The organism is Paenibacillus amylolyticus, assembly GCF_047302515.1.
In the GTDB taxonomy this organism is placed as follows: Bacteria; Bacillota; Bacilli; order Paenibacillales; family Paenibacillaceae; genus Paenibacillus; species Paenibacillus amylolyticus_G.
Window position 1 is genome coordinate 1,614,796 of sequence record NZ_CP168019.1, and the last position, 115,343, is coordinate 1,730,138.

Annotated in this window: 97 protein-coding genes and 1 pseudogene (2 of these 98 only partly in view); 77 read left to right on the forward strand and 21 right to left on the reverse strand. The window is 44.7% G+C overall.

Features of this window, described 5'->3' with window-relative positions:
- From gyrA to ACDJ59_RS07200, 4 genes are all read left to right on the forward strand, one after another.
- Positions 1–692 carry the end of a DNA gyrase subunit A gene (gene gyrA / locus ACDJ59_RS07185; protein WP_405170019.1) on the forward strand. Its footprint begins 1,771 nt before the window's first position, so 692 of the gene's 2,463 nt are visible here — the last part of the coding sequence; the start codon falls outside the window, past its left edge; it ends in the stop codon at positions 690–692.
- Between the two features lie 228 nt (positions 693–920).
- On the forward strand, positions 921–1,361 hold the full coding sequence (locus tag ACDJ59_RS07190) for a MarR family winged helix-turn-helix transcriptional regulator (protein WP_413408086.1): 441 nt from the start codon (positions 921–923) through the stop codon (positions 1,359–1,361).
- 275 nt (positions 1,362–1,636) lie between these two features.
- Positions 1,637–2,083, forward strand: a complete 447-nt coding sequence (locus ACDJ59_RS07195; protein WP_036613308.1) for a MarR family winged helix-turn-helix transcriptional regulator — start codon at positions 1,637–1,639, stop codon at positions 2,081–2,083.
- Positions 2,080–3,591: a DHA2 family efflux MFS transporter permease subunit gene (locus tag ACDJ59_RS07200; RefSeq protein WP_413408087.1), complete on the forward strand. Its 1,512-nt coding sequence runs from the start codon at positions 2,080–2,082 to the stop codon at positions 3,589–3,591. Before ACDJ59_RS07195 ends, ACDJ59_RS07200 begins: the two co-directional genes overlap by 4 nt.
- Before the next feature lie 112 nt (positions 3,592–3,703).
- Here ACDJ59_RS07200 and ACDJ59_RS07205 read toward each other — a convergent pair whose 3' ends face one another.
- From ACDJ59_RS07205 to ACDJ59_RS07215, 3 genes are all read right to left on the reverse strand, one after another.
- A complete protein-coding gene (locus ACDJ59_RS07205; protein ID WP_036613313.1) occupies positions 3,704–4,048 on the reverse strand; it encodes an MGMT family protein in 345 nt (114 codons plus the stop codon).
- Positions 4,049–4,241: 193 nt separating this feature from the next.
- Positions 4,242–4,973 carry an RluA family pseudouridine synthase gene (locus ACDJ59_RS07210; RefSeq protein WP_413408089.1) on the reverse strand — a complete coding sequence of 244 codons (732 nt, stop codon included), beginning with the start codon at positions 4,971–4,973 and terminating at the stop codon, positions 4,242–4,244.
- 2 nt (positions 4,974–4,975) lie between these two features.
- Entirely contained in the window at positions 4,976–5,839 is an 864-nt protein-coding gene (locus ACDJ59_RS07215; RefSeq protein WP_017687801.1) for a class I SAM-dependent methyltransferase, read from the reverse strand.
- A 294-nt stretch (positions 5,840–6,133) separates the two neighbouring features.
- On the opposite strand from ACDJ59_RS07215, the gene ACDJ59_RS07220 reads away from it, so the two are divergent.
- From ACDJ59_RS07220 to ACDJ59_RS07230, 3 genes are read left to right on the forward strand one after another with little or no spacing between them, the layout of a single operon-like run.
- Positions 6,134–6,586: a flavodoxin gene (locus ACDJ59_RS07220; protein WP_017687802.1), complete on the forward strand. Its 453-nt coding sequence runs from the start codon at positions 6,134–6,136 to the stop codon at positions 6,584–6,586.
- A 5-nt stretch (positions 6,587–6,591) separates the two neighbouring features.
- Positions 6,592–7,398 (forward strand): hypothetical protein, encoded by an 807-nt coding sequence (locus ACDJ59_RS07225; protein ID WP_413408091.1) that lies wholly within the window; start codon positions 6,592–6,594, stop codon positions 7,396–7,398.
- A gap of 52 nt (positions 7,399–7,450) precedes the next feature.
- Entirely contained in the window at positions 7,451–8,017 is a 567-nt protein-coding gene (locus tag ACDJ59_RS07230) for a nitroreductase family protein (protein ID WP_074095588.1), read from the forward strand.
- A gap of 21 nt (positions 8,018–8,038) precedes the next feature.
- On the opposite strand, the gene ACDJ59_RS07235 is transcribed toward ACDJ59_RS07230, so the two are convergent.
- The gene (locus tag ACDJ59_RS07235) at positions 8,039–9,496 is read right to left on the reverse strand and encodes a 4-hydroxyphenylacetate 3-hydroxylase family protein (protein WP_413408092.1); all 1,458 of its coding nucleotides are present in this window, start codon (positions 9,494–9,496) and stop codon (positions 8,039–8,041) included.
- Between the two features lie 201 nt (positions 9,497–9,697).
- Complete coding sequence (locus tag ACDJ59_RS07240) at positions 9,698–9,850, reverse strand: DUF1540 domain-containing protein (protein ID WP_076209985.1); 153 nt, start codon at positions 9,848–9,850, stop codon at positions 9,698–9,700.
- A 345-nt stretch (positions 9,851–10,195) separates the two neighbouring features.
- Here ACDJ59_RS07240 and ACDJ59_RS07245 point away from each other — a divergent pair, with 345 nt between their 5' ends.
- A complete protein-coding gene (locus ACDJ59_RS07245) occupies positions 10,196–11,008 on the forward strand; it encodes an AAA family ATPase (RefSeq protein WP_413408094.1) in 813 nt (270 codons plus the stop codon).
- Between the two features lie 96 nt (positions 11,009–11,104).
- Here the strand turns inward: ACDJ59_RS07245 and ACDJ59_RS07250 are convergent, their stop codons facing one another.
- The gene (locus ACDJ59_RS07250; protein ID WP_413408096.1) at positions 11,105–12,571 is read right to left on the reverse strand and encodes an ATP-binding protein; all 1,467 of its coding nucleotides are present in this window, start codon (positions 12,569–12,571) and stop codon (positions 11,105–11,107) included.
- On the reverse strand, positions 12,556–13,242 hold the full coding sequence (locus ACDJ59_RS07255) for a response regulator transcription factor (RefSeq protein ID WP_036672909.1): 687 nt from the start codon (positions 13,240–13,242) through the stop codon (positions 12,556–12,558). The genes ACDJ59_RS07250 and ACDJ59_RS07255 overlap by 16 nt, the downstream gene beginning before the upstream one ends.
- A gap of 192 nt (positions 13,243–13,434) precedes the next feature.
- Here ACDJ59_RS07255 and ACDJ59_RS07260 point away from each other — a divergent pair, with 192 nt between their 5' ends.
- From ACDJ59_RS07260 to ACDJ59_RS07300, 9 genes are all read left to right on the forward strand, one after another.
- Positions 13,435–14,151: a YceI family protein gene (locus tag ACDJ59_RS07260; RefSeq protein ID WP_413408097.1), complete on the forward strand. Its 717-nt coding sequence runs from the start codon at positions 13,435–13,437 to the stop codon at positions 14,149–14,151.
- 257 nt (positions 14,152–14,408) lie between these two features.
- Positions 14,409–18,788, forward strand: a complete 4,380-nt coding sequence (locus ACDJ59_RS07265) for a glycosyl hydrolase 53 family protein (RefSeq protein ID WP_413408098.1) — start codon at positions 14,409–14,411, stop codon at positions 18,786–18,788.
- Positions 18,789–19,054: 266 nt separating this feature from the next.
- On the forward strand, positions 19,055–20,098 hold the full coding sequence (locus ACDJ59_RS07270; protein WP_413408099.1) for an SPFH domain-containing protein: 1,044 nt from the start codon (positions 19,055–19,057) through the stop codon (positions 20,096–20,098).
- A 71-nt stretch (positions 20,099–20,169) separates the two neighbouring features.
- The gene (locus ACDJ59_RS07275) at positions 20,170–21,144 is read left to right on the forward strand and encodes a sugar kinase (protein WP_413409740.1); all 975 of its coding nucleotides are present in this window, start codon (positions 20,170–20,172) and stop codon (positions 21,142–21,144) included.
- Positions 21,145–21,227: 83 nt separating this feature from the next.
- Complete coding sequence (locus ACDJ59_RS07280; protein ID WP_413408100.1) at positions 21,228–21,941, forward strand: response regulator transcription factor; 714 nt, start codon at positions 21,228–21,230, stop codon at positions 21,939–21,941.
- On the forward strand, positions 21,938–22,936 hold the full coding sequence (locus ACDJ59_RS07285; RefSeq protein WP_413408101.1) for a sensor histidine kinase: 999 nt from the start codon (positions 21,938–21,940) through the stop codon (positions 22,934–22,936). The genes ACDJ59_RS07280 and ACDJ59_RS07285 overlap by 4 nt, the downstream gene beginning before the upstream one ends.
- 185 nt (positions 22,937–23,121) lie before the next feature.
- Entirely contained in the window at positions 23,122–23,892 is a 771-nt protein-coding gene (locus ACDJ59_RS07290) for an ABC transporter ATP-binding protein (RefSeq protein WP_413408102.1), read from the forward strand.
- The gene (locus ACDJ59_RS07295) at positions 23,867–25,828 is read left to right on the forward strand and encodes an ABC transporter permease (protein WP_413408103.1); all 1,962 of its coding nucleotides are present in this window, start codon (positions 23,867–23,869) and stop codon (positions 25,826–25,828) included. Before ACDJ59_RS07290 ends, ACDJ59_RS07295 begins: the two co-directional genes overlap by 26 nt.
- A gap of 140 nt (positions 25,829–25,968) precedes the next feature.
- Positions 25,969–26,313 carry a cupin domain-containing protein gene (locus ACDJ59_RS07300; RefSeq protein WP_413408104.1) on the forward strand — a complete coding sequence of 115 codons (345 nt, stop codon included), beginning with the start codon at positions 25,969–25,971 and terminating at the stop codon, positions 26,311–26,313.
- A gap of 142 nt (positions 26,314–26,455) precedes the next feature.
- Here the strand turns inward: ACDJ59_RS07300 and ACDJ59_RS07305 are convergent, their stop codons facing one another.
- Entirely contained in the window at positions 26,456–27,157 is a 702-nt protein-coding gene (locus tag ACDJ59_RS07305) for a Crp/Fnr family transcriptional regulator (RefSeq protein WP_413408106.1), read from the reverse strand.
- Between the two features lie 177 nt (positions 27,158–27,334).
- Here ACDJ59_RS07305 and ACDJ59_RS07310 point away from each other — a divergent pair, with 177 nt between their 5' ends.
- A complete protein-coding gene (locus tag ACDJ59_RS07310; protein WP_413408107.1) occupies positions 27,335–28,057 on the forward strand; it encodes a ZIP family metal transporter in 723 nt (240 codons plus the stop codon).
- 131 nt (positions 28,058–28,188) lie between these two features.
- Here ACDJ59_RS07310 and ACDJ59_RS07315 read toward each other — a convergent pair whose 3' ends face one another.
- Both ACDJ59_RS07315 and ACDJ59_RS07320 read right to left on the reverse strand, forming a co-directional pair.
- Complete coding sequence (locus tag ACDJ59_RS07315; protein WP_413408109.1) at positions 28,189–28,890, reverse strand: Crp/Fnr family transcriptional regulator; 702 nt, start codon at positions 28,888–28,890, stop codon at positions 28,189–28,191.
- A gap of 56 nt (positions 28,891–28,946) precedes the next feature.
- Positions 28,947–29,945 (reverse strand): multicopper oxidase domain-containing protein, encoded by a 999-nt coding sequence (locus tag ACDJ59_RS07320; RefSeq protein ID WP_413408110.1) that lies wholly within the window; start codon positions 29,943–29,945, stop codon positions 28,947–28,949.
- 279 nt (positions 29,946–30,224) lie between these two features.
- Here ACDJ59_RS07320 and ACDJ59_RS07325 point away from each other — a divergent pair, with 279 nt between their 5' ends.
- From ACDJ59_RS07325 to ACDJ59_RS07355, 7 genes are read left to right on the forward strand one after another with little or no spacing between them, the layout of a single operon-like run.
- On the forward strand, positions 30,225–30,701 hold the full coding sequence (locus tag ACDJ59_RS07325) for a hypothetical protein (protein ID WP_413408112.1): 477 nt from the start codon (positions 30,225–30,227) through the stop codon (positions 30,699–30,701).
- 45 nt (positions 30,702–30,746) lie between these two features.
- Complete coding sequence (locus ACDJ59_RS07330; RefSeq protein WP_413408113.1) at positions 30,747–31,397, forward strand: hypothetical protein; 651 nt, start codon at positions 30,747–30,749, stop codon at positions 31,395–31,397.
- Entirely contained in the window at positions 31,394–31,954 is a 561-nt protein-coding gene (locus ACDJ59_RS07335; RefSeq protein ID WP_413408115.1) for a hypothetical protein, read from the forward strand. Before ACDJ59_RS07330 ends, ACDJ59_RS07335 begins: the two co-directional genes overlap by 4 nt.
- A 45-nt stretch (positions 31,955–31,999) precedes the next feature.
- Entirely contained in the window at positions 32,000–32,734 is a 735-nt protein-coding gene (locus tag ACDJ59_RS07340; RefSeq protein WP_413408117.1) for an SMI1/KNR4 family protein, read from the forward strand.
- Positions 32,735–32,755: 21 nt separating this feature from the next.
- Positions 32,756–34,057 (forward strand): hypothetical protein, encoded by a 1,302-nt coding sequence (locus tag ACDJ59_RS07345; protein ID WP_413408118.1) that lies wholly within the window; start codon positions 32,756–32,758, stop codon positions 34,055–34,057.
- Positions 34,058–34,089: 32 nt separating this feature from the next.
- The gene (locus tag ACDJ59_RS07350) at positions 34,090–34,512 is read left to right on the forward strand and encodes a hypothetical protein (RefSeq protein WP_413408119.1); all 423 of its coding nucleotides are present in this window, start codon (positions 34,090–34,092) and stop codon (positions 34,510–34,512) included.
- A gap of 51 nt (positions 34,513–34,563) precedes the next feature.
- Positions 34,564–35,139 carry an SMI1/KNR4 family protein gene (locus ACDJ59_RS07355; RefSeq protein WP_413408121.1) on the forward strand — a complete coding sequence of 192 codons (576 nt, stop codon included), beginning with the start codon at positions 34,564–34,566 and terminating at the stop codon, positions 35,137–35,139.
- 91 nt (positions 35,140–35,230) lie between these two features.
- On the opposite strand, the gene ACDJ59_RS07360 is transcribed toward ACDJ59_RS07355, so the two are convergent.
- A complete protein-coding gene (locus ACDJ59_RS07360) occupies positions 35,231–35,575 on the reverse strand; it encodes a hypothetical protein (protein WP_413408122.1) in 345 nt (114 codons plus the stop codon).
- Positions 35,576–35,669: 94 nt separating this feature from the next.
- Between ACDJ59_RS07360 and ACDJ59_RS07365 the strand changes: the two genes are divergently transcribed.
- Positions 35,670–36,743 (forward strand): leucine-rich repeat domain-containing protein, encoded by a 1,074-nt coding sequence (locus ACDJ59_RS07365; protein WP_413408123.1) that lies wholly within the window; start codon positions 35,670–35,672, stop codon positions 36,741–36,743.
- A gap of 165 nt (positions 36,744–36,908) precedes the next feature.
- On the forward strand, positions 36,909–37,691 hold the full coding sequence (locus ACDJ59_RS07370; RefSeq protein ID WP_413408125.1) for a cupin domain-containing protein: 783 nt from the start codon (positions 36,909–36,911) through the stop codon (positions 37,689–37,691).
- 690 nt (positions 37,692–38,381) lie between these two features.
- Here the strand turns inward: ACDJ59_RS07370 and ACDJ59_RS07375 are convergent.
- Positions 38,382–39,428: a Rieske 2Fe-2S domain-containing protein gene (locus tag ACDJ59_RS07375; RefSeq protein ID WP_413408126.1), complete on the reverse strand. Its 1,047-nt coding sequence runs from the start codon at positions 39,426–39,428 to the stop codon at positions 38,382–38,384.
- A 408-nt stretch (positions 39,429–39,836) separates the two neighbouring features.
- On the opposite strand from ACDJ59_RS07375, the gene ACDJ59_RS07380 reads away from it, so the two are divergent.
- Positions 39,837–40,283, forward strand: a complete 447-nt coding sequence (locus ACDJ59_RS07380; RefSeq protein ID WP_017687833.1) for a carboxymuconolactone decarboxylase family protein — start codon at positions 39,837–39,839, stop codon at positions 40,281–40,283.
- A 33-nt stretch (positions 40,284–40,316) separates the two neighbouring features.
- The gene (locus ACDJ59_RS07385; protein WP_413408129.1) at positions 40,317–41,252 is read left to right on the forward strand and encodes a sigma-70 family RNA polymerase sigma factor; all 936 of its coding nucleotides are present in this window, start codon (positions 40,317–40,319) and stop codon (positions 41,250–41,252) included.
- A 99-nt stretch (positions 41,253–41,351) separates the two neighbouring features.
- Here ACDJ59_RS07385 and ACDJ59_RS07390 read toward each other — a convergent pair whose 3' ends face one another.
- Complete coding sequence (locus ACDJ59_RS07390) at positions 41,352–42,305, reverse strand: hypothetical protein (RefSeq protein WP_413408131.1); 954 nt, start codon at positions 42,303–42,305, stop codon at positions 41,352–41,354.
- Positions 42,306–42,545: 240 nt separating this feature from the next.
- Positions 42,546–43,187, reverse strand: a complete 642-nt coding sequence (locus ACDJ59_RS07395; RefSeq protein WP_413409741.1) for a spore coat protein — start codon at positions 43,185–43,187, stop codon at positions 42,546–42,548.
- A gap of 139 nt (positions 43,188–43,326) precedes the next feature.
- Between ACDJ59_RS07395 and ACDJ59_RS07400 the strand changes: the two genes are divergently transcribed.
- The 3 genes and pseudogenes from ACDJ59_RS07400 to ACDJ59_RS07410 all read left to right on the forward strand — a co-directional run bounded on the left by ACDJ59_RS07400 (position 43,327) and on the right by ACDJ59_RS07410 (position 45,831).
- Positions 43,327–43,863, forward strand: a complete 537-nt coding sequence (locus ACDJ59_RS07400; protein ID WP_413408132.1) for a hypothetical protein — start codon at positions 43,327–43,329, stop codon at positions 43,861–43,863.
- Between the two features lie 71 nt (positions 43,864–43,934).
- Positions 43,935–44,621 carry a DUF1361 domain-containing protein gene (locus ACDJ59_RS07405; RefSeq protein ID WP_413408133.1) on the forward strand — a complete coding sequence of 229 codons (687 nt, stop codon included), beginning with the start codon at positions 43,935–43,937 and terminating at the stop codon, positions 44,619–44,621.
- Between the two features lie 188 nt (positions 44,622–44,809).
- A pseudogene (locus ACDJ59_RS07410) lies at positions 44,810–45,831 on the forward strand (serine hydrolase domain-containing protein).
- Positions 45,832–45,917: 86 nt separating this feature from the next.
- On the opposite strand, the gene ACDJ59_RS07415 reads toward ACDJ59_RS07410, so the two are convergent.
- Positions 45,918–46,898, reverse strand: coding sequence for a serine hydrolase domain-containing protein (locus ACDJ59_RS07415; RefSeq protein WP_413408135.1), 981 nt, complete (start codon positions 46,896–46,898; stop codon positions 45,918–45,920).
- Between the two features lie 251 nt (positions 46,899–47,149).
- Between ACDJ59_RS07415 and ACDJ59_RS07420 the strand changes: the two genes are divergently transcribed.
- Both ACDJ59_RS07420 and ACDJ59_RS07425 read left to right on the forward strand, forming a co-directional pair.
- Entirely contained in the window at positions 47,150–47,419 is a 270-nt protein-coding gene (locus ACDJ59_RS07420; RefSeq protein WP_413408137.1) for a DUF6809 family protein, read from the forward strand.
- Between the two features lie 65 nt (positions 47,420–47,484).
- Positions 47,485–47,739, forward strand: a complete 255-nt coding sequence (locus ACDJ59_RS07425) for a hypothetical protein (protein ID WP_413408139.1) — start codon at positions 47,485–47,487, stop codon at positions 47,737–47,739.
- A gap of 57 nt (positions 47,740–47,796) precedes the next feature.
- On the opposite strand, the gene ACDJ59_RS07430 is transcribed toward ACDJ59_RS07425, so the two are convergent.
- Complete coding sequence (locus ACDJ59_RS07430) at positions 47,797–48,000, reverse strand: hypothetical protein (RefSeq protein WP_413408141.1); 204 nt, start codon at positions 47,998–48,000, stop codon at positions 47,797–47,799.
- A 220-nt stretch (positions 48,001–48,220) separates the two neighbouring features.
- Between ACDJ59_RS07430 and ACDJ59_RS07435 the strand changes: the two genes are divergently transcribed.
- From ACDJ59_RS07435 to ACDJ59_RS07455, 5 genes are all read left to right on the forward strand, one after another.
- Entirely contained in the window at positions 48,221–49,573 is a 1,353-nt protein-coding gene (locus ACDJ59_RS07435) for a glucoamylase family protein (RefSeq protein ID WP_413408143.1), read from the forward strand.
- Positions 49,574–50,099: 526 nt separating this feature from the next.
- Complete coding sequence (locus ACDJ59_RS07440) at positions 50,100–51,029, forward strand: ABC transporter permease (protein ID WP_413409742.1); 930 nt, start codon at positions 50,100–50,102, stop codon at positions 51,027–51,029.
- A 16-nt stretch (positions 51,030–51,045) separates the two neighbouring features.
- Positions 51,046–51,957 carry a carbohydrate ABC transporter permease gene (locus ACDJ59_RS07445; protein WP_413408145.1) on the forward strand — a complete coding sequence of 304 codons (912 nt, stop codon included), beginning with the start codon at positions 51,046–51,048 and terminating at the stop codon, positions 51,955–51,957.
- 38 nt (positions 51,958–51,995) lie between these two features.
- Positions 51,996–53,615, forward strand: coding sequence for an extracellular solute-binding protein (locus tag ACDJ59_RS07450; protein ID WP_413408147.1), 1,620 nt, complete (start codon positions 51,996–51,998; stop codon positions 53,613–53,615).
- A 17-nt stretch (positions 53,616–53,632) separates the two neighbouring features.
- Complete coding sequence (locus ACDJ59_RS07455; RefSeq protein WP_413408149.1) at positions 53,633–54,664, forward strand: glycosidase; 1,032 nt, start codon at positions 53,633–53,635, stop codon at positions 54,662–54,664.
- Between the two features lie 59 nt (positions 54,665–54,723).
- On the opposite strand, the gene ACDJ59_RS07460 is transcribed toward ACDJ59_RS07455, so the two are convergent.
- Positions 54,724–57,060 (reverse strand): helix-turn-helix domain-containing protein, encoded by a 2,337-nt coding sequence (locus ACDJ59_RS07460; protein WP_413408151.1) that lies wholly within the window; start codon positions 57,058–57,060, stop codon positions 54,724–54,726.
- 273 nt (positions 57,061–57,333) lie between these two features.
- Between ACDJ59_RS07460 and ACDJ59_RS07465 the strand changes: the two genes are divergently transcribed.
- The 5 genes from ACDJ59_RS07465 to ACDJ59_RS07485 are packed head-to-tail and all read left to right on the forward strand — an operon-like array spanning position 57,334 to position 61,961.
- Positions 57,334–58,383, forward strand: coding sequence for an amidohydrolase/deacetylase family metallohydrolase (locus ACDJ59_RS07465; protein ID WP_413409744.1), 1,050 nt, complete (start codon positions 57,334–57,336; stop codon positions 58,381–58,383).
- Positions 58,361–59,470, forward strand: coding sequence for a DgaE family pyridoxal phosphate-dependent ammonia lyase (locus ACDJ59_RS07470; RefSeq protein ID WP_413408153.1), 1,110 nt, complete (start codon positions 58,361–58,363; stop codon positions 59,468–59,470). Before ACDJ59_RS07465 ends, ACDJ59_RS07470 begins: the two co-directional genes overlap by 23 nt.
- Positions 59,467–60,222, forward strand: a complete 756-nt coding sequence (gene dagF, locus ACDJ59_RS07475; RefSeq protein ID WP_413408154.1) for a 2-dehydro-3-deoxy-phosphogluconate aldolase — start codon at positions 59,467–59,469, stop codon at positions 60,220–60,222. Before ACDJ59_RS07470 ends, dagF begins: the two co-directional genes overlap by 4 nt.
- Positions 60,215–61,228, forward strand: coding sequence for a sugar kinase (locus ACDJ59_RS07480; protein ID WP_413408156.1), 1,014 nt, complete (start codon positions 60,215–60,217; stop codon positions 61,226–61,228). Before dagF ends, ACDJ59_RS07480 begins: the two co-directional genes overlap by 8 nt.
- Positions 61,229–61,238: 10 nt before the next feature.
- Positions 61,239–61,961, forward strand: coding sequence for a GntR family transcriptional regulator (locus ACDJ59_RS07485; protein ID WP_413408157.1), 723 nt, complete (start codon positions 61,239–61,241; stop codon positions 61,959–61,961).
- 77 nt (positions 61,962–62,038) lie between these two features.
- Here the strand turns inward: ACDJ59_RS07485 and ACDJ59_RS07490 are convergent, their stop codons facing one another.
- Positions 62,039–63,577, reverse strand: a complete 1,539-nt coding sequence (locus tag ACDJ59_RS07490; protein ID WP_413408159.1) for a hypothetical protein — start codon at positions 63,575–63,577, stop codon at positions 62,039–62,041.
- A gap of 161 nt (positions 63,578–63,738) precedes the next feature.
- Between ACDJ59_RS07490 and ACDJ59_RS07495 the strand changes: the two genes are divergently transcribed.
- From ACDJ59_RS07495 to ACDJ59_RS07530, 8 genes are all read left to right on the forward strand, one after another.
- The gene (locus ACDJ59_RS07495) at positions 63,739–64,545 is read left to right on the forward strand and encodes a helix-turn-helix transcriptional regulator (RefSeq protein ID WP_413408160.1); all 807 of its coding nucleotides are present in this window, start codon (positions 63,739–63,741) and stop codon (positions 64,543–64,545) included.
- Positions 64,546–64,680: 135 nt separating this feature from the next.
- A complete protein-coding gene (locus tag ACDJ59_RS07500) occupies positions 64,681–65,637 on the forward strand; it encodes an aldo/keto reductase (protein ID WP_413408162.1) in 957 nt (318 codons plus the stop codon).
- A 136-nt stretch (positions 65,638–65,773) separates the two neighbouring features.
- Complete coding sequence (locus tag ACDJ59_RS07505; protein WP_413408163.1) at positions 65,774–66,370, forward strand: cupin domain-containing protein; 597 nt, start codon at positions 65,774–65,776, stop codon at positions 66,368–66,370.
- 207 nt (positions 66,371–66,577) lie between these two features.
- A complete protein-coding gene (locus ACDJ59_RS07510) occupies positions 66,578–67,258 on the forward strand; it encodes a hypothetical protein (RefSeq protein WP_413408164.1) in 681 nt (226 codons plus the stop codon).
- A 548-nt stretch (positions 67,259–67,806) separates the two neighbouring features.
- Positions 67,807–69,054: a methyl-accepting chemotaxis protein gene (locus tag ACDJ59_RS07515; RefSeq protein WP_413408166.1), complete on the forward strand. Its 1,248-nt coding sequence runs from the start codon at positions 67,807–67,809 to the stop codon at positions 69,052–69,054.
- 33 nt (positions 69,055–69,087) lie between these two features.
- Positions 69,088–69,396 (forward strand): hypothetical protein, encoded by a 309-nt coding sequence (locus ACDJ59_RS07520; RefSeq protein ID WP_413408167.1) that lies wholly within the window; start codon positions 69,088–69,090, stop codon positions 69,394–69,396.
- A 24-nt stretch (positions 69,397–69,420) separates the two neighbouring features.
- Positions 69,421–69,846 carry a chemotaxis protein CheW gene (locus ACDJ59_RS07525; RefSeq protein WP_413408168.1) on the forward strand — a complete coding sequence of 142 codons (426 nt, stop codon included), beginning with the start codon at positions 69,421–69,423 and terminating at the stop codon, positions 69,844–69,846.
- 14 nt (positions 69,847–69,860) lie between these two features.
- Positions 69,861–71,876: a chemotaxis protein CheW gene (locus tag ACDJ59_RS07530; RefSeq protein ID WP_413408169.1), complete on the forward strand. Its 2,016-nt coding sequence runs from the start codon at positions 69,861–69,863 to the stop codon at positions 71,874–71,876.
- Between the two features lie 98 nt (positions 71,877–71,974).
- On the opposite strand, the gene ACDJ59_RS07535 is transcribed toward ACDJ59_RS07530, so the two are convergent.
- Entirely contained in the window at positions 71,975–72,859 is an 885-nt protein-coding gene (locus ACDJ59_RS07535; RefSeq protein WP_036672843.1) for a LysR family transcriptional regulator, read from the reverse strand.
- 112 nt (positions 72,860–72,971) lie between these two features.
- Between ACDJ59_RS07535 and zwf the strand changes: the two genes are divergently transcribed.
- The 8 genes from zwf (at position 72,972) to ACDJ59_RS07575 (ending at position 83,513) form a co-directional block, all read left to right on the forward strand.
- The gene (gene zwf / locus ACDJ59_RS07540; protein ID WP_127549457.1) at positions 72,972–74,495 is read left to right on the forward strand and encodes a glucose-6-phosphate dehydrogenase; all 1,524 of its coding nucleotides are present in this window, start codon (positions 72,972–72,974) and stop codon (positions 74,493–74,495) included.
- Positions 74,496–74,531: 36 nt separating this feature from the next.
- The gene (gene fsa, locus ACDJ59_RS07545) at positions 74,532–75,197 is read left to right on the forward strand and encodes a fructose-6-phosphate aldolase (protein ID WP_036613461.1); all 666 of its coding nucleotides are present in this window, start codon (positions 74,532–74,534) and stop codon (positions 75,195–75,197) included.
- A gap of 60 nt (positions 75,198–75,257) precedes the next feature.
- Positions 75,258–76,676, forward strand: a complete 1,419-nt coding sequence (gene gndA, locus ACDJ59_RS07550; protein WP_413408171.1) for an NADP-dependent phosphogluconate dehydrogenase — start codon at positions 75,258–75,260, stop codon at positions 76,674–76,676.
- A gap of 246 nt (positions 76,677–76,922) precedes the next feature.
- Positions 76,923–78,026, forward strand: coding sequence for a metallophosphoesterase (locus ACDJ59_RS07555; RefSeq protein WP_413408172.1), 1,104 nt, complete (start codon positions 76,923–76,925; stop codon positions 78,024–78,026).
- 333 nt (positions 78,027–78,359) lie between these two features.
- Positions 78,360–79,214 (forward strand): BglG family transcription antiterminator LicT, encoded by an 855-nt coding sequence (licT, locus tag ACDJ59_RS07560; RefSeq protein WP_036613466.1) that lies wholly within the window; start codon positions 78,360–78,362, stop codon positions 79,212–79,214.
- Positions 79,215–79,346: 132 nt separating this feature from the next.
- Entirely contained in the window at positions 79,347–81,266 is a 1,920-nt protein-coding gene (locus ACDJ59_RS07565; RefSeq protein WP_413408174.1) for a beta-glucoside-specific PTS transporter subunit IIABC, read from the forward strand.
- Between the two features lie 49 nt (positions 81,267–81,315).
- Positions 81,316–82,779 carry a glycoside hydrolase family 1 protein gene (locus tag ACDJ59_RS07570; protein ID WP_413408176.1) on the forward strand — a complete coding sequence of 488 codons (1,464 nt, stop codon included), beginning with the start codon at positions 81,316–81,318 and terminating at the stop codon, positions 82,777–82,779.
- 167 nt (positions 82,780–82,946) lie between these two features.
- Entirely contained in the window at positions 82,947–83,513 is a 567-nt protein-coding gene (locus tag ACDJ59_RS07575) for a 5' nucleotidase, NT5C type (protein ID WP_413408177.1), read from the forward strand.
- A gap of 9 nt (positions 83,514–83,522) precedes the next feature.
- On the opposite strand, the gene ACDJ59_RS07580 is transcribed toward ACDJ59_RS07575, so the two are convergent.
- A complete protein-coding gene (locus ACDJ59_RS07580; protein WP_413408179.1) occupies positions 83,523–84,386 on the reverse strand; it encodes a helix-turn-helix domain-containing protein in 864 nt (287 codons plus the stop codon).
- On the opposite strand from ACDJ59_RS07580, the gene ACDJ59_RS07585 reads away from it, so the two are divergent.
- From ACDJ59_RS07585 to ACDJ59_RS07640, 12 genes are all read left to right on the forward strand, one after another.
- Complete coding sequence (locus tag ACDJ59_RS07585; RefSeq protein WP_413408181.1) at positions 84,385–84,555, forward strand: hypothetical protein; 171 nt, start codon at positions 84,385–84,387, stop codon at positions 84,553–84,555. The genes ACDJ59_RS07580 and ACDJ59_RS07585 overlap by 2 nt on opposite strands.
- A 94-nt stretch (positions 84,556–84,649) precedes the next feature.
- On the forward strand, positions 84,650–87,271 hold the full coding sequence (locus tag ACDJ59_RS07590) for a family 78 glycoside hydrolase catalytic domain (RefSeq protein WP_413408183.1): 2,622 nt from the start codon (positions 84,650–84,652) through the stop codon (positions 87,269–87,271).
- A 115-nt stretch (positions 87,272–87,386) separates the two neighbouring features.
- The gene (locus ACDJ59_RS07595) at positions 87,387–87,863 is read left to right on the forward strand and encodes a putative immunity protein (RefSeq protein WP_413408185.1); all 477 of its coding nucleotides are present in this window, start codon (positions 87,387–87,389) and stop codon (positions 87,861–87,863) included.
- Complete coding sequence (locus ACDJ59_RS07600; RefSeq protein ID WP_413408186.1) at positions 87,838–88,377, forward strand: GNAT family N-acetyltransferase; 540 nt, start codon at positions 87,838–87,840, stop codon at positions 88,375–88,377. Before ACDJ59_RS07595 ends, ACDJ59_RS07600 begins: the two co-directional genes overlap by 26 nt.
- A gap of 71 nt (positions 88,378–88,448) precedes the next feature.
- The gene (locus ACDJ59_RS07605; protein WP_413408188.1) at positions 88,449–89,606 is read left to right on the forward strand and encodes an acyltransferase; all 1,158 of its coding nucleotides are present in this window, start codon (positions 88,449–88,451) and stop codon (positions 89,604–89,606) included.
- A 165-nt stretch (positions 89,607–89,771) separates the two neighbouring features.
- The gene (locus ACDJ59_RS07610; RefSeq protein ID WP_413408190.1) at positions 89,772–90,332 is read left to right on the forward strand and encodes a shikimate kinase; all 561 of its coding nucleotides are present in this window, start codon (positions 89,772–89,774) and stop codon (positions 90,330–90,332) included.
- Positions 90,333–90,389: 57 nt separating this feature from the next.
- The gene (locus tag ACDJ59_RS07615; protein WP_413408191.1) at positions 90,390–90,695 is read left to right on the forward strand and encodes a hypothetical protein; all 306 of its coding nucleotides are present in this window, start codon (positions 90,390–90,392) and stop codon (positions 90,693–90,695) included.
- Between the two features lie 224 nt (positions 90,696–90,919).
- Positions 90,920–91,759: a BglG family transcription antiterminator LicT gene (licT, locus tag ACDJ59_RS07620; RefSeq protein WP_036613486.1), complete on the forward strand. Its 840-nt coding sequence runs from the start codon at positions 90,920–90,922 to the stop codon at positions 91,757–91,759.
- A gap of 167 nt (positions 91,760–91,926) precedes the next feature.
- Positions 91,927–93,864, forward strand: a complete 1,938-nt coding sequence (locus tag ACDJ59_RS07625; RefSeq protein WP_413408192.1) for a beta-glucoside-specific PTS transporter subunit IIABC — start codon at positions 91,927–91,929, stop codon at positions 93,862–93,864.
- A gap of 445 nt (positions 93,865–94,309) precedes the next feature.
- Positions 94,310–96,223 (forward strand): beta-glucoside-specific PTS transporter subunit IIABC, encoded by a 1,914-nt coding sequence (locus tag ACDJ59_RS07630; protein WP_413408194.1) that lies wholly within the window; start codon positions 94,310–94,312, stop codon positions 96,221–96,223.
- A 34-nt stretch (positions 96,224–96,257) separates the two neighbouring features.
- Positions 96,258–97,700 carry a 6-phospho-beta-glucosidase gene (locus ACDJ59_RS07635; RefSeq protein ID WP_413408195.1) on the forward strand — a complete coding sequence of 481 codons (1,443 nt, stop codon included), beginning with the start codon at positions 96,258–96,260 and terminating at the stop codon, positions 97,698–97,700.
- Between the two features lie 314 nt (positions 97,701–98,014).
- Positions 98,015–98,413 carry a RidA family protein gene (locus ACDJ59_RS07640; RefSeq protein WP_347386838.1) on the forward strand — a complete coding sequence of 133 codons (399 nt, stop codon included), beginning with the start codon at positions 98,015–98,017 and terminating at the stop codon, positions 98,411–98,413.
- A gap of 120 nt (positions 98,414–98,533) precedes the next feature.
- Here the strand turns inward: ACDJ59_RS07640 and ACDJ59_RS07645 are convergent, their stop codons facing one another.
- The gene (locus ACDJ59_RS07645) at positions 98,534–99,691 is read right to left on the reverse strand and encodes a S8 family peptidase (RefSeq protein WP_413408197.1); all 1,158 of its coding nucleotides are present in this window, start codon (positions 99,689–99,691) and stop codon (positions 98,534–98,536) included.
- Between the two features lie 220 nt (positions 99,692–99,911).
- On the opposite strand from ACDJ59_RS07645, the gene ACDJ59_RS07650 reads away from it, so the two are divergent.
- The 5 genes from ACDJ59_RS07650 to ACDJ59_RS07670 all read left to right on the forward strand — a co-directional run.
- Positions 99,912–100,433 (forward strand): GNAT family N-acetyltransferase, encoded by a 522-nt coding sequence (locus tag ACDJ59_RS07650; protein ID WP_413408198.1) that lies wholly within the window; start codon positions 99,912–99,914, stop codon positions 100,431–100,433.
- A 57-nt stretch (positions 100,434–100,490) separates the two neighbouring features.
- Positions 100,491–100,949, forward strand: a complete 459-nt coding sequence (locus ACDJ59_RS07655; protein ID WP_413408199.1) for an SMI1/KNR4 family protein — start codon at positions 100,491–100,493, stop codon at positions 100,947–100,949.
- Positions 100,950–101,023: 74 nt separating this feature from the next.
- Positions 101,024–101,884 carry a Cof-type HAD-IIB family hydrolase gene (locus ACDJ59_RS07660; protein WP_413408201.1) on the forward strand — a complete coding sequence of 287 codons (861 nt, stop codon included), beginning with the start codon at positions 101,024–101,026 and terminating at the stop codon, positions 101,882–101,884.
- Positions 101,885–102,286: 402 nt separating this feature from the next.
- Positions 102,287–103,492, forward strand: coding sequence for an ACP S-malonyltransferase (gene fabD, locus ACDJ59_RS07665; RefSeq protein ID WP_413408202.1), 1,206 nt, complete (start codon positions 102,287–102,289; stop codon positions 103,490–103,492).
- 273 nt (positions 103,493–103,765) lie between these two features.
- Positions 103,766–115,343, forward strand: partial view of an amino acid adenylation domain-containing protein gene (locus ACDJ59_RS07670; RefSeq protein ID WP_413408205.1) — the 5' portion only. 356 nt of this gene lie beyond the right edge of the window; 11,578 of the gene's 11,934 nt are visible here — the first part of the coding sequence; it begins with the start codon at positions 103,766–103,768; its stop codon lies off the right edge, out of view.

Consider the following 115,343-nt stretch of genomic DNA (forward strand, 5'->3'; position numbering starts at 1 on the left):
ATGACCGTATTGCAAGTGTGCTTGCTGTGAAATCCTTCGAAGAGCCAAATCACAGTCTCGTCTTTGTCACACGAAGAGGACAGGTGAAACGAACGGAACTGAAGGATTACGTTACCAAGCGGTCCGGTGCAGTTGCGGCTTGTAAAGTGGGCAAGGACGATGAAGTGTTATCTGTACATTTAAGTACAGGTGGTCAAGATATTATGCTGATTACAAAAGAAGCCATGGCGATTCGTTTCCGAGAGGATGAGGTTAATCCAATGGGACGTGTATCCGGTGGTGTTCGTGGTATTCAGTTAAGAGATACAGATGAAGTTGTATCCGCTCTATGGGTAGAAGGAGATGAAGGTGAAGTTGCCGTGTTGTCCGATCTGGGATATGGTAAACGATCATTACTTCTGGATTACGCTATACAGAGCCGTGGAGGCAAGGGGCTTGCCACATTCGAGTTCAAAGAAGGCAAACGTGTGAAACCGAATGGTAGCCGTATTGTTGGAGCGTTTTATTGCAAAGAGCAACGTAAGATCACTGTAATGACCAAAGAAGGCCAAGTGTTCCCGATCTCTTCGGAAGGTGTTCCGATTACAGAGCGCAAACATATTGGCAAGCTGATCGTTCATGTGGACAAACAGGACGAGATCGTTGAACTTCTAAGGGACTTCAATGAGAATCAACCAGCTGCATCTTCATAAAAACAAACAAACGAGACTTTTCGCAGAACAGCTAATCCTGTCATGCGAGGAGTCTTTTTTTGTTGTTCGAAGGCGGATTAGAAGAGGGCATTCATGCGAAGTTTAACAACCTTCGTCGATTACGGTCGATCGCTAGGAAATTGAAAAAAGGCAGCAGGAATGCGGCTTTGGAGCGCGAAAACTTAAGCAGGTGAAGTGATAACCGGTTGCAGAGAGGAGCGATGGAAGATGTATAATTCCGATTTTGCCAAGTGCTGGTCCAGGTTGACCAAAGATTATAAATTGCATATGGATCAAGAGCTGGCACCCTCATTAACGGAGGCTCAGCTGGCTGTTCTGGAGGTACTTGAAGACCATCAGAAGATGAAACCTTCGGATCTGATTCCTTATCTGTCAACTACGCCAGCTGCTGTAACCATGCTGCTCGATCGAATGGAGAAGAATGATCTGATTCGCAGGAATCGGGATAATCAGGATCGACGCATTGTGTGGGTATCTCTGTCAGAGAAAGGAAGAATGGAGACAGAACGGGGAATTACCATCCGTAATGAATTCATGAACTCTGTTCTCAGTAACATTTCGATGCACAATCAACAATTGCTGGTATATCTGTTAGGTAAAATGACAACACCCAAGCCCAAAGAGCCTGCCTTGTCTACTTCGGTATGATCCCATGCTGATTCTTCTGAATAACCATAGGAGTACCTGCTCGTTTCACGCAGGAGCCCTATGGTTATTTTATTTACAAATTACATATGCTACACACTGTGTCCAGGTTAGTTGAGTAAAGGCATGGATGTAACACAGTTAGTATGTCCTAATATTATTTTTGTGAATTCATATGTAAAGAGTTGACTATGTAAATATTTTTGTTATAATAAATAATTGTTCCCCTGATATTTCGTGTACGAAATATTATATTCCAAAAGTAAAAGGGTGAATCAATGACTGATACGTATGAAGTATTCTATATTATTAATTCGTTCCGCCAAGTGAATCAAATGCTTTTTCGAGCATTTTGGAATGAAAACAAGGAGATCGAGCTGACTTCGATCCAGTTTATGGTGTTATCCATCCTGAGGGAGCGTCCTTCCATTGGCATCAATGAAGTGGCTGAGCTATGCCATATGGGCAGCAGTTCCATGAGTGCTGTTGTGGAGCGACTGGTCAAAGGCGAGTATATCGTTCGGACTCGTTCGGATGCTGACCGCCGATCCGTTAAGCTTCAGATCACGGATAAAGGGGAACAGGCCCAACAGGAAACGCACCATTTGTGGATGGAAAGAGTGTCACCTATTCTGGATATATCGAAGGAAGACCTTGAGCACCTACTTAGAATTCATAGTCAAATGATTGAAAAGTTAGAAGGAAGAGAGATGAACAACATATGAGTACGACTACTGCTGCAGCTCCATCCTCCGCGATGGACAACATCAAGAAAGGCCCGATTGTAGCGGCATTGTTAATTGGTGCCTTTGTGGCATTCCTGAACCAAACCCTGATGAACGTAGCGCTTCCTAAAATTATGGAAGACCTCGCGATCAATGCAAACAAAGCCCAATGGTTAACCACGGGTTACATGCTTGTCAACGGTGTACTGATTCCGATTACGGCATATCTGATTGCCAAATTTTCAACGCGTCAAATTTTCATTACAGCCATGACTCTATTTACCATAGGTACATTAGTCTGTGGTCTTAGTCCAACCTTCACCATTCTGATGGTAGGTCGTGTTATTCAAGCAGCAGGTGCAGGTATCCTGATGCCTCTGATGACCGTTGTATTCCTGACCATTTTCCCGATTGAGAAACGCGGTCAGGCCATGGGAACCATGGGGATCGCGATGATTCTGGCTCCTGCGATTGGGCCTACACTTTCAGGTTATGTGGTTGAGCATTATTCCTGGAGATTGTTGTTCTACATCATCTTGCCATTCTCTATTATTGCAACGGCAATTGGTATTGCTTTTGTTAAAAACGTAACACGTCAGTCCAGACCTAAACTGGATTATCCAGGCGTTATTTTATCTACACTTGGTTTTGGTAGTTTGCTCTACGGATTTAGTGATGCGGGTACCGATGGATGGGGCAGTGCAATTGTCATTGGATGCCTCGTTGTAGGTGCGATATCCCTGATTCTGTTCGTTATTCGTCAACTGACAACAGATCATCCGCTCCTTGAGTTCCGTATTTTCAAGTACAACATGTATACATTAACAACGATTATCAATATGCTCGTGACAATGGCGATGTTTGCAGGTATGATCCTGCTCCCTATTTTCCTGCAAAACATTCGTGGATTCTCACCGATTGAATCGGGACTTCTGATGATGCCCGGTGCGATATTGATGGGGATTATGTCTCCAATTACAGGTCGCATATTTGATAAAGTGGGCGCACGCTGGCTTTCGGTTGCAGGTCTTGCCATTACGGCGATTACAACTTTTGGACTGAGTCGTCTGGCAATCGATACTACCTACGGCTACATGATGTTTATCTACACGGCTCGTATGTTCGGTATGTCGATGCTGATGATGCCAATCCAGACAGCAGGTCTGAATCAACTGCCTCAACGTCTGAACGCGCATGGTACTGCGATGTCCAATACATTGCGTACAGTTGCCGGGGCGATCGGTACAGCCATTCTGGTTACCATTATGAGTAGTAAGCTCAAAACTCATCTGGCGGATGCCGTGGCTGCGGGTCAGGTTAATCCAAATGATAAGACCGCAATGATAGCTGCTACAGCAGATGCAACGATTTACGGTGTTAACTATGCATTCATCGTGGCTACTGGAATGACCGTGGTTGCTTTGATCATGGCGTTCTTTATTCGGAAAACAAAACCAGCTGTTGAGCCTGTTACTGTAGAACAGGAAAAAGCGACGGCTACAGCGTAACGAACATCAGATAAAAAACCAAAAAAGAGAACTCTAGCAGTTGAAAAGGGGTAACCCTGACTGCTTGAGTTCTCTTTTTTTTGGTGTGCGCGATAGGAGGAGAGTACTTTTATTATTCGGGCTGGATCGTTGGATCGATAAGAAATACAGGATCGGGCTCATGTCCGAACTGTTTGAGATTAATGGTTCCGTTTAGTTGAAACTCCACACCTTCGCTAATCAGTTCTGTTTCCTGCATCATGCGCGAGTGTTCGTCCGGTATGGAGATTTCGCCTTTTGCGTTGACGACACGGTGCCAGGGAAGACGTTCCTTGCGGCTCATCGAGTGCAGAATACGTACGACTTGTCTCGCGGCTCTTGGACTTCCGGCATGGGCTGCAATCTGACCGTAAGTCATCACTTTACCTTCGGGAATCGCCGCGATGATCGCAACGACTTGTTTGGTAAACGGGGTCATCATGATGTCTCCTCTCTGTATCTTAGGTATATAGCTGAAAATATAAGAAAACGTGTCGTTCAGATACAGAATCTGAACGACACGTTGTATGGACAGATGTAACCTGATCCTGTGCACTTATAGAGGTTGTTCAAAAAAACCGCTTTTGATCCCATCGTATCGGTACTGAAAACCAGTCTTTTTGAACACGTACTTATTGAGGTTGTCCAAAAGCTTTTTGGTACACGGCAGCGGGCCATTCTGCCCAAGGGAATTCTCTTGCAGGTAAAGATTGCAGAATAACTTCTTCCTTAGTAACTGGATGAGGGAAAGCAGCAATCGCAGACCATAGAGCAATCTGCTGGCCGGGTTTATTCACGCTTGCGCCGTATTTCTGATCCCCGTACAGAGGGCAGCCGATTTCTTTCAATTGCACCCGAATTTGATGAGATCTGCCGGTGTGCAGTTCGATATGGACGAGGCTGTAACGGTCTGACTCGCCGATAACACGGTAATCCAGAACGGCATCCTTACCGCCAGCCGTACCTTTAGGTACAACAGTAACGGTATTTGTACGTGCATCTTTCAGGAGCGTGTGTTTTAACGTTCCCTGCTGTACAGGCAACTTGCCGTGTACAACAGCCGCATATATTTTACGGAAATGACGTCCCCGCACAGTCTCGGACAATCTCGAAGCTGCTTTAGAAGTCTTGGCAAAAATCATTGCCCCTCCAACAGGACGATCAAGTCGGTGTACTAACCCGAGATAAACATTGCCAGGTTTGTTGTATCGTTCTTTCAGATCCTGCTTCAGCAATGTAAGCAAATCCGGATCACCTGATGCATCTTCCTGGGTAGGTACATTGACCGGCTTCGTAATACCTAACAGATGGTTGTCTTCGAACAGAATCGGAATCGCATCGTGGTCGTGCCGATGTTCTGACATGATTAAGACTCCCAACGGCCCAGAATACCACAAGGCAGATCCAGACCACTGCGTGTGATCGGCAGACCAATTTCACCTGCAGTAATGTCACCACCGTACTGAGCAGACATCGTCATGGTCAACATGTTGCGCAGAACCGTAGAGGAAATGCCCGTAGTGTAGGAGTTAACCAGCATGAATAATGGATTATCCGACAAGATCGTCATACATGACTTCAGGAAAGGATATAGGTTCTCTTCCAGTTTCCATGTCTCTCCATTAGGGCCACGGCCATATGAAGGAGGGTCCATAATAATAGCGTCGTAACGATTTCCGCGACGTTGTTCCCGTTGTACGAATTTGAATACATCATCTGTAATAAAACGAACAGGGCGATCAGCCAGTCCGGATAATTGAACATTTTCCTTGGCCCATTGAACCATGCCTTTAGCTGCATCCACATGCACAACAGAAGCGCCTGCGTAAGCTGCGGCTACCGTTGCTCCGCCTGTATAGGCAAACAGGTTCAAGACAGAAATAGGGCGTCCTGCATTAGAGATTTTATCCATCATCCAGCTCCAGTTGGCGGCTTGTTCAGGGAACAGGCCAGTGTGCTTAAAGCTGGTAGGTTTAATGTGGAATTTCAGGTTTTCGTATCCGATCGTCCAGCGCTCGGGAATGGGCTTTTTCATATCCCAGTTACCGCCACCGGAAGAGCTGCGATGATAGTGACCATGCACCTGACGCCATTCATTGGTTTCTTGCTCAAGCGGCCAGATAATCTGTGGATCGGGTCTGCGTAAAATCACATCTCCCCAACGCTCCAGTTTCTCGCCGCCTCCTGTATCGATTACTTCATAGTCCTTCCAATTCTTAGCTACGTACATAATGATTTATCCATCCTTCAAAAGTCATTTGGATACTATTGTACAACAAAAAAGGGCTTGGACGCCAGTTGGGGGACGGGATCATTGGAGGATGGTATTACATCTGACCTTAAAAGGGTGAAGTATGTTTAACTGTGTTGAAATTCAATGTGCACCATATACTGAAAACAAAGATAACCAAAAATTTAATTTGACAATGATAATCATTATCACATATGATTTTGTTAATCCAAAATTCATTCTTTCTTCATAGAGAGAATATAACATGATCAAATTAAAGTGAGGGAAAAATAGATGGCTAAATTGTTAGTGGCTTATGCGAGCATGACAGGAAATACAGAAGAAATTGCAGAACTGATTGTGGAAGGAATTACACAGGGAGGCCACGAGGCAGACCTGAAATCCGTAACGGATTGTAATGCATCTGATGTATTGGACTATGACGGATTCATGATCGGTGTGTACACCTGGGGAGACGGGGAGTTGCCGGATGAATTCCTTGATTTCTATGAGGAGCTGGATGAGCTTGACCTGAGTGGTAAGAGGGCTGCGGTGTTTGGTAGTGGTGACACCTCGTATGAGCAGTTCTGCGGTGCAGTTGATCTTGCGGCTGCCAAGCTGCAAGAGCGTGGGGCGGAGGTATCTCCAGAGATGTTGAAAATTGAATACAGTCCGCTTGAGCAGGAGAAAGAAACATGCCGTGATTTTGGCAAACGCTTCGCTGCTGCCGGATTACAGGTTTCCTAAAGATCATGTTAAGACATAATGTTCAGGCAGCGATGCCAGTCGGAAGGAATGATCTTCCTGAACGTCTGCTTGAAGATTACAGATTGGAAGAAATGCTGCGCAGCCCACACCGATTCATCCGCCCTGAACCAGTGTCTGAGCAGCGTCTTCCACTGCAATGGAGGCACCGTGTACAATATGCGGTGAGCCATGCGGTCAATGCCTTTTACAGTCTCGACCCCGATGTTCGCAAAGAGGTACCCGTACAGTATTTACTTGAGAAGTGGTGGCCCAGAAAGACGGATGGTTTCGAATCTGTTCTTCATTACTGGGATGTGAAGAACAAGATTACGGATGAATTGTCACTCGCCATTGCAATGAACGATGATCTGAAGCATCCAGCCATACTTTTTGAACAGTGGAGAACGGAGTTACCTTCATTATCCATGCATTTATCGATGATATTTCAGGCGGCCTGGCAACCAGAAGGCTGGGATTCGCTGCTTATTCAGAAATATATGGTTGTCCATGATCCAAACGTAGTTGAGGCGTTTCAGCACATGGTCAGTGCATTCTGGTGGGAAGCCTTCGGAAAATTACCGGGTATGATCGAGATATACTGCTTGTTGGAAGGACGCAAAATCAGGTACATCCCTGGACGGCAGTCTCTGATACGTTCCATGGACTACATTCGCTTGATACGTGACAGCATGCCGCAAGCAGAAGTGGTGGAGTCAGAACAGTTCACGACGCGTGATAAAGCGCGCATACACGAAGAGGTAGATCGCTGGAGAACGGAAGCCATTGAACCGAAGAAAACATGGTTGATGTGAAGACAGTTGAAGGATAACGATATATCATGCAGATAGAGGAGGGGAAGTTGCCATGTCTACCGGTCTAAGTCAAGATATAAGCAGCAGCAAGAGACGTGCAGGAACTTGCGAATTCAGTCCGTTGCCAGTACCCCAGTCGGTTATACGAAAGTTGCTTGATGAAGCAGATCCTTCATTATATGTAATGAGTTCAGAACCTTGGAGGTTTATGTTGTTTGCAGGCGAAGGACGACAGCTTTATCTGGAAGCGGTCAGACAGAGCTATCCACCCCATCTGGCTGATCGCTACGGCGATTGGGCTACATATCAATACACGGAAGCAATTCCAACCCATCTGGTTGTCGTGGCGCCTAGAAATGCCCGTGAGGATGATCTTCTGCCGGCCAAAGCCTGGAGCAAACGCTTTAGTATTCTGGCTGCGGAACAGGGGTTGAATGCGGTCTGGAAGATCAATGATTATCAACAACATCCTGTGTTTATGAATTTGATGGGTCTGACAAGTGAAGAGAAGGTGCTGGGGGTCTTTCATATCGGTTACGGAGACCAGCCTGCATTGCGGGATATGGATGCAAGCAGACCAGCCTCTGAACTGATGACGGTATATGACCATCTGGTTTAAAAAAATAATTTATTGGTTCTCTTATTTGCTGTTGTTGGATAGAAAATCACGAACGAGCTGACGATTCGTCTGATCTTTGTTGTAGACGGAGAACAACCGATTGGATACGGTAAGGACATTGCCAAAAAAGAATCGTTCGAATTGGGTCTGTCTGCCCCCGAATGATCCAGCCCCAAGCTCCCAGATCAGGCGGAACAGAGCGTTGCGTTCGTGAGAAGTCATATCGTTCCCTTTCAGATATATATTCAGTGAAGGAGCGATATCGGATTGAAACTCTTCTTCCTGAGGGATCATAATCACCCCGCTCGAACCCAAGAGTTGCAGAATTTCAATCATCTCAGGATAAAGTTTCGGAAAGAGGAGATTGGCTGCCATCAATGGTTTGGGTGCAGGTAATACAAATCCTCTTCCGTCTGGAATTGCACCTGCCTCTGCGGCCAAAGCCAAGGCTTTTAACGATTCAAGACCTGCGAACACACGTGCAGTTTTCTCTATAACATGTGCTTCCGTATTCAGATCCAGCGTATCCGTGAGAAGCTGGATTGTACCGAGAACAAATTCCGTCTTGGCAATATAACGACACAATACCTGATGACCTGCGTGAATATGAAAGTTACTACCACTGAAGAGACGCGAGGAGATTTCCTCACTTCCTGCAAAAAATATTCGTTCATGCGGAACGAGCACCCGGTCAAAGATGACGATATTGTCCATTTCTTCATATCTGGAACTCAGGGGATAATTAGTGTGGGATTCGGCCGCGTAGGTATCCCTGCATACCAGACTGATACCCGGAAGATCATTGGGGACAGCAAAAGAGAATGCAAATGGATTTTCGTCATCAAATGGGGCGGGAGAAGGTGACGGATAGACAAAAATCTCATCCGAAGTGGCAGCTTGTGTAGCCATCATGAATGCTCCGCTAATAATGAGACCTTCCTCGGTGCGATCCACGACCTTTGCGGCAATAGCATCTTCAGTAGCATCCAATTGCCCTGAGATTTTGCTGGCATATGGCTGAATGAAGGCATGGGATAGTGTGATATCATGATCACGGCAGTACGCATAATAATTTTTGAGATTTTCTGCATATTGGGGAGATAGTTCTTTCAGGAGATCGGCACCTGTGTAAAAGGACATTATGGCTGTATTCATGTAATCGGGTGAGCGACCAAGAAAGCCGTGATGCACATTTGCCCAGATATTCATCCCTTCCCGTCGTTTACGGAGGTCGTCGGCACTGGTTGGAGGCAGGAAGGATATGCCCACAGGTTTGCCGTCTGCCGGGGAGGCATACGTCATCGTTTCTGCAAATTTAGGATCAGATTGCAGATCATACATGTACATCTGAGTCTCCATCAAACCAGCAAATGCTACATGTTCAGAGCGTTTTCCAGTAATAAGGTTACCTTTGTACCAGCAAGGGACGGACTGTGCATCAATTCGTTCGCGATACTGTGTGCCACTTTTAACAGGCATTGTTATTCACCTCTTGGTTCTAATCGTTCATGGGCATACTGACTTCTTACGTAGTGTACGTAGGTCATCTGTCCAATGTGCATTTAAGAGGTTAGAAGGATTTTTACAGAATAGGCTTGATAATAATTATCATTCTTGTTACAATAGACAAAGAAAAAAGGAACCGGTAAGGGCTCCTTTAAGTGAATCACATGAAATTACTTATTTTACTTCAAAAGTCTTACAGTCTGTTTCAGCAGACTGACTTGCTTCTTTGTTACTGTGACTCACAATGTAGATCGAAGAAGCGTTACATTTGTTCTCTTGAGCCCAGTGACGACAGGAATTAACTTCACACAATACGTCTTTTGCCATGATTGTTAACCTCACTTTAATTGGATTACAGTCGTTGGTATAAAGAATCCGGATATAACAAGTTGCCGCTTGTCAATCTGGAAAATTTTGTTGCTCTCACGAAATTCGGAGGGTTTTTTTGCGTTATACACAACGATGCACACTTAGAATAGCAAATTTTATTGAAGCTTGCAACCAAATGCCCCCATCTGTGGCAAAATAGTGGACGTGCTGTGGTTATATTTGCAAAAAGGCAGTAGTATGTTATTATTTAATAGTAATAATTACGATTAAAAGTCTAATTGATTCTATATAAATTGAACTAAGCATTTACACGAAACTATAAATGAAGGAGCATGTGTATACATGAGCAAAATAAACCATATGAACCGGATTCCCCGCGCGAAAGGGATCGATATGGCTGCTTTTTACACGCCGAAAGAGTGTAGACGCAAAGCCCAGCATATTGTATTTTCCGCTGAAAATGAACGCATCATTAATGAATTTATCACCATTCTGGGCATGAAAGAGAAGTTCAGAGAGCATGATGTATCAATCCCCAACAAAATGGTCATGTTCGGGCCACCCGGTACGGGAAAAACATTAACGGCATCACATCTGGCGGAGCGCCTTGATCTGCCATTGGTTCTTGTGAGATTAGATGCGATCATTCATAGCCATCTTGGGGAGACGGGGAGTAACGTACGTAAGTTATTCGAATATGCACGAATGAATCCCTGTGTGTTATTTCTGGATGAATTTGATGCCATATGCCGGACACGTGAGAGCAATGATGAAGTGAAAGAGATGGCTCGTGTCGTCAATACGTTGTTGCAATGTCTGGACGAATTCGATGGGGACAGTATTCTGGTGGCTGCGACGAATCTGGAAACCCAGCTGGATCACGCCATCTGGCGGCGGTTTGATACGAAGATGACCTACGGTATGCCTGATGATTCGAGTCGCAAATTGTATATCAGCAAATTGGTAGGGGCATTTGAACAGGAGACTCGGTTGGAAGATTACATATGTGAACGCTTGACTGGGTGCAGTTATGCGGATATAGAGCAGATCGTTCTGAAAGCAAAGCGGAAAGCAATCATTGCCAGTAGTGCACTTCATAAGCAACTGATCTCGGATGCTTACGATGAATACAGACCACGTGTATTAGAGTGTTGATTGCTTCCGTTCTGGATAAAGCAACAAAGAACAACGTTGAACTAGCCCAGTCTCCTGAATGGAGTTCTGGGCTAATTGTCATGTTAGCGAGGTGCATTATACTTTAACGGCTGCTCCGTATGCTTTTTCTGTATTCATGGCTTCTTGTGTTGCAGTCCAGCGTGGCAGGCTTAATCTGAACATGCTGCCTTCCGGGCTGCTGGAGACAAGTATCAGTTCACCGCCCTGTTCCTGAGCGAGTAGGCGGCTATATGTTAATCCTAGACCCAGACCACGGTTACGACGTTTTTTGAGTTCTCCACGATAGAACCGTTCGAAGATTTTGGGTTGTTCTTCGGCTGCGATGCCTGTGCCGTGGTCTTTAACATCAACGTACAGCATCTGTTCTTCTGTACTTAGATAAATGTCGAAGACAGCCTTCTGTTCAGGAGCTGTGGCATGAAGTGCGTTATTGAGCAAATTGACAATGATCTGCTGAATGCGAAGAGCATCCCCCATGGTAAAGAAGTTAATTGGAGGGGCGTGCAGCTGAACCTCTGGCATTTTGTCCTCGTACGCAATCTTCCACTGATAGATGATCTCACCGACCAACAGTTTCAGATCCGTCCGTTCCTTTCGAACGGCAACACTTCCTGCAGCCATGGCGTTATAGTCAAGCAAATCTGCGACCATTCGCTCCATGCGTTCAGATTCCTTCAAAGCGATATCCAAAAATTCTTTACCTTCCTGTGGACTCACGACATCGTCACGTACTGCCATAACGAGCCCCTTGATGGAAGTTACCGGTGTCTTGAGTTCATGACTTACCCCTGCCAGCGAAAGTGTACGCCATTCTTCAAGTTGTTGGAGACGAGTGGCCATATCGCGAAATGAATTTACAAGTTCATTGATCTCACGTTCTCGTGTATTCAAGTCAAGACTCACATCATAATTGCCACCTCGAATCTGTTCAGCGGCATAGGCGACCTGACGAATCGGTCTGGATAACTTTTTGGACAGGAGATAGATTGTAAACCATCCACAGAGGATTAGTCCTCCGAGGATTAGAGCCACGAGCCATATCGTCTCTGGACCAAATGTAATGGATTGTTTGGACTGCATGACCCACACTTTGCCCAAGGTTTGATCGCCCTCGGATATGTTGACCGTTACACCTGCATATTTGTTGTTTCGAGGTTCAAGATAATCGTCTGACAGTCGATAATGCACATCTTTTTGCTCCATTTTAGGCTGGGAAAAGATCAATTGATTGTTGTTGTCCAAGATCATGACACAAAAATAATGATCTGTGTTGAATAGTTTCTCTCGCTTGGTTACCAGTCTGTCCAGATCGGGTGGAACCCGAAGCATATTATTTTCACGGGTCACTCGATCGGCAATCTCCAGCCCAAGCAGTTCTGCGGTTTTGAGGCTTTTCTCAATGGAAGTTGTTCGAATCCAGTAGAGTGCCCCTGCCGCAATAATCGTGAAGCCAATGCACAAAATGAGAAAATATCGCAGTGTCCAGTGTGACAGAATGGATATCGTTCGTTTGGGTTTCTTCTGTTTCAGTTGGCGATCCAAAATTGATACCCCATTCCTCGCAACGTCCGAATTTCTCCCGTCTCTGGCGACCAGTGGGAGAGGGCTTGACGTAGTCGTTTAATTGAGAGATCCACAGCACGGTCACTGCCATCATAGTCCATCCCCCATACCTGTTCAATAAGATGATCTCTGGTAAATGTCCGATTCGGATAATCGGACAGGAAGAACAGTAACGACAGGTCACGAGGTGTGAGTGCAACCTCTGCACCGTTCAGCAGCACCTGCTTGGCAGCAAGATCAATGACGAGATTTCCAAAGGAACGCTTCTCTTTGCCACCTGAGGTCCAATGTGGATTACGGCGCAACACCGCATTAACTCTGGCGACCACTTCTTCCGGTACAAAAGGTTTGCTCATATAATCGTCAGCACCGGCATTTAGTCCGTTGAGACGGTCTGAAATGTCATCCAGTGCAGTTAGCATGATCACGGGACAAGCACTTTTTTCACGAATAATCCGCAGCAGATCCCATCCGTCCATTCCTGGTAGCATCACATCAAGTAATACAAGGGAAGGCGTTACGGTATCAAAAAGGGTAAGTGCAGTCGGTCCATCTGCTGCATGATGAACTTCAAATTCTGCTTTTCTCAGATAAGCAGCCAATACTCGTGCAATAGCTTGCTCATCCTCGACGATAAGTATGGATTTCAAAAAAAGCGTTCTCCTTTCGCTTTGTAAACTTGTACTGATTTTACATGAGCCAGAGCGTAAAGCCAATCCTGTATTACGGATTTGAAAAAAATATGTGACTTGTCTTATCTTGACTTCTTCCTGACACATTCAATTGATATGATTCACTCCAAGAAGCAACCTAAACAATCATGTACTGGAGGAAACATAGAGATGAACAAGAAAGCAAAAGCATGGCTTATTACAGGTGTAGCGGCGGTTGCCGTAATCGGTGGTGGTGGTTACTATATCACAAACAGTTACTTGGGGAACAACGTGGAGATTGAGCAGGTGCTTCCTGCGAGCACAGCGACTTCCACCACAGCTGTAGATAGCACAGGAACGGTTGTAGCCAATGAAACTGCTGGAGCAGAGCAACTGAACGGAGACTGGAGCATCAGCGAAGGTTCCAAAGTATACTTCTCCGTAACCACATCACAGGAGACAGTTAACTTTGTGGAAGATATGGTAACAGGCAATTGGACCATTAATGTTGACGATGCTGCTCAGATGAAGGCAGAAGGACAGATCGAGATGGACGGAATTGATTCCGGGAATGGACAACGTGATGGTCACGTGAAGCAAGCCGATTTCTTCGACGTCGCTACATATCCACAAGCTACATTTACAGCGACTTCATTTGAAGGGGTACCTGCGGAATGGCCTGTCGGTCAAACGGTTGATATCAAAATGAATGGTACCATTACGGTTAAAGGTATTGAAAAAGAAGTAACTTTTGATGCAAAAGCTGCTTATGAGAATAATGCAGTATTGTTGTCGGCAACATCCATGGTAACGTTCGAAGATTTCGGAATGGAAAATCCACACTCCGTTGTGCTCTCGACTGAAAATGATATCCAGGTGCAGCTTGAATTGAAACTTTCTAAATAAGTGTAACAATGATCATATACCTGAAAATCTGTTCTGTTCTGCCTTACGGTAGACGGACAGATTTTTTTGTTTCTCTTGCAAAATAGTGTGATTAATATAGCTAAAATGTAACTGTCACAGGATCATATTGTTAAAATAACTGCTGTTTCCTTTGGAAAATGCCGTGTTACCCATCACTATTAAGCGCTTACAATGAGGAGGAATCATAACATTCATTGATCCATGAACAATCAAACACAAAAAGGGGGAGATCAAGAGTGAACAAGAGGTACATAAGCGGGTGTCTGGTATTACTAATGCTGTTCTGTGATCTGGGGTTGATGGTTCGTCCAGCGGCTGCAGAAGATGCAAAAGTGAACGTGGCACTTAACAAGGCGGTTTCGGTAAGCACAGAATATTTGGAGTGGGAGAGTAAAAAGGAGCACTTGGTTGATGGTAAAAGTGACACGCATTGGACTGCTACGGCGGGAGTTACCTCCGAACAACCACAGTGGGCAATGATTGATCTGGGTGAAGACTACAATCTGTCCGGAGCGGAAATAACGTGGAGAGAAAACACGGTTGTGAAATATATGGTAGAAACGTCTGCTGACCAGCAGGCATGGACCAAAGTTGTTGATCAAAGTGAAAATGCCGATCCCAAACAGATCGCTGATCTGACGTTTCAGCAGAATGATGTACGGTACATCAGACTGAACATCTCCTTTTACAAGGGTGAGGGAGTTTGGCCGGAAATATTGGAGTTCAAAGTGTGGGGAGAAGCAGAAGGAACTGAACCAGCCAATATTAAAGGATATGATGAGATCGAAGTGAGAACGGTGACCAGAAGTGCGCCAATTCTGCCCAACGAGGTAAAGGCACAGTTTCAGAATGAAAAATCGGGAATGGTACCTGTGACTTGGGATCATATCGACCCTATGCAATACGCCTCTGCAGGCGAATTTACGGTAACAGGAGTTGTATATGGTGCACCTCCAGAACCTCAGCTTAAAGCTAAGGTGATCGTTGAGGGATATCGTGCAGACTATGTTAGAGGTGTTGATATTTCCACGTTGACTGCGATTGAGGACAAAGGCGGAAAATACGTGGACAGCAACGGTACAGAGCGTGATTTGCTCGATATTCTCAAGGATCGCGGTGTCAATTATGTGCGTCTTCGTCTGTGGAATGATCCACAGAAATCAGGGGGATACAACGACAAGGACGATGTCATTCGTTTGGCCGAGCGGGTGAAGAAAAAAGGTATGAAGATCCTGCTGGATTTCCACTACTCGGATGAGTGGGCGCACCCGGGCCAGCAGCTTCGTCCCAAAGCTTGGGAAGGTCTTTCCCCCGAAGAGCTGAAGCAGGCTGTATACAACTATACGTATGAAGTTGTGGGAGAAATGAAAGCAGAGGGCGCCATGCCTGATATGGTGCAGATCGGTAATGAGATCAACAGTGGTGTTCTGAACGGCTTGAGCAGTGACGTGGATTTTAAGCAAAATGTTGCACTGCTAAAAAGCGGAATTGATGCTGTACGTGCAGTAGAAGGAGAGATCACCAATAACGCGGATAAGGTGAAGATTATGATCCATCTGGCTGAAGGTGGCAAGGTGGATACGTTCGACTGGTATTTCAGTGAGCTGGAGAAACGCGAACTGAAGTACGATATCATCGGACTTTCCTATTATCCGTTCTGGCATGGGACATTTGCCGATGTGCAGAAGACCATGAATAAAGTATCTGACAAGTTCAAAAAAGACGTGATTATTGCCGAGACTTCGTATCCATTTTCATATAAAAACGGGGATGCACACGGCAATATCATTGGATCGGATGAAGCGCTTCATGTAGGGGGAGCAGACTTCCCCGCAACCGTTCAAGGTCAATATGATGCCATCGCTGGCATTATGGACATGATTGCGAACGTGCCAGGAAATCATGGCGCAGGTTTTTTCTACTGGGAGCCAGCGTGGATTCCGGCGGGAGTAGGCTGGATTGCATCCGAAGGTAATGCATGGGAGAACCAAGCGATGTTTGACTACGATGAATTTCCAGCCAACGGCGGGCATTCGTATGAAGGCAGAGCGTTATGGTCCCTTGATGTGTACAAACGTGGATTGAGTCTTCTGCCCGCAGACCGCCAGCAACTTGATGCGGCACTTACACGAGCCGAATCATTGGTACAGACTGATTTTACTCTGGATAGCTGGGTGACTCTGGCTCCGGCAATCTCGACAGCGAATGATATATACGAACAGGCATACACGCCGGGCGGGGTGACTCAAGCAGATACAGATGCAGCGACAGCAGCATTGGAACGTGTGATGCAGCAAATGCAGGTTATCACCCCGCAGCTTGACGAGCTCAGAGCCAAAATAGCGGAAGCGCGTACGTATCAGCAGACTGACTGGTCTGCGGCCACTTGGGCGGTATTGACCAAAGCGCTGGAAGGCGCTGAGCAGGTCTTGAATGATCCAAGAGCAACACAGACGGATGCGAATACAGCGGTTAAACGTTTGCATGATGCCATTCAAGGTCTATCCAATGTGGACAAAACACAACTGCACCAGTACATTCAACAAATGCAGCAGCAGACTAAATCTTCCTATACACGCCGGAGCTGGTCTGTATTGGAAGAGTCTTTGCAGGCAGCGATCCAGGTCCGAGATAACAATGCTGTTGTCCAGTCTGAGGTGAATTCAGCACTGAGTACGTTGAAACAAGCCTTTACTAATCTGGTCTCTCTGGAGGCTTTAACAACGGGAAAAACGGCAACGGCTTCAAGTAGTGCAGGGACAGGAGGCAATCAAGCCAACTCTCCTGAAGGTGCAATTGACAACAATCCGAACACTTCATGGGGAACAGACCAGAGTAAGGATAACTGGTGGCAAGTGGATTTGGGTCAGGTTGCTAACCTCCGCAAAATCGAAATGTCGATGTGGAGTGGTGGTATCAAATATACGATTGAAGTGTCCAATGATAACAAAAATTTTGTGAAAGTAGTGGACACCACAAGTGATGTTGTTGTATCGACCGCACCTAGCCATGTACTTCCAGAAGGCACGGAGGGACGTTATATTCGGGTAACGATTAAAACAGGTCCCACATGGGTAGGATTCATGGAATTTGAAGCATACGGTACGTTCCCGGCAGACAAAACTGCACTGCAAGCTACTGTAGATGCCTCTGAGAAATTAAAACAAACCGAATACACGACATCAAGCTGGAATGTGTTCAGTAAGGCGCTTTCTAAAGCGAAGGCATTCATTCTGGATGTTGAAACTTCAACGCAAGATGTGAGCAATGCGGATCGTGCGTTACAAGATGCTGTGAGTAAACTTGTACGTCAAGATGTAACACCTGGCCCTGGCCAGCCATCCCAACCAAGTGAACCATCACAACCGTCCAACCCGGGAACAGCCCCTTCAACGGGGAATCCGGCTGTAACAACACCGACTGAACCTGGTAATCCGCCAGCGAAGGGTCTAATAACAGTAAAAGGAACAGCAACCGGGGATGACAAGTATTCGATTCGTCCAGATGTATCCCTATTAACTCAGGCACTGCAATCCATGGATGCAGGAAATCGTACGTTGGAACTGATTGCAGATGTGCCTGACACAGCCAAGACAGTCACATTCCAATTGGGTGCAAGTCAACTTGCGGCATGGATTCGTTCCGAGGAAGTAAAATCTCTGGATGTAGTCGTAGGACAGACTACCGTTCGTGTTCCTCTAAGATCACTCCCGCTAATCATTGCGGAGACTGCGGGAACGTTCGACATCGTAGTTGCAAAAGGATCGACAGATACACTGTCCACATCTCAAAAAGCAGTGATCGGAAATCATACGATTGTTGATGTGAATTTGTTAATGAACAATAAGCCATTGCAATGGACAAACAGAGCGGTAGAAGTTGCCCTATCCAATGTGGAGCAACCTAAGAAAAATGATGTAGCTATGGTTATGCATTCCATATCCACAAGTGGAGAAATGAAACCTGTTACGTATTCCAAGTACGATGACAAGACCAAAACGATGACGTTTAAACCGCTGGGATCCGGCAGTTATGTCATTGCAGAAGTTGAAGTGCCATTAAATGATCTGCAAAATTACAATTGGGCTCTCCAAGAAGTGCAGAACCTATACGGTAAGGGAATTATTACGGGGATGAGCGAAACTCGTTTTGCCCCGCAAGGTGAACTGACCAGAGCACAATTTTTGCAAATGATTATTAAAGGTATTGGTGATACACGCCAGCCGGATCCATCTATTTCAGTCCCAACGGATGTGAAGGAAGGGCAGTGGTATGCCGATTCAGTACGACTTGGAATGGAAATGGAAATAATTCAAGGCCGAGCAGATGGAAGCTTTGGAGCGAATGAACGTATTTCACGAGAAGATATGGCCGTTATGCTGAACAGAGCACTGAAGGTTGTGCAACATGATCAGGATGCGACCAATGCTGTACAAGGAAATATGGTGTTTGTAGACAATGCCGAGATCGCGGCATACGCCAAAGAAGCTGTAGCCTCGATGCAACAACTTGGACTGCTAAATGGCATGCCTGATGGCACGTTTGCTCCGAAAGAAACAGCGAACCGTGCACAAGGGGCTGTTGCAGTCGCGAGACTGATGGAACAACTGTATTAGAGATAGTTCGAAAAGTCCGTTTTTGATTATGAAGGATGCCTGGTGCATCATCAGCATGCATGAATAGAAAATAACGAAGCAGGTAAAGAGATCGGATCATTTGATTCGGTCTCTTTATTTTTTGCGGAAAAAATGAGGTAAGACTTCATCCCCCTCTCTAAATAGGCATATGAACATTTTGTTAATGTCGTATTGACAATATCTAATTCATTTGTTATCATTTCGATAATATCAAAACGACAATATTAAGAAATGGGGAATGAGCCATGTTTGGATTCCGATTCGCGAAATTTCAACCCAGTGAGTATGTCATGAAAGTGAAAAATGGTGAGGTACAACGTCAAGGTGTCGGATTGTCCTTCTATTATTATGAGCCGACCACATCGGTAGTGGTTCTACCCGTGTCCTCGGTGGATGTACCATTCATGTTCGAAGAGATTACAGCGGACTATCAGACGGTTACTGTGCAAGGGCAATTAAGCTATCGCATTGTGGATTACCTGAAAATAACCCAGAGCCTGAATTACACGTACAATTTGCGCAAGAATCGGTATATCTCCGACGACCCCGGTAAGCTGGACCAACGGGTAATCACCATTGCCAAAGTACTGACCAAGAAACATCTGGAACAAATGCCGCTGAAAGAAGCTATTCAATCCAGTGAACGGCTGGCGAGCAGCATGAAACGCGAAGTTGTGCAAAGTGAAGAGTTGGAGAAACTGGGCGTTGAGTTGATGAGTCTATCGATTCTGGCCATTCTGCCTAATAAAGAGACGATGCGTGCATTGGAAGCACAAGCGCGGGAAGAGATTTTGCGTCAGGCAGATGAAGCGCTCTATGTACGTCGCAATGCCTCGATTGAACAGGAAAGACGAGTGAAAGAGAACGAACTGAACACCGAAATCGCCGTGGAGACAAAGAAACAGCAAATTCGTGAGACCCAATTGCAGGCAGAACGCTCGGTGAAACAAAAACAAAATGAGATGGAGCAGGAGCAGCTTCAGTTTAATACAGCGATGGAGGAACGTAAGCAGCAGCTGATTGAGTTAACCATTGCCAATCACAATGCCGAGGCAGATGCCAAAGCGTATGAGATTGCTGCCGTGATGAACTCATTGCAAAATGTACAGCCAAATGTACTGCAAGCAATGGCAAATATGGGCATGAATTCTGATAAGCTGATCGCACTCGCGTTCCAGGAACTGGCTGAAAATGCGGGCAAGATTGGGCAGCTTAATATCTCGCCAGATCTGTTGCAGGGATTAATGTCTCCCACGTCGGGCAGAGATCAAGGAGGCAGAGCGAGATGAGGCTAGGAAGAAGAGAGCAAGCAGAGCAGGGAGGGAAATCAGTACGTCAGCAGGCCACGGCAGATGATCGAATGAGCGAACACAAGCTGATTTTGGTGAAGCGCCGGACCCGACTGGAGGAACTGGTGGTTCGATATAACACGGTGCAGCAAGCTCAGTTCTATATTGAACGTCTGGGCGCAGACTTCAGTGATTATTTGGAGGAAGACCGTCGTTATCGGCAATCTGTGCAGCAGGCACAGCAGCAATTGGGTCAATTGGGACGGGTTCAGACGATTGATCGCGAACATGTACCCAATTTTATCTTTGGAGAGCAGGATATCGTGGTCGTGGTTGGACAGGATGGGCTTGTAGCCAACACCCTCAAATACGTAACCGAGCAGCCGCTCATCGGTGTGAATCCGGACCCGATGCGTTGGGATGGCGTGTTATTACCTTTCACCGTGGAGGATCTAAGCTTCATTGTTCCTGATGTCATTCGAAAGCAACGAACATTGAAAGAAGTCACTCTCGCCAAAGTAGAACTAAATGATGGGCAGTATCTATATGGTGTGAACGATCTGTTCATTGGTCGAAAGACACATGTATCGGCTCGTTATGAAGTGCGTTTGGGTACATCCGCAGAACAACAATCTTCCAGTGGTATCATTGTATCTACAGGCATGGGATCGACAGGCTGGTTCAAAAGTGTGCTGGCCGGAGCCACCGGAATTGTAGGATCGGCGGCTTGGCAGAACATGAATTCAGAAGCGGAGGTCGCTACAGCATCCGCATCCATTCATGGAAGCAAGCAAGAGCTGAATCATTTTAACTGGGATGCGCCTTACTTATATTTTTCAGTACGTGAACCGTTCCCGAGCCGGACGACAGCGGCCAATCTCGTGTTTGGACAGATCCATTCAAAACAACCACTGCACATTGTATCCCAGATGCCAGAGGATGGTGTTATTTTCAGCGATGGGGTCGAGCAGGACTTTCTTGAGTTTAATTCAGGGGTGGAAGCTATCATTGGGTTGGCAGAGAAGAGGGGACGTCTCGTGGTCTAAACCTTTATTTTCAAGCCGTTTCCGACTAGAATGGGTAACTAGATGTGATACACTGACGTCAGGAAACGGAAAGAGGGTTAACGATGCAGTCGATTTTGTTGGTTGAAGATGATGCCAAGCTTGCAGGATTGCTGGCGGCTTATCTGACCCGAAATGGATTCCAGGTACAGGTCACAGATGATTTTCGTCATGTATTGGATGAATTTGTGGAAGTGAAGCCGGACCTTGTGCTGATGGATGTGAATTTGCCTCAATATGATGGATACTACTGGTGTAGGCAGATACGCACACATTCCATATGTCCCATTTTATTCATATCGGCTCGTGATAGTGGTATGGATCAGATTATGGCATTGGAACATGGGGCGGATGATTATATTACAAAACCTTTTCAATATGAAGTCGTTCTTGCCAAAGTCCGTAGTCAGCTGCGCAGAGCCTATGGTTCTTACGCTGCTGTTCAACAGGAAGTGAAGGTGAAGAACGGTCCCATGATCCTTTATCCTGAGCGATTTGTATTGGAATATGATGAGCGTTCTACCGAGCTAACACAGAAGGAAGCGATACTGGTGGAAGCGCTGATGGCGAAGGCAGGGCGAGTTGTCAGCCGAGAAAAATTGTTAGAACAGATGTGGGAAGATCAGTATTTTATCGATGATAATACGTTGAATGTCTATATTACACGTGTTCGCCGGAAGTTGAAGGAGCTGGGTGCAGAAGAGATTTTGGAGACGGTTCGCGGAGCGGGATATCGTGTGTTGGATCTGGGTTCATCCGCACAGGGAGAAGGGAAATGAGACTTTTCCTGAAAGACCACCAGATGTTAGTCGGATTTTATGTGTTACAGATGCTGCTGGTTCCTTGTGTCTACTGGCTCTCTGGTGAGGGCCGTCCGATGAAGATTGTCCTTTATGGCATGCTGATCAGTACCGTGGTATTGATGGTTTATCTGGTCACTCGTTACTTCCAGCTGCGAGCATATTACCGTCTGCTTCAACAACCACGTAATCTGGTAAACGAGCCTTTCCAAACGCTTGGAAATTCGGTCGTGGCGGAAGCCATCCAGGAATTGTTACATGAACTGGAGCGTAATCGGCAGAACGAGATGGGGCAGTTACGTACTAGCAAGGAACAGCAGGTGGTATTCATGAATCGCTGGGTTCATCAGATGAAGACCCCGTTGTCCATTATCCAACTGACCTTGGAAGATGTGGACGATGAGACGGCTGGCAGTATTCAGGATGAGCTGGATAAAATGCGCAAAGGACTTGAAATGGTCTTGCATTCATCAAGGCTTGAACAGTTCGAAGGGGATTTTCGTGTGGAGCTGTTGTCTCTGCATGAGGTGCTTCGGAGTAGCATTGCAGAGAACCGACGTTTGTTTATTCGCAGAGGCATTACGCCGGATATCCGTATGGAGGGTGAACTTCAGATCTACAGTGACTCCAAGTGGCTGCGGTTCATGTTCACCCAGATTTTGACCAATGCCGTGAACTATTCCGATAGCAAATCAGGCAAAAAAGTGATCATTACAGGCTATAAGCAGGAAGAGCGTACCATCCTGGACATTCAGGATGAGGGGATCGGCATCTCGTCCGAAGATATTCATCGCGTGTTTAATCCCTATTTTACAGGCGAACGGGGCAGACAATACCACGAATCTACGGGAATGGGATTATATCTGGTCCGTGAGATCAGTGCCCGCCTGGATAACCGTGTGGAGTTGTTTTCGGAGCCGAATGAGGGAACGTTGGTCAGATTCAGCTGGATTCATTCGAAATATCCGAAGTGAAGAGCGCTTTGCCCATGGGCGAGGTGCTTTTTTAATGCACAGTATTGTGATTAGAGGAGGCAGGGGAACAGAACCTTAAACGGGCTGTAAGGGAAGTTTAAGGTAATTCGATAGCACCGTTAGGGGAGGTCGGTTAGGATAAGAATAGAATTAAGGTATAAAGAATGATTAGGAGGGAATTACGCATGGAAATGTTACAGGTATCAGGACTGAACAAAGTATATCAGGGCAAAGTGCAGACTCAAGCCCTTAGTGATATTCATCTGACAATCAAGCAAGGTGAGTTTGTGGGTATTATGGGCCCGTCGGGCAGTGGCAAAACCACATTGTTAAACATGGTCTCCACCATTGATGAACCCAGCTCAGGCAAGGTGCTGATTAATGGTATGAACCCGTTTGATATGAAAAAGAAAGAACTTGCCATGTTCCGACGTCGGGAACTCGGATTTGTCTTTCAGGATTTCAATCTGTTGGACACGCTGACGGTTGCTGAGAATATTGTACTTCCATTGACACTGGACAAGGTCAAACTGATGGAGATGGAGAGCAGACTACATCGCATTACAGCCAAGCTCGGGATTGATCACATTCTGGATAAACGAGTCTACGAAATTTCGGGCGGACAGCGACAACGAACAGCCATTGCGAGATCCATGATCAATATGCCTTCGATTGTTTTGGCGGATGAACCAACCGGTGCCCTGGATTCTACGTCATCCCAAGCGGTCATGGAGTCGCTTGAACAGATGAACCAGCAGGAGAAAACGACCATTATGTTGGTCACACATGACCCGCTTGCGGCAAGTTATTGCAACCGCATCGTGTTCATCAAGGACGGAAAACTGGCAGCCGAGGTACACCGCGGAGATAATCGACAGACGTTCTTCCAGCGTATCATTGATACTTTATCCTTCTGGGGAGGGAATTCACATGAGCTTTCCTCAGTTCGCGTTTAATAACATTCGCCGTAATGGGCGAGCGTATATTGCTTTTTTTCTAAGTAGTGTGTTTATGGTCATGATTTTCTTCGCGTATGCGGTATTTATCTATCATCCATATGTGGCAGAGTTGCCAATGGGTGACACAACCGCTACGGGGATGCAGATCGCTTCGGTTATTGTGTATGTGTTTGCATTTTTCTTTGTTATGTATTCCATCAGTGCATTTCTCAAATCACGGAACAAAGAGTTTGGCATCCTGACCATACTTGGTGCCGAGCCCAGGCAGATTCGGAGATTGGTCATTTTGGAGAACATGTTGATCGGTTGCCTGTCTATTATTGCCGGTATCGGCGGAGGTATGTTGTTGTCTAAGCTGTTCCTGATGTTAACCACTCGTTTTATCGGGATGGATGATCTGCCCTTTTATTTTCCGGTGAAAGCGATTCTGATTACGATCGGGGCCTTTCTGTTATTATTTTTCTGCATTTCACTCTTCACATTGGTTTTTATCGGAAACAAACGGACGTTAGAACTTTTGACGGGAACCAATAAACCTAAAAAAGAGCCCAAAGCTTCATGGTTCTTCTCACTTTTGGGTTTTGCATTACTTACAGTAGGTTTTGTGGTACTCCGCAGCGGGTTAAATGGCGGAACCATCATGACTGCAGCTGTAACAGGGATAGCGGGAACGTATTTTTTCTACTCTCAACTGTCTGTCCTGATCATTCGCTTATTGAAACGTAATCGTAAAACCGTATGGCAGGGTACACGTCTGTTATGGATCTCAGAGATGAGTTATAAAATGAAGGATAATGCCCGCATGCTCTTTATGGTGACCGTGGTGATTGCGATTGCTTCAATGAGTGCAGTTGTAATTTTGTCACTGGATCAGGAGAACCGGGAGCAGTTTACAAACAACGATTTTGCAATTCAATACAATGTGTACACACCTTCGGATCAAATGGATATGAGCACTATTGATTCGAGACTCGAAGCCGCGGGCTTGGATTATCAGCAAATGTATCTGGAGTACTTCTGGTCTGATGCGGATCAGAGTGCTGTCTCGGTCATGTCGCTCAGTCATTACAACCGATTCAATACAATCCTAGGAAAAAAGACATTCCAATTGGATTCAGACTCAGCATTGTTCGTAGATTCACGTAGTGAGAAGGATCAGGCTCAGATTGATCGCAACAGGTTTCGCAATTATATGGAAGGAGACACCTTGACCTTGAATCTGGAAGCTGGCTCAATGCAAGCAATAGTTAAAGCTACGGATGTTGAGCCACGGTTTGCAACCCTGATCTATTCAACAGGTGTAGTTGTCCTCCCAGATGAGAAGTATGAAGAGATCACACAACAGATCATAGGAAACAGGTTATCTGGCAAAGTTCTGTATCAGATTCCTGCATGGGGTCATGCTGTACCTGACAGGCACTCCTCGGAAGCCATGGTTAGCGATCAGCTCCTGTCGTCCGCAGATACCATTAGAAGCGATAATGCTTCTTCGGATGAGAATTACTCCGGGTTTCTGACCACTCGATATGGAGATTTTGAGAGATACAGACAGGGTACAGCACTCTTTACCTTTCTGGGCATATTTATCGGATTAATCTTCTCCATCTCTTCTGCAAGCTTTCTGTATTTCAGACTGCATACCGATCTTGAAGCGGATGGAAGGATGGTGCATTCTCTTTCGAAAATGGGTCTCAGTTTCCAGGAAATGAAACGATCATCCACCGTTCAGATTGCTATTCTGTTCTTTTTACCGATCGGGGTAGCTATCATTGAAACTTTGGTTGTAGTTAAGCCATTCCTGACTGAATTCGGTATTACCAATTATACGATGCCGGTATTGACTGTATTTGGTGCCTTTGTACTTGCACAGACGTTTTATTTCATCATTATACGTTCGAGATATATCGCTTCTCTGCGCAAAATGATGGTGTAACCATCTTAGAAACAAACGGTCATGAGGACCGACCCATGAGTTGTTCATTGCCCGCATTTCTTGATTCAGATCAAGGAAACGCGGGCTTTTTTGCGATAAGATGAATGCATTCACAGATTATATTATCGAGGAGGACGATTATGATGAGTATCACGTCATTGCAAGAAGTTAAAACATTTAGTGAGGACCGGTTTACGAAACGTGTTTTATTCCAACAGGGTGGTGGAGTGACCTTTGTACTTCATTTTCTGCCAGGACAACAGCTTCCCGTTCATAAACATCCGGGAACAGATGTTATTTTGCTTGTGGTTGAAGGCACAGGCACACTTATTCTGGATGGAAAAGAACAAGCGGTGAAACAAGAGGATGTGATCCATTGCGGCGGTGAAGTCGAGTTCGCATTCCATAATACAGGAGATCAGGAAGTTCGTTTGTTCGTGGTGTTAAACAAAGTGCCAGCAGCATCCTATGCAAAGGACATCTAACATCTAATATCAAGGAATCGATAGAATGATTCACTGATCGGCACTTAATATAAGGGAAACTCTATTCTGGAGTTTCCTTATTTATTTTTTTAAGAATACTCTTCTCCAAACAAAACAAAAAGCATACCTGAGTGCAGGGTGGTCACGTATCCCTTTGTTGCTTCAAAGCTTGCAAATCATGAATGATGATCTGGTTGCGATCCACTTCGAGCAAATTCTCTTTTGTAAGCTGGTTTAAAAGCCGATTCGCTGTTTCCCTTGTTGTACCAATGGAATTGGCAAACTCCTGATGTGTCATGGGCAGGTTGATGATAACTTGGTCTCCATGCATATGTCCGTGCTGCTCTGCGAGCATAAGAAGGAAGGAAAGCACACGATTGCGTACATCCTGACCAGATAGTACCTGCAATTTATCCTGTAATTCTCTTATTTTATCACCGAGTACACGCATAATTTTGATCGCAATTGAAGGTGTATTCAGCATTAATCGTTCGAAAAGTCGGACAGGTATGGCTAGTAGTTCGGTAGGGGTAATGGCTTCTGCGGTAGCCGGGTAAGGATGCGCATTAAAGAAGCCGGTGTGTGGGAACATATCTCCTGTTTTGAGGAAAGAGACAATCTGTTCATGCCCGTTCTCATCGGTTTTATAAGCCTTTACAATGCCGGTACGGATGAAAAAGACAGCTTCTTTTTCGCTTCCTTCGCTGAAAATAACCGATTTCTTCTGAATACTTCTGGAAATGGCGATATCTTCGACCTGTTTTAATTCATCGGGGCTAAGGTCCTGGAAGATGGGGAACTGTTGTAGAAACTCCGCTGTTGTATCTTTGTTTACCCTACTCATGAGAATCTCTCCTCTCTATGTTCATAGTTCTGAACGACGACATCATTTCATCATAACGTGATTTTTAAACACATCAGGTGATATAGATCACCGTAAAGCCACATCACTGTTTTTGATTGCTCAACCTGGGTTAATGGAATGATAGAATATGATTAAACAAGAGAGGGGTCGGCCCGGATGTGGACTGCATTCATGTGGGGCGGCATCTCTGCCTCAGCGGTTGTCATTGGCGCACTCGCAGCATTGTTTCTGAAGATACCCAAACGAGTTATTGGCTGGATCATGGCTTTTGGGACAGGAACATTAATTGGTGCAGCGACCTTTGAACTTCTCGGAGATGCGCTGAATGATGGAGGAATTATACCTACCGCCATTGGATTTACGGCGGGTGCCGTCGTGTATACCCTGTTTGACCTGCTCGTTTCTGCAAAGGGAGGCGCAGGGCGTAAACGTTCGGCAAAGTCCGGAGAATCGAACCAAAGCGGGCTCGGGATCTTTGCAGGAACAGTAATGGATGCTATCCCGGAATCCATCATGCTTGGTGCCAGCTTACTGGCCGGTAACGGTGTCAGTGTGGTCCTAGTAGTATCCATCTTTGTCAGCAACATTCCTGAAGGTCTGTCCAGTACGGTTGGACTACAGGGCAAGTACAGTCGTGGCAAAATCATATTAATGTGGCTGAGTGTACTGTTGATCTCCGCGATTGCAGCACTGGGTGGATATCTGTTTCTGGAGCAGCTTCCAGAGGAGATGGGTGCAGCGATTGGTGCATTTGCAGGTGGCGGAATCATTGCTATGATCTGCTCGACGATGATGCCGGAAGCCTTTGAAGAAGGTGGGCCTGTTGTAGGTTTGATTGCATCCATGGGATTGCTTGTGTCGCTGTTGTTGGATCTGTAGATGCCGGAATAAGCTTCCGATCTATGAGTTGAATTTATATAAAAAGAGTATCCAAACAGAGTGTTTTCTGATTGGATACTCTTTTTTTGCCAAAACAGCTTCTTCCGCATTCGCAATTTTCCTTACCTAATTTATTGAATTCGGGCAGGCGGTTCAATTTTTTCCCTAAGCTGCTCCAATTGCAGAATAAGGATACAGTTCCCTGTAACCTGAAGCAGTCCCTGAGTTTGCATCATAGTAAGTTTGCGACTTAGTGTTTCGGGTGTAATCCCGAGCAGCAGAGCCATATCTTTTTTGAAAACAGGCAAGCGGATCTCATGTTTTGCATGATTTCGGGTATGAAAATACAAAAGCAACTTGGCAATCTTCTGTTCGGTTGTCATCGCACTGAGCGAGCTGTTCCATTCATCGGTTTCACGGAGCAGCTTGGAAATGGCAAGCAGGAAATGATAAGCAAGCTTCGGATCATGTTCAAGTAATTGGTCAAAGTCATGCTTGCTGATAGAGCAGATGGCTGAAGGCTCCAGAACTTCGGCGTTCGCGGCATGTGGTTTTTGGTGTAACAGGGAATCTTGTCCGAAGAAATCTCCGGGAAACAGAAACCGGATAATATGTTCCTTGCCATTTTCATTGTATTTGGATAACTTCACACATCCCTGATGAACCACATAAAGCGTATCGGAGCGTTCGCCCTCCTGGACAACAACTTCGCCTCTGTTATATTTGCGGGTATGCAGAAGGGAGATCAACAAGGCAGCTTCGGATGGATCAAGATGCTGGAACAGAGATACTTTGGAGAAACAGGCATCCTTCGCTTCGTGTGTACAGATCATCGTTTAATCACCTCGAATTGTTCAGGATAGGTATAGCCATTATCTATTGTCATGTCTCAGTGAGACATCGCGGGTCCACCATGATCCGTACCATCCTTGGTCACACGCAGAACAGCGGCAGCGCCTTTGGCTACATGGTTGAACTGATGGGTTACAATCGCATAATCACCTTCTTCGGTCACGGTGAACTCTACGACAGCTCCACCACTTGCGGGAAGCATAACCGTCTGTATTCCATACTGGATGTTGCGTGGATTCCCATCGGTATACACACGGTCCATAATGGTACCCACAACGTGGAAGGATGAGACTTCATTGGGTCCGGCATTACTGACATAGATTCGCACCGTATCTCCTACTTTGGCTAACAGAGGATGTTTTACTAATCCATAGTCATTGCCGTTAAATACGACATAATCCGGTTCCCCGTTCAAAAAAGCTTCATAATCATGCTCTTTATACCATTCACTCTGAACAAGGGTATACTCACGATCAATCAAGTGAGCGGAAGGGTATCCTGCTTTGGGTTCCACAATAATCATGCCGTACATCCCGTTTGCGATATGGGCAAGGACCGGTTTGGTTCCACAGTGATACATGAATACACCGGGTGAGGAGGTTGGATAGGTGAACGTGCCTTCCTCGCCTGGCATAACATCAATAAACTTGCTGCTGGGAGCAGCATGTACAGCGTGAAAATCCATGGAGTGAGGCAGGCTGGAATCTTTATTTTTTAACGTGAACACCAAGGTATCTCCCTCGGTCACTCGTAGGACGGGTCCGGGAACGGTACCATTAAATGTCCAAGCGTTGTATATCACTCCTTCGGAGATTTCGACATCTGTAACCTGGGCCGTCATTTCAATATATACCGTAGTACCTTCTCTGCGAATGATCGGGTCCACCGGGGGTTGACTGATCGCAGAGGAGGAGGAGGAGGAGACTTCATCGTGGTGAACAGGTTTAACTGTATCGGTTGAACTACAGTGAGAGAGAGTTGCTGTGAATATAGCGAATACGAGTGACCATTTATATACATTCAGTAAGGAGAACATAGTTGCACAACCTTTACTCAAGTGATGTTTTTCACAATCTAAAAAGCAGGTTTTCTTTCATTTCAGTAGTTATTTAGTTATAGATTACGTTATTGAGGTGGGGACGGGTGTGATGAGGCACACACTTGGGTATGTCGTATTAGAGGCATTTCCAACAATCTGTCTTCAATTCTTGTGCTGAGGAACGGAGTTTCATATAATTTTAGAGAGATGGATTGGTAAATGTTGAGTATTTTGACGCGGTGTGTGTCATAGTTTCAGAAGAAAGGTGGATACAGGATGAAACGTTTCGAAGATGAAGGTGCGTATAAGTATAGTTTCTATTCGGTTCTTCGACGGGGAGAGCGGATTGATGTGAAATGTCCAAATTGCGGTGGACACGCATCTATTGATCAACGGAATGGTCAACTGGGATGGAAGTGTTACGAATGTTACGCTCAAGCTTTTGAAGAACCAGTATATCAATATAAAGCCAAGGGGAATTGCGCTGTATGTGAACGTTGGTTTAACGTGGAAGTCACAGACGAGAAGAAGACGTCTCACCGATCGACGCATGTGGAATGTCCGCATTGTGGTTCTATGAATCGGGAGCATCTGAATTATCTCATCGCTTATGTCTCCGCAGATCTGCGTGTAAAATACGGAAATATGCCTATACGAACGGCTTCACATAGTATTCCGGCTTATATCAAGGATGCGAAGAACAGGGATGTGGTTGTTCGTACACTGTCGAAGCTTCAGCACAAGACTGGATAAGACTGAAAGGGAAGATAAAACGTTAAAGCTGCAAGGAGAGAAGATATGAAACTACGCGTGAAATTGACTATTTTTGCAATCATTCTGGGAATGTTGATGATTCCGGCTTATTTTATTTTACAGACATTTGGTGTATTTCAAAAAGAGACAGTCTTATCTGACTATGCTCTCGCCGTTGATGTTAATGGCAAGTCCTACGGAGCCTGGCCGCTTATTAACAGTTATGCAGCGATGGATAAAGAAGAGGATAACCGTCAGTTTTATTACCGGATCGATGTGAGTCATATCCAATACCTTTTTAATCTGGCATATCAGGAGTATGAAGTGAAGCCCGGTGGGGACAATCCGTATCTGGCTGGTACTGTAAACTATGAACACACGGACCACGCCTATGTGCACACCGAGAAAAAGTACGAGAACGCCAATGATTTTAGAACCGTTTTGAATCTGTATGATCAGGATGGGCAGGTGATCTACTCCTACGATAACACTGGCAAGGGAGATAAACAGCTCGTACAATCCATTATTCATCAGGGAATGAGTCGTAACAGTGGTGGTAGTAGCGAAGCTGCCCGCGATCCGTATATCAATATTACGGCGCTATTCCGTGACAAGCTGAATATCGATGTGAAACTGACGGTAGATGAGGAACACAAAGTGGTGACCATTCGAATGAACAAATCGGAGGCGAGATGATGAATGAGTATGGTGTCCAACACGGACCTGCTTATCTGGAAGGATTAATTAGGAAGGAAGCGGACATTAAATCCGATGAAGTGGAGTGGAAAGGCAAACTTCAAACGAGTGATGGTCATGATAAATTCCATATTTTTTATTATGGTGACTTAACGGAAGATGATCTGATTACCTGGCATGATTCGACACCGCTCCTTGTATATGCGGAGCATACGGTCACGGGTGAGCGCTATCTGCTCATTGATACCGCCAAGCATGGATATGATGCCATGTTATGTGAGACCTATTCGGAAAAAGCACTACATGACAGACCCCTTCGTCCTTATCTGGATGTTGAAGGAGAGGACATTTTTGAAGTAGAGTTGACGGCCTACTACAATGTGCCTTGGGATGAAGAGTTTGCCGAAGATGTAGATAAAAATGGTGCATATGAACTGATCACGGGAGAGCGCATGCATTTTGATCAGGTCAAGCGTGATGGATATGATGCTTTTGCCATTCGCATTCTGAATCGTAAAGGGGTATGGACTGAAATTGTACAGGAAGAACTGGCTTAGATTCTGAAAACGATTGAACCAAACTGAGATGGGAGATGTCGACTAATGTATATTGTATCCCGTGTACTTAAGCCGGTTCCAACAGAGGAACTGGATCACTTTGAACAACAGCACGGCATCTCGCTACCTTTATCATACCGCACCTGGATTGAGCACTACGGGGAAGGTACATATACGGGGTGGATGAATGTGCAGAGACCGGACCCAGAAGTGTTGAAGCCTTTTGTTGAATATGATTTTTGGATACATACGGATGATTCGCCTATAAGTCAGCATCAACTTGAACAGTGCATCTCCATCGGCAGTTCTGTAGATGGAGATTTCCTTGCTGTTCATCCGGAAGTTGAGGGGCTGTTGTGGCTACCGCGTCATGATGAAAATATCACCTTATGGACATGCTCGGAGACTGAATTTGGCGAAACGCTGGACCGGATCTATTGTGGGTATTACCATCAGGATAAACCAATAACGCCACTTTACTTTGAGCCGTGGAATGAGCTGCGGAAACATACGTTTTACCATTTTTCAGGGACGGAACAGGGAAGCTCCATGAAGGAACTCGCCGATACATGCAAAACAGAATTTAAGTGGGATGCTGTGTTGGAGAATGAGTACATGTGCAAGATGTTCATGGTGTCGATGGGAGGATATTTACGATTTAACTATGCAACTGGGAGAGAAGTTGCCCTGTTCTATGAAGAAAAGAATGGTGCGGAGGAGGCGACGGATAACGAAATCAGTTTGTTCTTGCAGGCACATCATTGTACTGCATATGAATAGGGGCAGAGTGGAGGGATACCAATGAGTTGGTTAAAGGAAGACATTGCGGAACAATGGCGCAATGAAGGCAAGCGTTATGCAAGGGATGTCAATGCATTTGTCCGGAGAAGTATGCAGGGAGAGCAACCGGATGAATCCGAGCTGGAGGGAGACTCCAGAAGCGGAATGAGTACTGAAGTATTCCAGATGGTGAGACAGGCCAATCTCCACGGTGACTTGGAGATGCTCCGACGTGAGCTGCCCGCAGCGACGTGGCCATTGAACGAGGCGTTTCAGGCTTCCATGCAAGCGGTCAAAGTTGTAGGTTATCTGAACGAGGAAACGATTGTATGTAATACGGGGATTTTCACGGAGAATAGTCAGATATATACGATGGATCAGCACGGATGGCAGTTGATCTCGCCATATACTTTTGCAGGTTGCTCATCAGACGGATTGGACTATACGCTTGCAGGACCGGAAGGGATTCGTGTCATTCGTCAGCCAGATCGCAAGTTGGAAGGACAGGAGATAGCGACATTTCGATGGGAAGATATTCAAGCCCGGATACAGTCGGCATTACCTCGGATTGAATCACTTGCGGACTGTGAGCATCCCGAACGGACACTTGAAGGAATAATACCTATGGATGAAGGCAGAGCACTACTCATACATTCACGATACGGGATATATCTTGTAACGCAAGATCAATTGACCTTACTTCATCCGGATCTGGCAGAGATCGAAGAATATGAGCTAGAGGATACACAGATAGATATGGGGCATGCAGCGGTATCTCGGGATGGTAGATGGATTGCCTATGGCAGCCAAGGAAGCAATCATATGGTGATGGACCGTCGGCTGAGCAAGACATACTCTCTCTATCCAGAATCGAGCTACCCTCATTATGCAGCATTCACCAGTGATAACCAGACCGTCTGGTTTAACGCATGTCATTTCTATAACGGGGTCACGATACAGGTCCAGCTGAAATCAATTGCAGGCAACGAAACGAAGGAAGATTGGCCAGTGATGGATGAGAATGCACGTGTGTATGCAGCAGTGGAAATAGAGGCGGGCATGGTGCTTGGAGATGCATACGGTTATCTGTATTGTGTGAATGACAAGGGTGAGGAAGTATGGCGCCATTTTGTGGGTAGTACGATTTATTCTCTCGCCGTATCACCAGAGCGATCCAAACTTGCAGTTGGCACATATGGTGGCATGCTGCATGTGCTCGATCTCCGTTCGAAAAAGATGGACGAGTACGGGATCGGCACGGGTACCCTTCGTGAGCTGGAGCGGTATGTGTTGTGGCGTGGAGAAGAACCTCTGCGCTGGTGAGGCAGCATGACAACCTGTATAGGGGTGAAGGAATGGAACGTGAAGAGGCAGTAATGTTATTAAAATGTCATGCTTTTTCCTATGAGGATCTGAGTCATCCCAAGATGGAGAACGGTTTTCTTCGCAGTCTGCGGCCTTTTCGTGGACATTTGATTGAGGAGAATTTTCATGAGTTGATGGAGATATTGCAAGTTCTGGCACCAGAACTTGCACGGCCTTCACTGGATCGGGAAGTCATGGCATGTCTATGGGGAATTACTCATATGGCACGCGCCTGGGCCGTTGAAACTGATGGTATGCTTCGCAGCAACAATCTCATTTCGGACGAACAGGTGGCGTTGATGGAACAATGGCTTAATTTGTTATCTTACGCAGTCATGATTCTGATTGAAGGTGGCGGAGAGGAAGAGGCGTTTTGGGAATATCATCAATATCTACAAGAAGAGAAGAACTGAGATAGGGGAGGTGTGGTGAGATTGGAGCCGAATGTAACATTATACGTGCTAATGGACGAGCTAAATCGCTTGTTAGATGAGAAAATACAGGATCAAGAGATTCGACAATTGTTTGAAGAATATCAACAGCGGGAAGGTGCATCCGAGGAAAGTCTGGATCTATTCGAAAAGGAGTATGGCGTCCGGCTGCCTGGCGATTTTCGTGCCTTTTACCAAAGGAAAGACGGCAGTGGCTACGGGTTGCATGTGCTGTACTCGGGTGATGCCGAGACGGGCAGATGTACACCCTTTTATCTGATGTCATTGGAAGAGATTCGAGAGACCAAACAATACTTCTGTGAAGTGGATGAGAAGCTTGAAGAGTATTATTCTGCCGAAGAGATCAGCCAGCTGGACCCGGAGATCAAACCATACCTTTTCCATAAACCATGGATTCCTTTTGCAACAATCGCGGGAGGTTCACTGTATCTGATGCTCGATTTTGATCCAACGGCGGAAGGCACGTATGGGCAGGTTATTATGTACGTGCACGATCCGGACTTTGTTTATTACCTTACACCTACCTTCACGGATCTCCTCAGCATGTCGAACCGTAATCTGAAGATGATGGATGAGATCACCTATTAAAATCCTACACGATTAGACAATTCCTTCAATAATAAAGAAGCTGCCGAAGCAGCTCCTTTATCTGAACAAGTATTTTGAATGAGTCTAATGATTACCACTGGAAGAAACGATGTCCGTGAAATCCTCCGCCTGGAGGTCCTCCGTGTCCACCGGGACCACCCGGACCGCCTCCATGAGGTCCGCCTGGATAGCCACCTCCGTGAGGTCCACCGGGATAGCCACCTCCTGGGAAATGACCAGGGTGTCCACCGGGGTGACCACCGCCGGGATAGCCACCATGCCACCAAGGACCACCGATCGGATATGGTAGTGGAACAGGAACGATGGGCGGGTATGGATAGGGATAAGGGTAAGGATACGGTGGGGGTGGCGGATAATAAGGGTAAGGATAACCCGCAGATTGCGGGGATGAAACTGAACCAGGGCCGTATGCCATGTAATAAGCCTCCAATGACTGGATTGATGATATCAGCCTATGCCACAGTGGTTTCAGATGATACAGCAGATTGAAGATTAATGAATAATGAATAATGAGTAATGAGGGGGAACATATGGTAGCCGTAGCTTTTCACACTGATCCAAGAGGAACTGCCTATGAACTGTTGATTGACGAATTGATCGAGAAGGCAGATCGTTTTATGCTGGTTGACAGACAAAGGTACGAAGAGAATGAGATACCGGAAGTAGCTCGTGTGTTAGAGAGATTGAAGCCCTATCTTGTGGAACGTGCTACGATGGAAGAGATGATGCTGAAAAGCGGAGCCTATTATTCCGAAGGCACCTATTATACATATCGCTGTACGCCGGAATCGGGTCAAGTGCTCAAAGAAGAAGCCAATCGTTTTCATGATTGGTGTTATCCGTCATTGCCGGACGATCTTTGCTTTATGACAGAAGACGGAAATGATTATTTTTTCTCTGTGGCCCATGAGCATATGTACGGCATGAGGATTACATACAAAGAAGCGAGTGAACTTATGGAGCGGATTCCAGGGTTGTTCTTTGAATTGGACCGTCATAAGGAAATTGATCATCTTCTGGACGATGCGATCAGGCATCAGACCGATAAGCTGGATATCAGCTTACATGGTTTAAGTGAGCTTCCCGAACGAATTCGGGAGTTGAAACACTTGAAGGAGTTGACGATTTTTGAGCAGAATCTATACTCACTCCCTGCAGGTCTGTTTGAACTTACTTCATTGGAAAGATTGGTCATTACAACGCTGGATCTGGAACGTATTCCGGCAGAGATCGGGAAACTGAAGCAACTTCAAGAGTTAAGAATTTATTGTGGCAGCCCTTTTGAATCTGCACCTGGTTGGAGGCCCAAACCACAAACTGAGTTGGGATTAAATTGTATCCCGCCTGAGATTGGTGAATTAAGTGAGCTGAAGTATCTGGAGATAGTATATTCTGGTATACGTGAACTCCCTCCAGAGTTGGAAAAACTTAAGAATCTGCGTGCTTTACTGGTGACAAATGCACTGATTGAGGGAACTCCGGATGTTGTCACAAGAATGCACTGGCTGGAGTATGTAGACTTAATGAATATTCCATTTGGTACCCATTGGGAAGAAGTCTGGGAAATGAAAAAGAACATGTAATAAATAGGGCCCTGCTCGGGATGTCCGAGTCAGGGCTCATTGTCTACTCGTTAATAACTTGGCGGAAATGGGCTCACGTATCTGGGCGCTGGGCATAAGCTGGCATATAGGTTATGACCTAAACCGAGAGCGAAGGGCAGGCGTTTTATTTTGGCAACCTCATACATGGATTACACTTTACCAACCACCGAATTTACTTACGATTTGAGCAATAACCCGTTATTCAAGAAGGATGAGAACAACTATATTAACGCTCTTTCCATCAAGCAGTTAAACACACTGGGCAATGTTTCTTTACTGGATATTTTCCTCAACACGGGCAATGTGGTTGAACCACATACGCATCAGAATGCAACGGAGTTGGTATACTGCATCAACGGTGCGGCAGTTGTTTCCCTCATCAATCCGTTTACCAACGAGCTTCTTCATTTCCCGATTACTCCGGGGCAGGTGGCTAACGTTCCTCAAGGCTGGTGGCACTATGAAGTGGCTACTGCAGATCATACACACTTACTGGCAGTTTTTGATGCTCCTGTTCCTGAGGCGATATTTGGCTCAGACACCTTACGTCTTACACCTGCAAAACTTTTGGCTTATACGTACTGTCTGGATGAGAAAAAAGTTCAAGAAGCGCTGGCTCCCATTCAAAAAACAGTGATTATTGGCCCGCCGGCAGATTGCCAGCCTTCAACTGCTCCTGCCTCTAACAGTGTTCCAAATGAGAATCATCAGCCTTACGTAATGCCTAATGTACAACCCAATGTACAGCCAAACATGCAACCAAACATGCAGCCCAACACACAGCCAAACAACCAACCAAACATGCAACCTTACGTGAACCGTCTTCCGTATTGGGGCACTTGGGTTGATCCACGTATTATTCATGAGCCGGGCTGTCCGTATTATAGAGAGCTTCCTGTGAATACGAATAATCAAGAGGAAAGATGACGTTCCTGAGGCGAGGTTTATCTAATACACATAAGTATTTCAGTTAAATTAGGTATAACAAAAGAAGCGTCCGCAAAGGAACGCTTCTTTTGTTGATTAAAGGTGTCTTCAAACCTGCTGAAAGCTGATGCATACCTGAACGTGTCCGGAGCATGGTAACGAATCGTAAGCGTCTTAATCAAGGATTTGAGGCGTGCTCAGAAATCTAAAGAATCTGAGACACGTTATATCAGAAGAAACAGCCGTTTGACATGTTTTTATCGGGGGATTTTGGGAAATAACATGTCTGGAGTTCCTTACAATTTTAAATGAGGACCTAGAGGACAAATAAGATGTCCTGAGTTCATAAGAAATTTTTCTACCCATTCCCCAGAGACCGCAGGATGGTACTTCAAGACTTTATAGGCGCTGACATCCATCATCGATAGCTTGCCTGAGGTTGAAGAACACCTATATATGTTCAACTAAACATTTACACGATAACGGAGAGGGCAGAAATAACTTGAAGAAGCGGAGCGTTCGCCTAAAAGCTTTCTAAAAGAAAGCTACATCGGAAGCATACGCTATCACCGGATTTTCCTATGAAAAATGGAATAAAAAAATCTGGGGATAACAGCGATCGTAAAGTTATTCTGCCATCGGAGTGCCAGTGTAAATATATTCATTAGTTGAACTTATATATGATTTAATTTACGATGTGTAATTTCGTCCCAAGCCAAGCTCCGTTAACAATTGACGATAAGCAATCGAAGTACGGTCTGCGGGAATATGGGCTTCGGCATGCAGATCAAGGGGCAGATCCTCCGGCTTCTGTGACTCGACCATCTCGCGGTCTTCTTCAAATACCTGTAAGTTGAACTTGATTGTGTCTTCAATCGGAGCGTCTTTGTCAAAGTTGCGTGTGATTGGACAGAATAAACGTGTATAACGGGCAGAGATCGGGGAAGCACAATTCAGAATGTTCAGCTTGTCGTCTCCTGGGAAATGTACCGTCAGAGAAGCCGCAAAAGGTGGGAACACCCGAAACTCGCGCAACCATTGGAAACCTTCAGGTGCAACAAGATCTTGCCCTTTTCCATAGTTACTCACCGTACTCCAATACTCGGCCAGTAACTCATTACCTTCGCGTTTCACTTTGTATTGGGGGACTTCTGTGTTGTTTCGGTCACCAAACGTTTCCGTATGCACATAGGCAAAATGGGATACATCCAGGAATCCCTCCATTTGTCGTCCAGAGGAACCAGCAATGTCAAAGTTGGGTGGCAAAATATTGATATAATCGGGATCATCCCATCCAGGGAAGGAGGGGATTTGTTCTTCTGTTCCTGCCAAAGTGGTCCATATTAAGCCATAACGTTCGACTGCCGGGTACACAATGAGTTTGAGCTTAGGCGAGATCTTGGAGCTTGGGTGCGCAGGAACTACGGTACATTTTCCTTCACAATTATAACGGAAACCATGATAAGGGCAGACAATCTCGCCATTTTCTACCCAGCCTTTACTAAGTGGAGCCCCGCGGTGAAAACAAAGATCCTTGGCTACCACAACCTGATCATTACTGCGGTAGAGAACCAGCTTCACATCGAGTAATTGAGCAGCCAGGGGTTTGTCTGTTACTTCGGTTGCTTGGGCTACCGGGTACCAATATTGGGATAATACATGCCAGTCTTCAGCGGTGAACGTACACCCTCTAGGTAATTCGGACGTCACATTACGGTTTGCATTGGAAGTTATCATAGGAAACACTCCTTGCTGATATGGATAAACGATTCTCTTTTTAATGTCAGAAAAGTTAACTTGATTAGCCGTATGTTACTACTCTTTTGGTCAAAGTATCAATATATCCAACCTACTTTTGGTTGAAATCACAAACGGTACAGCAAAAACCGTACATGAATACGGGAAAACGCGGATTTTTCTTACGTTAGATGTTAATTTTATAGAATGAGGACAGACATTCAGTATGTTATTTCTTTTACTGATTGATGGCTTTATGGAGGTTTACTGTTTAGAATTTGCAGTGTGAATATCCGTTAGTTGAGCAATCATTCTTGTGGGCATAAAAAGATTTTCGCAAAGAATGTCACAGATCCCGGCGGTCATTTGTCTACAGTATGTAAACCAAATGACGGAGGCGAATGAGAAATGAATTTAAGAACGAACTACAGAGTAGCGAGTCCAGGCGCATTTAAAGCGATGATGGCGATGGAGCAATATATATCCGGGCAATTTGAGAATAAAGTGTTATACGAGTTGTTGAAAATCCGCGTGTCCCAGATTAATGGCTGCGCCTTTTGTCTCGATATGCATGCCAAAGATCTGATGAAACTGGGAGATTATGCGGATCATATTTTATTGCTGAGTGTGTGGCGTGAAGTGGCTTTCTTCACGGATCAAGAACGTGTTATGCTGGAGCTGGCTGAAGCGGTGACCCGAATCTCGGAACACGGTGTACCACTTGCGTTGTACGATAAGGTTCGTGAACATTTCAGTGAATCCGAACTGGTGGATCTGATCCTGGCCATTAACACGATTAATAACTGGAACCGGATTGCGATCACAACTGGGATGTATCCGGGTTGCTTTAACTAAAATACACGCACCATGCCAGAGGGGGCCATTCTTATGAATTCCAATCTCCACGCCAATGAGCCAGATGTGTCTTCTCTGGATGTTGGTGAGTTGTATATTCGTTATAAAAAATATGCATTTTCAATAGCTTACCGCATGTTGGGCAGTGTGGTAGAAGCTGAAGATATTGTGCAGGATTGCTTTGCGGGGATTCAGAGCACGTCTGCTCAGGATATTCGTAATCCCAAGTCCTACATCGCCAGATTAATTGTGAACCGAAGTTTGAATCTGCTAAATTCCGCCCGTAATCAGCGGGAAAGTTATGTTGGTGAGTGGCTGCCAGAGCCGATGGGTGACAGTGAAGAGGCGAACATGCCAGAGGAAACGATGGAGAAAAAAGAGCTGATCTCCTACGCCTATCTGGTCATGTTGGAGCGTCTATCGCCCATGGAACGGGCTGTTTTTGTCCTTCGTGAAGCGTTCCGATATGATTATTCCGAAATAGCGGATTGGCTGGGCAAAACGGAGAGTAACTGCCGTCAAATCTTTAGCCGCGCCAGACGAAATCTGCCGGAAAGACTTCCACCGATCGAGCAGAGTGATGCGGATATGATAGCCAAAGGTGAATTGCTGAGCCGTTTTACAACGGCTTTCCTTCGTTATGACGTCTCTGCCATGCTCGAGTTACTGGCAGATCAGCCTGTATTTACATCAGATGGCGGTGGCGTTGTGCATACGGTTATGAGAACAATGAACGTTCACAAGGGTGTGCTTGCACTCTTGACCTCACGGCGAGTCCTTACGCGATTGCGTGAAAGAGAATGGGTACCGATGTGCATCAATGGCGAACTTCAACTCGCGTTGATGAAAGAAGGGCAGTTGTCCGAGGTACTCTGTTTGGAGTTGGACACTTCCGGAGAGCGGATTGAGGGCGTGTATCTCGTTGTAAATCCGAACAAACTTACATCAATAGACACTTCAACTCTTTGATCCAAACGTAAGGACTTGATATGTAAATTTAAAAGCGGCAACCTCTGTCACGAGGATTGCCGCTTTTTTGGCATTCACATTTTGCGATTCAGCATCCGATTATTCACGGGCAAATTGTTGTTGAACAGGTTCAATGATTGCTCTGACTTCAGGTGTAAGCTCATCATTGTTCTGATTGAGAACCAGTAAAATCTTTTCCATAGTGTCCAGAAGAACACTCTGCGTATCGGGCTCCCGGTAAGCCAAAGCTTTCTCGTAAGCCTGTTTCACCACAGGGTCCATGGTGCGGATTTCTTCGTCCGTGTACCAATCATAAGCAGGTGTGTTGTCACTTCCGTAAAACAGATAATCCACAAATAACCCTTGCTTCACTGCTGATGTGCGATTGGAATTCGGGAAGTTGTTCAAAAAGGCTTCTTTCTCCAATGCACGCTGAATTAATTCGTTCCAAGAGATGATAATGCCCCCATCTGAAGTTGTCATTTGGTTGGACTCGGTAGCCATAATATCAATGTACGCAGCAATATCAGCCTTAACAAAAGGTTTGAACTTTTGATATATCTCATAATTGATGATGGGGTAATACAAGCCTTCACTGGTTTCCAGTTTGAACCCGAGATCTGATGCTTCCTGCAGAAGCTTCTTCACTGTCGGATCTTTAATTTCTTTGAGCAGACGACCATATGTAAGCTTCTGTTCGTAACCAAGTTGTTCATGGGCTTGAGATATGGCCTGTTGAAAATGTTCCGTATACATTTGGTAATCCACATCAGCCAGCTTCACGTTCTGCATGTTCTCCAATTGCAGCGTCATTAGTGTTGCCTGCCAAGGGCCGACTTTATTGATATGATTCATCAGGTATTTACGCGCTTTAACCAGACTTTCTGTGGACTTCACTGCTTCTGTTCGATAGGTTTGGAATTGATGATACACCGCTTTGGAAGCGGGGACAGGTGCAGCCAGTGTTGTTGAAGGTGTGATTATTGCGCCAATGGCAGTACAGCCGAGAGCCATAGCCAGTAAACCAAGTTTAGCAGGTTGCTTCCATCTCATTTGTATACCTCCTCATAATGAAGAAAAGCCGTGTGAATTATCTTATAACCGCATTTTACCGTATTTTATATGTATGATCTGTATGTTGAATATGTAAGTTCTGTCTTTGATTAAACCAGTTTCTGGTAAGCGAATCAAGTGTCTTCAGTAGGAAAATGATTACAAATAATGAAAGAACAGCCCCTAAAACCCGAAAGGGTTAAAGAGACTGTTCTGGGGGAAGCGGACTTTATTTTCTAATTAATGAAGTGGTTTATTACTATTAGGCATCTGAGGTGCTCCGGTTGCTGGAATGTATGCCTGAAGCATCTGTTGTGTATCACTTGGGGTGAGTTGAGGTACTTGGTAATAGGCGTTTTTATTCTGGAACATGAAAATTTCATAGGCCATCTCGATAAAATGCTGGATCTGAGAAGCGATGACTCGGCGAACCGTTCCATTTGTGATCTCGCTACAGGACATGCCGAGCAGACTCGCATGTGACTTGATCAGTCCCAGCATATGACCGCTAATCCCGGCATCCTTTACATCGGCCAAGCTCTGGTTTGGTTTTTTCGGTGCTGATGGCTTAAGGCCATATACCGGTGGTACCATGTTGGGGATCATATAGGTAGCTGTCTCTTGATGAGGCTTCTGTCCGGATGCAAAACACTCTGCTGTCAGATTGTACTGGGATAATATGAAGTTGTACTGCCGGTCCAGAATGCCAATCAGTTCCTGGCTCTGCACAAATGTACGAAAGATCATGTATTGATCCAGCACGTTAATGGTGGAGGACAGAATCTCATGCACGTCGAACATCTCATGGCCGCCATGATTCATGTTAGGGGTGACATTTGGATTGGTGTTCAATGTGGGTTGTACTGCATTCTGAGGGTTCATGGAATTTGGATTCATTGTAAATTTGATTCTCCTTTGGTAAATGGTATGATTCTAGTATGCTTGGAAAGTAGTAATTTTATGTAATGTGTATGGATAAAAGCGTAAGCACAAATAGGAATAGGCATGGTGGTGGTTAAAGATGGAAGAGACCGATTGGGGTGTAGCAAAGGAGTTGTTCGTCAAACATTACGGGAGCGCTATACAGATACATCGAGAAGGCGTGTATGCCGACTATAAGCGATGGGACGTACCCGAAGAGTTAGAGGAACAATGGATAGGAGAGCGAATTCAACAATTAAGTTCCGAGCTGTCTATCATGAATTGGGATGCGGTGGATGAACTTGCGTTGATTGCCAAACATCGGACAGAACCAAGTATAATTAAGGAAATTACAGCATTTGCTTCGAGACAATTGAAAAGTGCGGACAGTATGGTTCGTCTCGTGTATGCTGAACGTCTGATTGAGCTGATCAAACGGTATGAATCTTCTCTGCCGATGGACAAGTTACGGGAAACCTATCAACTGACGATGGACTTGCTGGTTGATGTGGCGACTAAACCGTTGGTGCTTGATCCAGGCCATGAATTGCAGCAGTATGGATTAAAGGATAAACGTGGATTGAATTTGCGTGTTGAAAAGAATAAGGAAGAAATCATCCGCTATTTTCGAAACTAATTGAATTTTACCAAGTGAGGTCAGAATCATTGAGAAAACTGAATTATATTCACATATTTATTTTCCTTAGTGTGGTCACAATAGTAACACTTGGGTTGTACTATGTAGCCGCAGATTGGCTGGATCAGCGTTATTTCCGCTTCCTGATCTGGAATCTGTTCTTGGGCTGGATTCCTTTTGTGTTCTCTTATGCAGCCTATGTTCTAAGTGATGTGAAATGGAAAGGTGCTGCATGGCTTGCAGTCGCAAGTGGTCTGCTGTGGTTGTTATTTTTCCCGAACTCTTCTTACATTGTTACGGATCTGGTTCATCTGACAGCGAGAAGTTCCCGGTATTATGGTGGGAACGGGGTCGACTACACGTATTGGTACGACTTAAGTGTTCTATTAATGTTTGTCTGGACTGGACTTCTGCTTGGATTCCTGTCGATGTATCAGCTTCAGGAAGTGATCTATCACCGAATTGGACGCTGGGCATCCTGGATCTTTGTACTGGTAGGTTGTGCTTTGGGAAGTTACGGAGTATTGCTTGGACGTGTATATCGACTGAATAGCTGGGATGCACTGACAAATCGCGAGACGCTGATTGAACTGATGCACGAGAGTGTAAGCCGTCCGTCTCTGGCGTTTTGCCTGTTTTTTGGCACGTTTATCACTACAATCTATGCCACATTGTATTATCTGATCAATACGAGGTCTCCCCGCGAAACGAAGAAGAGTGCAGGAAGTCCCGAGACGGACCTGCAAGCGTTGCGCTAATTCATGAGTGATTGAACAGCATTTGAGCATGCTTTGTCAAACTTAATCATACGTTGTATGAAGAAGGGTTATTTCCTTTTATAAGGGAGTAATCCTTCTTTTTATGAAAATTTGAAAGGTATGCAGGATATGACGAAGAATTAAGAATGAGAATGTAATGAACACATAGACAAGAGGTGAACAACAAAATGTTGAATGCAGTAGAGCTGACAACAAAAGTAGAAGAAGTCATGGAACGCGTGAATTTTTCGGGTGTTGTATTACTCCAACAAGCCGGGAAAACCCTTTTGAATATGAAACGTGGTTATGCTAATCGCAGCGAAGAACTTGCCAATCAGGTGGACACACGCTTTGGAATTGCATCAGGGTGTAAGATCTTCACTGCAGTGAGTGTATGCCAACTAATTGAAGCAGGCAAGTTGTCTGCGGACTCCAAGCTTACGGATGTGTTGGATGTGGAGTTTCCACTGTGGGACAAAGGGATCACCATCCAGCAGTTGTTAACACACACGTCAGGCATTCCGGATTATTTCGATGAAGAAGTGATGGATGACTTTTCAGAATTATGGAAAGACAGACCCGTCTACGCGATGCGGCGATTAAGTGACTTTCTGCCCATGTTTCAGCATCTGCCAATGAAGTTTGCTCCGGGTGAACGTTTTCATTACAACAATGCGGGTTTCATTGTGCTGGGGCTTATCGTGGAACAACATTCAGGATTGTCGTTTACAGATTATGTGGAAGAGTTCATTTTCAAACCATGTGGCATGAAGAACTCCGGTTATTTTTAACAGATCAGCTCCCGCGTAACACAGCTTTAGGGTATATCGATCATGAAGATGGCTCTTGGAATACTAATATGTTCTCCATTCCTGTCAAAGGTGGATCGGACGGTGGAGCCTATGTTACGGCACCGGATATGATTCGATTTTGGGGTGCTTTGCTGGGTCACCAATTGTTGAATGAAGAGACGACACGGCAGTTATTAACTCCACATGCTCATCAAGAGGATGAAGAGTATTATGGGCAGGGTATCTGGATTGACCGCAAGGAGGAAGACATTTTCAAATTTCATGTCATGGGGTTCGATCCAGGGGTTTCGTTCATGTCTTCCGTGTATCCGGACTATGATCTAAAACTGGTTGTGGTCTCTAATCAAGAGTCTGGTCCGTATCCAATAACAATTGCCGTAGAAGAAGCTTTGGCATGACAAATAAACCCTCAGCCTATGGGCTAGTTATGCCTACATAAGGTTGAGGGTTCATTGGTCGAACAGGATAGAAGGACTGCCTGCGTTTATAACATTTTCCACAGCTCAGGGGCGATTAATCGAGGGAAAACATCCAGCGGAGGTTTCTCTTTCTTTCGTTTGTCATTGGTTAACACCGTAACAAGTTCGAACTCTGGGACAATATATACATACTGACCACCAAATCCTCGCGCGTAATAATAATGGAGATTGGGTTTGTCGTCTTCAGCAGCAATATTTTCGGAGTCAGACCTTTCGTTCGGATAGACATCCACCCACCAATGCCAAGCATAACTGCCGTGATTTGGTGGAGTGACTGTAATGAAAGGCTGCGTCGAACGGGATACGAGATCACTTGAAATGAGAGACTTACCCTCCCACATACCTTGCTGTAGAAACAGCTGACCGAATTTGAGCAGATCTACGGGTAACATCTTGAGACCGAATCCGCCAGTATGTACACCTTGAGGGTCGCTTTCCCATTCGTAATGCTTAATTCCGAGCGGGTCAAAAAGATAACGCTCTGCGAACTCGGCTACGTTCATACCTGCATTTTGCATCAGGATGGCGGATAGGATCTGTGATACTCCTGAATTGTATTCCATGTATGTACCCGGTTCATGACTTAAGCGTTGCTCCAATGCAAAATCCACCCAATGATTGGTGCGGGTCATGCGAGGGAATGAATTCTGCCCGCCGAACTCGTCCCAGTTGAATCCGGCTGTCATGGTAAGCAGTTGTTCCAGCGTGATCGCTGGTTTGCGCGGATCAGGATCGGATGTCAACTGTGGAAAAAAAGTGGAGATTGGTGCTGATGCCTCTGGCAACAAGCCTTTATCCATCGCTATACAGATGAGCGCGGACAGCACACTCTTGGTACATGAATTGATTTTTGCAATATCAGTCGCAGCCTCTTGGTTGCGGTAGTGTTCGAACATGATCTCACCGCGTACGCTGACAAGGCAGCTTCGCAGATCCAGCTGCGGAACGATCTGTTGCAATTTCGATGACAGTGCTGAAGGATTCATAGTGTCCTTTCTGTGCGGTTGATTTGTTATAGGATTTTGTAGAAATAGGTGTCCATTATCTTAGCATACTCCCGAGGTAGGGCTCAACAAGCGCTACATTATTATGTTACAGCAAGCTTGTAAAATGCGATATCCTATGAAAGCGATAAGAATCATATGCGAATATCGCATAATTCCCCAGCATTGTCTGTCAAACTTATATAATTCATGAGAAGAGCACAAGACATTTATTAGAGAAAGGGGGATGTAGTGTGGGAAATATAATAGAAGAATTATATTACGGTAACCTGAGACCAGAGGAGAATATTGTTCCTAAAGATTCGGAGTATCGATCTATTAATAAGGAGATTACAGCTTCTATCGAAAAATTTCAGAGCAAGCTTTCGGAGGATGACTTTAAACAACTCGAGGTATTGTTTGATATGATGGATCAAGTTCACTCTATACATTCCAAAGAGGCTTTTGCGAGTGGTTTCAAAATTGGGACGCTGATTATGATCGAGAGTGGATACTCAAGCTAATATTTTGGTTTTCACAACTTGTAGTTATATAGAAGAGGTTTAGAAAAAGGGGTAGGGGATCTTTCTTGTTCAAAATTGGCAATCAAGGATTGTTTGAAACGCTTCCTGATCATGCCAGGGCAATATATGAGGGAGATACTGGTGCTGTAGAACAATTCATTAAGCAGGGCATGGATCTCGAAGAAGAGATTCCGCTCAGTAAATACATAGCATTAACGTCACTCGACCTTGCCTTAATCTGCAATCAACCGGAAGTGGTTAAGTTGTTGGTAGAGCGTGGAGTTAATCTGAATGTCAAAAATAATACGGTGATCCTGTAGGCAGTTAGATATTGTGGAGAAGAAATGGTGCGATACTTTTACCAGCAAGGTGCCGAGTTAAATGAGGATTGTAATATGACGTGTGACACCAAATGGAAATAAGTAAAAAGGACTCATGGCCGGAACAGCTATTCTCATGCCTGATCGCACTGCTTTGTCCATGGATATTGCGCTTGGTGTAGCCATCTCACAGTATTCTACAGGCATGTTATGCAAATCTGGAAACAAGCCATGATCTGCACGTTTATTTAGCTGATTCATATTCGATTTTACAGCGCAGTTCCAATGAAAATGAGAATGGCTTGCTTAGCTAACAGATGGGTGCTCTGCATACATAATGAAACGTTTCGAATTTACATTTATTAATAATCCATATTTTAATCAGTATCTGTAAGCGTTTTATTTTATTGGTTTACGGAAATGGGAAATTTATGATAACATATACACGAAACGTTTCGAATCCATTTGAAGGGAGAAAATCATGAAAAAAGTAAAACAAATCAGCTTCATTTTAACTTTTTGTCTGTTAGCTAATCTAGCTTTAACTCCTATGGCTTCAGCAGGTGACTCAAGCAATTTGATTGGATTTCGAGCAGAATTGAAAGCGATTGCATATAAGACCTATACGTTTTTTGAGGAATATACGGATCAGAACACCGGTTTGACTTACGATGAAGTACGGCACACTGAAAACGGGATAGAAGAAGCTAAACGTACCTCGCCGACAAACATCGCAATGTATATGATGAGTACCGTTTCAGCGCAACAATTGGGCATTATTTCGAAGAAAGAAGCTGTACATCGCCTGCAAACGACTATAAATTCCCTCGAGAAGTTAGAAAAGTGGAACGGCCTATTTTATAACTGGTATAACAAGGATGACGGTTCGGTGAAGAAAGATTGGGGCCAATTTATTTCCCAAGTCGATAATGGCTGGTTATCCGCTGGTTTAATTGTTGTTGGGCAAGCCTATGAAGAACTTCATGGGGAAACAAGCAAGTTGGTTAAAAATATGAATTATACTCCGCTATATGATCCTGAAGTCGGCCAATTCCGCGGAGGTTATGATGTGGCTAAAGGCGCGCTGACGGACCACCATTATGGGATGTTTTATACGGAACCACGTGTAGGCAGCTATATTGCTATTGGGAAAGGTGACGTTCCCCAAGATCATTGGTGGAAGATGTATCGCACATTACCTCAAGAATGGGATTGGCAAGCTCAGATTCCTCAAGGCAAATCCGTTAAGTACGATGGAGTGGATGTGTTTGAAGGAAGTTATGTATACAAGGATAAAAAGTTCGTACCAAGCTGGGGAGGTAGTATGTTTGAAGCTCTTATGCCCGGTATGGTCATAAAGGAAAAAGACCTGGGTACTCAAGCTTTGGGATTGAACAATCAGCGTCATGTCGAATTGCAGATCGAATATGCCAAAGAAAAAGGGTATGCCGCATGGGGCTTTTCACCTTCTGCAACTCCGACAGGATACAGTGAGTTTGCAGCAACGCCGTTGGGTACCTCAGGTTATAAAGACGGAGCAACGGTAACAGCACACGCAACGTTCCTTGCTCTGGATTATGCCCCTGAAGCAGTTCGAAAGAATATTAAAGCTTTAAAGAACTTCAAAATGGTTGGCAAATATGGGTTCTATGACTCAGTCAATGTTGAAACGGGAGAACTTGCAAAAGCTTATCTGGCACTGGATCAAGGGATGATTATGGTGTCGATCGCCAACTATCTTCAAGATGGAGTTATACGCGATTATTTTCACAGTGATGTGATAGGGCAGATGCCAGAAGAGTTATTGAAAAAAGAAGTGTTTTCCATTCAATAAAGGAGAGGAAAATTTGCCATACCGAATTGTGCAAATGGAACGAAACAGAGTGTTTTCTGCTTCGTTCCATTTGCATTTGTCGACCATCTGGCCTTTTTATAGTTAATTGGTCAATCACTAGCGCCATGGCTTACCGTTCACTTGATGAAATAGTCATCAAAACTTGAAGACAATGCGGATTGGAGAGGTAAATAACAGCAAATGTTTGCATTCGTGCTCCGTGATCACAATATGTATCTTTTGCAGCGTGAAGAGAGGTTCGTAATTCACATATTTACAGCCTTGCTCTTTCTGCAACCATCTTCATCAGGGCTGAACAGAAAGTACCGCAGTAGCGCGGTTTTACACATCCTAAACATGACAATGCAGAAGCTACATATTTACTGTGACATCTTAGTTTCACTATACTTCGTATTGTAAGCGTTACCATAAAAGATAGTCAGCAAGAACGCAAAGCAGCAACATAAAGGTATCTAATGAAAAAGACATAGAAAGGAGTGGGAGAGTGAAGGAGAGTCACACTGTAATATCCGTAAGTCCTTCATTGAAGAAGAACAGTCTTGGCAAAAGAATTTGGAAAAACTGGGAGCTTTACCTGTTCATGCTTCCCGCGTTGTTGTATTTCCTTGTTTTTCATTATGGTCCGATGTACGGCATTCAGATTGCTTTTAAGAATTTCGTACCTTCGAAAGGAATTACAGGCAGCGAATGGGTTGGTTTTGACCATTTTGAACGGTTCTTTAATTCTTATTTTTTCTGGGATCTGCTCTGGAACACATTCAGTATCAGCTTCTATGAACTTGCCATCGGATTTCCCCTGCCTATTATTCTGGCGCTGGCCTTCAATGAAGTCCGCAACGGCCCGTTCAAGAAATCGGTCCAGACGGTAACCTATGCACCTCATTTCATTTCTGTAGTTGTCATGGCAGGTATGATCATTACCTTTTTATCACCTTCCAGCGGAATGATTGTCCGGTTCATCGAGTTCATTGGTCTTGAACCAGCACAATTTCTGACTGATCCCGCATGGTTCAAGACAGTGTATGTATTCTCTGGCGTCTGGCAGAGTACAGGGTGGGGAACCATTATTTATCTCGCGGCTCTGTCAGGGGTAGATCCCCAGCTCCATGAAGCGGCCATTATGGATGGAGCAAGCCGAATTAAACGGGTGCTGCATATCAATCTGCCGACGATATTACCCACAATTACGATCATGCTGATCTTAAATATGGGTAACATACTGGGCCTTGGCTTCGAGAAGATTCTGCTGTTGCAGAATTCACTCAATATGGAAGCTTCCGATGTAATATCGACCTATGTATACCGCGCCGGTCTGGTAAACGCCCAGTATAGCTTCTCAACGGCTGTTGGATTATTCAACTCGGTAGTCAACGTTATTTTGCTTGTTACGGTCAACCAGATCGCCAAACGCACCAGTGAGAACAGCCTCTGGTAGAAAGGAGTTGAAGTCTATGGTTACTGCGATGAAAGAATCCAGGGGGGACAAGCTTTTTCTGATCAGCACTTATATTTATTTAGGTCTTTCACTGCTGGTTGTTCTCTATCCGCTCATCTATATTCTCAGCGCTTCAATCAGTTCACCGCAGGACGTCAATTCGGGAGCAATGTGGTTGTTTCCGAAGAATGTAACACTGGACGGCTACAAGCTTGTATTTGAGAACCCGAAGATATGGAGTGGTTACTGGAACACAATTATTTACACGGTGGTGGGGACTCTGCTTAATCTCGCCGTCACTCTGCCGGCCTCGTATGCGCTCAGCAGATCTGATTTTGTCGGGCGCCAGTTGTTCATGGGCCTCATTCTTTTCACGATGTTTTTCAGCGGCGGAATAGTGCCGACGTACCTGCTGGTCAAGAACCTTGGACTCATGAACAGCATGTGGGCATTGATTCTGCCGGTGGCCGCTTCAGTCTGGAATATCGTGGTGGCCCGCACCTTTTTTCAGACGACCATTCCAAAAGAACTTCAGGAAGCAGCGCACATTGACGGCTGTACGAATCTAAAGCTGTTCATTCGCATTGTTCTACCGCTGTCGGCACCGATTGTAGCCGTTATGGCCCTGTTCTATGGGGTGAGTCATTGGAACAGCTACTTCCCGTCCTTGATCTATTTAAATGATGAAGCGAAGTATCCGCTGCAGATGGTTCTGCGTCAGATCCTTGTCCTTCAGGAAATGACGGCCGAAACTACGGGCTCATCAATCAACGGTGAGGTGGCGACCGCCATGAATAATAAGGCAGAGACGGCATCGCTGATTAAATATGGAGTCATTGTGGTCTCCACACTGCCCATCGTGGCAATATATCCGTTCCTGCAGCGTTACTTTGTCCAAGGAGTCATGTTAGGCTCTGTTAAAGGCTAAACAGTTAAAATGTGATGATAATAAGGGAGGAATTATGAATGCCGACCACAAGCAAACCATGGAAGCTTCTGTTATCTTCGGCTTTAGTTCTTACATTACTGGCAGGCTGCAGTAATTCAAACGAAGGTGAAGCGAACAACAATCTCGGAAAAGTCGCTGTAAACAATGAAGGTTTCCCGATTGTTAATGAACCCGTCACTCTGTCGCTTATGGCGCCTGATGTAGGGATTCAGAACTGGGAGAACATGGCGGTGCTTCAGCAGATGCAGGAGAAGACCGGTATTACGCTGGAATACAAGAACGCACCGAAGGATAGTTTCGAAACCAAGAAAAATCTGGTGCTCGCCAGTGGGGATTACCCGGATATCCTCTATGCCGCCGGTTTGACAACTGCAGAGCAGATGAATTATGGAGAGCAGGATATCCTCATTCCACTGGAGGATCTGATTGAAGAGTATGCTCCGAATTTCAAGGCGCTGCTGGAAGAGAATCCGGATGTCCGCAAATCGATTACTGCACCGGATGGGCATATCTATTCCTTGCCAGTAGTAGAACTTAGCCAGCACTGGTACCGCAATCCGATGTGGTATAACGGGGACTTCCTGAAGGCGCTCAATATCGATAAACTTCCCGAAACGACAGAGGAGTTGTATACCTATCTGAAACGTGTGAAAGAGGAAGATCCCAATGGCAATGGCATAGCAGATGAAATTCCTATTTCTTCGGTGACAACACCCGCTGCGAACCTCCGTGATATCCGTACATGGCTGCTTGGTGCTTTCGGCATCTATGAAGAAGAAATTTATGTGGACGATGCGGACAAGGTGCATTATACACCGCTTGAAGAAGGCTACAAGGAATATTTGACCTATATGAACCGCTTGTGGTCTGAAGATCTGCTGGATCATGAGAGCTTCTCACAAACAGCGGAGCAAAAGAAGGCCAAAGCACAGAACAATCAAATCGCCCTCTTTTCGGACTGGCATGCTTACATGAGCAAAGGTGGAGAACCTTCGACGGCAGATCCGATGTTTGCACCTGTCCACAGTGAATCAGTTGCTGCTCCAGCGATTGCAAAGAACAGGGGGATTACAAGCGGCGCTTTTGCTATCACGCAGAGTAATCCTGCGCCGGAAGCCTCTATACGCTGGGTGGATTATCTCTATTCCTATGAGGGTGCCATGTTCTTTAATAAAGGTCCAGAGGGCATTCTCTGGGAGTACACCGATAAAGAGAACCGTGTCAAACAGTACTTGCCGGTACCAGACGGCAAGGAAATGGAAGATTATCGGGCAACGCTTACACCTAACTACGGCATTCCCGCTCCAACCCTGTCCATGGATGATATTAATAAAGGGCTAAAGACAGACTTTGACCTGTGGGTAGAGCAGGAGACCAAGCAGAAGCTTCTCGATAAAGGCGCACGAATTCCGTTCCCAACGCTGTTCCTTACCGTGGAAGAGCAGACTGAAATCAGTAGTCTGAATTCTGATTTGAAGACATATGTGAATCAGATGGAGGCGAAATTCATCACCGGAGCCGAGCCGCTTACGGGCTGGGACAATTATGTGGCGACTGTCAAAAAAATGGGCGGAGAGCGTATGGTTGAAATCAACCAGGCTGCATATGATCGCTGGAAATCCGTCCCTGAACATTAAATGCAGGAGGAATAGACATGCAAATCACGAGACATCCGAATAATCCCATTGTTGTCCCGGGCGGTTATGAATGGCGCAAGGTTACGGTTTTCAACCCTGCGGTTATTATCGATAACGGCAAATTTTATATGATTGAGCGCACCGCTGGTTCCCTAACTCCATGCAAAAATTACTTGGGCCTGCTAGAGAGTGAAGACGGGGTGAACTTTATCCACGTGAAGGATGAACCAATTGTGACGCCAGACATGCTGGGATTCCCTTATGGTAGTGTACAGGACCCGCGGATTGTCAAAATTGACGGGACCTTTTATCTGAACTACGCCCTTCGCCCCTGTGCCATGAGTTATTATCCTACCGGGGCAGGTGTCCCCCTTCGCTCTATTCCGAAATATCCGGACGGGTGGGGGGACGAGGAGGGACATTGGTTAACCCGGTCCTCCATCTTGAAATCAGATAATCTGCTGGATTGGGAGTATGTGGCGGACACGACACCTCTTGATATTAATGACCGGGACAACATTCTGTTCCCCGAGAAAATAGGCGGTAAATACGTACTGCTGCGCCGCCCCGAGGAATATGTGGGAGAAGCCTACGGAACAGATAAGGCGGCCATGTGGATTACCTACTCCGAGGATCTCGTGAACTGGGAAGAGCCCAAGCTGCTAGCTACCGCCCAGAACCTCTCTTGGGAATCGCGGAAGATTGGGGGCTCTACGCCACCGATACGTACGGACAAGGGCTGGCTGGTGCTCTATCATGGCGTCGATGAGGACATTGTCTACCGTGTGGGGGCCATGCTGCTGGATTTGGAGCATCCGGAGAAAATCATTGCCCGGACGCATCATTTTATTATGGAGCCAGAGACGTATTATGAGAAATTTGGGTTCCAGATCCCCAATGTCATCTTCCCGACCGGAAATGTGGTCAAAGATGGACTGCTCTATATCTATTACGGGGTAACAGATACGGCGATTGCGCTCGCAACTGTTCCGCTGGATGAGCTGGTAGAGCACATCCTCCAGGAAGGACAGCAGCAAAATAAACCATGAAATGAAGTTGAATCTTTAATTATAAGAATGCTATACAGAAAGGGTGGAAGCTTGCCAACTTAAACAGGTCTTTTCGTAGTAGCCCCTCTCAAGGCATGTTCCTTGCGATACTGTCCTGGCGTCAGACCGATTTCTTTTTTAAACTTGCGGATGAAATTTGGCGCATCCATATAACCGACCTGCTCGATAATTTCTTTGAGCGGTGCGCTAGTATTCTCCAGCAGCCGCATGACTTCATCCGCACGCCGCTGCCAGATATATTGTGAGAAATTGCAGCCGGTCTTCTCTTTGAAGCTCCGGCTTAAATATGAAGTTGAAATGGCAAACTTAAGAGCCACATGCTCCAGACTGAGTGTGTAGTCTGCAAACTGTTGATCCACGTAAGCCAGAACGTCATCCATTAATGTTGACTCGCTTGTCTTTGTATTCAGTTCCACCTGCGTGCAAATGTCAGCGGCCAGACTGAGCAAACGACTCTCCAGCTCTTCAAGTGTTTCGAAGGAAGTCAATTCCGGCATATTAGCGAACACTTCGTTCATACCAAGCTCGGAGGCGGTACGTAGAAAAGCGTTCAGCAGATCGAAACAGATGCAGCGCAGTAGATGAACCTGTAACGGCTCGTCTTTGATCGTATGAATGGTATCGGCAATCATTTGGACAGCTACTGATTCGTTGCCCTGCTTTAGACTCTGCTCCAGTTTCAGCATGGATTTGCGCGGAATCCAGAAGCTCTCGGAAGCAGAAGGACTCAGCTCTGCAAGCTGCTCGAAATAAGTCACCTGACCGCTGCGCCGGATGATCCGGTGCTCCAGAGCTGCAGCGGCTTCAATAAAGGATTGGTTAAGCCGGGTCAAGTCCCTGTAGGCCATGCCGACACCTATACTCAGAGATAGGTGCGAGTGCTCGCGGATCACCGTTTGAATGGCTTCAATGACCTGTTCCAATTGGCTTTGAATCGGCTTGTCCGCATCACCGGGGAGTGAAACAATCAGGGCAAACTGGTCCTTGACCGAGAATTCTACACCAAAGATCTGAGCACCGGTACCTGGAAGACATACATTGCTGAGTATATCCTGCAACAGATGGCGTTCCTGACAGGAATTTCCATCGGGCACAGTATCATCCCAGGACAAAATAGCCGAGAAATAGAGCCCTTGTCCTTGAGGATGCCTGAATCCTGCGCTAAGAATCATTTGCTCGATCTCCGGATCATCCGGCTTGCCGTGCTTGAGTAACAGCAGCATGCACTGATTGCGGACAAAGGGCTCCTGAAAATCAATCTTTACACTGTAATTGTGAAGGGTCTGGCGTATCCATTCCCATTCATTGCGGAGCTTGGGAGCATTATCGCCGCTACCTTTCATTCTGTCCATCAAATCCCTGATCGGATGGTACTGGCGTTTGGCTAACAGCAGAGCAGCAGCTATCCCAGTAATGACTGTAATACAGAAGACGATCAGGATCAGGGTCTGGACATGGGCGACACGGCTGAAGAACTGGAAGCTTGGCATCGTGGTCACATAGGTCCAGCCATTTTCTTCAGATTGGACTGAAACAACGGAGTATTGTTCTCCGTCCATCTTCAAATTGTGAATACCGGGCCCAAGTGTAGCTAAATTCTCAATTTCGTCCTGGGGAAGGCTGATGCCATGGCTGTTCGCGGTCAACACCTCTCCGGAAGGACTGAAAATATAACTGCTTCCTGAGAAATCACTCAAAATCGAATCCATGACCCCGGTAAGGTTAGATTCTTTCATTAAATAAACAACGGTCCCATATGGAAACGGGTCATTCGGTTTAACGGGTACAAGCATGACAAGCATCGACTCCATTCGGGAATTAACCTTCACGTTCTCAGCGGGACGGACCAGAGGCTGCCTAGTTTCATTCAAGTCCCGCCGCAACTCTTCCGGATTCCAATGCTCGAACTGATAGAGGCTATCAAACGTGACGTCAAGATTAGCCAGACCGCGGTACGAATAGATGTTGGAATCGTTATGGAAATAGAGAAGAAGATCCTCTGCAATGCTGCTGCTAGCTTTGTAATTGGCCAGCGCCTGAATCGCCTCCAAGCTGTAATAGGGATGTTGATGTTGTACCATATAAGGGGTCAGGTGTTTGTCATAGGCGATTCTCCCCGCTATTTCCTGAAGTTCATTCATACGGTTATCTATAGTGCTCTTCACCTGGTTAAGTTGATTGACATTTGATTGTTCAATCTCTACACGCAATCCTTTGACAGCGTTTTCATATACAAAAATAGTTACACCTGTCAGAGGGATAAGAAATATGAGAATGTAAGAAAAGGCATATTTCAGCAGAAGCCTTGATTTGAAATGATTCCAGCTGAACCTGAATCTGTTGCGCAAGGATGGCTTGAGTGCCGAATTTGCCATGAAGCAGTCCCTCCATTGTTAGATATTCGAATTAAAAATTTTGAATTAAAAATCAGTGTTCTCTTCTGGATTACTCTTGTGCTAACATAAACATTATAACATTATAATCTTTAGAATAAAGTAGCTCATCAGGCTTATTTTTGCCTATTTGGAAGTACGGATTTCATGAATCATTTTTTGGATTTTGCCTGTATACCGGGGTTGAAAAAGGAGATGGGATGAGTGGGCACAGAGAATGTGCTGCGCAATCTGCAGCTTGTTGACGGGCGAATTATGGATATCGCCATTCAGGACGGGATCATCACTGCCATTACACCGCCAGGCCAGGCTGAAGGAGAAAATGAGCTGGATTGTTCAGGGTTATATGTGTCTAGTGGGTGGATTGATCTGCATGTGCATGCCGTCCAGGAGCTTGATCCCTATGGCGATGATATCGACGAAATTGGTGTTAAGCAGGGGGTGACAACGCTTGTAGATGCCGGAAGCTGCGGTGCAGATCGAATTGGAGCTTTCTATACCGCAAGACTACAGGCTGCTACACAAGTATTTGCTCTGTTGAACATTTCAAGCATCGGTCTCGAACGGACGGATGAACTGTCGCAGCTGGAATGGATTGACCGGGCCAAGGTAATGGAGGCAGCAGCGGCTTATCCTGATTTCATTGTTGGTCTGAAGGCCCGCATCAGCCAAAGTGTCGTCAAAGACAGCGGCATACAGCCGCTCAAGTTGGCACGCACACTCTCGGAAGAAACGAAGCTTCCGCTCATGGTTCACATCGGTTCTGCTCCGCCCGCGATCTCTGATGTGCTGGAGCTACTACAGTCGGGCGATGTAATCACCCATTACCTTAACGGCAAGTCCAACAATCTGTTTCATGCGGACGGCACACCGCTGCAAGAACTACTGGATGCAGCTGCTCGGGGAGTTCATCTGGATGTGGGGCATGGCACAGCGAGCTTCTCCTTCCGGATTGCAGAACAGGCCAAGGTTGCAGGCATTGCGCTGAATACGATCAGTACGGACATTTATCGAGGCAACCGTATGAATGGTCCGGTATACAGTATGTCGAATGTGCTGACGAAATTTCTGTACCTCGGTTACAGTCTGGAAGAGGTCATCCGTGCGGTTACAAGAAGTCCAGCGGAGTGGCTCGGTAAGCCGGAGCTTGGGCAGATTAGGGTGGGACAACAGGCGAACCTGACTTTGTTTTCCCTGGAAGCAGGCGAAAAGCAACTTGAGGACTCGGAAGGTGATGTCCGGGTCACGCAACACTATATTGAGGCTAAAGGAGTCTTTGCTAATGGGTCACTCATTACAGGCTAAATATGGATTGAAGCGTGTTATTAATGCCAGTGGAAGAATGAGCATTCTTGGCGTTTCCGCACCAACGGATTCAGTCATGGATGCGATGAAACAGGGCGGACAGCGTTACGTGGAAATTGCGGATCTTGTGGACAAATCCGGAGAATATATTGCACAGTTACTTGGTTCGGAAAGCGCGGCTGTGGTGAACTCCGCATCCAGTGGTATAGCGCTGTCAGTGGCAGCCATTGTGACTGCCGGAGATCCGCGTCTTAGCCTTCGTCTGCACCAGGAGCCGATATTGAAAAATGAAATTATTATGCTAAAGGGCCATAATGTGCAATATGGAGCGCCGGTCGAAACCATGATATTCCTTGGCGGCGGCCGGGTAGTGGAAGTCGGGTATGCCAATGAAGGCCGCAAGGAACATATCGATCAGGCGATCGGTGAACACACTGCAGCCATTTTTTATGTTAAATCCCATCACGCTGTCCAGAAGAACATGATTTCTGTGGAAGAGGCCTGGGAGGTTGCACAGCGTAGAGGGGTACCGCTGATTGTTGATGCGGCAGCGGAAGAGAATCTGCACAAATATATCCAACTTTCGGATCTGGCCATTTACAGCGGGTCGAAAGCTATTGAAGGGCCTACTTCCGGCATTGTCGCCGGCAAAAAGAAATACGTGGAGTGGCTTAAGGTACAGCTACACGGGATTGGCCGCAGCATGAAGGTTGGCAAAGAGACCGTTTTTGGGTTACTTCAAGCGCTAGATGAATACCAGGACAAAGCGGATAATAGTGAACGAGAGAAGCAGACGCTGGAGGCTCTTCAGCCACTGGATAGACTTCCTGGTGTTTCGGTCCGCATCGTGCAGGATGAAGCCGGTAGATCGATTTTCCGGGGACGTGTCCAGATTGATTCCTCTCTTGTTGGGGTGGATGCGAAGAAAGTGAATGACCAGCTACGTGAAGGCGCAATTGCGGTATATACCCGAGACTATGGCGTCAAGCAGGGTTATTTCGATATTGATCCAAGGTCGCTGCAAGGGGATGATATGCAGGTCATCGTCAGCAGAATACATGAAATCGTGGGAGGCAAACCAGAATGAGTCATATTCAGCAGTGTCTGTATAAGAACAGGGCCGCAATTAATGTACTGGCCGGCAGTATCGGGAACGCCAAGGATGTGTACGAGGCTGCGGAAGGATATGTACTTGTTGGTGTGCTCTCCAAAAATTATGCTACATCGGAAGAAGCTGTAGTCGCCATGACTGAATATGGTCAGGCTATTCAAGATGCCGTATCTATCGGACTCGGGGCCGGAGACAGCCGTCAGGCTACAGTTGTGGCGGAGATTGCAGCGAGTTATCCGGGAAGCCATATCAATCAGGTATTCCCGGCAGTCGGGGCAACCCGTGCCAATCTGGGACCTAAAGATAGTTGGATTAACTGCCTGGTATCTCCGTGCGGTCAGCCAGGTTATGTAAATATATCGACTGGCCCCATCAGTTCAGTAAACACTCCGCAGGCCATTGTTCCGGTTCATGCCGCCATTGCACTGGTTCGTGACATGGGAGGGAACGCGCTCAAATATTATCCGATGCAGGGGTTGAAGCTGGAAGAGGAGTACCGTGCGGTTGCCCAGGCTTGTGGGGAATCGGGTTTTGCCCTGGAGCCTACAGGTGGAATCGATCTGGACAACTTTGGACCCATTCTAGAGATTGCACTAGAGGCAGGCGTACCTCAGGTTATACCACATGTCTATTCTTCAATTATTGAGTCGCAGACCGGGAACACGAACGTACAGGATGTCCGCAGACTGCTCGAAACAATGAAATCGCTGGTGGACCGATATGCCTAGGGTTGCTGCATTTGGTGAAGTGATGATGCGGCTGCAGGTTCCGGGATACGAAACGCTGGTCCAGAGCAGTAGGCTAGAGTATTCTTTTTCCGGTAGCGGAGTGAATGTAACGGCAGCACTAGCAAGATACGGCCATAACGGTGCTCTTATTACAACTTTGCCGGAAACTCCGGTGGGCGAAGCGGCTATCGCTTATCTGCGCAAGCTGGGGGTGGATACCTCTCTTATTAGCCAGGGCGGTAAACACCTTGGGATGTACTTTCTGGAGAATGGCTTTGGAGCCCGCCCTGGCAGAGTTACTTACACAGACCGGCTGGGCAGCAGTTTCAATACCGCGGACGCAGATAATTATGATATGAAAGATCTTGCCTCCCGAGTCGACGTTCTTCATTTATGTGGCATTACGCTGGCTATGAATGATAGCGTGCGCAAGCAGATGAAACGGCTTGCTGAGGAAGTGAAGAGTGCTGGTGGCAAGGTTGTGTTTGATTGTAATTACCGTCCTGCGTTATGGGGGACAGATGGTTATGTCAAGGCCCGCCCGCATTATGAGGAACTGCTGAGGCTGGCAGATCTGGTGTTAATGAATGAGAAGGATGCGAAGTGTATTCTTGGCATCGGAACCGGAGAATATGATAGAATAACACAGATGAAACAAGCGATTCCTGAAGTTGCACAGCGATTCGGAATCGGAACGGTAGCAGGAACTCATCGTGAGATTAACGCTGACCATACGCATTCCTTGACAGGATATATCTATTATCAAGGTACGTTTGTATTTTCACGCAAGCTGACGTTCCCGGTGTACGACCGGATTGGTGCTGGCGATGTGTTTGCTAGTGCCATCATCCATGGGGAATTGCAGCAATATCCACAGGAACATACGGTTAATATGGCAGTGGCGGCAGCGATGCTGGCCCATACCACTCATGGTGATACAGCGCTTTTTACCGAGAATGAGGTGCTCCGGGCGCTGTCGGACCATACCTCAGATGTTGAAAGGTAGTGAACAGTGAGTGTCTCTGAAGCGCAAGCAAGGTCCTTTATATCAGCAAATCCAAAAAATTCTCAAAGATCGGATTCTACATGGAGTATATCCTCTCGGAAGCATCATCCCCTCCGAACCACAGCTAGAGAAAGAATTTGGCGTCAGCAAAATGACAGTCCGCGGTGCGGTCCAAGAGCTGTCCCAGGAAGGTTACGTGCAGAAAAAAAGCGGTGTTGGAACGATTGTGTTGCGCAATACCTCTCATCAGAAGCTCTCAAAGGGCAAACGGTTTACGGAGCTGCTCGTAGAAGAGGGCCATAAGCTGGAAAAGAAAGTTCTGAATTCCTGTTTACTCACCAATGATACCGGAACGGAGGAATATGGTCGCTACGGGCCGTATTGCCAGCGGATTGAAAGGCTCTACATTCTTAACGGACAACCTTATATTCATCTGATACACTTCTTGGCAGCAGCTGCATTGCCTGGCGGAGGCAAGGAAGAAATGAATGGAGACATCCAATCACTGTATGACTCACTGGAGGAGAACGACATTTTGCTGGAGAACTTCAAAGACCGTTTCTTTGTAGAGCCGGCAGCTCCTGAGTTATGCCAACTACTGAAGATCCACCCGGGGACGCATGTGCTTAAGCGCCTCCGTAACTCCTTCGACGGAGAAGGCAGATTAATTGAGCACAGCATCGGCTGTTATAACACTGAACTTCATCATTATCTGGTTAGTTACGACACTTGAGGTCGGCGGTGCAAAAAGAGGGTCCTGCCATTTTCATAACAGGCCCCTTTTTGTGTAAACAACGGTTTATTGGTGAACTAGAAATCCCTCAAACGATCAAATACCTCATATAATTCCTCGTGATTAACCTTAACCAAATCATCTTGACGCAGTTCCAAATTCTGTTGTAGCTGATCCAGCAACGCCGTCAGAACAACATAAATCTCTTCCCGCTCAACAGTTTCGATAAAGCCGGTCTTGGCATCCATCTTGTTGAAGGTCTGTGTGTAGTTCTCAACTATGGAGACGAGCTGTTTGTGCAAAGCCTCCTGATTGTTAAAATCTTGACTTAAGTGACGGATTTCCTTCGAGCACTGCTTGTACAATTGAGTTGCTTTTTTGGCGTGAGCTGCCTTGATGTGGTCCCGCCCATCCCAATCCCGAAACGGATTGTTCAGGTTCTCCGCAAGCCATTCCGGTTTGCGTGCTTTGGTGATTTCCATATCAAGTCCGGAAGCAGCGGATTTTTTATATCTTGTTTTGATCGATTTGGCTGCATCGGCAGGCAGGCTGGTTAGCCACAGCGTAGCCAATTTCGGAAGTTGATCTGGATCAGGGAATTGTTCCCCATTAAAACCGAACAGGTCATATGTAGTGAAGGTTTGCAAATTTGCCAAATGCTGAATCGACTCTATATGGGATACATTGCCGGGTTTACCCCACAATCGCAACTCTGAAAGCTCAGGATAATACTGCACAAGTGGCTCCAGATTGAGTTCCGTGATATCTCTGATATACAGACCTTCAAGTCGTGAGATCCCAGTAACCTGTGGCAGGCCCGATGGAACATTGAGAGTGATGCATTTACCGTCTTCATAAGCCGCAATACGCAGATCAGGAGACAACTCACCTGTGAAATTCAGACTTTTCATCTTTGTGTTCAAGATTAACTCCTTCAACCCGCTGACATCCACAATAAGTTTGGTCAGGTGACTGTTGCTGATATCGAGCATCGTTTGACCATGATGTATGATATGAAGTTCATTAATGAATGGATTGTCTTCTATAAATGAAAAGATCGATTCCGTATATCCATCCATTTCAATATGTGTCAGGCAAGGTAGCTTTGCGAGTTCGGCTACATCTTCCGCAGATGTAGGGCTGAAATCGCGGAGTGTACTCGTACTGCGCCGCATTACACGATCGCCAATCATCACATCTTCGTCATCATCCGCAGCTTGTTTGAACTGCGCTCTTCGGATCGCATCGATACCTTCCCATTCACGCTGGAGATAGAGACTTTCTCCGATCGGCCAGCCTCCGCCATACGTATTTGTTTCCTCGGTGTAGAGAGGGGGGATATTGCCTGCAAGCACATACTGTGAAGGAACATTAGCACTCACAAAACTATGTGCAAGTCGATCATGCCAGAAATAGAAATTACAGATCAGCGGTTTCATTTGATGAAGCTGCATTTCATTAGGCAGTTGATCACCAGTCCAATCCAATTGAAGAACTGAGGCAAGCGTATCAGAAGTTTTACCCTCCGTTTCTTTCAGTCCAGTTACCTGGCAGGCTGTATATTGTTGTAATTTTTCGACGTACACGCAGTACACATCTCCAACATTGGGGATCATGTTATGCTCCTTTCGTTCTGCACCAATCGATGCTAAGCTACTTGTAAACCAAGTATTCTGTAGAACTAATAATAGATGAACTATATCAAAGTCATTCAGAGACTACCATTTTGGATAGAGTCGAATAGGGTTGAATACTTTTATAAAAAGGAACGATGTCTATGGATACAAGTATGAGCCGTAACAAAAAACTGGGTGAGTTTTTGAAATCACGGAGAAGCCGCATTCAACCGGAACAAGTTGGATTGTCAGGATCTTATGGACAGCGAAGAACACCCGGTCTACGGCGGGAAGAAGTAGCGGTATTGGCTGGTGTCAGTGCAACGTATTACACGTGGCTCGAACAGGGGAGGGAGTTGGCGGCTTCACGAGAAGTGATGCAGAGTATAGCGAATGCGCTCCGTTTAACACTGGAAGAGAAGAGTCATCTGTTTGACTTATGGGACCCTAATACGGAACATGAATTCCTTGCTTCGTATTCACAACTGGAGCAAGGGTGGCAGAGTATTATTGGCCAGCTGACTCATCCTTCCTTTATTACCAATGAACGTTCTGAGGTACTTGCCTGGAATGAAGCTGCAGATACGAACCTCTTCAACTTCTCGTCGATGACTGTGAACGAGCGTTTAATGATGCGGATTTTATTTCTGGATACAGCGCTCAGGGAGCGTATGCACAACTGGGAGGAATTCGCGAGGCACTCGGTAGCGGTATTCCGTACTTATTATGACAAGTATACGAGTGACCCCGAATTTAGCAGAATCGTGAAACAATTAAGTGAAGAAAGTGTGGACTTCCGAACGATCTGGAACCTGCACCAAGTTGAATTCAAACAAGTCAATCGTGTCCTGCTTGAACCGACGGATCGGGCAGATGGCGTTGTGTACGCGTACGATATCTTTTCCATGAATAATCTGAACAGCCAATCAGGCATTCATTGTTGTATTTACGTTCCTGTTGCCATATAGAAAGTTAATCAAACTGGTAATTTCTTTACTAGCATAAACAGAGTGTGGTTGGGGTCTCGGAAGTGAAATAGAATGAACTCAAGTTCATACGTATCTAGTTAACGTTGCTATTTCAAGATGAAAAGAGGGAGCCTCATGCTCAAAACAAGAACACTGGGAAATGATAAATTACGAATATCTGCGCTCGGCCTGGGTGTGATGATGATGCCGGATAACGACGAATCGGTACATACCATTCAGGGTGCGCTGGATGCAGGAGTTACCATGTTTGATACGGCGGATCTGTACGGAGAGTATGAAAAACAGCGATTTGGTGGGAATGAAAAACTGCTTGGACGCGCGCTTCAAGGTCGAAGATCCAAAGCAATCGTTGCCACCAAATTTGGTATAACACACACGCAGGGCCCCAAGGGAGATCCGGCCTACATCAAAAAATCAGTAGATGCGAGTCTATTCAACCTGGGAATGGATTATATCGATCTGTATTATCAACATCGTCCTGATCCGAATACACCCATTGAAGAGACGGTAGGCACACTTGCCGATCTGGTTCAACAGGGGAAGATTCGATATATTGGTTTGTCAGAAGCACCAGTAGAGATCATTCGGCGTGCACATGCTGTTCATCCGATTACAGCGTTGCAGACCGAATATTCTTTATGGAGCCGAGAGCTTGAGGATGAGATTATGCCTGTCCTGCATGAATTGAACATTGGCTTGGTTCCATACAGTCCATTGGGGCGTGGTTTCCTGACAGGTCAGATCCAATCTATAGACGATCTGCCGGAAGATGATTATCGTCGTCACTATCCGCGTTTCCAAGGTGAGAACTTTCAGAAAAATCTGGAGGTTGTTGGATTGATCCAAGAGATGGCTAAGCAAAAAGGATGTACGGTCTCTCAACTTGCTCTGGCTTGGTTGCTTGGAAAAGGAGAACATATCGTTCCGATCCCGGGGACTCGCAATCTGGAAAGAGTTCACGAGAACTTGGGAGCGCTACAGGTGTCGCTTACGGATGATGAGATGAACCAGATTGATCACATATCACCCCAAGGCATTGCAGCCGGAGGCAGATTCCCTGGTCAAGTCTAGTTTGTTTATACATGATTCTAAGAAACCTAAAGTTCAGGATTAAAAACAATATATAACATGTGTCAACGGTATTATTTCAATTCTCCTGCATACAGTACAATAATGAGATGTATGCCCAAGGAGGAGAAATAACCGTATGATTGATCCGATTTTGCAAGCTCCGAATGTTCCGTTAGCTGCCGATTCTAATGCGGTTGTCAATTATCAGAGGGATTCACGCAACTATGTAACCCAGTTGTTTGGAGAACAGCTGCCGACCATTGCGAATGGGTTCTTCAACGTATACTTAAGCAAAGGAATCATTGTACAGCCGCACTGGCACACCAATGTCACGGAGATGGTTGTGGTCATCACCGGTGAAATTACAGCATCAGTCTTCAATCCGTTTACGCGTGAACGATTGACATATCGTCTGAAACCAGGCCAGGTTGTGGTATTTCCGAAAGGCTGGTTTCACTGGTTTGTCGCTGAGACAGATGATGTATATGTATTAACAATCTTTGATCAACCAACGCCTGATATTGTATTTGGAGCGGATTTCTTGGCAGCTACACCGCCGGAGGTGGCTCACCGCGCGTACTGTTTGGATGAAGAGGCATATGCGAGAGCTGTTGCTTCCATTAAAAATGATGCGATTCTGGGCCCTCCAATAGGGTGTGATACGCAGGTTTCTGATCAATCGACCTCACCTTCCAAGACGTCCGTATCACCATCCAATAAGCTGAAATCTTAAGTCAAGATTCCTTATTCATTATCAAAGTACACAGCCTGTAACTGGAGTATATCAGTTGCAGGCTTTTTGATGTGTCGATGTAATAATCGTATGAAGTCCATGGAGGGGTTGGTATTATATTAGAAAAAAATTCAAAATGCCTGAGTCAGTGGGTTACGTTCTCTGTTAGTATAGTATGAACATCCAACAAAAACGGAGGACTCATGAATGAACATGTCAGAAATGAAAACGCTTGAAACTGCAATGAGTTATGCACCTATTTTGATGTTTGACAGAGCCGAACCCTTTTATCCTGATTTTGTTGGCATTTCTGTGTTGCATCAATCTGGGCCTTCACCATCGTTCAGAAGGGACATTAAGTTTCCGACCGAGGTAGTACAATATGTAATTGAATATGCAATCTGGTGGGATTATGAGATTGGACATCTGTATGAAATGGAGCATGTATGGGTTTATGTGGGTCATGACGGAGAGGTAGTAGACTGTGAAGCCAGCTTTCATGGGAAGGTGCTGCGCGGATTATTGAAGGAACGGGTCAATGTGGTTGGACATCATGTATGTCTGTACTCACAGCCTGGCAAACATGCTTTCTCACCACTTCCGGTTGTATTTGAGTTATTGCCAAACCTGTATAGTGCAGCAGGTGCCGAAGCTGGATGTGATGGGCTACTTGTGAATGAGTTATTTCAAGATTATTTTGAAACAAATGAACAGATCGATGATCAGGTAGAGCGTTATCTGCAGACCAAAGCGTTTGTACCTACCATGGAGTTCGAAGAATATATACTAAAACCGGAGATGTTCATGACGTGGGATAATCTGTTTGGAATTATTCCGCACAGGATTAAGGACCGCCTAATGGAACTGGAGCAACTATATAACACATAAATAATTAGTTTTAAACGGGTTTTATGTTAATTTAAAGTGTATTTTTTCGCTTCAGAACCAAACTTTGTTGATTCGGGTTTGGTTTTTTTTATGGGAAAATGGACTCAGTATAAGTAATCATTTATTAGACTAAGGTCTTGAAATGTTGAGTGTGTACAGAAAAAATACATAATTTTTTGTGTGGAAAATGATATTTGTTAGACGTAAGAACTATATAACTTCTTGTATAAATAAAAGAAGATCATGTCACATGAAATTTTGTATGGAGATGTATGTGTAAGTCAATGCAGAATGTTGATTATACGTATATATGTAAATGGAAAAATCAATTTAATAGGTAAAAAGTATAAATTATATTAAAAAGAAGATTCTTTATATCTGAAATAAAAATTCATAATAGTGCATATTTATAGAAATAAAAATCTCCTATTCAGTTTTAATATATTTATGTCGAAATAGATCGTAAGTTGTCTGGAGCGCGACCTTGAGAAGGGTTTACTAAGCGTTATATACATAACTGGACACTACGATGACTAGGAGGAGATTACATGAAGTGGTTTGGAAATTTGAAAACAGCAACAAAGATTATCTCAGCGTTTTTAATTGTGTCGATAATCCTTGCGGCGCTTGGCGTCTACTCTGTAGTAACATTGAGAAGTACGAATGAACGAATGCAAGAGATGTATAACAACAATCTAATCTCTGTCAAAGAATTATCCTCTGCTCAGATTGATTATCAAAGAATGCGTGTGAACGTGCGTGATTTAAGCTTCGAAACCGTCGAAACCGAAAAAACTCGGATCACGGAGAACATCGCTTCGATCCGTCAGAGTGTGAATGATCGCCTGACCATCTATCGTCCTCTTGCAACAACCCCTGAAGAAATAGAATTACTCCGTAATTTTGCTGCAGAATATCCTGGATATTTAACAATGTTTGAACGAGCAACTAATCTGGCTGTCGCAGATGATCAAAGTGCCTTTAATACCTATCTTAAATCTGAGCTTAAACCACAAGGCGACAAGATTGTTGTGCTCCTTACCAATTTGATCGACCTTAACGAAAGTTTGGCTGAACAGGCGAATATACAATCTCAGGTTGCCTATTCACAAGCATTTAAAGTAACGATAATTCTTGTGGTTCTGTCCGTACTCTTCAGTATCCTCATTGGATATATCATCTCTCGCTCCATTTCGAAACCACTCATGGCCATGCTGGGTCTAGCTACGGAAGTTGCCAACGGAAATCTGACCCTTAAGTCAGACATCTCCAGCAAAGATGAAGTGGGTCAACTAGCCGCGGCACTGAATCGGATGGTTGATAATTTGAAAGAGTTAATTAACAATATCGTGATGAACTCCCAAAGTGTTGCTGCTTCTTCGGAACAGATCTCAGCCAGCACACAGGAAATTGCGAGTACCAGCACGAGCCAATCCAGTGAGGCAGGAAATATCTCCGAGTTGTTCAAGGAGCTTTCACTTGCCATTAACTCCGTCGCTGCAAGTGCGGAAGAAGCGGCTGAACTGTCCAACGATACGGTGAAGACTGCCCGTGAAGGTGGACTTGTTGTACAGACTTCGTTGGAAGGTATGCAAGCTGTTAATACAAAAATGACCAAGCTTGAAGATGATTCTCGTAAAATCGGTGACATCATTGAAGTGATTGACGATATCGCTGAGCAGACCAATCTGCTCGCGCTGAATGCTGCAATTGAAGCGGCACGTGCCGGAGAACAAGGACGAGGATTCGCTGTAGTTGCAGATGAAGTCCGGAAGCTTGCCGAACGAAGTGGCTAGGCGACCAAAGAAATTACAGCCATCATCAAAGCAATGCAGGAAAACACGAGACAAAGTGTGCAAGCCGTAGCAGCCAGTGTTGAGCAGTCTTCCATGACGGGACAGGCGTTTGATCAGATCATTGATATGGTCAATAACTCTTCACAGAAAGTAAACGAAATTGCTGCTGCATGTGAAGAAGAAGCAGCCCAAGCCGCAGAGGTGATGAGCTCTGTTGAATCCATCTCGGCTTCCAGTGAGGAATCCGCTGCAGCGTCTGAAGAGACAGCGGCAACATGCCAGTCTTTGGCACATCTGGCGGAAGAACTGGCGAATTCGGCAGCGGCCTTCAAAACAAATTAATTAAATTGAATTGAGGGTGAATCGATGTCTTCACTTCAGAAGGAACAATATATTGAACTGTCTGTAGGTGCAGAGACCTGCGCCATTCGAATCGAAGAAATTCACGAAATTATTAAAATGCTCAGCATTACAGATATCCCATTTAGCCGTCCTGAGATCAAAGGGGTAGTCAATCTGCGTGGCAAGGTTGTATGTGTGATGAGCTTGCGGAATCTGCTGGGTATGCCAGATGAACCGGACAACAGAGCGACTCGTATTATCGTAGTTCGACATCAGGAAGAATATATTGGCTTGATCGTGGACCGCGTGAACAAGGTAACCACATATTCCGAAATACATCCGCCAACCGGCGGATATGGTCGTAACCGTGAAGGTTTATTCCATGGTGTGGGTCAACAGAAAGACAAGCTTGTGGGCATTTTGAAACTGGACGAAATATTGGGCGGTTAGGGAGGTATATACGAATGATGGATTTGTCTGCCTACCGTGACATCTTTATCGAAGAACTGAATGATCAACTGGAACGTATGGATCAGTCTTTACTGGCATTGGAGCTTTCACCTTCTGTTGAACTGGTTCAGACGCTGTTTCGGGCAGCCCATACCATCAAGGGATCGGCATCCACAATGGATTTTCGTGAATTAAGCGATCTCACGCATGAAGTGGAGTATGCCCTTGAATGGGTCCGGGAGAAAAAACCGGAGATGACTTCGGAGCTAATTGATACGTTGTTCCGCTCTTTGGACGCCATGAAGGTGCTTCGTGATCAGTACATCCGTGGGGAAGCCTATGCAGATTTTCGAGCGGTAGTACGAGAAATAAAGGATTTAATTCAGACCGCGGCAGTAGTCGGGCAACTTAAAGTACCTCAATTGCAACCAGCAGAATCGATTGTGGCACAGGTGGCTATAGTGTCAGGCAAGCAGTTATTGTCCATTCATATCGTGCTGGAGCAGAAGTGCATGATGAAAGCGGCCAGATATCATATTTTACGACAACGCATTGAGGACATCTGTGGTACGGTTGTCGCTACTTCGCTCATGGAGAGCCAACCGGGCGCGCAGAATGAAGATGATCATTATGGTCAGTTCATCATCATCGTAGCAACGTCGAAGGATCCCCAGCAGCTTAAGGCAGAGCTGTCTTCAGACTCGGATATTCATATGCTGGAGATAGATCCATATCTGCTGGAATCCAATGAGGTTGCAGCGACTTCTGCACCACTTGAATTAATCTCTGAAACAGTGCAATCGAAACAAAGCTTGCCTACCGTGAATACAACTGGGCCGGATGAGAAAGTGAAAGCTGCGCAACCTACAGTTCGTGTGAGTGTTGAGCGTCTGGACCATTTGATGAATTTGGTCGGTGAACTGTTAATTGATCAAACATCCCTTGCAGATCTGAGTGGATCGGGTGCGCGTAAGGAGTCTTCAACACTCATCCGGAGTATTAGTGGTGTATCCGATCATATGAACAGGGTAATCAAGGAACTCCAAGAAGGTGTGATGAAGACACGGATGTTACCCATTGATCAACTATTCAGTCGCTTCCCGAGATTGGTTCGTGACCTATCACAGAAGCTGGGTAAGGATCTGGAACTGGTTATTCAAGGTGGAGAGACTGAGCTTGACCGGATGATTATTGAAGAATTGAGTGACCCGCTGATCCATCTCATCCGCAACAGTGCAGATCACGGCATTGAAAGTGCAGAGGTTCGGGCGGAGAACGGTAAGCCGTCCAAAGGACGTATTACATTAACTTCGTTTCATGAAGAAAATCATGTTGTCATTCGTTATTCGGATGATGGCAAAGGTATCGATGGTGAGAAGATCAAAGCTTCCGCCTTGGGCAAAGGTATCATTAGTAAGGAACAGGCTGCACGCCTAACAACACAGGAAGCTGTCCATCTCATATTTGAGCCTGGTTTCTCCACGGCTTCTTCTGTCAGTGAAGTATCAGGACGCGGCGTTGGAATGGACATCGTGCGTAGTCAGATCGGGCGACTCAACGGTATCATTGATATTGATACGGAGGTTGGTGTGGGTACCACGTTTACGATTCGTCTACCACTCACACTGGCGATTATTAAAGGTCTGTTAGTCAAAGTGTCGGGCCGTGTGCTGATCTTGCCGATGTATAATGTTGCTGAGATTGTTCGAATTTCACCTGAAGATATTCAGATGATCCAGGGGCAACAAGCGATCCTGAATCATGGACGAATTGTACCTTTTCACCGACTGTGCGACAGGCTCAACTATCCACGAACGGACCGTAAATCCAAAACCATTCCTTTGGTGATCGTGCGTTCCGTTGATAAAATTGCAGCTTACGCAGTAGATGAGATTATAGGAAATCAGGAAGTCGTTATTAAGACGCTAGGTACGTATCTGGGAGCGATGAACCATCTGTCTGGAGCAACGATCCTTGGTAATGGTAAGGTTGCCCTTATATTGGACGCGTCCTATCTGGTGAGTCTTTAATCGTTAGATAAACACATACATTATGCAGGCCAAAGAGCCTCATCCTCCATAACTGGACGGTGGGGCTCTTTGTTGTACCTTTTGACATTGTGACCAACTCAGGATTTGAAAATGAGATCCATAAACCGGTTGGCAGCCAGAGAAATCGGCATATTGCGTTTGGTCATAATCCCCACATGGGAAGGGGGGAGCGGGACATCAAGCTGAATTTCGAAGAGAGAACCTTCCTCCAGCTCTTTGGATATAAATTCACGTGTAACATAGGAAATCCCCAGTCCTCGACGCGCAAACTCAATCAACAGATCAACACTACCGACCTCAATCTCAGGTTTCAACGTGTAATTATAGCTGTTAAACAACTCGGTTATAGCCATCCGAACCCGGCTGTTTCGGGAGAAGAGAATCAGTTGATGCTCCAGAAGCATCTCAAGTGTCATGACTTTCCCCTTCAACTGAGCATAACGTTCCCCGGCTACAAAACAGTCCTTCAACTGAATACTTTCCCTGACTTCTAGCTGTGGATCAACAATGGGCATCCGAACAACACCAAGATCAATCTTGCCTTCTTTCAAAAAGGTAATCACTTCCGGCGTGGTTCCATGACTCAGATGTAGCTTGATGTTAGGGTACAAGGTGTGGAATTCCTCTAGATACGCCAGCATGTAATGCTTGAACAGGGAGTCACTGCCACCAATCCGGAGTTCACCATTGTCGAGATTCTTCAGTGCGGCCATTTTTTCTTCCGCAAGTGAGATCAGAATCTGGGATTGTTCAATATAGGAGTATAGACTGGCACCTTCCTGTGTCAACGCTACACCCTTGGAATTTCGATAAAACAAGGTAAGACCAAAGCTCTCTTCCAATTGTTTAATGGCATGACTGACGCTGGGTTGAGTGATATACAGTGCTTTCGCAGCCTGTGTCAAACTTCCCGTTTTGGCGGCCCAATAAAAGACTTTATATAGTTCGTAATTTGTAGTCATAGATGTGGTCTATAGCTCCTGTGAAATATATTAATTACTTGTATAGCTATAAAACGTATTATAGTGTAACTACAACAAAGAAACCAGAGTTACTTGGAAGGAGAACGGTAAGATGGAACCAACTACCATTGTTTTATTTGGTGCAACTGGCGATTTAGCCAAAAGAAAAATATATCCTGCCTTATATAACTTATATCTTGAGCAGAAGCTTCCTGAAACCTTCTCATTGATTGGTCTGGGGCGTAGAGATTGGTCTGATGAATTCTTTCAGGCACAAGTGGAAAAATCATTAAATGAATTTTCCAGACGCCAAGCTGATCCTGAAGTTGTGAAGTCATTTGTGAAAGCTTTCCGCTACAGTGTATTGAATATAAGCCATAAGGAAGATTATATAAAGCTGTTGGGATTAGTTGAACAAAGAGAAGCTGAGCTTGGCATTCCGTCCAATCGCTTGTTTTATCTCTCGGTTGGTCCGGAATTTTTCGAACCGATTGCCGAGAACATTCAAGAAAGTGGACTGGGTTCCACAGAGGGATGGAAACGCCTCGTTATCGAGAAGCCATTTGGTCACGATCTACAGTCTGCGAGAGACCTTAATCGCAAATTAAGCGAATCGTTCACGGAGGAAGAGATTTATCGGATTGACCACTATTTGGGCAAACCGATGGTACAGCGTCTGGAGACGTTGCATCAGAGTAACCCAATCATGAAGGCGTTATGGAACAACCGTTACATCTCCAATGTACAAATTACGGCGAATGAGACTGTAGGTGTCGAAGAACGTGCATCCTATTATGATCATGTTGGTGCAGTGCGAGACATGTTCCAGAATCATATGTTGCAATTGCTCATGATGATGGCGATCCAGCTTCCATACAACAGTACTTCCGAAAAAGTTGGATTGAAGAAAAAACACATTATGGAATCGATCCAGCCGTTACAAAAACAAACTGTGGGCGCAAACATCATCCGTGGACAGTATGCAGCAGGCAACATTCAAGGTAAACCGGTAAATGCGTATACTGCTGAACCGGGTGTAGCCGAGAATACGATGAATGACACATTCATTGCTGCCAAATTGCAAATTGATGATTTCTTCTGGCGTGGTGTTCCGTTTTACATTCGCACGGGTAAAAGAATGAAGGAGAAATCAACACGTATCGTGATTGAATTCAAAGAACCTTCAGGACAGACAAATGTGCTGAAAAACAAAGGTTCCAAACCAAACCTGCTCGTCATTGAGATGAGTCCGGATCAGAGCATGACATTGCAACTGAATGCAAGTGATCCTGAGAATAAAGGTGAATTCAAACCGGTTCATATTGATCTTTCTCCAGACAAAGGTGACCTCGCGGAGGCTTACGAGAATCTGATTCGTGATGCTTTGCTGGGTGATCCAACCTTCTTTGCCCACTGGGATGAAGTAGAATTGTCATGGGCATGGGTGCAGCCAATTCTGGATGCATTCCAGGAAAATCTGTTGCCACTTCACCTGTATCCTGCGGGTAGCTATGGACCGGTTGAATCAGATGTTATGCTTGAAGAAGAAGGTCACCACTGGTGGTTTGATGAGCCGGCGGATCAGGAGTCTGTAGTTACAAATAGCATACCCTTGGCGGTTAATGCGAATCTCTAAACCAAAATAAATAATATATCCGGAGGTAATTTAATCATGAAATTTTTTATCGATACAGCTAACGTGGAAGATATCCAAAAAGCATACAAAATCGGCGTATTGTCTGGCGTAACAACAAACCCATCTTTGGTAGCCAAAGAAGGCGTGAAATTCGAAGATCGTATTGAAGAAATCTTGCGTTTGGTACCTGAAGTGGAGTCCGTTTCTGCGGAAGTGACACCAGATGCCCTTACTGCTGAAGAAATGATCGCGCAAGCAGACGAATTGATCAAAATTAACAACAGCGACAAAAACATCACGATTAAATTGCCAATGACACTTGCAGGACTTGAAGCTTGCCGTTACTTGACTAAAAAAGGTGTGAAAACCAACGTAACGTTGATCTTCACTGTGAACCAGGCTCTCCTGGCTGCTCGTGCTGGTGCGACATATGTATCCCCATTCCTGGGACGTCTTGATGATATCTCCGAGGATGGCGTACAATTGGTTACCAAAATTGCTGAATTGTTCCGTACACATAACTTGGATGCACAGATTATTGCGGCTTCTGTAAGACATCCGGATCACGTTACACGTGTAGCGATGGCTGGAGCACATATTGCTACTGTTCCATTCTCCGTCATTGAACAAATCTCCAAACACCCACTGACAGATCAAGGTATGGACAAATTTGCAGCTGACTGGAAAAAAACAGTACAATAATCTATAACCATTCATTCGTTTCAACTTACTATATAAATAATGGAGTATTGGGAGGACATAATGAGTAAACAACAGATTGGTGTTATTGGATTGGCAGTAATGGGTAAAAACCTGGCTTTGAATATTGAAAGCAAAGGTTTCTCGGTAGCGGTATTTAACCGTTCCCCGGAGAAAACGAACGATCTTCTGAAAGAAGCAGAAGGTAAAAACCTGACAGGTGCGTTCACGATTGAAGAATTCGTGGAATCCCTGGAGTCTCCGCGTAAAATTCTGATCATGGTGCAAGCAGGAAAAGCAACAGATGCAACGATCGAGCAACTGCTTCCTCATCTGGATCAAGGCGACATTATTATCGATGGAGGTAATGCTTACTTCCCTGATACACAACGTCGCAGTAAAGAACTGGAAGAAAAAGGTTTCCGCTTCATCGGAGCAGGTGTATCCGGTGGTGAAGAAGGCGCACTGAAAGGCCCGGCAATCATGCCAGGCGGCCAGGAAAGTGCTTATCAGTTGGTAGAACCGATCCTTACAGCGATCTCCGCTAAAGTTGGCGATGACGCTTGTAGCACATATATCGGACCAGACGGTGCCGGACACTATGTGAAAATGGTGCATAACGGTATTGAATACGGAGATATGCAGTTGATTGGTGAAGCTTATCACTTGCTCAAATCCGTATTGAACGTTTCCGTTGAAGAGTTGCATGAGATCTTCACCGAGTGGAATCAAGGGGAGCTGGACAGCTACCTGATCGAAATCACGGCAGATATCTTCTCCAAATACGATTCAGAAACAGGTAAACCAATGGTTGACGTCATTCTGGACGCGGCTGGACAAAAAGGAACAGGTAAATGGACAAGCCAAAGTGCGCTGGATCTCGGCGTACCATTGTCCATGATTACGGAATCCGTATTCTCCCGTTTCCTCTCTGCGATGAAGGACGAGCGTGTAGCAGCTAGCAAAATCCTGAATGGACCAGCAACTGAAGCGTTCTCCGGCGACAAAAAAGCGTTCATCGAGAACGTGCGTAAAGCATTGTTTGCAAGTAAAATCGTATCCTATGCACAAGGATTTGCACAAATGCGTGCAGCTTCCGATGAATACGGCTGGGATCTGAAGTACGGTAACATTGCCATGATATTCCGTGGTGGTTGCATCATCCGTTCGCAGTTCTTGCAAAACATTAAAGAAGCATATGACAAAGATGCAGAACTCAAAAACTTGCTGCTTGATCCTTACTTCCAAAACATCGTTGAATCTTATCAAGGTGCATGGCGTGAAGTTATAGCGGCTGCTGTAAAACAAGGTATTCCGGTACCTGGCTTCTCCAGCGCTCTTTCTTACTACGACAGCTACCGTACAGAGCGTTTACCAGCAAACTTGCTGCAAGCACAACGTGACTATTTCGGTGCTCACACATTCAAACGTGTGGACAAAGAAGGTTCATTCCACTTCCAGTGGATGGACACTAACGAGTAATTTTAATTCCGAAAATATAGCATTCCTGCAGTTATCCTTGAATTTAACTATTCAGGGCGGCTGCGGGAATGCTTTTTCTGGTTAATGGTTCGAATTTGAATATCATTAAATTGTAATAAAATGTACGAATCTGGGTTTGGCAAACAGATGATCTGACCCTTCAACTGCGTTATACTTGTTCAGACGGAACTACATCCGTGATGAAAATTCAGAATACAACTTATTGACGTGGAGGTTAGACCGGGCATGTTTGTATTAGCGGGTATATTGTTTTTGGTCGTATACGGTTTATTAGTGTTCTACATAGGCTGGAGCGGTTGGAGTTGGATGAAACCAGTTGTGTCCGCCAGATTTCGATGGTTTTATATTATTGCGCTTGTATTCCTTGCTGTTTCCTTCATTCTTGCACGGGTATTTGGAAGCATCTCGTTCCTCGGTATCATCGGTTCTTACTGGCTGGCAATCTTTTCGTTGTTATTGCTGATCCTGCCCGTCGTTCACCTGACGATGTGGTTGCTGAGATTAACCCGTATTCCAAGACATCACACACAGAAGTGGGCAGGTGTCGTTACGCTGGTGTTATTAGTGTCCACATTAGGTTATGGAATTTTTAACGCTTACAGCCCGGTAGTGAGAATGTATAACATTCAGATTGATAAAAAAGTAGAAGGTGTAGACAAGCTCAACATTGTCATGGCTGCCGATATGCACTTTGGACTTCTGTCTGGCCCTGCACATGCCAAACGCATGGTGAAGGAAATTAATGCACTGAAGCCGGATCTAGTGCTGTATCCTGGAGATATTATTGATGACAATCTGGATATGTACCTCAATAGCGGAATTGCCGATATTATCAGTGAAATTCAGGCCCCATACGGTGTCTATGCTTCACTCGGGAATCACGATAAGTTTGATGGTCCGATTGAAGATCTGATTGCTGCGCTGGAGAAGAGCAACATGCAAGTTTTGTACGATGACAAGATCGTGCTGAATGACAAGATCACCCTCATTGGTCGGAAAGACCGAACAGAGAAGGATCGGGCAGAAGTAGCTACTTTAATGCAAGGCACTGATTTGACCCAACCGGTACTTATGATGGATCATCAGCCGTATGATCTGGATATTGCGGAGCAGAATAATGTAGATCTGGTCGTATCCGGTCACACCCACCGTGGTCAGATTGCCCCGGCTCAGTTCATTACACAAGCGATCTACGAGAATGATTGGGGTTATCTGCAAAAGGGCTCTATGCACTCCATCGTAACCTCAGGATTTGGCTTCTGGGGACCTCCAATTCGCACAAGTAGTCGTTCGGAGATTGTAAAGATTAATGTGACGTTCCAGCAATAATACGGTGGGCCCTTCGAGAGAAGGGTCTTTTTTGTTCGAAGCAAGTGATCAAGTGATGCTTATTGGTTGATTTCGTTTGAATCTGCTCCAAAATGTGAATACTAAAGCATATGCACCCTTAAACGTGGAAGCTTAGGGAAAAGACTCATGTGAGGGAATGAAGTGGAATAGCAATAGTAGTATTTTTGGGTTGACACCGTTTTCAGGTTATGATAAATTATATCCGAGGCTTGTTACCGGTAATGCGGGCAAAACCACTATGGAAATGATTTTATTATTTCTGTTTTGGTTTTGCCCTTTTTTATTCCTCAAAAAAAACCAGGTGGGTCCATAATGATTATTAAACAGATATTTAATAACAATATTGTCAGTACCGTGGATGACAAAAATCAGGAACTACTGATCCTCGGCCGGGGTATCGGATTTAAGTTCAAAGCAGGCGATGAGATTGATGAAGAGCGGATTGAGAAGGTATTTCGTCTTCAGGATGCATCGATTTATGAGAAATTCAAATCCATCGTAGCTGAAGTGCCGATTGAGATTCTGCAGGCAACCGATGATATTGTGACACTGGCACGAACGCAATTGAACAAAACCATCAGTGACGGAATCTATGTCTCGCTGTCTGATCACATACACTTTGCTGTTCAACGCTTGGAAAAAGGAATGATTACTCGTAATCCACTTTCTTGGGAAGTTCAGCACTTCTATAAGGCGGAGTATGATGTGGCCAGAGAAGCACTGACCTTGCTGAAGGAAAGACTGGATATTGAGTTTCCCAAAGATGAAATCTGTAATATTGCCTTACATTTCATCAATGCGGAAGTCAATGATTCCATGAACGATGTCACCCATCTGATGCAGCTGTTGCAGGAGATCATGAATATCATCAAATATCACTTCAACGTCGAATTGGATGAAGATAGCGTCAATTATTTCCGCTTCATCACCCATTTGAAATATTTCTGTCAGCGTGTCATTACACATTCTTCACATGATGATGCTGAGGAGTATTTATATGAAGTGGTTCGGAAAAACTATCCGGAGACATTCAAATGTATTGGCAAGATCGAGACTTTTATCCATAAGAACTATCAGTATGACATGACTCACTCTGAGCAGTTATATCTAACGCTCCATCTGGAACGTTTGATGAAAACCAAGCGGGACGAAAAGTCCACGCAATAGAATCAAATCACAACTGGATATACTATGGGCTTGTTACTGTTCAATCAGGCAATACCCGAATGAGATGGCGCCATCAATATGCGCTAGATTCGTTCGGGTATTTTTTATTGGAAAAATGAGGAGGAAAACATCATGAAACATCAGGAAACGGCGCAGGAAATCATTAAAGCCGTTGGGGGAACAAACAATATTAACTCAGTTTATCACTGCGTCACACGTTTGCGCTTTGATCTGAAAGATAACGAGAAAGTCGACAACGGCTCACTCAAGAAACTGGATAAGGTCATGGGAACAAATATTTCCGGAGATCAATTCCAGGTCATTATTGGTAATGATGTGGCAAAAGTATTCGATGCCATGGTGAAGGAAAATCCGGCAATCCAACAAAGTACAGAAAACAAAGAGCCAAAGTCGGATAAAAAACAAAATGTCGTGCTGAAAATTTTTGAAACAATCGCAGGTGTCTTTGCCCCGATGCTTCCAGCGATTACTGCGGCAGGTATGCTCAAGGGATTACTTGCACTATTTGTGTCCGTAGGTTGGATGTCTGCCGGAACGGATACGTATCGTATTCTTTCAGCCATCGGTGACGGCGTATTCCACTACCTGCCTTTACTGATTGCAGTCAGCGCTGCTCGTAAATTCGGCAGTAACCCGTTTGTTGCGATTGCACTAGGTACAGCACTGATGTACCCAGATATGACAGCATTGTTATCTAGCGGTGAATCGGTTGGATTTTTGGGAATCCCAGTTACAGCAGTAAGTTATGCTTCATCGGTTATTCCGATTTTACTCGCTGTTTGGTTGATGTCCTATGTTGAGAAATGGGTTGACCGCGTTATCCCTGCTGCACTCAAGCTGCTGCTTGTGCCACTGATTACCTTGCTTGTAATGGTTCCGGTAACGCTGATTGCGATCGGTCCATTGGGTACATTTGTAGGTAGCGGACTGTCTGGCGGCATCAACTGGCTGCTGAATGAAGGCGGATTGATTGCAGGTATTGTTCTTGGCGGCGCGATGGCGCTCATTATTATGACAGGAATGCACTATGCACTTGTGCCGATCATCCTGAGTAATATCGCTACACTGGGCTTTGATAAATTCTTGCCATTGACCTTTATCTCCAATATGGGTCAGGCTGGTGCAACACTCGGCGTATTCTTCCGGGCAAAAGATAAAAAACTTAAAACCGTGGCACTGTCTACGAGCTTCACCGCACTCATGGGTGTAACGGAGCCGGCTATGTACGGGGTTAACATGAAGTATAAAAAACCATTTGCCGCAGCGATGATTGGTAGTGCAGTGGGTGGCGGATTCGCACTTGCTTTTGGCGCGAAAGCGTATGTACTTGCGGGTAATGGTGGTCTCCCAGGACTTCCCTCCCTGATCGGACAGACCTTCTGGTATTCCTTTGGCGGCATGATTTTGGCCTTTATCGTGGGTGCAATCATGTCTACGATATTTGGTATCAAAGAAGAAGAAGGAGACGCTGAGGCGTTAGCTCAATTCTCACCGGGTGCTTCTACAGCACCAGCGAAAGTTGTTTCCAACGAAGCTGCAACCGTAAATGTGGACGACATGGGCGATCCAACACCAACGAGTGATGCAGTAGCTGTTGCACCGATGACAGGTAAATCCATCCCGCTCAAAGAAGTCAACGATCCAACATTTGGTGATGAATTGATGGGTAAAGGTGTGGCATTTGTTCCAACGGTGGGCGAATTGGTTTCTCCAGTGACAGGTACCATCATGAATGTGTTCAAAACAAAACATGCGATCGTTGTCCGCAGTGATAACGGAATGGAATTGTTGATTCATGTTGGAATTAACACGGTGAAGCTGCGTGGACAGTATTTTGATGCACATGTTGCTACAGGAGCACGTGTACAGGCTGGAGACAAGCTACTCACGTTTGAACTGGCCGAGATTGCAAAAGAATACGACATCACAACCGCTATGGTCGTTACCAATACGGCTGATTACAAGCAGGTTTTACCTGTGAAATTGGGCGAAATTACGATGGGTGAAGACGTATTGAAAGCTGAAATCTAAACGCTCTGTCTCAGGACTAACAATATCAACAGAAGAAGGAGAGATACGAATGATTAATCGACAAGGGTTTCCGGAAGGTTTTCTATGGGGCGGCGCTATTGCCGCCAATCAGGCTGAAGGTGGATTCGACGCTGGCGGCAAAGGATGGTCCACAGCGGACATGGTTCCTTATTTTGAGAAAAAGGATTATACCAATCTTAGAGAACTGATGCATGTCACCAGTGCAACGGTTGAGAAAGCAATGGCACATCATAGTGCGGAAGGTTATCCGAAACGTTACGGGATTGATTTTTATCACCGTTTCAAAGAGGATATTGCATTGTTCGCCGAGCTGGGCTTCAAGACCTTCCGACTGTCCATCAACTGGCCGCGTATTTTCCCGAATGGTTATGATGCCGAGCCAAATGAAGAGGGACTGCGCTTCTATGACGAAGTGTTCGATGAACTCCGGAAATACGATATCGAACCACTTGTAACCCTCTCGCATTATGAGATGCCTATGGCACTTGTTCTGAAATATAACGGCTGGGCTGGTCGCGAAGTGATTGGACATTTTGTAAGATATGCGGAAACCGTGATGAACCGATACAAGGACAAAGTAAAATACTGGTTGACGTTTAATGAGATTAATACGACCATTATTGAACCGTTCACAGGCGGCGGTATTATTGAAGACCGAGTTGAGAACACGATGCAGGCTTCTTATCAGGCACTTCATCATCAATTTGTAGCCAGCAGCCTGGTGACAGAGCAAGCACGTCAGATTAACCCGAATTTCCAGATCGGATGTATGCTTGCACGTATGATTCATTACCCGGCGACGTCGAAGCCAGAGGATGTGCTGCAAGCACAGATCGATAATCAGCTGAACCTGCTGCATACGGATGTACAAGTTCGTGGTAGTTATCCAACGTTTATGGCTCGGTATTGGGCAGAGAACGGGATTACCATTGCCATGGAACCTGGGGACGAGCAGATCCTGCGTGAGCACACGGTTGATTTCATCTCGTTCAGTTATTACACATCCTTGGTGTCCGCAGTGAACCCAGAGGAATATGGAGTAACTGGAGGCAACCTGTACAGTACAATTAAGAACCCGAATCTGGAGCGTACAGAGTGGGGCTGGCAGCTTGATCCGATCGGTCTGCGCGTTGCACTGAAAGAGCTGTATGACCGTTATCAACTGCCATTGTTTGTGGTAGAGAACGGCCTTGGCGCCAAAGATACCGTTGAAGCAGACGGTTCCATCAACGATGATTATCGTATTGATTATCTGAGAAAACATATCACACAAATGAAAGAAGCCGTTATGGATGGTGTGGACCTGATGGGATATACCAACTGGGGAGCGATTGATATCATCAGTGCATCCACTTCGGAAATGTCCAAACGTTATGGCGTGATCTACGTGGATCAGGATGACAACGGACAAGGCACATTGAATCGTTATAAGAAAAAGAGCTTTGGCTGGTACCAAAAAGTCATTGCCTCGAATGGCGAGAATTTGGAATAGATCAACTATATAGGCACCCCGGGCGTAGCATGTATTGCGGCGCCGGGGCGCCTTTTTTATATGATCAGGTGGTATTCTCATCAACGCTATTGGCATTTCAAGGTAAAAAAGATGACTACATAACATTCTGGATGGTATACTGTGATCGTATTGGGGGAGGGATAACCATGAAGAAGCCTATTATTGCTGTAGATATGGATGACACGATATGTCATTTGGTCAAGCGGGCTATATATCACAACAACCTCAACTTCCCGACCCATCCGTTGCGCTACGAGGATATGATTCATTGGGATACATCCCATTTGCGTCATCCAGAGAGCACGCATGATGTATTTTATGGCCGGCCGGGTCTGTTCGAGGAATTGGAGTTATACGACGAATATGTTGTAGATGAGATGCGAAAGCTGAACGATGCTTATGATGTTATTGTTGTGACGGCAGCAGAACCAAGAACAGTCGTTGAGAAGTGGAACTGGCTTCAGCAGCATATGCCTTTTATAACCGCAGAACAGTTTATTACATGCAAAAGAAAAAACCTGCTCAGCTTCGATCTGCTCATTGATGATGGAGCACATAACCTGATCCCCGCGCATGAGGATGGCAAAAAGGTCATATGTATCCCACATCCGTGGAATATACAGGAGCGTGAGCGATACAACTTTCCGTTGATGTCTTCATGGAAAGAGGCCAAGACATACATAGATGAAGTGTTACAAGTTGTTGGTGTCTGAAAGTAAATCTTATTGTCCAGAGTGCTGTGCTCTGGATTTTTTGCGATAGGCGAGAGGTGTTTCGCCTGTTATTTTTCTGAATGCAGCATAGAATGAATCCATATCCCGATAACCGACGAGCTCCGCAATCAGGCTGACTTTGTGCCCTGAACTCTTGAGAAGTTCGCAGCTTTTTTGTATACGAAGATGTTGCAGGTGGCTGCTAAAGGTCTGTCCGGTATGCCGTAGAAACATTCGTCCGATCTGCTTTTCGCTCCAGCCGGATACACGTACCAGATCAGACATCCGAATACGATTGCTTACGTGTTGCTTGAGATAATGAAGAATGTACTCAAAATCAGTGGAATGGATTTCTTCATCATGAACCTCTTGATTGAGTTGTCTGTAGGTCATCAATACCAGCTGGCTTACCAGGGTGTATAACATGGTAGACGAACCGATTCCCGGAACGGAGGATTCCCGATACAGCTTCACCATTAGTTCTTCAATCCGGTCGTTGTGATCCACAACGGATATATAAGGAACCTGATTTAGTGCCAGATCCATCAGATGTTGAATGATTTCTTTTTCCTGAATGATTGCTGTCAGCGTGTGGATCAATTCAGCATTAAATAAGCAATTATATATAATTAACGGATGCTCGGTTACGTTGGTGCTGACAGGACGAAAGACATGAGGAACGCCGACAGGAATGACAAACAGCATCCCCTTTGTCACCGGAATGACATCTTCACCGATATGATGAAAGCCCTTTCCTTCGGCAACGTAGCTATATTCAATAAAATCATGTGCGTGAAAAGGGAGTACAAAATCTTCAGAGCAACGATTGACAAAAAGTTGCAGATGATTATGCAGAAAGTATTCGCTTTTCATGAGTTGTACAGATGAATTCACAAGCAACCTCCTCTCACAGATGGCTGAATCACCGGATGAAATAGTCCTGATTACCGGGTATTTAGAGCAACAGGATCGATATAATTATATCGTAACCCCGAATGGGAAGCCAAGATGGAAAGGACGATCTGCTAATGTTCAACGTTAGTCACCTTCGCTGTGAATATAGATTCAATCCGATAGGCCTTGATGTCAAATCACCGAGATTAAGCTGGCAGTTACAGTCTGATCGTCGAAACTGCATGCAATCCGCATACCAGATCCAGCTGTCCATTTCAGAAGATTTTGATGAGATTGCATGGGATTCTGGCAAGATAAACACGGATCAATCCATACATGTGGAATTAAACCATTTTCAGCCTTCTCCGCGAAAGCGATACTACTACCGAATTCTGGCCTGGGATGATGCAGGAAGTGATTCGGGCTGGTCCGAAACGGCTTATTTCGAGATGGGACTGATGAATAGCAACAACCGATGGAAAGCGGAATGGATTACAGCTCAACCAGCGGACGATGCGGAACGGTCATGCCCGCGAATGCGAAAGCAGTTTAATGTGAAACAACCGGTTACGTCTGCGAGAATATATGTGACAGCACTTGGATTATACGAGTTGCATATGAACAACACAAGAGTAGGAGAAGATTATTTTACACCAGGCTGGACTTCTTATCGTAAGCGATTACAATATCAAACTTATGATGTTACCCACCTGCTTCAGGATGGACAGAATACTTTAGGTGCTAATCTGGGAGATGGCTGGTACCGAGGATATCTTGGCTGGAACAAAGAACGGGAGATATTTGGTTCAACGTCCGCATTGCTGCTGGAACTGCATATGAAATACGCAGATGGATCAGAGGAATGTATTATATCCAATGGGGATTGGACCGCTGCTCCTAGTGCCATTCGTATGTCGGACATCTATATGGGGGAGACGTATGATGCACAAATGGAGTCCGACTGGTCGGATTCATCTCAGACGAATTGGTCACCCGTGAACGTACTGGATCATCCCAAAGATATCATCGTTGCTCAGGAGAACGTACCCGTTACCCAAGTAGAACAGCTACAGCCAATCGCTTTGTTAACAACCCCACAGGGAGATCGTGTAGTAGACATGGGGCAGAATATGGTGGGATGGGTGAGATTCAGCATTCAAGGTGAGGCGGGTCAGACGGTTGAGCTGCACCATGCTGAGATATTGGATCATGAAGGCAACTTTTACACCGATAATCTTCGCGCCGCCAAGCAGTGTATTCGCTACACGTGCAAGGGGGATGGCGCGGAATCATTTGAACCACATTTTACGTTCCAAGGGTTCCGTTATGTGAAGCTGGTTGGCTTTCCGGAACACGTTCGTCTGGATGAATTCACCGGAATAGTACTGCACTCGAATATGGAGCAAACAGGTCAGTTCTCATGCTCCAGTCCGCTGGTAAACCAACTGCATCACAATATATTGTGGGGGCAAAAGGGGAATTTCCTGGATGTGCCGACAGACTGTCCACAGAGGGATGAACGGCTCGGATGGACCGGGGATGCACAGATGTTTGTCCGCACGTCCTCCTACCTGATGAATACGGCTCCCTTCTTCACCAAATGGCTGCGGGATCTGGAAGCGGATCAGGGAGAAGATGGAGGTATTCCATTCTTCGTTCCAGATCTGAGAGGTTCCACCTCAGAAGGGTGGGGAGACACCAGTCATTCTTCCGCCGCTTGGGGGGATGCAGCAGTTATCTGTCCTTGGACCATCTATGAGATGTATGGAGATGCCAGATTACTGGCCGAACAATATGAGAGTATGAAGCGGTGGGTTGAATACATTCACGTGCAGGGTGACAATCCGTACCTGTGGAACACGGGATTCCACTTCGGCGATTGGCTGGGACTGGACTCCAAGCCCGATAGTTATGTTGGCGCAACGGACACGGATTATGTGGCAACAGCATTCTATGCCTATTCGGTGTCGTTAACTCAAAAAGCGGCTGAGGCACTTGGAAAGAAAGACGATGCTGAATATTACAAGCAATTGCATACAAACATTGTTCATGCGTTTCGAAATGAATTCGTGACTCCAGCCGGCAAAATTGCTGTTCCTACGCAAACAGCGCATGTTCTTGCGCTTCAATTTGACCTGCTGGACGCGACTGCCCGAACTCGTGCTGTTGATCAATTGGCAAAACTCGTGAAAGAGGCGGGCAATCATCTTACTACAGGTTTCGTGGGCACACCTTATCTGAATCCGGTATTGAGTGATGCAGGTCTTCACGAATTGGCTTATACATTACTTTTTCAAGAGGATTATCCGTCCTGGCTATATCAGGTGACTCAAGGCGCAACGACCGTCTGGGAACATTGGGATGGGATCAAAGAGGATGGTAGTCTCTGGAGTGCTGATATGAACTCATTTAACCACTATGCGTACGGAGCGATTGGAGAATGGTTGTATCGTTATGTTGCTGGCATTCGGTCCGATGAACATCAGCCAGGATTCCGAATGGTACATATCGAGCCGCAACCCGGACCTGGACTGGATTGGGTGGAAGCGAGTCTGGAGACGATGTATGGTCAAGTTTCTTCAAGCTGGCACCGGCTGGCGGAGGGTGAAATGGAGATTCGGGTGCATATTCCTGTCAATACGAGAGGTACGGTACGTCTTCCTGGAGCAGGTGCACAGATCGTTTTGGAGCAAGGGAAACCGTTGAATCAGTTGGACCAGATGAGTGGAGTTCAGGATATTCAAAACATTGGAGACGATGTTGAAGTCTTACTGGGATCTGGGAGTTACCAATTTACGTACAAAGACACGGATGCGAAAAAGGATCGGGATGTTCAGGAGGCTACATTGACAGAGTCCGTATAATGATAGAATAAGCGGTAAGAGGTACACTTGAAGAGGATCTGCACACACGCAGGTCCTTTTTCGAACTTGTCTGAGAGTGAATTTGTAGTATTTGAACAATGAAAGGAGCATGATCATGGCAAAACCTGCATTCAAAGATGCACCTTTGCGCCGCGAAATAGAGGATTTGGCTAAGCAACAGGATCACCATACATTGGCCTGTTGGGCTGCGGAGTGTGCGGCACGTGTCTTGTATATATTTAAGAAGGAGAAGACGGATGATCTCCGCGCCCGTGATGCCATTGATGCAGGAAGAGGTTGGATCCGTGGAGAGATTACCATGGTTGATGCTCGAAAGGCGGCTTTTGCAGCTCATGCTGCTGCAAGGGAAGCCGATCATGTCGCTGCCTCTGCTGCATCTCGTGCGGCGGGACACGCAGCTGCAACTGCCCATGTGAAAGGCCATGCGGTACATGCCGCAACGTATGCAGTGAAAGCTGTCTTTTATGACTCTTTGATGGAAGAGCAAGAACGTCGTGTCCTGGAAGAGAGAACGTGGCAATATCAATATCTGTTGGGAGGTTGTAATGATCATGGGGAAAGAACAAGTTAGATTAATTAAACCATCACGAGCCTATAAGGATGCGTATTTGGCATTTTATGAAGACTGGGTCAGAAGTGGAGAATTGATGGTACCTTGGGTCATTTCCAAAGAGCCTTATGCGTTCGATGAGATGTTGGCGTTTTTGCAGCGCAATGAACAAGGGATCGACATCCCGGAGGGCTGGGTCAAAGACAGTACATATTGGCTGGTCACGGAGAGTCAACAAATCGTGGGTGCCGTGAATATAAGGCATGAGCTTAACGATAAATTGTTCAACAGTGGAGGACATATTGGATATGGTATTCGTCCAGGAGAGCGGCACAATGGCTATGGTTCCGAAATTCTCAGGCTTTCTTTGGAGAAAACGAGAGAGCTTGGAATTTCCATAGTATTGGTCGTATGTGATGCGGTTAATGAGCCTTCCAGAAGGGTTATCCTTCGAAATGGTGGCATTCGGGATGAAGACTATGTGGAGTCCAATGGCAACGTTGTTGAACGATTCTGGATAGAAAATGTCGAATAATGCAGAATAATGATGTAATATAACGAAAATAATATGGATTATGATTGTATTACCCTCGTGTGCTGATTAAAATGAAGCATAGAATCTGGATTGCGGCCGGAAACTATCATCCCATATCAGGCACAAGTGAGGTTATCTTTATGAATCAACCGGTTAATCGGCCCCGGCGAATTGAGTATCTGGATCTCTATCGTGCTTTTGCCATCATGGCAGTGGTAGCTATTCATGCAACTTCAACAGCAGTTGCGCATTACCCCAAGCATACATTAGATCATGATGTGTATTATTTCTGGAACACGTTTTTGCAATTTGCCGTTCCAGCGTTTCTGTTCCTGTCCTCCCTGGTCTTGTTCTACAACTACAGCTCCAAGGTGAATGAGAAGGGTTGGATGCTCGCTTTTTATAAGAAGCGTTTATTTAATGTGTTTGTACCTTATTTGGTGTGGTCCCTTATCTACTTTGCCATTAAACAGTTGCTTGCGGGCAAAGAACCTTTGACCCATGGTGTTCAATTTGCCAAACAATTAGTGATGGGAACCGCTCATACGCACTTGTACTTTTTTCTGATTATTCTTCAATTCTATATCGTTTTTCCATGGCTTCTGTCCCTTACACGCCACCGTTTGTTTAATCGTTATTTGCCATTATTCTTTATTGCTGGCCAAGCGATCTTCTATGCACTACATTTGCAGTTTCACTTTGAACGGACAGGAAGTTTGTTACCCAGTTATCTGATCGTGATTGGATTTGGCGCATGGGTTGGGTTGAACTTTGAGTGGGCATTGAACAAACTGTATACTCACCGTTATGTGCTCATAGCTGCGTTGATAGGTGGAGGTGCCATTTTTATATATGGTAATGCTTATATCAAAACCGCTTTTGCTGCATACCCGGTGGTAACCTATACTGTGCTGTTCCTGTTCCGTAATCTGTTTACCTTGTCAGCCTGCCTGCTCCTACTGATCTTTAGTGAACGAATCGGCACAGGAAAACATACCGAGGTTCGTAAAGCTACGCGTATTCTGGACTCCTTGGGTACAGTTGCGTTCGGTGTATTTTTAATGCACCCACTCGTACTGCTCTTCTGGAGGCGTGAATTCACAGATGAACTGGCTCGGCACTTCAGCGTAGGCATTATACTATCTTATATTGTGGCGCTCCTGATCTCATGGATCTGCGCAATGGGTTTGCGCCGGATGAAGTGGGGATGGGTACTGATCGGACGGTAAGTATAAATAAACATATGTAATTTAAGATAAGAGATTTCAAGCCCTCACGCCTTGAGGGAATCACTTGAAACCTCTTTTTTATTTGCCCTAAAGAAGGTATTATAGAGTTTAATGTCCATAAAATTGAATTAATAGAATGAACACTACCTTGTCAGGAGTGATCAAATGAAATTGGTGATTATTTTTGGTCCGCAGGCTGTGGGCAAAATGACGGTTGGGCAAGAACTGGAGAAGATAACAAAGCTTAAATTGTTTCATAACCATATGACCATTGAATTGGTGTCTCCTTATTTCAGCTATGGAACACCACAAGGCAAACGACTGGTTAATCTGTTCCGTCAAGAGATTTTTGAAGAAGTGGCGAAGAGTGATTTGCCGGGTCTGATTTTTACTTTTGTATGGGCGTTTGATTTGGCGAAAGACGGAGAGTACATTCGTCAAATCAGCGAGTTATTCGAATCTAATGGAGGACAGGTCTGTTATGTGGAACTGGAGGCTGATCCATCGGAAAGATTGGAGCGCAATAAAAGTCCGCATCGCTTGCTGCATAAGCCAACCAAGCGTGACATCGCGTGGTCTGAGCGAGATTTGCTTGATACGATGAAGCTTTATCGATTGAATTCGGAACCGGGGGAAATCACACATGAACACTACATACGGATTGATAACACACACAAGAGCCCGGATGAGGTGGCAAAGTTAATTCAGGAACGATTTAATTTGTAATCTATGAAACGTTTATCTTAGCAAAGTAGATACTTTATATGAGAGGGGCGCTACATCATGTACTTTGTTATATTTTTGCTCATAGGACTTGTTTTATGTTATCTGATCCCATTCGGTCCTATTTTGGCTGGGGGCATTGTTTTTGCACTTGTGATAGATCATTACCGTCAGACGATGCATATGCGTGAAGATATCCGGGATATCAAAAATTATCTAGGGTTAATGAACAAAGGTGAGGCGAAAGAGTACGAGATGGATAAGCAATTTAAAGATGTCGATCGTTTGAGTTCAGAAGAAATGAACATGATTAATCGTAGAATCGAAGCGGAACTGGAGAAAGAAAGCAAAAACAATAAACCGTGAATCCCTGTAAAATAATTCTTGATTTGCTCACTCCTGTGAGTATATTTACCTAGATCAGGAGTCATGCTAATTCGATATTAACTTTTTGTTGCACTGTGTAGAAATATGTAATATTATGAGGGAAGCGCGTACAACATATCGGGTTGTAACTGTTGAATCAGGCAAAGCCGTATACCTTGAGAAAAGGGATTGGTTTGTCTTTTTCTGTATATTGGAGTGATAAAGTGAAAATCGAGAAGGTGCTGAACAATAATGCTGTAGTTGCAATGAATGACGAACAGGAAGTTATTATCATTGGCCGGGGGATTGCTTATCAGAAGCGGGCGGGTGATATGGTTTCCGAGCAGCATATCGACAAGATATTTACTTTACAGAATGAAGATATTCAGGAAAACTTCAAGGCATTAATCTCAAGCATTCCTCTGGAATACATGAAAGTATCCGAGGAAATCATCGCTTACGCCAAATTAAAACTTGGCAAGAAATTAAATGAGAGCATTTACTTACATCTCACAGACCATATTCACTTTGCCATTGAGCGGTATCGCAAGAATCTGCCCATACGCAACGGTTTAATCTGGGAGACAAAACAGTTATACAAAGAGGAATATGAAGTCGGAATGGAAGCGCTCAATATGATCTGTGATCAATTTGGTGTGATCTTGCCCGAGGACGAAGCCGGTTTTATGGCACTTCACTTTGTCAATGCAGCTTTGAACGAGGAAATGCCCAACATCAAGAGTATGACGCAGGTCATGCAGGAAATCTTGACAATTATCAAGTATCATTTCAAGATTGATTTTGATGAGAACTCACTGACATTTTATCGCTTTGTGACGCATTTGAAGTTTTTCGCCCAACGTTTGGTGAAGGGAAAACATTACAAGAGCAACAACGATGATGAACTGTTCCTGATGATTCAGAAAAAGTATCCAGCAGCGCACAAGTGCTCGGAGAAAATCAAGAAATTCATTGAAAGCAACTACACGTATCAACTAACTGACGAAGAATTGATGTACTTAACGATTCATATTGAGAGAGTTGTGAATGCAACTTCTGAATAATCCCATAGATCAGCTTGCAGGGTTGCAACCACTAGGGCAAAACCTGAACGCTTGAATGACTGAACATACCGTTAACCGGATGTTCCAAACATTCAGATGTTCAGGTTTTTTTATTCTCTCCAATATGCTTCGAATCCGTGTCTAGCCAGAAAGGAAGAAAAGACTTCATGAAACACGAGCAATTAGCCAAAGACATTCTGTCTGGCGTTGGTGGAAAACAGAACATTAACAGCGTGGTGCACTGCGCGACCAGACTTCGTTTCAAATTAAAAAATGACAATAATGCCAAAACAGACGAACTCAAAAATCTGCCTGGAGTTATAACGGTAATGCAAAGCGGGGGGCAATACCAGGTCGTTGTGGGTAACGAAGTGTCTGATGTCTATAAAGCCTTGTTACAGGTGGGTAATATGAATGCGGATGAACCGGTCTCAAGTGATGATTCAGAATCTTCCGGTAAAAAAGAGAGCCTCTTGGGTCAGTTTATCGACTTGATCTCAGGTGTATTTACACCCATTCTCGGATTGCTAGCTGCAACAGGGATGATCAAAGGTTTCCTGTCCATGTTTACTTCTCTTGAATGGTTGGACCCGGCTTCAGGAACATATCAATTGTTGAATGCTGCAGGTGACTGTCTGTTCTACTTCTTCCCAATCTTCCTTGGTTACACAGCTATGAAAAAATTCGGTGGATCTCCATTCCTCGGGATGGCCATCGGAGCCTCACTTGTATATCCGACCTTATCCGGTCTTAGTGGTGGGGAACCGCTCTATACGCTGTTTGCAGGCACATTGTTTGAATCACCGATTCATATCACGTTCCTGGGTATTCCCGTTATCTTGATGAGTTATTCCTCATCCGTCATTCCGATTATTATTGCTGCTTATTTTGGAGCAAAGGTAGAAGCGTTCTTCAAAAAGATCATTCCTTCTGTTGTGAGAACGTTCCTCACGCCATTCTTTACAATTCTCATTGTTGTCCCTATAACATTCCTCTTGATTGGTCCAATCGCGACATGGGCAAGTCAGCTGATTGGTGCCGGGGTATCGGGCATCTATGACTTGAGTCCGTTGGTAACCGGTATTGTTGTTGGTGGATTGTGGCAAGTATTGGTGATCTTCGGGTTACACTGGGGTATCGTACCAATCATGTTGCTCAATCTGTCTACACTGAAAGCAGATCCGATTCTGGCGATGATGTTTGCTGCTTCCTTTGCTCAGATTGGTGCTGTTCTTGGCGTTATGCTTAAAACGAAAAATACCAAACTCAAATCACTGGGTGTTCCTGCCTTTGTGTCCGGGATTTTTGGTGTAACTGAGCCTGCTATTTATGGTCTTACTTTGCCATTGAAAAAACCATTTATTATGAGTTGTATTGCTTCTGCAACCGCTGGGGGTATTATTGGATTTGCAGGTTCCAAAATGTTTGTATTTGCTTCAGGCATCTTTGGTGTTCCAGCGCTGATTAGTCCCACAGAGGGGATCAACTATGAATTCTGGATGGCCATGATTGCCACTATCATTGCTTTTGTACTAGGTTTTGTTCTCGTTTATTTTGTAGGATTCAAAGATCCTGCTAATCCGGAGGCTGCCAAACAGGCTCCAGAGCCAGTAAAAGAAGAGAAGGCTGCACTTGAGCCTAATCCAAACAATCGCTACGAAATTGCCAGCCCGATGACGGGTGAGGTAGTTCCTTTGCAAGAAATTAATGATGCTACATTTGCTGGTGAACATATGGGTAAAGGGATTGCTATTCGCCCAACCAGTGGGAGAGTTGTATCCCCGATTAATGGTGTGGTACAGACGATTTATCGTACCAAACATGCAATTGGACTTGTAGATGATCAAGGTGTAGAGATTCTGATCCATATCGGTCAGGATACGGTACAGCTCAAAGGTCAACATTTCACTGCACATGTGAAAGATGGAGATCGTGTGAGTGTTGGCGATCTGATCGTTGAATTCGATCTGCAGGCCATTATTGAGGCGGGATATGAGACCGTAACACCGATTATTGTAACTAATACGGCTGATTATTTGGACGTGGTTGCTACAACAAGTCGTGAAGTGCAAGAAAAGGATAAATTGGTTACGGTTATAGGTTAATTCTGCTTTAGTGCGAATTTTATTAATCTGAACATTAACTTTATAGAGACCACTTTGATGTTTTCGAAGTGGTCTCTTTTTTTCATTTTCGGTCACTCAAATGTATTTGTGAAATTAATAAAAATAAGTGTTGCAAACGTAGTTCAGATGTACTATGATGAGTTCAAGAAGTAAGCGCATACATTAATCGGATTGTAACTGTTCAATCAGGCAATGCCGACCATCCTCAGATCAGAGGATATGGAATGTAACTTACTTTCGTTATCCAAATAATTAAATACCAATGTGTACAGCCTTACAGGGTTGCAACCGTTAAGGGCAAAACCTGAATTGCTGAATAACACGACTGATTTCCGGACAATCCGGTATGTTGTGTATGTTCAGTGGTTCAGGTTTTATTTGTTTCAAAAGTCATGGGGAGTCTACTTAGAGAGGGAGAATTACAATGAGCAACTACGATCAATTAGCTAGGGACATTCTGTCACGTGTAGGTGGTCGCGAGAACGTAAATAGTGTATTCCATTGCGTAACAAGACTGCGGTTTAAACTGAAAAATGAAAGCGTAGCCAAAACGGAAGAACTTAAAAATCTGCCAGGTGTTATTACCGTCATGCAAAGTGGTGGACAATATCAAGTTGTTATCGGCAACGAAGTGCCGGATGTATATAAAGCAGTCGTTAAAGTAGGAAATTTCCCAAGTGAAGGACAAGTTGAAGAGGAAACGGACAACTCAGGCAAAAAAGTAGGGTTGTTCAGCCGATTTATTGACATGATCTCCGGTGTGTTCACACCACTACTCGGTTTGCTGGCTGCCACAGGTATGATCAAAGGTTTCACAGCCATGTTTTTATCCTTTGGATGGATTACAGACACTTCTGGAACGTACCAACTGTTGAATGCAACGGGTGACTGTCTGTTCTACTTCTTCCCGATCTTTCTTGGTTACACGGCAATCAAGAAATTTGGCGGTTCACCGTTCCTGGGTATGGCGATAGGTGCTTCATTAGTTTATCCTACGCTGTCCGGCCTGACTGCTGGAGATCCATTGTACACCCTGTTTGCAGGTACGTTAATTGAATCACCGATTCACATTACGTTCCTGGGTATTCCAGTTATTCTGATGAGTTATTCAACATCGGTTATTCCAATCATTATTGCTACATTCTTCGCTGTTAAAATTGAAAGATTCTTTAAAAATATTATTCCTAAAGTCGTTAGCACGTTCCTTGTTCCATTCTTTACATTGCTCGTTATCGTTCCGGCAACATTCATTCTGATTGGTCCAGTATCCACTTGGGCAGGACAGTTGATTGGTGCAGGAGCAACTGGCATCTACGATTTAAGTCCAGTTGTTACAGGTTTGATTATCGGTGGTTTGTGGCAAGTGTTTGTACTGTTTGGGCTCCACTGGGGACTCGTGCCAGTCATGCTTCTTAACTTGAGTACTTCTGGAGCTGATCCGGTAATTGCCATGTCTTTCGCTGCCTCCTTTGCCCAAATCGGTGCTGTACTTGCGGTTATACTGAAAACCAAAAATACGAAATTGAAATCTTTAGGTATTCCGGCCTTCATCTCTGGGATCTTCGGTGTAACCGAGCCAGCAATTTACGGTCTGACACTTCCGCTGAAAAAACCGTTTATCATGAGCTGTATTGCAGGTGGTATCGGTGGCGGTATCTTGGGATTGGCCGGTTCAAAATTATACATCTTTGGTGGACTGGGTGTGTTCGGTTTCCCAAGCTTCATTAATAAGGCAACAGGCGTTGATTCCGGATTCTATATGGCTCTGGTTGCATGTGGTATCGCGTTCATCCTTGGTTTTATTCTGACATACGTGGTTGGATTCAAAGACAAAGTGGAAGCTACACCAGCTCCAGCACCAGTACTTGATCCAAATCCGAACAGCAGATACGAAATCGTCAGCCCAATGGCTGGTGAAGTTGTTGCACTGAACGAAATTAATGACGTAACGTTTGCAGGTGAGCACATGGGTAAAGGGATTGCAATTCGTCCAACCAGTGGTAGAGTGGTATCTCCAATCACAGGTGTCGTTCAAACCGTATATCGTACCAAACACGCCATTGGTCTTGTAAGCGATGATGGTGTAGAGATGCTGATCCATATTGGACAGGATACGGTCAAACTGAAAGGTGAACATTTTACAACCCATGTGAAAGATGGAGACCGTGTTAACGCAGGTGACCTGATTGTTGAGTTTGATCTGCAAGCCATTAAGGATGCAGGGTATGAGACGGTTACACCGATCATTGTTACTAATACTTCAAATTATCTGGACGTTGTAGGAACAAAAGATGCAACCGTTCATGAGAAAGATAAATTGATCACGGTATTAAGCTAATTCAAACTAAGGATGGTTAAGGAGGAACTCCTCAATGAATGAAAAGTTTACAGCTTTCCCGGAGAATTTTCTCTGGGGAGGAGCAACCGCAGCGAATCAATTGGAAGGTGCTTATCTGGAAGGTGGAAAAGGTTTAACAACCGTAGATCTGATTCCGATTGGTGCCAATCGATGGAATATTGCTCTGGGTAACCTGGATTCGTATGAACCAAAAACAGGGGAATTCTATCCTTCACATGAAGCCATTGACTTCTATCATCGATATAAGGAAGATATTGCGTTATTTGCAGAAATGGGATTTAAGTGCCTCAGGCTTTCTATAGCCTGGGCACGGATTTTCCCTAAAGGTGATGAAGCGGAGCCAAACGAAGCAGGCTTGCAATTTTATGATGATGTCTTTGATGAGTTATTAAAATACAACATTGAACCTGTCGTGACGATCTGCCATTTCGATGTACCTGTACATCTGGTCGAAACTTACGGCGGTTGGAAGAATCGTAAGATGATCGGTTTCTTTGAGAAATATGCGACGACGCTATTCAATCGATACAAGAATAAAGTGAAATACTGGATGACGTTTAATGAGATCAACATGTTGCTGCATCTCCCGTACATTGGAGCGGGTATTGTTCTGCAGGATGGTGAAAACAAAGATCAGGTTCTGTATCAGGCAGCACATCATGAATTGGTAGCGAGTGCACTTGCTGTTAAGGCTTGTCATGAGATCATTCCGGATGCACAGATCGGGTGTATGTTAGCCGCTGGAATGGTGTATCCATACAGTTCTAACCCGGATGACGTGTGGAAGGCTATGGAGAAAGATCGTGAATCATTCTTCTTCATCGACGTGCAGTCGAAGGGAGTATATCCGGGTTATACAAAAAGATTTTTCAGAGAAAATGACATTTGGATTGACATGCAACCGGAAGATGCAGAGATTTTGATGATGAACACGGTCGATTATATCGGTTTTAGCTACTATGCAAGCCGCTGTACAAGTACAGACCCTGAAATTTTGAAAGATTCGACAGAAGGCAATGTATTTGGTTCGGTGAAGAACCCGTATCTGCAAGCATCCGAGTGGGGATGGACCATTGATCCTAAGGGACTTCGAATTACGCTTAATCAACTGCATGACCGCTATGGCAAACCTTTGTTTATCGTAGAAAATGGACTTGGCGCAACCGATGTGTTGTTAGACAATGACTCCGTTGAAGATGACTATCGCATCGAATATTTGAATAGTCATTTTGCCGAGATGGCTGAAGCGATTCAAGATGGTGTAGAACTCATAGGTTACACAAGCTGGGGACCGATTGACCTGGTCAGTGCGGGTACTGGAGAGATGAAGAAACGGTATGGCTATATCTATGTAGACAGAAATAATGATGGCACGGGTACACTTCGCAGAGTGAAAAAGAAGAGTTTTCACTGGTACAAAGATGTCATTGCGAGTAATGGCGCACAATATTTCTGATACAAGGTGCTGAACGCTATAAAATAAACAAAGAGCAGTCTCGTTATCACGGGATTGCTCTTTGTTTATGAGGGGATGAATTTGACCCATGATGTGGCTTTCAGATATAATAGAAAAATTAAGAGAATCTTGTCACTTAAGAAGGGAGGAGCATCCACTCATGAAGAAAAAATCACTTGCGTTTATATCTTCGGGATATGGATACTCCACTGCTGTCTTTTTCTAGAATCTGTTCCAAGGGTGAAGTCTGCCCAAAATCGGAAGAAAACTAGGAAATAACGCAGAAAAATCTTAAGAATGATGAGGTAATCCAAATGAATATGGACAAAATAACTAGAACAAATCCAGAAAATATGCCAGCTCCTGTGGGTCAGTACACGCATATTACAAGAATCCCGAGGAATGCAGAGTTATTTGTGACTTCGGGTCAAATTGGAGCAGATCATAATGGACTCTTTCCAGAGAGTCTGAATGAGCAAGTCACTAATACATTTAATAATATTAAAACAGTGCTCGAATCTGAGCGCTTAGATGCTGAACATATTATCAAAGTGAACGTATGGGCAACCGAGGAAATCGATTGGGATTTCTTATATGCCGAGTGGGGACAATTATTTAGTACGGATTATCCTGCAATGACGATTGGATATATTACGGCGCTAGGTCTACCAGAGATTAAAATTGAAATAGAGCTTTGGGCAGCAAAAGTGTAACATCGAATACTTTTTAACCAAACGAAGGAGCATCTCACTTACAGATGCCCCTTCGTTTTTTTATTTGTGTCAAAATGGAAAGGATATGCCTGTGTGCAATCATGAGCGATAGTAGGTGTATTATGGCACCTGCAAGCTCTGATAAGCATTCAGTCGACCATATGTCCAGTAGATCCCGGAGCCTGATACCGGATCAGAAGCGAAACACAGCGCATCCCGAATTTGAGCATTTGTTTTCCCTTGTGCAGCGAGAAGTGCAGCGGCTCCAGCCACATGAGGGGTAGCCATGGACGTACCGCTAAGGTAGGCATAGGAACCTCCCAGGTATGTGGATAGAATGGTATCACCCGGTGCAGCCATATCCACCCAGGAACCATAGTTGGAGAAATTGGATTTGAGATCGGAAGGGTTGGTTGAAGCGACAGCAATCACATTGGGATACGATGCGGGTACGATTGGGAATGAAGTGTTATCGTTACCGGCTGCGGCAATAATCACAGCTCCTCGATCCCAAGCATACTGTACGGCAGCTTGAAGGAAAGCATTTCCCATCGGCCCACCAAGGCTCAGGTTAACAACCTGTACACCGTTATTGGCAGCAAAGACAAGCCCGTTACCGACATTACCTATCGTTCCTTGCCCGTTGTTATCCAGTACCCGGAGCGGAACGATGGATGCGAGTGGTGCAGCGCCTGCGATGCCCACACCATTGTTGGTTACGGAGGCAGCGATCCCGGCTACATGGGTGCCGTGGCCGTTCCCGTCCTCAGGGATGTTATCATAATCAACATAATCATAACCGGGGAGGAGCTTGGAGGCCAATTCTGGATGATTCAGCTGTACACCGGTATCGATAATGGCGATTTTGACAGAGCTGTTACTCTGAGTAATATTCCATGCAGCGGGTGCATTGATTTTGGACAGGTTATACTGATAAGGAAAGAAAGGGTCATTGGGAGTGAAAGAAGCCTCAACGAGGTAATTGGGCTCTGCATGTTCAATTAGCTCATGATCTTTGTAATGTTTCAGCATTCTGTGCATTTTTTTACGGGATTCCATGCGGTACCAGCCTAAATCTTCATAGGTCTCAGCGACCCTACATCTCCCTTTTTTGTGCAAAGAGTGCATTTCATCCTCGGTTTTATCTTCCTTGAATTTGATTAGGAGCTGGTTTGGCGCGTGAGGATGAAACTGACTCTCTGCCTGATGGTCCAGATAATGATGCACGTACCCGATTGCTAGCAAAATGGTAGCAAAAATCCCTAACCATAACCACATGAGCGTTTCCCCCTCCAATAGAGATTAAGACACGCCTTATCGTATGCGAACTCTATCAGACTGCGTGGACACTCTTTCAATTTGGTTAGTAGTGTAGATAGATTGATAGGAAGGGATAAATTCGGTAAGATGAGATGAAGAGAGCCGATCTGGCATGAACAAGATTTAAGGACGGGCCAAGAAGTAGCTCCTAATACAGAGGGTAAGGAATGTGGATTTAATGACACAACTTCAGAGTATACCGACAGTAACACCAGTTCAGCCACACCAGATTCATGATGCCACTGATTTTGCCATGCGTGTACGTAGAGAAGTGTTTCCCATGATGGATCATACAAAATTGCCTGTGGACTTCGAGCAGTTCAGAGAACATTATCTGGAATCCGATGGTTCAATCTTTCTTATTGCAATGGTGGGGGATGCGGGCATCGTCGGTTCTATTGGGATATTACCATATGATGGACGTATTGAAGCTGTGGAAGGTCGATATGCAGCTCAATCGGCTGCCGAAATAGTAAAATGTTATGTAGATCCCGCGTATCGTAGGTTCGGTATTGGTTCGATGTTGATGAACGAACTGGAGAACGTGGTAAAGGATATGCACTATACAACGCTGTATCTGCATACACATCGCTTCTTGCCAGGAGCAGTAGATTTCTGGAAACGCCAAGGGTTTACGGTTATTGCTGAGCAGGATGATGACTGGCAAACCGTACATATGGACAAGTTGGCATGTAAGTGACCATTGGAATTTATTGAAAGAAAATGACATTGTGATGGTAATGAGGGAGATCTATCCATGTATTCAAGTCTGATTGAGAAACTGGAGCATACCGAGGTTATACGCTGGTTCCCGAATCATCAAGTTCAAGAGAGCTGGATTGTAGAAGTGGAACAGGAGTTGGCCTTTCCGTTGCCTTCGTCCTATCGCTGGTGGCTTCTGAATTATGGTGAAGCGCTGTTAAGCGGGACAGAAATTCTGACCATTACATCTCCAGAACACCGAGAGTATACGGACGCTGACATTTTGTATAGATACCGACTTACTGATGAAGACACGAAGAAGGAAGGGAAGCTGGAACTGTTTGTACCGGACGAGGGTGAATATTACTATTTTGATACGTGGACGGCTGATCACCTTGTGGAGTACAAAGTGATGCGTTTGGATTACTTTAATGGGGAACCTGAAGTATACGCGGATTCTTTTGCCGGATTTTTGGAGAAGTTGATCGATCAGCGAACACCACGGAATAGGTAATTTTGTATAAGGAAAATGCCTGTCGGCACTCGCTCGGTTAGACATAGACAACATACATGATGGGGGCTAGGCAGATGAACGAAACGAAGCGAAAACTTGTTTTTATTGATATTGATGGCACATTGGTCGACGATGATGGAAACATTCCGTTGTCAGCACAGAAGGCTTGTAAACAGGCCAGAGAGAACGGACATCTGCTCTATTTATGTACAGGCCGATCCAAGGCGGAAATCTATGATTCCATCTGGGATGTAGGATTCGATGGTCTGATTGGTGCAGGTGGGGGTTATGTGGAGTTTGGCAAGGACGTGTTATATCACAAAAGGGTAACAGCGGAAGATGTTCGACATATGGTCGATTTTTTCAATGAAAATGGCATTGACTTCTACCTTGAATCCAATTCGGCATTGTATGCGAGTAACAATCTTCAACCTCACCTGGAACGCCGTATCTATGGTGATGTGGAGAATGACCCTGTAGCCAGAGAGAAGAAGGAACTGAAACCGCACCCGTTTATTGCCGGATTGACGTATGGAGAGGCCGACCTGTACAAGGATGACGTGAACAAAGTATGTTTCTTGGAGAGCTCAGCCATCCCGTTTGAGCGAATCAAGGAAGAGTTTGAAGGGAAATTCGAGGTCATTCAGTGCACTGTGCCGATCTTTGGTGAAGGAAGTGGTGAACTGATGATCCCTGGCATTCACAAAGCCATTGCAATCGCCGATCTGCTGAATCATCTGGGCATGTCCCAAGAAGATACATTTGCCATCGGTGATGGCATGAATGATGCCGAGATGTTGGAATTTTGTAACACCGGAATTGCCATGGGTAATGCAAAGCCAGGTCTGAAAGCCATTGCAGATGATATTACTGGAACAGTAGAGGAAGATGGATTGTATCATAGTTTTGTGAAGTATGGATTGATTGAAGGATGAGGTAATCCGATTCACACGAAAAAGATGGTAACACAAATGTCTGAAGGAATTGACGTTGAACTTGAAATAAGCGCATTCAGATATTTAAGATAATAAGCATCGAATGATCAGATCAGAACAAAACAGGCATCTCCGTATTGGAGATGTCTATTTTTCATGTTCAGGCTTCAGTTAATATCCAGTATAGAACTACACTAAATGCCCCGACACAGAGTCCAAAAAGGAGTCCAAAAATGATCACGAATTTCTTCCCATTCATAGAAATAGATGACCCTCCTTTTGACTTTATTATTGCATAACTCCTAATGAAAGTTTATTATAAATTTTGCAAACAAGGAATTTATTGGTTTTTTTGTTTGTCAAAGTGCATGAAATATAAAGTTGATACATGGAGGATGCTGGATGAGTAATGTAGCTCTGTTGTTTCCTGGACAAGGTTCTCAGATGGTTGGGATGGGTAGAGACTTTTGGAATAACTTCGATGTGGCTAAGAAGTTATTTGAAGAAGCCAGTGATGCCATTTCTTTCGATTTGAGAAAGTTATGTTTTGAAGGTAGCATGGCTGATTTGACAATGACGATGAATGCTCAGCCTGCACTTTTGACTGTTAGTGTCATAGCGTATCAGGTGTATATGCAAGAAATAGGGATGGAACCCGCTTATTTGGCTGGGCATAGTTTGGGAGAATATTCGGCTCTGGTATGCGCAGGTGTTCTATCATTTCATGATGCCATTAAACTGGTAAGACAACGAGGTATCATTATGCACAATGCAGACCCGGATCAGAAAGGTACCATGGCCGCCATTTCAGGTATTCATTTAGACACACTTCAAAACATATGCGAACAAGTTTCCACGATCGAGCGCCCTGCTTGTGTGGCTTGTGTGAACGCTGACCAGCAGTTTGTCATTTCGGGACATCGGCACTCTATACAAGAAATTATTAAAAGGACAGAAGCCCTGAGAACGAAACATTCGTATATCAATGTAAGTGGTCCCTATCATTCTCCCATGATGCAAACCGCAGCAGAACAATTCAAAGTTGAATTGGATCAATATCAATATGCCCATGCAAAATACCCGGTTATTTCCAACGTTACAGCAGCACCCTATGAGTCTGATCGATCTGTCGTGGATTATTTAACCATGCAGATGACGATGCCTGTAAGATGGTTAGAGTCTATGCTCTATCTGGTTGCAAATGGGGTTACTGAAGTTATAGAGTTGGGCTCTAAACATGTGTTAGTTAGTCTTATGAGTAAAATAACGAAGCGTATTGTACCTTACTCGCTAAGTCAGTCTTCCGATTTACTAATGCTTACAAATACACAAGAAAGGAAAAATAAACGGTTAACGATTCGTAAAAAGTTGTTATCAGAACTAATAGTAACGGCACTCATTTCACGGAATTATAACCCAGATTCGATATCATATGCCAAAACGGTTGAGCCATTATTTCACCAATTACAACGGGCAAAGGAAAAAGTAAACAACAATGAATATGAACTTAGTGAAGAAGAGATAAATGATGCTCTACAGGTATGTCATTCCATTATTATAGCAAAAAATATTCCATTGGATGGAACCGCGTTGATTGATGCAATCTAGTACTCGATCTGTGCTTTTGCAAGATCTATATTACAGCAACAGACTGCCTTTTTATAAGGTAGTCTTTTTGTCCTTTAATGCATCTGAACTTGTTGAAGTTTCAGATATTTGGTAATAAATATGTCAATAACTCACAAATCAATCTCTATTTTTTACCATATAGTAACAATAAACTGATTGATTTTACATATATTTCTATGGTAAAATTTTGCTTGAAAATATGTGTAAATAATTAGATAAGCTTGTTAGAGATGATTCATTTGGAGGAGAGATATGTATACTAATCAGTTTCAAACACTAGTGGATGTTATCCGCGACAGAGGTAAAATAACGGATCGCGGTATTCGTTTTATCGATGCGGACAAACGAGAAACTTTTATATCTTATCATCAATTATTTACTGAGGCACAAGGGTATTTAGGTTATCTACAAGCCATCGGAATTAAACCTAAACAAGAGATTATTTTTCAGATTCAAGAAAACAAACGGTTTTTAGTCGCATTCTGGGCTTGTATACTCGGTGGAATGATCCCTATCCCTGTAAGTATTGGTGAAGATGAAGAACAAAACTTGAAAGTGTGCCGTATTTGGAATTTGCTAAATAACCCTTTCATGATTGCATCTGAGAAGGTGCTGGATAAGATGAAGAGATTTGTTTTGGAACATGACATGCTTGATTTCCATCATCAATTAGAAGTCAGAACGGATCTGATCCAAGACACCATATATCATTATGAATCTATTAATAATATAGTTGAACCTCAGTCTGATGACTTGGTATTTATTCAATTCTCTTCTGGATCAACCGGTGATCCCAAAGGCGTTATGCTCACCCATCGAAACCTGATTTATAATACTTGTGCTGCTATTAATGGCACACAAATTAGTTCAAACGATAGTTTTCTCTCCTGGATGCCCCTTACCCATGATATGGGTTTGATTGGATTTCATCTCGTACCCCTCGTGGCAGGAATTCATCAGTACTTGCTCCCAACGGAATTATTTATTCGCAAACCGATTCTATGGATGAAAAAAGTAAATGAACACAAAGCAACCATACTGTCTTCTCCTAACTTTGGTTATAAATACTTCCTGAATTTCTTTCGCGAAGACAAAGCGGAGGGATGGGATCTGTCATCTGTCCGAGTCATTTATAATGGGGCGGAACCTATATTACCCGAAGTGTGTGATGAATTCCTAAATGTATTGTCAGCATATCACTTAAAGAAAACAGCCATGTTTACCGTATATGGATTAGCAGAGGCCTCTGTTGCCGTCTCCTTTCCCAAGGTAGAAGAAGAATTTACTGCGGTGTACGTTCACCGGGATCATCTGAACTTAGGGGAGCGTGTCATCGAAGTCGAGAAACATGCTGAACATGTGGCATCATTTGTTGCCGTTGGCGAAGCAATTGATTATTGCCATGTTAGAATTTGCGATGAGGAAATGAACAGTGTTCCCGATTTGGTTATTGGAAAAATTCAAATCAAGGGGGATAACGTCACCCAAGGTTATTATAACAATTCACTAGCAACGGAGAAGTTATTAACGCACGACGGATGGGTGAATACAGGAGATCTGGGTTTCATCATGAACGGAAAACTGGTTGTAACAGGGCGGGAAAAAGACATTATCTTTATTAATGGTAAAAATGTATATCCCCATGACATTGAACGTGTCGCCATACAATTAGATGATATTGAACTCGGAAGAGTTGCTGCTTGTGGTGTGTATGATTCGAATAGTCAAAGTGAAGAAATTATTGTGTTTGTCGTGTACAAAAAAAAGATCGAACACTTCTTGCCGCATGTTAAAGAAATCAAAAGACATCTATATAAACATGGGGGATGGAGTGTCAAAGAGGTACTGCCCATCAAAAAATTACCCAAAACAACAAGTGGGAAAATCCAGCGGTATCAGTTAGCCAAGCAGTATGAAGCAGGCAAATTCTCAACAGAATCTGCATTCATCCATGACTGGATCAAGAATGACAATGACAAGGCAAAAGAAAAGGCTGCTGTTTCGGTTCGAGTCATAGAACGTGAATTAACTTCACTATTTTCTGAAGTGCTGGTTGGGAAAAAGGTTGAACTTGAGGATAGCTATTTTGACATGGGTGCAACTTCATTACAGCTGGCCCAAATTGCTGAACGTATAGAACAAAAATACGGAGAAGAGCTTGCTGTTACGGACCTCTTTACCTATCCCTCGATAACTGAATTGGCAGCATATCTGGCTAGAGGCTACAGCGAGACCATGCAAGTCAACAAAACTCAAGAGGATCATACGCCATCCAAAGATATTGCTATTATCGGTATGTCTTTGAATCTCCCTGGTGCATCAAATGCAAGCGATTTTTGGCGTGTTTTGGAAAATGGAATGCATAACATTCGGGACTACCCGAAAAGTCGGATAAAAGACGCAGCTGATTATATACAATCCATGCGAAGTGCAATGAGCGAAGTTCAATGGATCAAGGGTGGTTACTTGGATCAGATTGATCAATTCGACCATTCTTTCTTTGGCATAACCCCTAAAACTGCACAATTTATGGACCCGAATCAAAGGATGTTCTTGCAAACGGCATGGCATACGATTGAAGATGCTGGGTATGCAGGGGAAGGAATCAATGGAAGAAATGTGGGCGTGTACGTGGGGTATTCCAAAGTTGGGTATGATTACGAACGGCTCGTGACGGCGAGTTACCCCGCAGAACTCAAAAATTATATCATTGGAAATTTACCATCTGTACTGGCGAGCAGAATTGCATATTTCTTGAATTTAAAAGGCCCGGCCTTAACGATTGATACCGCTTGTTCCTCCTCACTTGTTGCTGTTCACATGGCATGTAAAGGATTGCTCGCTGGAGACTGTGAAATGGCAATCGCAGGAGGCATTCGAACGGCATTATTACCGATAAGTATCGGACTGGATATGGAATCTCCAGATGCATTGACGAGAACGTTTAGCGAAGATGCCAACGGCACGGGATTTGGCGAAGGTGTTGGGTCGGTCATGTTGAAGCCAATGCAGCAAGCGATTAAGGACGGGGATCATATCTATGGTGTGATTAAGGGAAGTGCGATTAATCAGGATGGCAAGACGGTAGGAATCACAGCACCTAACCCGGAGTCACAGACCAATGTGATCGAACAGGCATGGAAAGAAGCCGGCATTTCTCCTGATACGCTTAACTTTATTGAAGCACATGGAACAGGGACAAAATTAGGTGATCCGGTTGAGTTCAATGCTTTGCGTAAAGCTTTTGAGAAATATACGGATCGGAAACAATTTTGTGCAATCGGATCTGCCAAAGCTAACATTGGACATGGTTTTGAAGCGGCGGGAATCGCTGGATTAATTAAATCTATTCTTATGTTTCAACATAGAAAGATTCCACCATTGGTTCACTTTGACAAGCCTAATCCCCTGCTTAAGTTTGAAGCTTCACCTTTTTATGTGAATCAGGAATTAATGGCTTTTGGTGAAAAAGAGGGTCCATTACGATGCGGGGTTAGTTCTTTTGGTTTCAGTGGTACCAATGCGCATGTGGTTCTCGAAGAATATGTTCCTTCCCCAACCGTAGATAAAAGAATGCCCCAAGAGCCTAATCTATTTGTTCTGTCTGCTGCCACGGAACGGGCGCTGGCTGAATTGGTCAGAACGTATTATGAATATCTAACCGATCACACGGATGTTTCCATTCAACAAATCTGTTATACAACCAGTACGGGAAGGGCTAATCTGGATTATCGGCTTGCCATCGTAGTGATGAGTACACAAGAATTACATGAAAAATTGAAACGAATTGCAAGCGGAGAGGGTAAACTGCCAAATGTTTATTTTGGTTATGCCAAAAAAGACAAAACGCTTGTTAGCGATCATCTCTATGCTCGGGGAAAAGCAGAATCTTTAAATGAACTCGGTCAGTTATATACACTGGGGGCAGTGATCGATTGGGAAAGGTTTTATAATCATGAAGTCATTCGGAAAATTCCATTGCCTCTATATCCATTTGAGCAGAAGCGGTGTTGGATTGAAGTCAAACATACGATACCAGCGGGACATAGGTCAGAGAGGAATGAGGTTCAAATGGAGATGAATACAAACGATATTGAATTAAAGATTAAAACAAGCATCAGTCGTGCATCTGGTTTGAAGTTGGAAGAGCTGGATCATCAAGCTCATTTTCTCCAAATGGGACTGGATTCCATTATTCTTGTGCAAATTCAGAAGGAAATCTCAGAGCTGTTCCGTTTGAATATCCCGATGGAAATGTTTTTTGAAACCCTTACAAATATTAATTCCTTAGTTAAATATGTGTCAGAGAATATAAAGCATCATGATGTATCTGAAAATATAAAAAATCAAACAGTTCAGGAGCATACTGAACAACGAAATCTGGCATCTGTGAACAATATAAACACGGCAAAAACATCAGGGAATGTGTCGGAACAAATTGTGATGTCTGCCATTCAGCTCATGGAGTCCCAATTAAAAAGTTTGAATGTGCTGTTAGGCGAGCAAATGAATGCTGTTCAATCGCCTCTTTTGGAGATGAAACATAATGAAACCCCAAAAGTTCAAGCTTCACCGGTAATGAATGAAATCAATAAAACCAATGAATCCAAAAAGATCCAACCGGATTCGGAATCGAAGGAAGAAAAAAAACCTTTTATACCGTATCAATCGTTGAAAATTCATGAAGAGAGTGGATTATCACCGCTACAGAACCAGTATATTGAACAATTTGTAACAAAGTATACCGCAAGAACCAAAGGCTCCAAATTAAAAACAGGCCAAACACGTTTGGTTCATGCGAATAATCGCAATGTGTCCGGGTTTCGCTCGTATTGGAAGGAAATGGTGTATCCCATCATTTCAACGCGTGCAGAGGGAGCTAAGCTATGGGATATGGATGGGAACGAGTATTTGGATCTGACGATGGGATTTGGAGTAAATCTATTTGGCCATAATCCAGCGTTTATTCAAAATGTAATAGCAGACAGCCTCCAGGAACAATTGCCTCCATTGGGCCCTATGTCAGTCTTGGCAGGTGATGTCGCAGCTAAAATTTCCGAGCTGACAGGTGTAGAGCGTGTCGCATTTTATAATTCAGGAACAGAAGCTGTCATGGTTGCACTTCGTTTAGCGAGGGCAGCAACAGGGCGTTCCAAAGTTGTATTATTTTCAGGATCTTACCACGGTACACATGACGGCGTGTTGGGTGTAGCGAATCCTGGGGATGTTTTATCGTCTGCGCTACCTATGGCTCCTGGTATTGTAAATAGCTCTATAGATGATTTGATTATTCTTAATTATAACCATCCGCAATCACTGGATATGATTCAGAACCTGGGTGATGAATTGGCCGCTGTGCTTGTAGAGCCGGTGCAAAGTCGAAGACCTGATATGCAGCCAACACAATTCTTACGGGAACTTAGAGAGATCACGAAACAGTTTGGCATTGCACTTATTCTCGATGAAGTCATCACTGGATTCAGAATTGGTCTGGGTGGGGCACAGGATTGGTTTGGGGTTCAAGCAGATTTGGTTACGTATGGGAAAGTGGTCGGTGGCGGACTGCCTATTGGCATAGTCGCGGGTAAAGCTGAATTTATGAATCCGGTAGATGGTGGAAACTGGAACTTTGGTGATGATTCTTACCCTTCAGATGCAGATAAGAAAACGTTTGTCGGTGGAACCTTCTGTACACACCCTCTTACGATGAGAGTGATGTTAACGGTATTACAGTATCTTCAATCTGAAGCAGAAACTTTATATAAGGAATTAAATGAAAAAACAGATTATCTTGTAAAAGAATTAAATACGTTTTTCAAAACAGCGAATGTACCGATGCAAATGGTGAACTATGGATCTTTATTTCGATTTATATCATTTGGAGATATGGAATTATTCTTCTACCATTTAATTTATAAAGGTTTATATATTTGGGAAGGTCGTAACTGTTTTATATCGACTGTGCATTCCATGGGTGACATGGATACGATAATCAGAATTGTGAAAGAGACGATCCATGAACTACGCGAGTGGGGGTTTATCCCTGGTGAATCGCCTGTCTCGGAATATCCGCTCTCTTTAGAGCAAAAACAATTATTGTTAACTTCATTACATGGGGAAGATGCGAATGCTGCATTAAATCAGAGTGTTATTTTAAAAATGACAGGTGGAATAAAGCCTTCCACACTGGATCAGGCCGTGAATCAGATCGCACAGCGTCATGAAGCCCTGAAAACAGTCATTCATGCCGATCGTGAAACACAACAAATCAGATCCGTAATGGGATTTCAATGTACATGGTTAGATTTCTCGACATATGCGGGTGAGGATCAAGAACGAGAAATTTCCAATTGGTTATCTGCCGATGCAAATGAAGCCTTCGATTTACAGTCTGGGGAACCTCTATTTAGAATCACCTTGCTTAAAAAGGCAACTGATCAATACCTTATGGTGCTGACATTTCATCATATTGTTGTAGATGGCTGGTCGATTGCTGTATTCATTCAAGAGTTGGAACATACCTATTCTGCTCTGGTCCGAGGAGTTCCGGTTCAATTACCTGAAGCCACTCCATTTCGTGAGTATTTAAGCTGGCAACGACTTGAACATGAAAAAGGGTCATTTACCGAAGGGATCCAGTTCTGGAAAGAGCAATTTTCCTTATCCTATCCCAATATTACACTTCCAACGGCACCGTCCGATGATGTGCCCAAGGGATATGACGGTGAAAGATATTCCATCAAGCTGGATCATCAATTAACAGAGTCATTGCGAACGTTAAGCATCAATAATAAGAGCAGTTTGTTTGTAACGATGTTTGCAGCGTTTCATTTATATTTGCATCAACTAACAGGGCAGTCTCACCTTGTCATCAGCGTGCCTACAGCGGGTCAGTCTCATATGCGAAAAAATGCGCTGATTGGCAACTGTGTCAACATTGTACCTGTTCATCATGCCTTATTAACGAAGCAATCCGTTGTAGACCATGTTCTTCAGCTCAAGGAAACGCTGGCTCTTATCATGAAACATCAGCATGTTCCATTGACCCTCGTATCCGAACAGCTTGCTCATATGACTGCACCGGATACACGGATTTTATTCAATATGGACAGAACGATTCATCATCTCCAATTTGAAAATATCAAGACTGAATTCATGTCGTATCCGATCAAACATATTTCTTACGATTTATTTCTTAATATTACGGATGTTAGCCATGAATTGTACCTGGATTTTGATTACAATACCGATCTCATTGGACCTGAGATGATGAAATTGTGGTCCGAAGGATTTAAGGTTTTGCTGCAAAAAATGGTGAGTCATCCAGAGGCTGAAATCTCGTCTTTGACGTTGTTCTCATCCGAGCAACAGGACCAATTACAGGGAATGTACAATCGGTTTGTTACGGAGCGTCTTCCTCACGTTAATCATGCAGCCATATTCGAGCTTCCAGTCAATGACGTGGAGAAAAAGCTGGCTTTGATCTGGGAGGACGTATTATCCCTCGATCAAGTGGGGAGACATGATCACTTTTTTGATCTCGGAGGAAACTCGCTCAAGGCGACAGTAATGCTATCCAAGGTACATGAGCAGTTTCAACATAAAATTTCAATCGTTCAATTCTTCCAAAACCAACGTCTGAAGCAGCTCGCCAGTCTGATTACAGGCGAGAATGAGGAAACATTCATTCCGATTAAGGCATTGGACGTCAAGGAATTCTATGAGACGTCATCTGCACAACAACGGATCTACTTTTTGGATCAATTTGAGCCGAATAGTGTGTTTCAAAACATGTGCGGCCATATCACGGTCACAGGAAAAATCGATGAAGCTAAACTAATTTCGTCATTGGAACAAATCGTGCAACGTCACGAAGCTTTTCGCACCAGTTTCCATCTGCTGGATGGAGAGCTTTACCAGCGTATTGCTCCAACGATTGATTTTGAAGTGAAACGATCTCAGGGAAGCTCTGCTTCATTCGAACAACATGTTAAGACGTTTGCCAAACCATTTGATTGCTCCAAAGCGCCATTAATACGTGCCGAATTCATTCGTTTAAACGATGATCATGCAGAGATTCTCATCGAGATGCATCATATTATATCGGACGGATATTCCGTTGGCATTCTTGCGAATGAACTGATCGATGTGTATGACGGAAGAAGCATGTCGGACATTGAGGTTGAATACAAAGACTTTACAGCTTGGCAGAAAGAATTTCTGGCGGGGGAGTCTTATAAGCAGCAAGAAAAATATTGGCTGGATCAATTCAAAGGAGAACTCCCAAACCTTAATCTGCCCACTGATTTTGTTCGGACACCTCATTTGACTTCGGCAGGTTCTAGATTGTCATTTGTGTTGGACGCACACTTGAAGCAGTCGCTGGAGAAGCTTGCGAAACAAACGGAAACTACGATGTTTATGGTGTTATTGGCAGCGTATAATGTGCTGCTTCATCAATATACGGATCAAGAAGACATGATTGTAGGTACACCAACATCAGGAAGAAACCATCCGGATGTCGAGAATATGATAGGTGTCTTTATCCAGACGGTAGCAATTCGATCACAGCCGGTGGGGAATAAGTCGTTTCGATCCTATCTCGAGGAAATAAAAAAACAATCCCTGGATGCATTGGATAACCAGGACTATCTTTTTGACAACCTTGTAGAGAATTTAAACACGCATCGGGATACAACCGGGACAGCACTTTTTAATACGATGTATATCTTCTTAAATACCGCGTTGAATCAACGGCAAGAACAGGATTGCAGCTTTAAAGTTAGAGAATTAAATGTCGGTGTATCGTTGTATGATCTGATGTTCATCGTTGAGGATGATAACGAGTGTCTGGAAATGCACTTTAATTACAAGACGGAGCTGTTTGAACGGGATACCATCGACAGAATGAAAACACATCTGTTCACCATCCTCAGAGACATTGTGATCGAACCTGATATTGCCTTGTCCGATATTCAAATGCTGTCTGAACATGAGCAGCACGTTCTTTTATATGACTTTAATGATACCAACATAGAATATTCCCGGGATCAGACCATTCAGGAGTTATTCGAAGCACAGGTGGAACGGACACCTGATCAATTGGCTGTTAGTTTTGGAAATGAGCGATGGACGTATCGTCAATTGAATGAACGGGCGAATCAGTTGGCATATACGCTTAGAGCTGAGGGAGTGCAGCAGGATCAATTTGTAGGTATTCTGACAGATCGTTCGATTGAGATGATCGTTGGCATCTTTGGCATTCTAAAAGCAGGTGGGGCGTATGTACCGATTGATCCGGATTCTCCTGAAGAGCGTATCCGGTACATCCTGCATGATTCGGGGGCAACGTTGTTAGTCACGCAAAAGCATTTGAAGCAGTTGGTATCGTTTAATGGAAAAATGATTGATTTGGACGATGAAGAAACCTATGTAGCTAATCTGTCGAATCTGGAACCAGCGGGGAATTCCGAACAGTTGGCTTATATGATCTATACTTCAGGCACAACAGGCATGCCAAAAGGTGTAATGATCGAACATCGTCAGGTTCATCACTTGGTTCAAGCGTTGTACAGTCAAGTTATAGATGATCAGCTTAGCGGTTTGCATGTCGCTTTACTTGCGCCTTACTATTTCGACGCATCTGTGAAGCAGATTTTTGGCGCACTGCTGTCAGGACATGCTTTGTTTATTGTAGATAAGGACACGGTACTGGATGGACAAGATTTAATGAATTATTATCAGCACCACCAAATTGATTTGACAGACGGAACACCTGCGCACCTGAAATTGCTTTCGAAGGCAAAAAACGTTCAAGGCATATCGCTAAAATATATGCTCATTGGCGGTGAAGCTCTTTCTCAGCAAAGTGTAAATGAAATCACATCATTATTTGCTCTCAATCATATCACGCCTCCAACCATAGTTAATGTGTACGGTCCAACAGAATGTTGTGTGGATGTTGCGACATACCGTGTACTTCCAGAACACCTGGATACAGCGAATCAACGAGCTCACCTACCGATTGGTCGAACATTAGGAAATAATCGCCTGTATGTATTGAACAAACATGGCAAAGTTCAGCCTGTAGGCGTCGTAGGGGAATTATGTATCTCTGGCGATGGGGTTGGTAGAGGATACTTGAATTTACCTGAGCTGACAGCAAAGAAATTTGTGAGTGATCCGTATGTACAGGGAGCGACAATGTACAAAACGGGAGATTTGGTGAAATGGCTTCCCGATGGCCATATCGAGTATTTGGGAAGAATGGATCACCAAATTAAGATTCGCGGATATCGGATCGAAGTAGGAGAAGTCGAAGCGGCGCTGTTAGATCTAGAGTGTGTGAAAGAAGTTATCGTCATTGCACATGAGGATGATCACGGGGACAAATCGTTATGTGCATACTTTACAGCGGATTCCACGCTGACGGTGGGAGAGTTAAAACAAAGCCTCTCTAAGGTGTTGCCGAATTACATGGTTCCAGCCTACTTTATACAATTGGATCACATGCCTCTGACATCGAACGGGAAAATCGATCGCAAATCGCTTCCGAGTCCAGAAGAAAACATACAAACGGGAAGTGAATATATAGAACCCCAAACTGGGGTGGAAAAACAGTTGCTGCCTATTTGGCAGGATGTGCTTGCCGTGAAAAAAATCAGTGTAAAAGACAGTTTTTTTGATGTAGGAGGCAACTCTTTACGTGCGACCAAGCTGGCCGCCACAATCAATCAAAAGCTGAATATCCGCATATCGGTAAGAAACGTCTTTGAATGGCAGACCATTGAACAGATGGCTCAGTCTATTGAACAAATGGAACAGGAAGTATTAGTGTCCATTCCTCAAGTGGGGGAAAAAGAATATTATCCTATTTCCTCGGCTCAAATGAGAATGTACATTATGAGCATCAAAGCTGGCAAGGAACTCATGTACAACATGTCAGGTATGTTTATGTTGGAAGGATCGCTCGATTGGATCAGATTGGAAGAAGCATTCCAACAATTGATTCATCGTCATGAATCGCTTCGGACTGGATTCAAAGTCATACACGGGGAACCGAAACAGATCGTATACCCTAAAGTTAACTTTGGAATTGAATTGATCGAGTCAATGGAAGAAGAGATCGAAGATCGGATTGAACAGTTTGTTCGCACATTTGATCTCGGACAAGCACCTCTTATGAGGGTGGGACTTATTGAACTTCAGCAGGAGCGTCATGTATTGCTGGTAGATCTCCACCATATCATTGCAGACGGACTATCTGTGCATCTTCTGATGACCGAACTTAGCCAGTTCTATAAGGGAGAGGAGTTATCTCCTCTTCGAATTCAGTATAAGGACTATGCTGAATGGCAGCAAACGCAACTTCATAGTGAGTGGATGAAAAAGCAGGAGAAGTATTGGCTTACTGTGTTTGGTGAGAGTATCCCGCTATTGGATCTGCCAACAGACTATGAAAGACCTGAAACCCTAAGCTATGCGGGAGATGTATTGGACATTGTTTTGCAGGAAGACATCCTTCCAGGCTTGAGAAACATGGAAGCAGGGACAGGAACAACGCTATACATGATTCTATTAGCCGCCTATACTATTCTGTTGTCCAAATACAGCGGACAAGAAGATATCATCGTGGGCTCGCCGATTGCAGGAAGGACACATGCCGAGCTGGAGCCGGTTATGGGGATGTTCGTGAATACACTGGCTATTCGAAATTATCCTGCGGGGGATAAAACATTCACGGAGTATCTGCTGGAAGTGAAAGAAAATATGTTGAACGCTTATGAGAATCAGGATTATCCGTTTGAAGAATTGATTGAGAAAGTAAATG

Bases quoted from the DNA above. Each gene is read 5' to 3' on its own strand.
- ACDJ59_RS07555 (WP_413408172.1), top strand. From the start codon at position 76,923: ATGTTTGTATTAGCGGGTATATTGTTTTTGGTCGTATACGGTTTATTA.
- ACDJ59_RS07600 (WP_413408186.1), top strand. From the start codon at position 87,838: ATGATCATGGGGAAAGAACAAGTTAGATTAATTAAACCATCACGAGCC.
- ACDJ59_RS07460 (WP_413408151.1), bottom strand. From the start codon at position 57,060: ATGGCAAATTCGGCACTCAAGCCATCCTTGCGCAACAGATTCAGGTTC.
- ACDJ59_RS07415 (WP_413408135.1), bottom strand. From the start codon at position 46,898: ATGAATCCTTCAGCACTGTCATCGAAATTGCAACAGATCGTTCCGCAG.
- ACDJ59_RS07390 (WP_413408131.1), bottom strand. From the start codon at position 42,305: ATGAGATGGAAGCAACCTGCTAAACTTGGTTTACTGGCTATGGCTCTC.
- ACDJ59_RS07575 (WP_413408177.1), top strand. From the start codon at position 82,947: ATGAAGAAGCCTATTATTGCTGTAGATATGGATGACACGATATGTCAT.
- ACDJ59_RS07450 (WP_413408147.1), top strand. From the start codon at position 51,996: ATGCCGACCACAAGCAAACCATGGAAGCTTCTGTTATCTTCGGCTTTA.
- ACDJ59_RS07495 (WP_413408160.1), top strand. From the start codon at position 63,739: ATGGATACAAGTATGAGCCGTAACAAAAAACTGGGTGAGTTTTTGAAA.
- ACDJ59_RS07365 (WP_413408123.1), top strand. From the start codon at position 35,670: ATGAGTAATGAGGGGGAACATATGGTAGCCGTAGCTTTTCACACTGAT.
- ACDJ59_RS07610 (WP_413408190.1), top strand. From the start codon at position 89,772: ATGAAATTGGTGATTATTTTTGGTCCGCAGGCTGTGGGCAAAATGACG.
- ACDJ59_RS07595 (WP_413408185.1), top strand. From the start codon at position 87,387: ATGGCAAAACCTGCATTCAAAGATGCACCTTTGCGCCGCGAAATAGAG.
- ACDJ59_RS07400 (WP_413408132.1), top strand. From the start codon at position 43,327: ATGGAAGAGACCGATTGGGGTGTAGCAAAGGAGTTGTTCGTCAAACAT.
- ACDJ59_RS07320 (WP_413408110.1), bottom strand. From the start codon at position 29,945: ATGTTCTCCTTACTGAATGTATATAAATGGTCACTCGTATTCGCTATA.
- ACDJ59_RS07590 (WP_413408183.1), top strand. From the start codon at position 84,650: ATGCAATCCGCATACCAGATCCAGCTGTCCATTTCAGAAGATTTTGAT.
- ACDJ59_RS07615 (WP_413408191.1), top strand. From the start codon at position 90,390: ATGTACTTTGTTATATTTTTGCTCATAGGACTTGTTTTATGTTATCTG.
- ACDJ59_RS07370 (WP_413408125.1), top strand. From the start codon at position 36,909: ATGGATTACACTTTACCAACCACCGAATTTACTTACGATTTGAGCAAT.
- ACDJ59_RS07360 (WP_413408122.1), bottom strand. From the start codon at position 35,575: ATGGCATACGGCCCTGGTTCAGTTTCATCCCCGCAATCTGCGGGTTAT.
- licT (WP_036613466.1), top strand. From the start codon at position 78,360: ATGATTATTAAACAGATATTTAATAACAATATTGTCAGTACCGTGGAT.
- ACDJ59_RS07225 (WP_413408091.1), top strand. From the start codon at position 6,592: ATGTTAAGACATAATGTTCAGGCAGCGATGCCAGTCGGAAGGAATGAT.
- ACDJ59_RS07195 (WP_036613308.1), top strand. From the start codon at position 1,637: ATGACTGATACGTATGAAGTATTCTATATTATTAATTCGTTCCGCCAA.
- ACDJ59_RS07430 (WP_413408141.1), bottom strand. From the start codon at position 48,000: ATGAATCAGCTAAATAAACGTGCAGATCATGGCTTGTTTCCAGATTTG.
- ACDJ59_RS07330 (WP_413408113.1), top strand. From the start codon at position 30,747: ATGAAACTACGCGTGAAATTGACTATTTTTGCAATCATTCTGGGAATG.
- ACDJ59_RS07510 (WP_413408164.1), top strand. From the start codon at position 66,578: ATGAACATGTCAGAAATGAAAACGCTTGAAACTGCAATGAGTTATGCA.
- ACDJ59_RS07565 (WP_413408174.1), top strand. From the start codon at position 79,347: ATGAAACATCAGGAAACGGCGCAGGAAATCATTAAAGCCGTTGGGGGA.
- ACDJ59_RS07525 (WP_413408168.1), top strand. From the start codon at position 69,421: ATGTCTTCACTTCAGAAGGAACAATATATTGAACTGTCTGTAGGTGCA.
- ACDJ59_RS07305 (WP_413408106.1), bottom strand. From the start codon at position 27,157: ATGAGTAGGGTAAACAAAGATACAACAGCGGAGTTTCTACAACAGTTC.
- ACDJ59_RS07310 (WP_413408107.1), top strand. From the start codon at position 27,335: ATGTGGACTGCATTCATGTGGGGCGGCATCTCTGCCTCAGCGGTTGTC.
- dagF (WP_413408154.1), top strand. From the start codon at position 59,467: ATGAGTCATATTCAGCAGTGTCTGTATAAGAACAGGGCCGCAATTAAT.
- ACDJ59_RS07470 (WP_413408153.1), top strand. From the start codon at position 58,361: ATGGGTCACTCATTACAGGCTAAATATGGATTGAAGCGTGTTATTAAT.
- ACDJ59_RS07655 (WP_413408199.1), top strand. From the start codon at position 100,491: ATGTATTCAAGTCTGATTGAGAAACTGGAGCATACCGAGGTTATACGC.
- ACDJ59_RS07290 (WP_413408102.1), top strand. From the start codon at position 23,122: ATGGAAATGTTACAGGTATCAGGACTGAACAAAGTATATCAGGGCAAA.
- ACDJ59_RS07200 (WP_413408087.1), top strand. From the start codon at position 2,080: ATGAGTACGACTACTGCTGCAGCTCCATCCTCCGCGATGGACAACATC.
- ACDJ59_RS07340 (WP_413408117.1), top strand. From the start codon at position 32,000: ATGTATATTGTATCCCGTGTACTTAAGCCGGTTCCAACAGAGGAACTG.
- zwf (WP_127549457.1), top strand. From the start codon at position 72,972: ATGGAACCAACTACCATTGTTTTATTTGGTGCAACTGGCGATTTAGCC.
- ACDJ59_RS07220 (WP_017687802.1), top strand. From the start codon at position 6,134: ATGGCTAAATTGTTAGTGGCTTATGCGAGCATGACAGGAAATACAGAA.
- ACDJ59_RS07455 (WP_413408149.1), top strand. From the start codon at position 53,633: ATGCAAATCACGAGACATCCGAATAATCCCATTGTTGTCCCGGGCGGT.
- ACDJ59_RS07505 (WP_413408163.1), top strand. From the start codon at position 65,774: ATGATTGATCCGATTTTGCAAGCTCCGAATGTTCCGTTAGCTGCCGAT.
- ACDJ59_RS07500 (WP_413408162.1), top strand. From the start codon at position 64,681: ATGCTCAAAACAAGAACACTGGGAAATGATAAATTACGAATATCTGCG.
- ACDJ59_RS07445 (WP_413408145.1), top strand. From the start codon at position 51,046: ATGGTTACTGCGATGAAAGAATCCAGGGGGGACAAGCTTTTTCTGATC.
- ACDJ59_RS07535 (WP_036672843.1), bottom strand. From the start codon at position 72,859: ATGACTACAAATTACGAACTATATAAAGTCTTTTATTGGGCCGCCAAA.
- ACDJ59_RS07205 (WP_036613313.1), bottom strand. From the start codon at position 4,048: ATGACCCCGTTTACCAAACAAGTCGTTGCGATCATCGCGGCGATTCCC.
- ACDJ59_RS07480 (WP_413408156.1), top strand. From the start codon at position 60,215: ATGCCTAGGGTTGCTGCATTTGGTGAAGTGATGATGCGGCTGCAGGTT.
- ACDJ59_RS07490 (WP_413408159.1), bottom strand. From the start codon at position 63,577: ATGATCCCCAATGTTGGAGATGTGTACTGCGTGTACGTCGAAAAATTA.
- ACDJ59_RS07605 (WP_413408188.1), top strand. From the start codon at position 88,449: ATGAAGCATAGAATCTGGATTGCGGCCGGAAACTATCATCCCATATCA.
- ACDJ59_RS07660 (WP_413408201.1), top strand. From the start codon at position 101,024: ATGAACGAAACGAAGCGAAAACTTGTTTTTATTGATATTGATGGCACA.
- ACDJ59_RS07645 (WP_413408197.1), bottom strand. From the start codon at position 99,691: ATGTGGTTATGGTTAGGGATTTTTGCTACCATTTTGCTAGCAATCGGG.
- ACDJ59_RS07635 (WP_413408195.1), top strand. From the start codon at position 96,258: ATGAATGAAAAGTTTACAGCTTTCCCGGAGAATTTTCTCTGGGGAGGA.
- ACDJ59_RS07465 (WP_413409744.1), top strand. From the start codon at position 57,334: ATGGATATCGCCATTCAGGACGGGATCATCACTGCCATTACACCGCCA.
- ACDJ59_RS07350 (WP_413408119.1), top strand. From the start codon at position 34,090: ATGGAACGTGAAGAGGCAGTAATGTTATTAAAATGTCATGCTTTTTCC.
- ACDJ59_RS07295 (WP_413408103.1), top strand. From the start codon at position 23,867: ATGAGCTTTCCTCAGTTCGCGTTTAATAACATTCGCCGTAATGGGCGA.
- ACDJ59_RS07580 (WP_413408179.1), bottom strand. From the start codon at position 84,386: ATGAAAAGCGAATACTTTCTGCATAATCATCTGCAACTTTTTGTCAAT.
- ACDJ59_RS07210 (WP_413408089.1), bottom strand. From the start codon at position 4,973: ATGTCAGAACATCGGCACGACCACGATGCGATTCCGATTCTGTTCGAA.
- ACDJ59_RS07240 (WP_076209985.1), bottom strand. From the start codon at position 9,850: ATGGCAAAAGACGTATTGTGTGAAGTTAATTCCTGTCGTCACTGGGCT.
- ACDJ59_RS07285 (WP_413408101.1), top strand. From the start codon at position 21,938: ATGAGACTTTTCCTGAAAGACCACCAGATGTTAGTCGGATTTTATGTG.
- ACDJ59_RS07270 (WP_413408099.1), top strand. From the start codon at position 19,055: ATGTTTGGATTCCGATTCGCGAAATTTCAACCCAGTGAGTATGTCATG.
- ACDJ59_RS07570 (WP_413408176.1), top strand. From the start codon at position 81,316: ATGATTAATCGACAAGGGTTTCCGGAAGGTTTTCTATGGGGCGGCGCT.
- ACDJ59_RS07245 (WP_413408094.1), top strand. From the start codon at position 10,196: ATGAGCAAAATAAACCATATGAACCGGATTCCCCGCGCGAAAGGGATC.
- ACDJ59_RS07315 (WP_413408109.1), bottom strand. From the start codon at position 28,890: ATGATCTGTACACACGAAGCGAAGGATGCCTGTTTCTCCAAAGTATCT.
- ACDJ59_RS07625 (WP_413408192.1), top strand. From the start codon at position 91,927: ATGAAACACGAGCAATTAGCCAAAGACATTCTGTCTGGCGTTGGTGGA.
- ACDJ59_RS07630 (WP_413408194.1), top strand. From the start codon at position 94,310: ATGAGCAACTACGATCAATTAGCTAGGGACATTCTGTCACGTGTAGGT.
- ACDJ59_RS07375 (WP_413408126.1), bottom strand. From the start codon at position 39,428: ATGATAACTTCCAATGCAAACCGTAATGTGACGTCCGAATTACCTAGA.
- ACDJ59_RS07215 (WP_017687801.1), bottom strand. From the start codon at position 5,839: ATGTACGTAGCTAAGAATTGGAAGGACTATGAAGTAATCGATACAGGA.
- ACDJ59_RS07345 (WP_413408118.1), top strand. From the start codon at position 32,756: ATGAGTTGGTTAAAGGAAGACATTGCGGAACAATGGCGCAATGAAGGC.
- ACDJ59_RS07385 (WP_413408129.1), top strand. From the start codon at position 40,317: ATGAATTCCAATCTCCACGCCAATGAGCCAGATGTGTCTTCTCTGGAT.
- ACDJ59_RS07300 (WP_413408104.1), top strand. From the start codon at position 25,969: ATGATGAGTATCACGTCATTGCAAGAAGTTAAAACATTTAGTGAGGAC.
- ACDJ59_RS07530 (WP_413408169.1), top strand. From the start codon at position 69,861: ATGATGGATTTGTCTGCCTACCGTGACATCTTTATCGAAGAACTGAAT.
- ACDJ59_RS07520 (WP_413408167.1), top strand. From the start codon at position 69,088: ATGCAGGAAAACACGAGACAAAGTGTGCAAGCCGTAGCAGCCAGTGTT.
- fabD (WP_413408202.1), top strand. From the start codon at position 102,287: ATGAGTAATGTAGCTCTGTTGTTTCCTGGACAAGGTTCTCAGATGGTT.
- ACDJ59_RS07275 (WP_413409740.1), top strand. From the start codon at position 20,170: ATGAGCGAACACAAGCTGATTTTGGTGAAGCGCCGGACCCGACTGGAG.
- ACDJ59_RS07335 (WP_413408115.1), top strand. From the start codon at position 31,394: ATGATGAATGAGTATGGTGTCCAACACGGACCTGCTTATCTGGAAGGA.
- ACDJ59_RS07230 (WP_074095588.1), top strand. From the start codon at position 7,451: ATGTCTACCGGTCTAAGTCAAGATATAAGCAGCAGCAAGAGACGTGCA.
- ACDJ59_RS07650 (WP_413408198.1), top strand. From the start codon at position 99,912: ATGACACAACTTCAGAGTATACCGACAGTAACACCAGTTCAGCCACAC.
- ACDJ59_RS07515 (WP_413408166.1), top strand. From the start codon at position 67,807: ATGAAGTGGTTTGGAAATTTGAAAACAGCAACAAAGATTATCTCAGCG.
- ACDJ59_RS07260 (WP_413408097.1), top strand. From the start codon at position 13,435: ATGAACAAGAAAGCAAAAGCATGGCTTATTACAGGTGTAGCGGCGGTT.
- ACDJ59_RS07435 (WP_413408143.1), top strand. From the start codon at position 48,221: ATGAAAAAAGTAAAACAAATCAGCTTCATTTTAACTTTTTGTCTGTTA.
- ACDJ59_RS07235 (WP_413408092.1), bottom strand. From the start codon at position 9,496: ATGCCTGTTAAAAGTGGCACACAGTATCGCGAACGAATTGATGCACAG.
- ACDJ59_RS07355 (WP_413408121.1), top strand. From the start codon at position 34,564: ATGGACGAGCTAAATCGCTTGTTAGATGAGAAAATACAGGATCAAGAG.
- gndA (WP_413408171.1), top strand. From the start codon at position 75,258: ATGAGTAAACAACAGATTGGTGTTATTGGATTGGCAGTAATGGGTAAA.
- ACDJ59_RS07190 (WP_413408086.1), top strand. From the start codon at position 921: ATGTATAATTCCGATTTTGCCAAGTGCTGGTCCAGGTTGACCAAAGAT.
- fsa (WP_036613461.1), top strand. From the start codon at position 74,532: ATGAAATTTTTTATCGATACAGCTAACGTGGAAGATATCCAAAAAGCA.
- ACDJ59_RS07640 (WP_347386838.1), top strand. From the start codon at position 98,015: ATGAATATGGACAAAATAACTAGAACAAATCCAGAAAATATGCCAGCT.
- ACDJ59_RS07325 (WP_413408112.1), top strand. From the start codon at position 30,225: ATGAAACGTTTCGAAGATGAAGGTGCGTATAAGTATAGTTTCTATTCG.
- ACDJ59_RS07280 (WP_413408100.1), top strand. From the start codon at position 21,228: ATGCAGTCGATTTTGTTGGTTGAAGATGATGCCAAGCTTGCAGGATTG.
- ACDJ59_RS07380 (WP_017687833.1), top strand. From the start codon at position 39,837: ATGAATTTAAGAACGAACTACAGAGTAGCGAGTCCAGGCGCATTTAAA.
- ACDJ59_RS07585 (WP_413408181.1), top strand. From the start codon at position 84,385: ATGAGTTGTACAGATGAATTCACAAGCAACCTCCTCTCACAGATGGCT.
- ACDJ59_RS07395 (WP_413409741.1), bottom strand. From the start codon at position 43,187: ATGAACCCTCAGAATGCAGTACAACCCACATTGAACACCAATCCAAAT.